This window comes from Roseibium sp. (assembly GCF_039982295.1).
In the GTDB taxonomy this organism is placed as follows: Bacteria; Pseudomonadota; Alphaproteobacteria; order Rhizobiales; family Stappiaceae; genus Roseibium.
On record NZ_JBDWYP010000093.1, the window covers coordinates 57,672 to 157,083 of the forward strand.

The following is a 99,412-nucleotide window of genomic DNA, read 5'->3' on the forward strand; positions in this document are numbered from 1 at the left end:
GGAGCCGGTTGTGGTTGACCGTGTCCTGTGGTCACGCACCGACGGACGGTTCACGCTTTATCTTAGTGTCGATGGCGCCCGGGGAAGGTCCAGTTTTCAGCTGACCGGTTTCGCCCGCGAGATGATGGAAGTGGTTGCTCTCGCCCGGCCACTGAACCGCGGTGGTATCCTGAAAGCAGCTGACCTCACCACAGTCCGCCTGCCGCGCCTGCAAGTACCTTCCAATGCGCTGATCTCGAGCGAAGACATCGCAGGACTTGCTGCCCGCGGCAATCTTCGCGCCAACAGCCCGTTGACGCGGAACGACTTCGAACGGCCGGTTATCATCGCCAGGGGCGAGAAGGTCACCGTGAACTTCGAAATCCCGGGCATGAAACTGACAACACGCGGCCAGGCAATCGACAGCGGCGCCAAGGGTGATGTGATCGACATCATGAACCTGGACTCCCGGCGGATTGTGCCGGCCATCGTCACCTCTCGCGGACACGTGCGCATCGCACGCTCCAATCCGATCGTCGCCAGCCTTGATGGGGGCAATCAATGAGCACTCTGAAGTCCGGAAAATTTCTTCTTCTCGGCATTGCCGTGGCAAGTCTTTCTGCCGGCTGCGGCGCACCTGACCGTCTGTCCCAGGTTGGACAGCAACCCGCCTTGAACGCCATTCAGGATCCGACAACAACTGCAGGCTACCGCCCCGTTCAGATGCCGATGCCTGAACCGCAGAAGGCGCATTACAACGCCAACTCCCTCTGGCGATCGGGCAACAGGGCCTTCTTTGAGGACCAGCGCGCCAAACAGATCGGCGATATTCTGACCGTTGTCGTAACCATCTCCGACAAGGCGGAGTTTGACAACACCACCGAACGATCCAGATCGGACAGCAGCTCCAACGGCGTCGGCGGCGCATTGGGCACAGCGATCGACACCATCTTCATGCCTGCCGGCGTTGCCGCCAGCGACATCGCATCGGTCGACAGCAGCTCAAACTTCTCCGGCGAAGGCAGTGTGGACAGGGAAGAAACCCTGGAGACAAGCGTTGCTGCCGTTGTTCTGCAGGTTCTTCCCAACGGCAATCTCGTGATCGAAGGACGCCAGGAAGTGCGCGTCAACTTCGAGGTTCGTGAACTGGTCGTTGCCGGTATCGTCCGTCCGGAAGACATAAGCTCGGACAACACCATTGCCAGCGAGAAAATTGCCGAGGCGCGTATTGGTTACGGCGGGCGTGGCCAGATCACCGATGTCCAGCAACCGCGCTACGGCAGTCAGGTCCTCGACATCATGCTCCCCTTCTGATGCGCGGTTGACAAGCGCTATCAGTCAAGCTCCCCCGGCGGTCGATCATGGTGTTCTAGAAGCCATACTCGATCGCTGACAACGGGCACGGTATCTCGCTCCCCGAGTGCCGTGCCCGTTTTCATTTTCAGAACATGATCCGACAGCTGTCGCAGGAACGGACATTTCTCCAGCCACAAAAAAGCCCTCCCGAAATTCGGAAGGGCTTTTTCAATTCAAAGCTGTTCCGCCTGGCTCAATCGTCGCGGTAGACTTTCTCGCGGCGCTCGTGCGCTTCCTGCGCTTCAATCGACAGCGTCGCAATCGGGCGCGCTTCAAGTCGTCGGAGAGCAATCGGCTCTCCAGTCTCTTCGCAGTAGCCATAGCTTCCGTCAGAGATCCGCTCCAGCGCGGCATCAATCTTGGAAATCAGCTTGCGTTGCCGGTCTCGGGCACGCAGCTCAATTGATCGGTCTGTCTCAGAAGAAGCGCGGTCAGCGAAGTCAGGATGGTTCTGACTTTCTTCCTGCAGGATCACAAGGGTCTCCTTGCTCTCCCTTAGAATGTCGTCTTTCCAGGCAAGCAGCTTGTTCTTGAAGTACTCACGCTGCCTGTCATTCATAAACGGCTCGTCTTCGGTGGGTCGATATTCAGACTCAAGTTCAACCGTCATAGATAGCTCCGGATTCCCGTTAGGCCGCGGGCAATATATCTCCGAGACCCTGAACCGACAACGGTCGTTTTGTTAAAAATGATGTTACAAAAAACATAGTTAATTCAATTACTTGCAATTTTTCGCAGTTTTTCAGGCCTCTTCCGCTGTTGCAAGGCCACCTGCTAGTCCGTGAATCGGCCAAGTTTTGCCAATTCGACTTTGACACGCAATTCGATCTCGCGAAGCACCGAATCCACCTCCTCATCGCCGCTCTCGACATGGTTGCCAACTTCATGAGCGAGCGCTTCCAGGCGGTCCTCCGAAATCAGCCCACCAAGCAGATCGGTTTTTATGGATTCAAGCCCGTCCAGAAGCGAATGGCCATGACGGGCGGCTTTGCGGCGACGTTCAGGATCCTCGCCGACCTCCTGAAGCGCCAGGAGAGCATCCATGCCCTGAACGCCCATCGCGCTGGTGGTCGCGGCGGTCGGGCTGCTATCGTCCCCCATCTCCGGTGTGAAAGCATCGCCAGCGGACCCGCTGCGTTTTTTCGCCCCCCGGCCCTGCACGCCAGAAACTGGTTTTTGTCCGGTAATTCGCATGGTGTGTCCGCTCCGTTGGCACCGGCCTCATTCCCGAGTGCGCACCGCCGAGTGTCAGAATCTTCCCTGAAGGGTAAATGAATCCGAGCACGGTCGGCAATATTTGCCGCCAACTTCGCACCATTCATTTTTCCCAACTCCAGCCGAAAACTGAAAAATGGCAGAAATACTGAAAATTTCCGTCACTTCGGCGTCTTGGCAGAGTTTGGCACATCTCTCGCATTATGAGAGCCAGAAAACATCGGCAGCATTTTGCCGGTTCCACAAACGCCCTGGATACAGGTAGATCGCATGACCAATGGCATTTTCTTCAGGTTCTTCGCTGTCGTGCTCTGCATGACGCTCCTGACGACTGCTGCCCTGTCCGCGTCCCGCATCAAGGACATTGCAGACTTCGAGGGAATTCGTGAAAACCAGTTGATCGGATACGGCCTTGTTGTTGGCCTGAACGGAACCGGTGACGGACTAAGAAATGCTCCCTTCACCAGACAGAGCCTGCAAGCAATGCTGGAACGTCTTGGTGTAAACACCCGCGACGTCGATCTGAACACAAACACGGTCGCAGCCGTGATGGTAACGGCAAACCTGCCGCCCTTTTCCACACAGGGAACACGCATCGACGTTTCTGTCAGCGCACTCGGCAACGCTGCCTCCCTTCAGGGCGGAACGTTGTTGGTCACGCCGCTCGTGGGCGCAGACGGCGAAGTCTATGCAATCGCTCAGGGCTCGGTCGCCATAGGCGGCTTTTCCGCTCAGGCAGATGCCGCGTCTGTGGTCCGAGGTGTTCCCACAGCCGGGCGCATCGCAAATGGCGGCCTGGTTGAGCGTGAAGTCGAATTCAAACTCGCCTCCTTGACGACGCTGCGCCTGGCGCTGCGCAATCCGGATCTCACCACGTCTCGCCGCATCGCACTTTCGATCAACGAGCTGATCGGCATGCCAACGGCCGAACCTCTCGATCCAGGCACCGTGCGTATTGACCTGCCACGCGAGTATGACGGCAACATCGTGGATCTGCTGACCGACATCGAGCAGCTCATTGTGGAACCAGATCTCGCTGCGCGTGTCGTGATCGACGAAAATTCCGGCATCATCGTCATGGGCCAGGACGTCAAGGTCTCCATGGTGGCTGTCGCACAGGGCAATCTGACCGTCACCATCGCCGAGACACCTGAGGTTTCTCAGCCCCTGCCCTTCGCCAACGGTCAGACTGCAATCGTTCCCCGATCGGAACTCTTCGTCAACGACGATCCCGACGCCAAACTGGCGATCGTTCCCGAAGCGGTAACACTTAAGCAACTTGTCGACGGTCTGAATGCCCTTGGTATCGGCCCGCGCGACATGATCTCTATCCTTCAGGCAATCAAGGCATCCGGTGCCCTGCAAGCTGACATCGAGGTGCTTTGATAATGTTCAACCCAGCTCAATCCGTTTCCGCACAGGCAAATCCGATTGATGCGCTTGCCGGCGTGGACAGGTCGAACAAGAGCGCTGTTCGTGATGCCTCCGAGAAATATGAATCCGTCTTCCTGAAGAACATGCTCGAAGCCATGTTCACCGGCCTTGAAGAAGGCGGAACCTGGGGAAGTGGCAACGGCGCCGAGGCCTGGCGCGGAATGATGATCGACGAATACGCAAAATCCGTCTCGGATGCCGGCGGCATTGGCCTTGCCGACACCATCGAACGGCAACTGTTGGAACTCCAGGAGAACTCGCAATGACCGTGCATACGGAAACCCAGAACATGCCGTTCTCGCTTGAGCGTCCGACCAGCCCTACTGAAGCGAACCTGTTTTGCTCGACCTTGAGCAGCACAATGGAAACGCTGCTGGCGCTGATAGAAAACGAGACGGACCTGGTCAGAGGTGGCAAACTGAAGGAAGCCGGTACGCTGCAGCCTGAAAAAGCCCGGCTGATCCACGAATACACTCGCGGCATGATGTGCGCCAAGGAACATGCCGTTGCACTTGGCAACATGGCTCCGGCGTCGGCGCAGAACCTGAAGCGGCAACACGCCGAATTCCAGCCGGTACTCAGGATAAACCTTGCTGTCCTGTCAACCGCGCGCGAGGTCGCGAGCAGCGTTGTCTCGAGCGTTGCAAAGGCCGTCGGCGCGCAGCAGAGAAGCACGACATATGGACCAGGTGGCGCGTCTGCTTCCGGCCCGAGAGCAGCAAGCGGAATAGCGATCAATCAATCGCTTTGAGGCTTGTGGCCTGAGCCCGCCTTGAGCAACGCTCTTCGCATGCAGAACCTCGAAAGCCGTAGCGTCATGCTACGGCTTCTTGCTGTCAGGTTTGCCGCAAGGTCAATTTTGAAGTATTATTTGCCTAACTTGCTTCTTGCACATGCCATTGATCTAAAAAACGAATCAGTCAGCAAGTGCAGTTATCTAAAATTATAACCGTTCCGTTAACGTCGGATTCATTCCCTTACGTTACCCTCAACTCTCATCGGGTATTGTTTTTCGTAACCCGGAGGGAAAGACGATGGAATCGGCACTCGTCCGGCCACCCTTGCCGTCTTATACGGCGATCACGCCGGAAGCCCGCGCCCCAGAGCGCATTGAACCTGCAGCTAAGACTGAACTGCCCGCAAGCAGCACGGTCAACCCATCCGCCGACGCGAATGATGCGCGACGCACAGCTGACAACAAGCGCAGTCAAGAGCTACAAACTCAAGCTCAACAACTTGATCGACGAAATGTTCGCGATCCGGAAAGCGACAGCCTGATCTACATCGCGACAGACAGCGATACAGGTGAAGTGGTCCAGCAGGTTCCCAGTGAAACCTTGCGCCGTCTTCGCGCATACGCAAAGACGATTTCAGATCAGGCCAACGAAGCCCGATCGCAGAACATCGCCAAGACCGCCTGAGCAGTCACCCGAAGGCAGACCACACGCCTTACCCCGTAAGCGGCGCTGAGAACCACCCAGGATCAAGCGCCGCATGACACATCCGCCACGCTTTGCGTGAGCGGATTTTTTGTGTTTCGACCCCACACACAACACCATGGTAAATGAAAGTAAAAAACCACACAGCCACAAACATATAACAAATATATTTAGCATTAACCAAATAAATTAACTCTACAAATTCACGCATATTTAAACTTAAAATCCAGTAACCTAGTTAATTAGGATTCGATACAATTTTTACCGGCAGAGTTCGCATGTCGTTCAGGAAGAATGACTAGGGAAAACAGAAGGAACTCTGTAATGGGTGGTATTACTCTTTCAAGCGCAGTGCGCACTAACTTGAACTCTCTTCAGGCTACTTCTGAGCTGATGAGCTCGGTTCAGGAAAAACTTTCAACGGGCAAGAAGGTCAACTCGGCTCTCGACAACCCGAACTCTTTCTTCACCGCAAAGGGCCTGGAAAACCGCGCGAGCGATCTGTCCACCCTGCTCGACGACATGGGCCAGTCGGTCCAGACGCTCAAAGCAGCGGACAAGGGGATCGAGGCGATTTCCGATCTGGTTGATTCCGCAAAAGCGAAAGCGAACCAGGCACAGCAAACCTCCAGCCAGTCAGAACGTGCTCAATATGCCTCAGAGTACAATGAGCTGATGACCCAGATAGAGGACATCGCGAAGGACAGTGGTTACGGTGGCAAAAACCTCCTTGGCGGCACCGGTAACGATCTCTCGGTGACCTTCAACGAAGACGGCTCTTCCAGCCTGGGCATTTCGTCGGTGGACTACACTGACACGTCATCGTCCACTGGCCTGAACCTGTCGGACCTGACAGAGGCAACCAGCGGGACAGCGACACTCACCGTCACTGGAACTGCCGGAACCACGCTGGACTCCACGGCAAACTTCGCGACTGGTGACGTGATCACTCTCACTGACGCCAACGGCACCGAAGTCGCGTCCCTGGAGATCGAGGCCGACACCACGATCGAAGATCTGGAAGCCCTTTATGACGATGTTGACGGCGCAAGCGCTGCTTTCGCCTCCAACACGCTGACGGTAACATCTGATTTCAAGCTGACAACAGCATCTTCGGATGCGACGCCCGCCAACTTCACGACCGACGGTACAGACTCGGGCTTTGCGACGGATTCAGATATCGATGCAGCGCTTTCCAAACTGAAAGGCGCTCAGGACACCCTGCGCTCGCAGGCATCCACATTCGGTACCAACCTGTCGATCGTGGAAGGTCGCCAGGACTTCACCAACGCCATCATCAACACGTTGGAAGAAGGCGCCGGCAAACTGACGCTGGCCGATACCAACGAGGAAGGCGCGAACCTGCTGGCTCTTCAAACCCAGCAGACCCTCGCCTCGACCTCACTCTCGCTGGCGGCTCAGGCAGACCAAAACGTTCTGCGCCTCTTCTAAGGCGAAGCCAACAAAAACAAGTAGATGGCGGGGAATAGCCCGCCATTTATTTATTCATGTTCACTTATACTTAAGGTTAGATTGTTGCTAACCATGTTTCTTAACGTCTGTTTACGATTGGAGATGCCATTTTTTCCGCGTCGAACCCAGGAAGGGTTCCGTATCGCGTAATCCTAGAAAGGATCAGAAAATGGCTGATAGCATCAATCTTTCGAGCGCGGTTCGCTCAAACCTCAATGCCCTCCAGGCAACTTCAAACATGATGACCTCGGTTCAGGAGAAACTCTCCACCGGCAAAAAGGTCAATTCGGCACTCGACAATCCAAATTCCTTCTTTACTGCGAAGGGACTGGAAAATCGTGCAAATGACCTGTCTTCCCTTTTGGATGACATGGGTCAGTCCGTTCAGACGTTGAAGGCCGCCGACAAAGGTATCGAGGCGATCAGCGACCTCGTCGATGCAGCCAAGGCGAAAGCAAACCAGGCGTCCCAGACCTCTAGCCAGACCGAACGTTCTCAGTATGCCGAAGAGTACAATGAACTTCTGACGCAGATTGAAGACATCGCAAAGGACAGCGGTTACAAGGGCAAGAACCTTCTCGGTGGTACCGGTAACGATCTCTCCGTGACCTTCAACGAAGACGGCTCTTCCAGCCTGGGAATTTCGTCGGTCGACTACACAGACAGCTCTAGCTCCACAGGGCTTAACCTGTCTGATCTTGCGACCTCCTCAAGCGGCACAGCAACACTCGCTGTTACCGGCACTGCCGGAACCACTCTGGACTCCACGGCCAACTTCGCGACTGGCGACGTGATCACCCTCACCGATGCCAATGGCACTGAAGTTGCGTCCCTGGAAATCGAAGATGACACCACCATCTCCGATCTGGAAGCTCTCTACGATGATGTAGACGGCGCGAGTGCCGAGTTTGCCTCAAACACCCTGACAGTTACGTCTGAATTCCAGCTGACCACGTCCTCATCGGATGCAACACCTGCTGACTTCACGACGAACGGAACAGATTCTGGCTTTGCGTCAGACACTGATATCGATGCAGCGCTTTCCAAACTGAAAAGCGCTCAGGACACCCTGCGCTCGCAGGCGTCCACATTCGGTACCAACCTGTCCATCGTTCAGAACCGTCAGGATTTCACCAATTCCATGATCAACACTTTGGAAGAAGGTGCTGGCAAACTGACATTGGCTGACACAAACGAAGAAGGCGCGAACCTGCTGGCTCTTCAGACCCAGCAATCCCTCGCCTCAACGTCCCTGTCTCTGGCTGCTCAGGCCGACCAGAACGTTCTGCGTCTCTTCTAAGAAACGCAAGACGTCGAGAACTAGAACGGCGGGCACTCACCCGCCGTTTTCTTTAATTGAAACAGATTGTTAAGGTTAACTGACGCTAACCACGTTTCTTCACACAACGTTTTCCTGAACAAACCATTTCTAGAACGCGAGACCCAGGAAGGGTCGTTGTTAAAGCTTAGTCCTAGAAAGGAATAAACATGGCCGATATCACTCTCTCCAGTGCCGTTCGCTCGAACCTCAATGCACTGCAGGCCACTTCCGACCTCATGAGCTCGGTTCAGGAAAAACTCTCAACGGGCAAGAAGGTCAACTCGGCTCTCGACAACCCGAACTCTTTCTTCACCGCAAAGGGCCTGGAAAACCGCGCAAGCGATCTCTCCTCCCTGCTTGACGACATGGGCCAGTCGGTCCAGACGCTGCAGGCGGCGGACAAGGGGATCACAGCGATCTCTGATCTGGTTGATGCAGCAAAAGCGAAGGCGAACCAGGCTGCTCAAACATCCAGCCAATCCGAGCGCGCTCAATATGCCTCAGAGTACAATGAGCTCCTGACGCAGATTGAAGACATTGCAAAAGACAGTGGCTACAAGGGCAAGAACCTCCTTGGCGGCACCGGCAACGATCTCTCGGTGACCTTCAACGAAGATGGCTCTTCCAGCCTGAGCATCTCTGCCGTTGACTATACTGATGCGTCATCTTCCACTGGCCTGAACCTGTCGGATCTGACAGAGGCGACCAGCGGGACAGCGACACTCGCCGTCACTGGAACTGCCGGAACCACGCTGGACTCCACGGCAAACTTCTCCACCGGTGACGTGATCACCCTCACCGATGCCAACGGTACCGAAGTCGCGTCCCTGGAGATCGAGGCCGACACCACGATCGGTGATCTGGAAGATCTTTATGACGATGTTGACGGCGCAAGCGCTGCTTTCGCCTCCAACACACTGACTGTGACATCAGACTTCAAGCTGACAACAGCATCTTCGGATACGACGCCTGCTGATTTCACGACTGACGGCACCGATTCCGGCTTTGCGACGGATTCAGATATCGACGCAGCGCTTTCCAAACTGAAAGGCGCTCAGGACACCCTGCGCTCGCAGGCATCCACATTCGGTACCAACCTGTCGATCGTGGAAAGCCGTCAGAGCTTCACCAACGACATCATCAACACGTTGGAAGAAGGTGCTGGCATGCTGACGCTGGCAGACACCAACGAGGAAGGCGCGAACCTGTTGGCTCTTCAGACCCAGCAATCCCTCGCTTCAACCTCCCTGTCTCTGGCATCCCAGGCAGACCAGAACGTTCTGCGTCTCTTCTAAGACACTCAGACATCAACGACGTGAACGGCGGGCCCAAGCGGCCCGCCGTTTTTTTTGCCTTGGCGAAGCCCCCTTTCCCCACGAAAAGCTATCCCGCCCAAGACGTTAACCAGTCATTAACCCTAAAAGTGCGACTGATTAACCATTGATTAGGGTTAACAGAAGATGATCCTAGTCAAGCCGCTCAGGACGAGCGGATCAAATTTTGGGACCCAGGAAAGGGAACACAAGTGGACGATATCACCCTCTCCGCCGGAGTACGGCAGAACCTCCTCACACTTCAGTCAACCGCGGACATGATGTCCGGTGTCCAGAACAAGCTGGCAACCGGCCTGAAGGTGAACTCGGCTCTCGACAATCCAAATTCCTTCTTCACCGCATCGGGTCTAAATTCCCGCGCGAGTGACCTCAGCAATCTTCTGGAAGACATGGGGCAGTCGCTGCAGACGATCAAGGCAGCTGACGAAGGTATTTCGACAATCACCGACCTGGTCGAATCCGCCAAGGCGAAAGCCAATCAGGCGCTTCAGACCCAGAGCCAGTACGAGCGCGCAAAATTCGCTGCCCAGTACAACAATCTGCTCGAGCAGATTGAAGACGTTGCCAAGGACTCTTCCTATAAAGGCAAGAACCTTCTTGCCGGCGACGGCAACGATCTCACAACGATCTTCAATGAGGACGCAACCTCGAAATTGAAAATCGGCGCCGTTGATTACACAGACGCAGCCTTGTCAACCGGCCTTAACTTGTCTGATCTCGTCGAAGGTCAAGGCGGCGCAACCTCTTTCCAGCTCGAAGGCGGCGAAGCTACATTTGTTCTCACCGACGGCACAACAACGCTGAATTCAAGCTCTCTTTTGAGCGACTCTACAGCCTTCAACGTCGGCAACAACATCAGCCTCCACGACGGGACAACGGCTTCTGCCCAAATTTCAGGATCTACGGTAACCGTAGCCTCGGATACGACGGTACAGGACCTCATCAACCAAATTGAGGATACGGCCGGCGTGAGCGCCGAATTTGATGAGGCAACCGGCACGCTGACAATTGTCTCAAACGACGACCTGAGCTTGCGCAATGACGGCGCTGGAACCGGCTCCGGCACCGCTACCCTGTCAACGCTCAATGCAACCAAGTTTACGGCATTGACCACCAATTTGTCGGATTCGGGCTCCTATAAGGTCGGAGACACGCTCACACTAACTGACGGTAACAATTTCGAACTGGGTTCACTCGAAATTGAAGAAGACACGAGCATCGATGATCTGACCAATTTCATCGACGATTTCGCTGGTGTAAGCGCCACCTTTAATACGACCACCGGCAAACTGGCACTGCTGAGTGAAACTGACTTGTATCTCACGAGCGACAACGCTGACTTCAACGCATCCGCATTTACTGCAGATACTGATGGTGTCACCATCGCAGCTCTAACTGACAGCGGGTTCGCAACTGACAACGACATCAACCGCGTCGTCGACAAGCTGAACAATGCGCTTGAAAACCTGCGTTCTCAAGCATCCGAATTTGGTACCAATCTCTCGACCGTGGAAATTCGGCAGGACTACACCAAGTCGATGGTCAACACGCTGGTTGAAGGTGCGGGGTTACTGACCCTGGCCGACACCAACGAAGAAGGCGCGAACCTTCTGGCTCTTCAGACACGCCAGCAGCTCGCCTCAACGTCCCTCTCCTTCGCTTCTCAGGCGGATCAGACGGTACTTTCCCTCTTCTAAGAAGAATCAGGCGAAAGCACGACTCACAAGCTGACAATCGGAAACGGCGGGGCCTTGCCTCGCCGTTTTCGGCGTTTTTCGCCTAAGAGCCCAAATTAGCTTCAAATTTTTCCCTTTATTTCCAGATAGTTAAAAGAAAGTTTTTGGTAACTCCTCCTACCAAACCATTAACAGGTGCACTGGCGGTTAACTTTCCATTTACACTTCGCTCCAATCACCTTCAGCCGAAGGTATTGGAAACGTAAGCCTTTCGACTAAGGCGCCTGTAAATGATGTGGTGACCCCAAATGAGCGATATTGTCCTTTCTAGTGCCGTTCGGGAAAACTTGCTCTCCTTGAAAAGCACGGCCAAGCTGCAATCGACGACGCAAAACCGGCTGGCAACCGGATTGAAAGTCAATTCCGCGCTAGACAACCCAAATTCGTTCTTTACAGCGTCCGGCTTGAATGACCGAGCGAGCGACCTTTCCAATCTCCTCGATAATATGGGCCAGGCAGTCCAAACGATCCGCGCCGCAGATGACGGCCTCACCGGCATCACAAGGCTTGTTGAGTCCGCCAAGGCAATCGCCAACCAGGCGCTTCAGACCCAAAGCGAATACCAGCGCAAGACCTACACCGAGCAATACAACGACATTCTCGAGCAAATCGAGGATCTCGCACGTGACTCCGATTACAAGGGCAAGAACCTTCTCGCTGGTCTTGGCAATGAACTCCAGGTGATCTTCAATGAAGACAGCACCTCAAACCTCACAGTTGATCCGGTAGATTTCACCGACACCACGCTTTCGACGGGCCTAGCGCTTTCAGATCTCGAGAACGGTGCTGGCGCGACCTCGTCCTTTACGGTTGCAAGCGGGTCAACAACTCTCGATTTGACGGGGCTCCAGGCGTCTTCGAAGCTTTCCGATCTGACAGACTGGGTTGATGGCAATATCATATCTGTCTCGGATGGTACCACCACCACTACATTCACCGTTGGATCAGGCGCAGGTGAAATCGAGACGGTTCAAGATTACGTCAATGCTCTCAACGGCGTTCAGGGCATTAAGGCGTCTTTCGATGAAACCACTGATCAAATTACGATAGACTCTGGCCTTAACCCAGCAAACACACTTTCAATTTCCAAGGACGCAACGTCTGGCGGCACCGCGACCAACGGCGGCGTAGGCGCCGGCACGACCACTCTTACAACCTCGGTCATGACAGCTGCCGCTACTTTGACGTCTTCCGGTGGTTTTGAAGTTGACGATGTTCTCTACATTACCGATGGAAATGGTTTCGAAGCGGCTTCCATCGAGATCGATGACGACACAACTGTCAGCGACCTCGTCAGCCTGATCAAGTCAGTCAAGGGTCTCGATGCGAATTTTGCATCCGGCAGCATTTCCATGGAAGGCGATGTTTCATGGTCGATCACGAGCAGCAACCAAGACTTCAACATCGATGAATTCGCGACGACGGACGGTACCGTCAACCTGACAGCCACCGACTCCGGCTTCAAGGACGACACCGACATCGAGCGTGTTCTGCAGGCGATTAACTCGGCCCTGGATGAACTGCGCTCTGCGGCCGGAGAGCTTGGAACGAGCCTGTCCACCGTCGAGATCAGGACGAGTTTCACCGAAGAGCTTATCAATACGCTTGAGGTCGGAGCCGGCGCGCTGACAATCGCTGACATGAACGAAGAAGGCGCCAACATGCTTGCCCTTCAGACACGTCAACAGCTGTCTTCGACCGCGCTCTCTCTCGCGAACCAGGCCGAACAGAGCGTGCTTAGTCTTTTCGGTTAAAAACAGCAGAAAATTCGTTAAGGTTTCTGGTCTGCGCGTTAACTGTTGCGCAATGTTGCTCCCGGATACTTTTGAGGTGGAGGTCAAGGAATGGCGCTCAAGGTCGAGCTTAAACCGGGTGAGCGGATTATCATCGGCGATTCAATCATCACCAATGACAATCAAAGAACCCGTCTGTTTATCGAAGGCCAGGCGCCAATCTTGCGTGAGAAGGACATTCTCACGCCAGCCACAGCGGATACACCTGCAAAACGCGTCTATCTGGCCGTCCAGCTGATGTATCTTTCAAGTGAAGTGGACAGAATTCAGGACAACTACTTCACTCTTGTAAATGATATCGTAAAGGCTGCACCGAGTACAATTCCATACGTCACGCGAATTAGTAACTCGATAATAACCGGTGCCTTTTATAAAGCCCTGAAAGAAGCACGTAAGCTCATCGAGTACGAGAGGACGCTGATCGGCCATGTACAAACAGGCAGCGCAGGCTTACCAGAAGACGAGTCAGGTGGCAGTGTCACCGAGGGAGCTGGAAGCAACCCTTCTGATGAAGGCGGCAGCGCGACTTCAGTTGATCAAGGATGAATGGGAAGAAAGCTCCTTCGCCGAAAAGGACGAGGCGCTCGCCTACAACAGGAAGCTATGGACAATCCTGGTAACCTCAGCCACGAGTGCCGAGAGCCAGCTACCCCAGGATATCAAGAACAATTTGGCATCTCTTGGCGTGTTTGTGTTCAAACACACAATGGCGATAATGATCGAACCCGTTCCGGAAAAGCTGGGCACTCTGATTTCCATAAACCGCAACATAGCGGAAGGTCTTCGGGCACAGGCCGAGTAGGAACAAACCGCTAGATGACAAAAAGACCGGCACCTTCTTGGAAGATGCCGGTCTTTTTCATTTGCGAATTCGACTACAGGCTTCCTGCCAAGGCCTTAGAGGTAGTCGACGATGCTCAGATTATAAACGATCGACGACGCCCTGTAGGACGCCTCTATGTTGGTCTGAAGCTGAAGGATTTCCGCTGCCAGAAGCTCGTTGTCGACACCTTCAATCTCACCGATCGTCGTCAGGTAGCTGGACCTCATCTGGTCATGCCGATCATCCGCGCTCTCGACCGCACGATGAGCGATGGAAATTTCCGTCGAAATATCAACGATTCCGGACTGATCCGCAGTATCCGGCTCCAAAACCGCGCGCAGCTCTGTTGCGAGTGCGGAGTGATACAGTTTGTCATTGTCCGTTCCTGCAGAGAAATCCGCGCTTACAAAGGTCGCAAGCGCCTTCATCAAGTCCGTCAGCCCCTGCTCATTCGCGCGCGCACCATAGTTGACCGTTAAATTTGTATCGATAACGGCGCTCTTGTCTTCGCGCGCATTCGTCGTTGCCGAATTTTCGCCGGTGTACCAAGCGACTGTCGTGGAACCGCCCGCCGTCAGGGCTGTGGCCGTATCATATGGCGGACCATCGATCCGCATGGGCTCTACGCCACCAAAGGTATCGAAGAAATTGTCGGCCGCCCAATCGTCCGACAAGGCCTTGAGGTTTGTTTGTGCTTCTTCTTCAAGCGCCTCGGAAATTGCTGTCCGAAGGTTCTCCGCCGTTTCCTCCAGATCTGCGCCGATGGCAAAGGCGCCCTCACCGCCAGTAGATGTCGCTTCGAGCTCGATCGTGAAGGTATCGGTGTGGTCTGGTGGCAAGGTGAATTCGACGGCAATCGTCTCGCCCAATGTCGGCTGTCCGGTAAATTGAACATCGAAGGTGTCAGGATCTCCACCGCCTGGGCCGGTGATCGCAACGTTGCTCAAGCTTGACGTGACTGTGGAGATGTCAAAGCCGAAGTCGTGTGCACCGTCTTCCGAAATCGTGAAGGTCGAATCCGTTGGCACACCAGCTGCGTAGTTTGTCGTCAATGCCGAGATATCTAGACGGCCGTTTTCATTGACCCCTAGATTGGCCTGCGAAAATTCATCCATCACCGTCTTGAGACCGTCGAGCCCATCAGCACCTTCCAGAATGTCCTGAATGGCCGCCACCGGGTTGGAGTAGGCATCGCTGCCGCCGTATAGGTAATGACCTGCAACTTCCGTGTTCAACAGGTTGGCGACTTCAAAAAGCAGCACCTCGGCAGTGGCCTGGGATTGCGTCTGCCCATCGGACTGCAGAACGAATTCATTGGGATCGAGAGCCGATTTCGCATCCCGGCGTATCTCTTCCAGACGTTCGAGCGTCAGGTTCAATGTCTCGATATGGAGGCTCGCGCTGACAATGGTCTCTTTATAGGAGTCGATCTGTCCGACCTTCTGCGTAAGTTCCAGATCGAGCAGGCGGTTGTTACCGATCCCCCCAAAGGTTGTCGAAACCTTGCCGGTTGCAAGCTGAGTGGTCTTTTCCGTCAGCGTTTTGCTCAGGCTCGTGACCTGTTTGGTCATATAGGACCGGGATGTGGAAATCGTATCAACGGCCATATTGCACCTACACTGTATTCAGAAGGACGTCGAAGAGCTCATTCACGGCCTGCATAACTCTTGCGTTGGCCGAATAAGCATTTTCCAACTCGATCAGAAACGCCATCTCCGAATCGACATTGACCGAGTAGCTTTCCTCGTAGCGAACCGCGAGATTTGTCGTCAGGGTTTCTTTGGCCTGAGCATAAGTCGCCGCATCGCTTGCCTGGTTGCCCTGATAGGCAACCACCTGGTTCACATAGGTCATCAGCGTTCCTTCATAAGGCGTCGCTGCATTGCCAATGCCTGCATCCGGATCAAACGTCGTTCCCGCTTGAGTCAGTTGCTCAAGCAGATATTCTGCCCGCGAGGAATCGTTGGGTGAATTCGTTTCCGGTGTTGTCTCGTAGTAGACCAACAGCGAACTATCCGTCGTGAGAGACGAGTTCACCGCGATGGATTGAGCGAAACCAACACGTTGCCCACCGTCTTCCAGGGCATCGGTAAAGAGTTCCTTGCCATCTCTTTGGTCAACAAAGATCGAAAGTCCCAGCCCCTGATCCGTATCTGCAGTCGGCGTCACGCTCGCAGTCAAGCTTGAGACCGAAGCCGGAGCCCCGACATCTCCCAGGACCTGCAGGTTTCCTGAGCCATCGTCAGATACCTGGAGATCTGTGGCAGCCAAAGCCGCAATCATCTGCGTCACATAGGTTGCCGGTGTCCCACTCGAGATGTCGATGCCATAAACCGTGTCATCGGCCCGCGCTGTCGCGCTGTCATCCAATGGCAGAAGCGTCGCATCGTCTACTGCGACAAACGTAACGTTCTGGGTATCCCCGGCAGAGTCCTTATAGGTCAGGGAAACCGTATTTCCCGCCTGAAGAGCAGAGACATCCAGCACGAACCCTTCATCGGCACCGACGGTGGTCTCAACGCCTTCAACAGGAACGTTCGACATGGCGAGAGACAGTTCAGCTGCAATGGTGTCCAGCTGACTTTGCGCCTGAACCAACACCTCGTCCCGAACCTCGGCAAGCGCAACCAGTGACCCTGATTCCGAACCAGAGATAAGATCGAACGTGGTGCCGCCGGGCGTGGTGACCAGAACGGTGTTGCCCGGCTCACCAGGCTGAAAGTAGTTGGTCGGCGAGAAAGACAGAACTGAAGCCTGGTTGTTCGCCAGAAGCTGCTGTCCGGTGTGGGACTTGATCTGCAGCATTCCATTGCTTTCTTCGGTCACCTCAATATCGAGATAACCGGAAAGCTGTTCGACGTAGCGGTCGCGTTGGTCCAAAAGGTCCGCCACCGAGTTGTTGGCAACCCTCGCCTCCTGGATCTTCTCGTCAATATCCTGAATGCTCTGAAGGAGCTCGTTGACATCCTCGGTCTGACCGATAAGCAGGGTGTCAGCGTTCTCCCTAAGCTCGTTGATCGACTCGTAGGAACTGTTGAGCTGACGCGCGAGATTGTCTGCTGCGGCGACAACCTCCTGCTGAGCAGCATAACTGCTCGGATCATTTACCAGAGATGACAATGCTGAAGAGAAGTCCGTCATCAAAGCATTGAGGCCGGAACCGTCGTCGATTGTGCCGAACAGATCATCCAGGCGCGTGGTGAACGTCGAGATCTGAGACGCATAGTTGGTCTCGGAAAGTGATGCAAAGTAAGAGGACTGGATGCTCTCATCCACCGAGCGCTTCACTTCGCTCGACAAAATCCCCGATACATTGCCCTGCCCATCGAAGAAAACATTGGCCTCGACGGACTTGGTTGAGTAGCCAGCGGTGTCGGCGTTGGCGATGTTCGACGCGGTAACATCTATCTGCTTTTGATTGTAGGTAAGGCCGAAAAGAGCCGTGTTCAGAGCGGATGTCAGTCCCATGGCTTTGCCTCCTACACTCTTAAACCATCAAGGAAGTTCGGCGGAGCGGCTGGCTCCGCCGATTTGAAATGGGTTACCGAACCATATTCAGAGCGCTGTCGAGCATTTCATCCGCAGAAGTTACGATCTTGGAGTTCGCGGAATAGGCCTGCTGGGTCACGATCAGCTTAGAGAACTCAGATGCGATATCGGCATTGGAAAGTTCAAGCGCGTTCGAGATAATCGAGCCGCCAGCGGTGAGATCAGGTTCACCTGATGTTGGTGTCGCGGCAAAGGCAGCACCATTAACACGCTCGAGCGCTTGTTCGGCATCGAATGTCGCGAGCGGGATCTCGTAAAGACTGCGCGTTTGGCTATTGGAATAGCTTGCGTTGATACGCCCGGACTCATCAATGGAAATGCCTACGATCTCTCCAGCAGCATACCCATCCTGATCAAGCGTTACGGAGCTCGCCACACCATTTGGATCAGAATATTGGGTGAGCGAACCGCTCGAGAATGCCACTTCAACGTTGGAGGTTGTCACGTCGCCAACCGTCAAACTTGCAATATCAAATCCGTCAGAGGTCGCGTTGACCGTACCGATTGAGCCTGCTGTGAGACCGGACATATCTCCTGAACCGTCAAAGGTAACTTGGCCGACCTGAAGCCAAGCTGGGTCATTTCCGCCACTACTAACGTAGTAGTTCCAAGTATCTTCTACAGGAACACCCGCGTCCGCATTAACCGTTTTACCCCAACGCACCTCCACATTAAGAGCTGTACCATTCTCATTGTAGATCGTGGTCGACCCACCGGAAATGGTTCCGTCAAGGAATGCATCTTCGTTAGCTGCAGTCACATCCCCAGTACCGACGGTCCCAGTATCGAGCAACGCGGTCGCAGGATCGGATCCATCGTAGTCGTTCGTCTCAGGAACAGTTGGGAGGTTCGCCTGATAATCGATCAAGGTAGTCGCCTCGGCCGGGATCGGCTGATCATCAATTTCAATGACGCCCGGGGTATCACCAACCGCATTGCCCGTATCTGCATCCAGCTCAAAGCCCATCAGGTAGTAGCCTGAGCTATTCACCATGAAGCCATCTTCGTCGATCTCGAAATCGCCAGCGCGCGTATAGTAATTAGTGTCGGCGAATGTGGTTTGACCATCAACGACATCGCCGGCAGAGGTGACAACAAAGTAGCCCTCACCATTGACCGCCATATAGGTGTCTACATCATTGGCAGAAATATCACCCTGCACGGTGTTCGTTGCGCGCGAGGTTGAGTAAGTGGTTCCAGAGACCTGATCCGCTTGCACAGCACCTCCGCCGGACACCAGATCGGAGAAGGTCGTATCCAACCGCTTGTAACCGGTCGTCTGCGAGTTTGCGACGTTACCGGAAATATTCTCAAGAGCGGTTGCCTGAGCCGCCAGGCCGGAAACCGCCGAGTTAATAGCCCCGTAAATACCCATGTTACTTCCTCTTCAGGTCCGGGCAGACGCCCACAAATTGATTGCTGGAGAGATCGCAAGGGACATGCCAACTGCCAGGCGAAGTTTTTTATCCATATCTTTCAATGACTTATATTTTATCTATAGAAATAGACGGAAGAGCAAGCGCGGCAGAAAGAGACCAGCAGGCAAAAGATTCCTGCCACATCAGGCAAATCCGATCCCCTCCAGGGTCAAATCAGCGCCCGAACCTTCGCCGCTACGACCTTCTTGCACCGCAGAACGCCCGCCCCTAAGGTCCACGCAAAGAAGAAGGAATGGATGCTCACATGCGCTTTGAAGGCACCGAGGACTATATTGCCACCGAAGATCTCAGGATTGCCGTCAATGCGGCCGTCGCTCTCGAGCGGCCTCTTTTGGTCAAGGGCGAACCGGGAACCGGCAAGACCATCCTCGCCGAGCAGATTGCCGCCGCGCTGAAAGCACCCCTGATCGAGTGGCATGTAAAATCCACGACCAAGGCACAGCAGGGCCTTTATGAATATGATGCGGTGTCTCGCCTGCGTGACAGCCAGCTTGGCGACGAGCGGGTCAAGGACATCAACAATTACATTCGCAAAGGCAAACTCTGGGAAGCCTTCACGGCACCGGAGCGCCCTGTCCTGCTGATCGACGAAATCGACAAGGCCGACATTGAATTCCCCAACGACCTGTTGCTGGAACTCGATCGGATGCAGTTCCACGTTTACGAGACAGGTGAGACCGTCAAGGCGATCAGGCGTCCGGTCGTGATCATCACCTCAAACAACGAAAAGGACCTGCCGGATGCATTCCTGCGCCGCTGTTTCTTTCACTTCATCAAATTTCCCGACAAGGAAACGATGGCCGAGATCGTGGAGGTTCACTTTCCCGGGCTCAAACAGCGCCTGCTATCAGAAGCCCTGAACCTCTTCTATGAAGTACGCGATGTTCCAGGTCTCAAGAAAAAGCCCTCGACGTCAGAACTGATCGACTGGATCAAGCTGCTCGTGAACGAGGATGTGGATGCCCAGACACTGCGCATGGACGACAAGAAGAATCTGATCCCACCTCTGCATGGCGCGTTGTTGAAAAACGAACAGGACGTCCATCTGTTTGAGAGACTTGCCTTCATGACACGCCGTGAACGACAATAACGTTCGATTCTGGGATCGGAGATCGGCAGATGAGCAAAGGCAGTTCCTTCGACAGCCTCCCTTGGCGCACTCTCATTTTGTACCTGTCCTGCCTGTTCGCGGTCGTTCCTGCGAAGGCCCAAACCCCGGACACCCAACAACAAGTGGGCTGGGTCAGCGATGTCCTGGGCATGCGCCATTTCAATGGCCTGCGCTGCCCGGACATGGTCGGCAGCCTTTTTCGCACCAAGGTTCTGGCCGCAGATGCAGATAGAATGGCAGGCTGCGTCTATTCGGGCAGAGACGGGTTCCGGGCAATTTTGCGCCAGCATCTGTCGGGCACCGGTGCCAGTTCTGCCGCCGATTTCCTAAGAGCCTATAAAGCGTCGGGTTTTACTCAGGTCTCTCTGTCGGGCGTCGCTGCTGGCGGCATTTCCTTCAAGACCCGGGACTGGACACCAACGACCCTATGCGAAACCCTTTGGCGGTTTTCCGGCAGAAATGCTGATTTCACCCTTTGGATGGCCTATGCCCTGCCAACACAGGAGGGCGACGTCGGCCCGGCAATCGATGCCTTCACGGAAATCCTCAATCGACAAAACTGAGGCTTTCGAGGGCTCTGCCCAAAAAACATGTGTCTTTGTTGATCTGACCCACTTCAATGATGTGGCGATTTTGTTCCAGGGCCCTTGAGAGACGATCGGAGTTCCCGTGCTGCAACTTTTCCTGCTCCGCCATGCGAAATCCGATTGGGGAAATCCTGAACTGAAGGATTTTGACCGTCCCCTCAGCAGCCGGGGCCGGGGAGCTGCCCGCACCATGGGCGCCTATATGGAGAAGAACCAGCTTCAGCCGGATCTCATCCTCTGCTCTTCATCCCAAAGAACCCGCGAAACCCTCGCCAAGCTTCTGCCCCATCTTCGTCGTCAGACTGAGATTCGCCTCCTGAACTCTCTCTATGACGAAAGCGAGGACAGCTATCTTCCGATCATCCGGGCCAGGGGCGGGAACGCTGGAAGCTTGATGGTCATTGGCCACAACCCGGCAACGGAACAGACCGCCCATGCGTTGTTTGCCAAAGGCGACAACGCCCTAAAGGCGGATATGGAGTTGAAGTATCCCTCCGGAGCCCTGACGGTCTACAATTGCCCCGTAACTGACTGGACGTCTCTGGAAATTGGAACCGCTCGGCTGGAGCAATTCATCAAGCCACGCAGCCTGCAAGCGGAAACCTCTTGATTGCTAATTTGGGGTGTACTCCCTACATGAGCGTCAGGAGATCAACGCTTGATTAGAATACTTGATATTGCTGACGAAGCCCGGCTGACGCTCGCCAACCTAGCCGACACGGCAAGCGATCTCGCCGTCCCGAACCTTCGTCTTGGCGTCACAGGCCTGGCGCGCGCAGGCAAAACCGTGTTCATCACGGCATTGGTTCACAATCTCATTCATGGCGGACGCCTGCCTGTGTTCAATGCCGCCGCCGGGGGCAGGCTTACACGCGCGTTTCTCCAGCCCCAACCTGACGATGCTGTTCCAAGGTTCGACTATGAGTCTCATGTTGCGGCGCTGCTTGAAGAACGCCTCTGGCCCCAGTCGACACGCCAGGTCTCGGAACTTCGACTGACTATTGAATACGAAAGCGCATCCTACCTGGCGCGCAGGCTCGGCCCCGGCAAACTTAACATAGATCTGATCGACTACCCCGGTGAATGGCTCCTGGACCTACCGCTGTTGAAGCGCTCCTATGCGGAGTTTTCCGTCGAGGCACTCAAGCGCGCACGCGCAGCTAACCGTGGCGAAATCGCCGCGCCATTCCTGGCCGAGCTATCCGGCATCGATCCGGATGGGCCGGAAACCGAAACAAGTGCCCAAGCACTTTCAGAAACCTTCAAGACCTACCTGGCGGCCTGCCGACAGGATAGTCATGCACTGTCCATGTTGCCGCCCGGCCGGTTCCTCATGCCCGGTGACCTGGACGGCTCTCCTGCGCTGACATTCGCGCCGCTCGACATTCCGTTCGATGCTGCCCCCGCCCGCACAGGCACCTTCAGAGCCATGATGGAGCGTCGATATGAGGCCTATAAGACCCATGTTATTCGCCCCTTCTTCAGAGATCATTTTGCACGGCTTGATCGCCAGATCGTTCTGGTCGATGTCCTCCATGCGCTGAATGCCGGCCCAGATGCATTGACTGATCTTCAGGTCGCGTTGGGCGAAGTCATGACCTCATTTCGGCCGGGAAGAAAGTCCTGGCTGGCGTCGATTGTAAGTCGCCGGATCGACAGGATCCTCTTCGCAGCAACAAAGGCCGATCACCTGCACAGGGAAGACCACGACCGGCTGGAGGCAATCCTGAGAAAGCTCGTTGCAAAGGGCATGGAGCACGCACAGTACAAGGGCGCAGAAGTGGATGTCCTTGCGCTGGCCGCCGTGCGCGCGACCCGCGAAGCCACAGTCAAACATGGCGGCCAGGAGCTGCCCGCTATCTTGGGAACGCCACTCCCAGGCGAAGGCGTAGACGGTACGCGATATGACGGAAAGTCGGAAATCGCCATGTTTCCCGGGGACTTGCCCGAAGATCCTGAATCAGTCTTTCAGACAGTTGAATCAATATCTCCAAACTCAGTTGAAGTTGATTCTTCACTTCAATTCCTCAGGTTTCGCCCACCACGTCTGGACCGCACAGCCGAAGGCATGAAGCTCTCGCTGCCCCACATCCGCCTCGACCGGGCCATCGAATTTCTGATCGGAGATCGTCTACGATGACCGACCATCCCAATGACCAGCGGGCCTCCAACTCCCCGTCCCGCCCGGCAAGAAAGCCAGCTGCCTTTTCTCTGGATGACGAGCGTGTTCGCTACGCTGACGAAGATCCCGATGAGGTTCTGAGCGCAGAAGCTCTGATCTCCATGGCAGCCGATGACGAGACCATTCCGCGCCTGCCCGCTGAGACGAGCAAACCCTCCAAGAGCTTCTCATTCGGCAAGTGGATCGCGATCGGATTGGGTGGCCTTGTCAGCCTTTCAGTTGGCCTCGCCATAGACAATCTGATCCGTGACCTGTTCGCCCGCACAGACTGGCTGGGCTGGACTGCGACCGGCCTCGCGGCCGTCGCCGTCCTCGGGCTCCTTGGTCTCGCCCTGAGAGAGTTTCTTGGCATCTTGCGGGTCGGCAAGATCGATCACTTGCGCGACGCTCTCACGGATGCGGCAGAGGCAGATGATGCCAAGGCTGCCCAAGCTGGTCTCAAGGACCTGATCGCCCTTTACGAAGGCCGACCTGAAACCGCCCGCGGCCGCAGGGCACTCGCCGGTCACATGCGCGAAGTGATCGATGGCCGGGATCTGGTGATCCTCGCCGAGCGCGATCTGCTCGCCCCCCTCGATCTGGAAGCACGCCGCATTGTCATGAACAGCGCCAAGCGAGTGTCCGTGGTCACCGCGGTCAGCCCCCGGGCACTTGTCGATCTTCTCGCGGTGCTTTTCGAGAACATCCGCACCATACGCCGCCTGTCGGCTCTCTATGGCGGTCGTCCGGGCACCCTCGGCTTCTTTCGCCTCACCCGCCAGGTTGTCACCCACCTTGCGCTGACCGGCGGGATGGCAGCTGGAGACAGCCTGACATCACAGGTGCTGGGCCACGGCTTGGCGGCGCGTCTGTCAGCCCGCCTTGGTGAAGGTGTCATCAACGGCCTTCTCACGGCGCGCATCGGCATCGCCGCCATCGCCGTCTGCCGTCCAGCTCCTTTTGTCGCAACCAAGGGACCGAGCGTGACTGACTTCATGGGCGAACTGGTTCAGCGGGCGGAAAAAGAGGACATGGCCAAGTAGGCAGGGCGAAAACTGTCCTCTCGACACTCCATCTTCGTCTCGCTACCTTCCCATTCATGTTCATCACATTCTTCACCGAGCTGAAATCTGCCGGCATTCCCGTCTCCCTGCGCGAGTATCTTGCGCTCATGGAAGCACTGGAACAGGACCTGGCTGAGCGACGGGTAGAGGACTTTTATTATCTCGCCCGCACAGTCCTGGTGAAAGACGAGAGCAATCTGGATCGGTTTGACCGGGTCTTCGGCCATGTCTTCAAAGGCCTCGATCTTCTCAGTGAGGCACCCGCTGGTGACATCCCGGAAGACTGGCTTCGCAAGCTCGCCGAAAAACACCTGAGCGATGAGGAAAAGGCGCAGATTGAAGCCATGGGCGGTTTCGAAAAGCTGATGGAAACGCTGCGCGAACGTCTGAAGGAACAGGAAAAGCGCCACCAGGGCGGCAACAAGTGGATCGGAACGGCGGGCACCTCGCCCTTCGGTGCCTATGGTTACAATCCCGAAGGCATACGCATCGGCCAGAAGGAGAGCCGGTACCGGCGGGCGGTAAAGGTATGGGACAAGCGCGAGTTCAAGGACCTCGACGACACCCTCGCGCTCGGCACGCGCAACATTCAGGTCGCGCTGAAGCGCCTGCGCAATTTCGCTCGCACCGGCGCTGCCGAAGAACTGGACCTGGATGACACCATCCGCGCAACAGCGCACAAGGGCATGCTCGATGTAAAGATGCGACCCGAGCGGCGCAATGCGGTCAAAGTCCTGCTGTTCTTCGACATCGGCGGCTCCATGGACGACCACATCCGGGTTTGCGAAGAGCTGTTCTCAGCGGCTCGCACCGAATTCAAGGTCATGGAGCACTTCTATTTCCACAACTGCCTTTACGAATATGTCTGGAAGGAAAACCGCCGCCGCCACGCCGAACGCATCGACACCATGGACGTGCTGCATAAATACCCCGCCGACTACAAGGTCATCTTCGTCGGCGACGCCTCGATGAGCCCCTATGAGATCGCCTATGCCGGCGGGTCCGTCGAGCATTGGAATGAGGAACCGGGCTCCGCCTGGATTGAACGCGTCACAAGCCTCTACAAGAGCGCCGTTTGGCTCAATCCAGTCCGACCGGAGCATTGGGGCTACAGCCACTCCATCAAGATGATGAACGAGCTCATGGAAAAGCGCATGTTCCCTCTGACTGTCGAGGGATTGAGCGAGGCCATGAAGGAGCTGGCCCGCTAGCCGCGGACGGCCATGAATGCAAATCCCGGCCTGAGCCTCAGGCCGGGAGTTCATGCATCAATTCTAGAACTGCTGCATCAGCGCAGAACCATGACGGCACAAGGTGCATGGCGCACAATGTGGGCTGCGTTCGAACCAATGAAATAGGTCGACAGCCCCGGCTTGTGGCTGGTCATCAGAATCAGGTCGCAGCCTGAACTCTCAGCCTCTTCCAGAACTTCATGGTAGACCGAGCCGACACGGACCTGACTGTCGATCACGTCGCCAGCGAGTTCCAACTTGGCTGCAATTGCATCCAGGTTGTTCCGCGTTTCCGTGAATTCGCGGTCCTGAAAACCTTCCGGCAGCTGGCTTGCGACAAAGGTCTGCACCTCGGGACAGACCGCAACGAGATGAATTTTTGCGCCATAATCCCTGGCAAATCGGACAGCCTTTTCGACGGCAGGTTCGGCAAAGGCAGGTTCGGCGGGATCGATCGGCACCAGTATTTTCTTGAACATGTGTCGCTCCTTGTTCGTTTCGCAGCCGATGCTGGCCTCAAGGGAAACGACCTGCCATGAGCCAAATCAATTGGCTGGTGCTCAGGTAAAATATCGTCCTGGCGTCACGCCGAAGGCCTTCTTGAAGGTTGCAACAAATGCACTTGGCCCCTCGTAGCCAAGCCGGTGCGACACCTCTGAGACACCCGCCCCTTCCGAAAGCATTTCCAGTGCCCGGAAAAGCTTCACCTGCCTGCACCATGTGCGATAGCTGAGACCGGTTTCCGATTTCATCCGCCGTTCAAAGGATCTGACAGATGTGGCGCAGGCCTCGGCTGCCACCGTCAACGGCGGGATATCAGCCGGACAGCGAACAATCCGATCACAAACTGCCCTGAGACGTGTTTCCGTTGGCATCGGCAACTGGAGCGGCGCCGCCGGCAAGACCTTAAGCTGATCCAGAATGACAGCGGCGATGCGGGCAGCCGGTCCCTCCTGCGTCTCATCACGTCCAAAAGACATGAACTCCAGGATCAGCTCACGCAGCAACTGAGTCACTTGAATGACTTGTGGCCTACCCGGCAAAGTGCTGGAAGCCTCCTGCGAAACATATAGAAACCGGATTTCCGTCTCCGACAGATAACGGGCATGGTGCGCCACCTTGGGAGGGATCCAGAGTGCCCGCTCCGGAGGAGCATGAAAGGTCCCGAGCTCCGTGTCCACCGCCGCAGCGCCATGGACAACGTGGAACAATTGCCCCTCTTCGTGGGAGTGCCAGTGATTTTCCGTGCCACGAACCTGCGTGCGCGCAAAACCGGTCATGACATGGCCAGACGTTCTGCCAGGCATCTCAAACAAATCCGGATGGATAACCATGACGGCGGCCCTAAAATTGGCGTGTGAAAGACAATTCCTGACAAAACAACGCTAACACGCAAGAATACGAGTGCGCTAGAAGGGGCCAACTTTTCTTGTGGCTTCGTGGTCTCTCGGCGTCTGAGACCACCGTCGCCTCCCCCTGGAGCATCAACCCGATGAGTTACTTCACTCACAGCGCCAATCCAGCGACCCAGACCGGCTGGCGTTCGCCCGCGGTGCTGCTGATGATCATGGCCGGTGCCATGCAGCTCTCATTTGCTGCGTGGTGGAACCTGATGAACAATTTCGCGGTTCAGGAACTTTCCTTCACCGGACGGGAAATCGGCATCCAGCAGTCAATCCGCGAAATTCCGGGTTTCCTGAGCTTTGCCGCGATCTATTTCCTTCTTGTCATGCGTGAGCAGACACTCGCCTATATCTCTCTGGCTCTGCTTGGGATTGGCGTTGCTGCGACAGGCTATTTCCCAACGGCAATGGGATTCTACATCACGACCTTCGTGATGTCGGTCGGCTTCCACTACTACGAGACCATGAACCAGTCCCTGTCCCTGCAGTGGCTGCCCAAAGCCACGGCCGCCGCCTCCATGGGCAAGATCATCTCGGTCGGCGCCTTTGCACAGCTTATCGCCTACGGTCTCATTTTCGCAGGTTGGAAAACCTTTGACCTTTCGTTCACAACCGTCTTCCTGATTGCCGGCAGTCTGACAATCGCCGTTCTGGCCTTCGTGATCTTCGCTTTCCCGAACTTCCGGGAGGGCGTCCCCCAGCACAAGAAACTCATCTTGAGAAAGCGCTACTGGCTCTACTACGCGCTGACCTTTATGGCTGGCGCTCGGCGTCAGATCTTCACGGTCTTTGCAGGTTTTTTGATGGTAGAGCGTTTCGACTATCACGTTCACGAAGTCGCCGGACTGTTCCTGCTCAATGGCGCCTTCAACATGATCCTGGCGCCAAAGATCGGCAGCCTCATTGTCCGTTTCGGCGAACGCAAGGCCCTGATCGTCGAATATGTCGGCCTGATCATCGTCTTTGTCAGCTATGCCTTTGTGACCAATGCGACGGTAGCAGCCAGTCTCTACGTGATTGACCATGCCTTTTTCGCCATTGCCATTGCGATCAAGACATACTTCCAAAAGATCGCAGACCCGGCAGATATCGCGCCAACCGCAGGTGTTGCCTTCACCATCAACCACATCGCCGCCGTGGCCATCCCGGTCATCTTCGGCCTCGTCTGGCTGGTCTCGCCCGCGGCCGTTTTCCTCGCCGGCGCCGGCATGGCGGTCATCAGCCTGATCCTATCAAGTCTGATTCCATCCAATCCGGACGCGGGACGTGAAGTGGACTTCTGGTATCGACGGCCTCTGCCGCAAGCGGCCGAGTGACAGCCCGGCACAAACAAAAAAGCCCGCGCGATGCTCGCTGCGGGCTTTTAAAACCGTGGTCCGAAACCAACTGACAATCACCAATACCTCTCCCGCATCGGCTGAACGTCAGATCGGCAATATCAGATCAGGCCTGCCGTTCCGGCACATGAACGACCAAACCGTCCAGGTCGTCGCTGATCTTTACCTGGCATGACAGGCGGGACGTTGGCTTCACATCATAGGCGAAGTCCAGCATGTCCTCTTCCATCGCCTCTGGCTGACCGACTTTCTCGGCCCAGGCTTCATCGACATAGACATGGCAGGTCGCGCAGGCACATGCTCCGCCGCATTCGGCCTCGATCCCGGGGATCATGTTCTTGATGGCATTTTCCATGACAGTGGAGCCGCTTGGCGCATCCACGTCGGCCCGAGTGCCGTCGGCTGAAACAAAGGTTATTTTTGGCATGATCCGCGTCTGATCAGATGAAAGGAAGTACGTCCTTTCGACATAACGGTTCCCCGCAAAAGGTCAAGAACAGACAATGAGCACAATAGCCGCAGGGCGCTCATTTCAGGTGCGCTCACAAGGGCTCATCACGCTGGTCAAAGGTCTTGAACGAGAGCTATTTAGCCGCCCAAAAGATCTTCGATGTAGCTGTTTGCGTCAGCGACTGCCTGGTCGAGGCTGATCAGGGTCGGATCATGGTCTGCTGCCAGCTCCGCCTCGATCGCCTCACAGACGAGAGCGACCTGCAGTGCACCAACGGCCCGCGCAGATCCTTTCAACGTATGAATGAGGTCACTGCGCAAGGCAGGCGTCATCTCACTGCTGATCCGCGACATCATGGAACGCGATTGCGCCTTGAACATGCGCAGAACTTCACGTTCCAGATCCCGGTTGCCAAGTGTGTTGCCCGCCAGAGCGACCAGATCGATCGGAGGTGTCGTGTCCGGGCGGCTTTCCGGCCGCGCCAAAGATGCAATTGCCATCTCTTCTATTCCCCGCATGAGCTGCGACAAGGAGCGGTCCGCCTCCCCCAGCGAACCGATACTGAAGATGGAAGTGTGCGCCTTAAGGACAAACGAGCCGTTAAGACGGAAAACTCCCTGACAACGCTGCGCCTTCGAATGCGCGATGTCCCCAATAAAATGAATTAATGGTTAATGCAGAAAGCTGCATTTTAGCAATTGGCCGCCACTCCACGGAAAAGATTGGCGCCGGACCGGCAAAAGTCCGCGCTCGCCATGCCGAAAGTTTGGTTAAGAACGCTTGGCGGTCTTGGGCGAGCCTGCAGCCTTTGCACCGGCGGCGGTCAGCCTGCAGACCAGCCAGTCAGGCTTGATTGGATTGGAAAACCAAGGCTCTGCCCATCCTGCGGCGACACAGCTGCGGATCGTCCGCACAGAAATTTGCCGCCCTTCATCGTCAAAAAGAGGCAATTTTCCACCTGCCTGATCGAGGCCTCTTTGCAACCATCGCTTTTGCGCAGCGGTTGGTACCGCTTTCTTTTCTGATCCGTCTGAACCCGTCATTTGACCACCCGGCACGGGGGGCTCGCCTTCGCATTTGCCATTATCAGGCTCCTGTACGTCCTTAAAAGGATTGCTGTTTGTTGTTCGTTAGGAGAGAGTGTGCCATTAGGTAATGAGATGCGGCAAGGTAGGGAAAAGGCTCTTTAGCGAAATCGCTTGGAGCTGGTCAGCGGCGGCCCCCTTCCGAGCCAGGCCACGAGAAGCATCGAACCCAATTTGCGTGCGGCGCTTCTCAAGGCCAGTGCATTCGAAAGGCGACCCTTTACGGTTGCTTGTCGGATAGTAATGAGTACGGAACTGAGGCGACCCAATCATGGCGAATCCCCCAAAGGTGAAAGATCCTGCGGAAGCGGCACTGTCCGCTGTCGAAGAAGCCCTCAAGCTTGACTTCGGTGGCCCCGAAGCGAGCAGCGAGACTGGTGACAGTGCGCCGAGAGCCTCGGCAAGTGACCGGGCGACGTCGACGCGCCCTGCTCCTTCGCAAGGCGCTGAGGCCAAGCCTAATCGCGAGGAAAGCACTCCGAACCGCCGGCGAGGCCGAGGTGGAAGGCCACCAGCAGCCAATGATGACCGGCGCAACATCGGCGGGTTGATCTTTTCCCTGCAGCGCCGTCCCTCATCTGCACCATTTTGGGGCGCGCTCGTTCTGTCCGTGGTTTGGGGTCTTGTTGGCACAAGCCTCACCCTTTCCTCTTTCGGTGATCAGCTTTCCGGCATCACGGATCTGAACACACTGTCCAATTCGCCTGCCCTGATCCTCGCTGCCGTCGCCATCCTCGTTCCCATCGCGTTCTTCTGGGTCATGGCAATGATGATCTGGCGTGCACAGGAAATGCGCATCGTCGCACGCGGCATGACCGAGGTCGCCCTGCGTCTTGCAGAGCCTGAGGACATGGCCAAGGAATCCATTCTCTCCGTCGGACAGGCCATTCGCCGCGAAGTCTCGGCAATGGGCGACGGCATCGAACGCGCCATTGCGCGCGCCAGCGAGCTGGAAGTTCTCGTCCACAACGAGGTCTCTTCTCTCGAACGATCCTACAACGACAATGAGCTGAAGATCCGCTCTCTCATTGAAGAGCTCGTAAGTCAGCGCGAGTCCATCGTGATGAATGCCGACCGCGTTCGCGAGACCATCTCTGGCGCACACGAGAGCTTCGCAGCGCAACTGACCAACACATCGAGCGAATTTGGCTCGTCTGTCGACTCCGCGACAGAACGCATGGTTGAAGCGGTCAATTCACGTGTCAGCGAACTGACCTCAACCGTCGACAACCGCATCGAGACGCTCAGCAGCAGTCTGTCATCTTCCGGCAATGAGCTTGTTGAAGCCCTGACCGTTCGCGCGGATGATTATGTTGTTCGTCTCACGACCACCGGCAACGAGCTTGTCGACAATCTGTCGAAGAGCGGCACGGACATGTGGGAGACCCTGTCTGCACGCGGCAACGAAGTGAACGAGCGCTTCGAAGCTACGGCCAACTCCTTCGTAGAAACACTTTCCGCACGCGGCACCGAGATCAACGAGACCCTTTCGAACTCCTCGAATACGGTTGTCGATACCCTCAACCAGAAGGCCGAAGAGTTCCGCACATCTCTGGAAACCACTGGCGCAACTGTCGGCGACACGATCAGCCAGCGCGGCGAAGAGATCAACGCGAACCTGTCGCTAACCAGCGGCCGCCTGATCGATACGGTGACCGCACGCACCGAGGAGCTGATCGGCACGGTAGACACCCGCGTCACCAGCCTCGATGAATCTCTTTCCGCAACCGGCAACCGCGTGGTCGAGAGCATCTCCGAGCGTGGTCAGGATGTCACCAACACGATCTCCGTGAAGGGCGCCGAGATCGTCGAGACCCTGTCCGAACGCAGCACGGAAGTTGCCGAAATCCTCCGTGGCACCGGCGAATCCATCGTTGTCGACCTGTCCCTGCGCGGCGGCGAAATCGCTTCCAAGCTGGACGAGACGGCCGGATCTCTCACCGAGACCATCACGGTCCGTGGCGGCGAACTGGCAGACAAGCTCGACACCATCTCCGAGCGCATCTACACGGCCATCTCCGTGAACGGCTCCGAGCTGGATGAACGTCTGGCTGCACGCGGCAACGAAATGGCCGCGATCATGGAACAGCAGACCCTCGGCTTCCGGGAGTCTCTCGAGAGCGTTTCCTCCGAGATTTCGGCAAGCCTCGGCTACCAGACCTCGGAATTGACCCAGAAGCTGGCAGACACCGGAACATCCCTGGCCGAATTGATCGGAACGCGCGGCGATCGGGTCACTCAGGACATCAGCGCTGCTGGCAGCCTGTTCTCTGAAACTCTCGAGGTTCGTGGCCAGGTTCTTCAGGAGGGACTGGCAGCACGCCTCAACGAACTGGACAGCATCGTCACCGACCGTGGTGGCCAGCTTGTTGAATCCTTCGACACCAAGACTTTGCTGCTGTCGGAGTCGCTGGATTCCCGCATTTCCACGCTGGATAGCACCTTTGCCGCCCGCATCGACAACATGGATGCTTCCCTTGGCAGCCGGATCAACACGCTTGATCTGACCCTCGATCAACGCACCGCGACATTCGAGGCAGCTCTCGAAACCCGCACGACGTTGCTCTCCGACGCCATCGAGCAGCGCACATCGGGCATCACCGAAGCGCTTGAGGAAAAAACCCGGAACATCTCCGAAATCCTTGCAGATCGGTCCGATGCCATCACGGTTCAGCTCGGCGAACGGGTTGAGGCTGCCGGCACCACCCTTGCTGATCGCGCCGAGGAAATCGGCAAGAACCTCAGCGAACGGGTTGACGTTGCCGCCAGCTCAATGGCCGACAAGGCAGATCACCTGGCAACAACCATGACGGCCGGCACCGACCGGATCGACGAAACCCTGGACAATCGCGCACGCCAAATCAGCGAAACCCTGATCAGCCGCACGCGCGAAATCGCCAATGCCTTCGTCGAGGGCCAGGACGAGATGACCTCCGCCCTGGACAACCGTCTGGCAGAGGCAGGAACAGTGCTCGCGCGTCAGAGCGAGCAACTGACAGACTCACTTTCCGAGCGTATCGCCGAGATCAATGTCTCGCTTGGCGCCAAGGTCTTTGAAGTCGCTGAAACCCTCGACACGCGCGCCAGCCAGCTGGAAACAGTTCTCAACGAGCGCTTGGAAAGCATCTCCGGCACCCTGAGCGGGGAAAGCGAAAAAGCGCGCGACATCCTCACGGGCGTGATCGCCGAGGCTGGCGGCACCCTGTCGTCGGAAAGCACCCGTATGCGGGACATGGTCAAGGAAGCGGTCGAACAGGCCGTTACCACCCTTGCCGAAGAGCGCACACGGACTGTCGACCTTGTATCCGGATCCGTCACTGACGCGACCACCAAGCTTTCGGGCGAAGGTGAACGCATGCGCCAGATCGTTCTTGGCTCTGTTGGTGAAGCACGCGGTGTACTGGTTGGCGAAAGCCAGAAGGCTGCTGACGCAATCACAGCCGCCATGGAACAGGCCTCTGGCTCCATATCCGGCGAAAGCTCGAAGATCCGCGAACTTGTTCTCTCTGCCGTTGCCGATGCAGCACGCTCGATGGCGGCCGAAAGCGAGAATGCCCGCGCACTTTACGTCGGCACACTTGCTGAATTCTCCGGTTCACTCACCGGCGAAAGCGAGAAGGTTCGTACAGATCTTTCGCGCACGATTGCTGAGATCTCGGGCAACCTCGCCGCCGAAAGCGAGCAGGCCCGCCTCACCCTTGGCAAGACGCTCGAAGAGATCCGTGGCCAGATGTCGGGCGAAGCCGACGTCGTACGCGCCCGGGTTCACAACGCAGTCAACGAAGCGGCCGAACTCCTTGCGACCCGCGGCAACGCAGTCGCAAGTGAGCTTCTCGAAAAGGCAACAACCTTGAACGAAGCCTTCGGCGCGCAGTCTGGTGAGCTGGCCAAATTGATCGGAACTGATGGCAATGAACTGATTGCTGCCATCGAACACCGCGCAACCGATCTGACAGGCCGCGTTTCCGAAGTTCACAAGGCAATCCTCGAGGCCATCACGGTCAAGGGTCGTGAAGTCAGCGACAACTTTGCCCATAACGGACTGGAAGCCACACGCTCCCTCGTTGAAGCGGGGGATCGTATCATCGCCACCCTCAACGAGCGCAGTGAACATGCCACCAGCATTCTCGTCGACACCAACCGTCGCCTGGAAGCTGATGTCACGACCATTCTCGAAAAGCTGAATGCCTCCAACACGACGCTGCAGGATGTCGTCACGACTGCAGGAGCCAACCTCAATGAGGTGGAAATTAACCTGGGCCGTCGTGCAGGCGAGTTCCGCTCAGCTGTCGACCGCGCAGTTGCTGAGACAACGGTTTCCACCAATGTCATCGGCGATCAGGTCGATGCCCTGCGTACGGTCACAGAGACCACGCTTGCGGATATCCAGTCCCTGACCGCTCGCTTTGGCGATCAGGCCGGCGAACTCTCCGCTGCAGCACGGCATCTTGAGGATACCAACCGTTCGGTCGAAGGACGTGTCGCAGACCGAAAGACCGCTATCGAGGAGGTTGCAGATACGCTGCTCGCCAAGACAGAAGCTGTCGACAGCCTCATGCGTGCCTTCACCAGCACCCTGTCGGAAACGCTGGAAACAGCTGACGACAAGGCGCGCGATGCGGCCCGCATGCTCAGCGCCGCCGCAGAGGCAGCCACCAGCCAGGTTACCGAGCAGTTCGAATCCATGCGCCTGACCGCCGGCATGGAAGGCCAGAAGGCACGCGACGCGATCCGCTCCGCCCAGGACGACATCATGTCGGAAATGTCCCGGACAGTGTCGGACGCTTCCGATCGGTTCAACGAGGCGGCAACCCGCATGCGCGACGTTGCCCGCGACGTCCATCGCGAGCTGGAAGCAACGCGCAACGAGCTGAAGCAGGGCGTTCTCAATCTGCCGGAAGAAGCGGAGGAATCGACCTCCGCACTGCGCAAGGTCGTCAATGAACAGATCCGTGCGCTGACCGAGCTGTCAGACATCGTTGCCAAGCAGTCGAACGCACTGGACATCTCACGGCCGCAGGAACGCGCTGCACCGGCACAGGCGTCCGCGGCATCTGCTCCGAGCTACAATGCTCCCGCAACGCCTGCGCCTCAGCGGGCCTCTGAGCCACGCCCGGCACCTGCACAGCGGGCTCCGGCTCAGACCCGCCGGCAGGCACCAACAGCGGAAACATCGGATGCCGGAAGCAAGGGCTGGGTCTCTGACCTTTTGCGCCGCGCCTCCCGCGATGAAGAACAGGGCGATGGAGATCCGTCACGCTCTCCCCTTCATACGGTGGAAAGCCTGAACTCTCTGTCAGTCGACATTGCTCGGGCGATCGATCACGAGACCTTTGTGGATCTGTGGGATCGCTACAAGCGCGGTGAAAGCCATGTGTTCACCCGCCGTCTCTACACCTTGCAGGGGCAGCAGACCTTTGACGAGATCCGTCAAAAGTATGCACGGGATCCCGAGTTCCGTTCGGCCGTTGAACGCTACGTCGCAGACTTCGAGCAACTCCTGTCGCAAGTCTCGCGTAACGATCGTGACAACATGCTTGGACAGACCTATCTGAGCTCGGACACCGGCAAGGTCTACACGATGCTGGCCCACGCAAGCGGGCGTCTCGACTAAGCGGGACAGACCAAAACCAAATTGAAAAGGCGGGCCATGTGCCCGCCTTTTTTGTGCCCTCATGCCTGCGTAGGACAATCTGGAAGCCGCTGACCGGGACCAATGCGATGAGTGCGTTTCAAGATTGTCTTGACCGCGAGCAACTGGAAGCGCCAATCACGGGCACACTTCTCGCAGTGGTCTTACACTTGTTCGTTGCCGCGCTTCTTCTGATTTTAGAACGCCATAGACAGACGTCACCGCCGCCCGTTGCCTCCCTGGAGGTTGAACTCATTGACCGCGGCTCTCTCCCGTCCGAAGCCCCTACCGTGACTGCACTCCCCCTAGAAGCTGCACCAGAAGATGTGTTGCCAGGGGTTGAGCCGGCTCCCCAGCCCCACGCCCCTATCGCACAGCGCCAGAATTATCCTTTGACAAACAACACTCCAGATGACTTGACCCATGCAAGACGGTTTTATGCCCAAGCACTTCTGGCCTCACCTCGAGGAGAACAGGCCAGATCGGTGCTGCGCCAAAGCACATCTGACGAACAGATGGTCCAGGTTTGCAACAGCGAAGCAATCGAACAGGTGGCGGTCCTGGACCCAGGCCAGTTGCCGGACAAGGTCATCGCCTATGCTCGTGAAGAAATCTCGCTGAACGGCCAGGACGTCGAGGCACCCGGCGCTGCCATCAGAAGAACCGGACGCTGGTACGAGCTGCACTACAATTGCCGGATCATGCTTGAAGGTTGGGAAATTCAATCCTTCGCCTACGCCGTTGGCGATGAAATTCCGCGCTGGCGTTGGGAAGCCCTCAATCTGCCCTACGATTGAAACCCCACTTGGCAAGCATCTCGTCAGGTAAAATGGCAGTTCACCAACCCCAATAAAGACATGGGTTCCTGGGTTGTTTCGAACGGTTTCCGTTCACAACCGGCGTCATTTCAAGATCTCCCTTGACCAGGGAAGGCATCCGGCAAATTCTGAAGAGCAATTCAATCGATTCAGCAAGCCTAACGAAGCACATGACCACGCAGACCTCTTCGCCAGCCGTCGGCCTGGGCATCGCCTTTCTCGGCTTTGCCTTCTACGCATCCCATGACGCCATCACCAAGCATTTGGGCGCCGAATACTCCGTCTTTCAGATCATCTTTTTCGCGATGCTTTTTGCATTTGTGCCCATGTCCATCATGATGCTCGCAGATCGCAAGACAGACAATTTCCGCCCGGCACACCCTTTTCTGGTTCTGTCACGCTCGGCGTTGAGCATCGTCGCGCTCTCTTGCGGATTTTACGCCTTCACCGTGCTGCCGCTCGCTGAGGTCTATTCCCTGCTCTTCGCAGCCCCTCTGCTGATTACGGTCTTCTCGATTCCGATCCTCGGCGAAGTGGTACGGCTGCAAAGATGGGCAGCCGTTGTCGTCGGCCTTGTCGGGGTTCTGATTGTCCTGAGGCCTGGCACAACGGACCTCACCCTTGGCCATGCAGCTGCCGTTACCTCCGCTTGTGCCAGTGCACTTGCCTCGGTGGTCGTGCGCAAGATCGGCAGCGCCGAGCGGTCAGCCGTCCTGATCCTCTATCCGATGCTGCTGTCCATGCTGGTCATGGGCGCCACTCTGCCCGGCGTCTACCGACCCATGGAACTGACTGATCTCATGCTGATGGCAGGTCTTGGATTTCTCTCTGTCCTTGCCCAACTCTGCATCATTGCCGGTTACCGGGCAGCACCTGCCGCAGTCATTGCACCCATGCAGTACAGCCAGATCTTGTGGGCAACTGTCTTCGGCTTTTTCTTCTTTCAGGAGCGCCCGGATTTTTACGTCGGTGTCGGCTCGTCGGTCATTATCGGATCTGGCATTTTCGTGGTCTGGCGTGAAAGCAGGTCGAACGTTTCGGTCAAAAGTCCGGTGCTGCGCGCCTTCGCAACACGCTTTGCCGTCGCCCCGAACCCGCCAAGGAAATAGGCCGACAAACGACCTTCAAACTGCGACACGGGCAGGAATGTGCCCGTCAGACCTTTTGCAGGATCCACTTGGCCATATCGGAAAACACTTCGTCCGCAGCCGAGTTGAGCGCCTTGACGGCCTGATCGACGCTTGAACCGCCTGACAGGGTTTCTGCACGAAACACCTGTGTCGCTACGGCACGGCCGTTGCGGTCATTGACCAGCTTGGCGGCAATCTCCACGACGCCGCGATTTGCGCCATCGATTTTCAGCTCAAAAGAGCGAATTTCGGTCTGCAGCTGATAATCAATCAGCAGGCCATCCCCAGGGAAACCGACACCACGCAAACGCCCGGTGCCCTGCAAGGTTTCAACAATCTTGGACTGCACCACGTTCGGAAGCGCATCTGCCCAGGCCGCTTGCGGATAGTAGCTGTAGACAGGGCCGGCGTTGACGACCGCAATATAGTTGCTGTCCAGCGCCTTCAGCGCACGCGGGCGCGGCACGAGGATCTGGGAGCCGCGCGCACGACCAGAGGCCTCGGGCAAGGTCGCTGCGCTCAAGCCGTAAAGGGCAGAAGGCGCATTGCCGGCACATCCTGCAAGCAGGACGCCGCCGCCCAGTAGCGCCAAAACCTGACGCCTGTCTGGCGCATCACTACGCTTTACCATCTTCGCCCCGCCCCTACTCTTGGCACTCTTCCTCGCCACCGGTTCAATACCGCCATCAATCAGCGCCGCCGCCCACCTTTGTAGGTCGGCACCTCGTCGCCGCCGAAGATGATCCGGTTTGGACTGCGGTCAAAATTCTCGACTGCGCGCTGAATGGAGACCAATGTTCGATTGATCTGCGACATCGCAGCCGCAAAATCCGAAGACCCCTGATTGGCAAACTTGGACAAGCCACCCGCAATCGAATCTGCCCGGCTTTCAAACGCGCTGGCCACCTTGCGAATGGAGGTCGCCGCTTTGGTCGCTTCCGCGATCAGGCCCTCTCCATCGCCTTCAACCATTGTACCAACCTGGTCGACGATGCTTTGCACGCGCACTGATGTCGCATTGAGCGTCGCAGTCATCTCCCTGGCATCAGAAATGATCTGATCGACATCAGGTGTTCGCTTCTGCAGATCGGCCGTCATTTTCTCAACGTTTTGTGCAGCAGTACGTGCCGAGACGATCATCTGGTCGATGCTGTCCTTCTGACCGGACAGTCCTCCGGTCACTGTCTCGACCGATCCGACGATGCTGGAGACCTTCTGAGGATCAACTGCCCTCAATATGCCATCAGCTCCCTTGAGCATCTGTGTGAACTGCTCGGCAGCAACACGAACGTCGTCGACAAGAGCGATAATCCTGTCGTCCTCTTCGCGCACGGTTGCTGAAACCTGTTCGAAGTTCTGAATGGTCAAATTCGTCGCCGCGATGATCTCGTTGATCTGGCTTTCCTGCGCCTTGATGTTGGCGACAATGCTTGATGCATTATCAACGACGCTGCCGACCTTTTCAGGATCAACCTTCGCGACGATCGCATCAACTTTGGCCAATGACGTGTTCAGATCTCGCGTGAGCGTATCCACCGAAGTAACCACGCTGGCCACCGTCGCAGGATCAACCGCCGCCGCGATCTCGACACCACGAGCCATGAGCGTATCGACCTTGCCCATCACATCGCGGCTGCTGGTCAGAACGCCGCCGATATCGGCATTATGCTCGCGAATGGTGTCCGACACCTGCGCCAGGTTCTCCATCGTCGTCGTCGAGGCAACAATGACCGCATCCAGCTGAGGCGTGCGCTTTTCAAGCATTGCACCAAGCGCCCCGGCCCCTTTTGCGACCTTGTCGACATCCGCCGGATCGATGGCCTGAACAAGTTTCTGGACATCAGAGAGACCCGAATTCAATCCGGCGGTGAATGTCTGCACCTCGTTCATGGCAGACTGTGCGTCGCTCATGATAGAATCGATGCCATCGCCGGCCTGGCCGAGGCTCGCACTGAATTTTTCAAGATCGGAGACAATCGCGGTGACCTTGTCGGAGGGGACTGCGGCGAGGATCCGCTCGCCCTCGACAACAAGCCCTTCCATGCGCGTGGACAGCTTTGAAACCGCGTCGCTCACACTCGCCATGCTGGCCATGAAATCGGAAATACCGTCGGAATTGGACGCCAGAGCCCCTGAAAACGTCTCGATGTTCTGAACCGTTTTCCCGATGGCAGGTCCGTTTTCTTTCAAAAGCTCATCAATCGTCGACATTGTCGATTCTGCTTTTGTCAGCACGTCCCGGGCACCGCCGACGATGTCGTCAAACAGCGACCGTTCCGCCTTGATGGTCGGAATCTCATCCGAATCGTGATGAAGCAACAGTGGTGCGTCGAGGCTGCCGCCGTTGAGGTCCACATAGGCGACGCCGGTCAAGCCGGTAAAATTCAACGTCGCAACCGTGTCGTCGCGAAGTGGTGTTGTCGGCTTCACGCGTACGGTCGCGACAACGACCTTTGGATTGTCCGGGTCGAAATCCAGAGAACTGACGTCCCCGACCTTGATTCCGTTGAAGAGCACCTGTCCACCGACCGGAAGACCGGTCACAGGAGCTGGAAAGACAATCTTAAGAAAGACGTTTTCGCGGGATTCTGCCGTTGCGGCCAGCCAATAGACGAAGCCGAACGCACTCACCAGCGTCGCCATCATAAAGGCGCCGATGATTATGTAGTTCGCGCGCGTTTCCATTCGTCAGCCTTTAAAAGCGGCGCAGGGCACGTTCACCCCGGAAATAGGACATCACCCAAGGGTGCTCATTCTTCATCATTTCATCAATGGTACCGATGACCAAAACCCTCTTCTCACCCAGCACTGCGATCCTGTCACAGATGGAATGAAGACTGTCGAGATCATGGGTCACCATGTAGACCGTCAGCCCGAGCGTTTCGCTCAAATTGGCAATCAACTTGTCAAAGGCCGCCGCCCCAATCGGATCGAGACCCGACGTCGGCTCATCCAGAAACACCAAATCAGGATCGAGTGCAAGGGCGCGCGCCAAGCTGGCACGTTTTACCATACCGCCCGACAATTCAGACGGAAATTTGTCAGCCGCATCTTGGGGCAACCCGACAAGTTCAAGCTTCAAACCGGCCAACTCGTCCATCAAACGCGGCGACAGACCCAGATGCTCCCGCATGGGAACCTGAATGTTCTGTTTGACCGTCAGAGACGAGAACAGCGCACCTTGCTGGAACAGCACGCCCCATCGTCGTTCCACGGTCTTCCGCTCCTGCTCGCTTGCCTTTGCAAGGTCATAGCCGAACACCTTGATCGTACCCTTGCGTTTGGGCGTCAAACCAAGAATTGCCCGCATCAAAACGGATTTGCCCGTTCCCGAACCGCCGACGAAACCAAGAATTTCGCCTTTTCGAACATCCAGATCCAGATCCTGGAGAATGATCTTGGGGCCAAACCCCACAGTTACGTCACGCGCGGACAGAAGAATGTCGCCATCGGGCTCCTTGGCGTGCTCCTTGGCGCGCACCTCACGAGCCCTTTGATCTTCGGCAAACTGTTCACTCATTTGATGCGTCAGATCCCGATGGAGGCAAAGAAAATGGCAAAAAGACCGTCGACCACGATAACCAGAAAAATCGCCTTCACAACCGACATGGTCGTATGACGTCCGAGAGAATCAGACGAACCCGCGACCTTGAGACCTTCCACACACGCAATCAGCCCGACGATCAGTGCCATAAACGGCGCTTTCACGAGACCCACCATCAGCGTTTCCATCGTGATTGCTTCGTGCAGCCGCGCAAGAAACGCCGCAGGCGGAATGTCCAGATAGGCCCAGGAGACAAGTCCGGAACCAAGCAGCGATGCGAGATCAGAGACGAAGGTCAAGACCGGCAGGGCCAGCATCAAGGCAAGGATGCGCGGCAGAACCAGCACCTCGGTGACACTGAGACCAATCACATGCAAAGCGTCGATTTCCTCGCGCATGCGCATGGCGCCGATTTCCGCGGTAAAGGCTGAACCGGACCGTCCAGCAACCATGATCGCAGTCAGGATCACTCCGATTTCGCGCAGCACAAGAATACCTGCAAGATCGACGACATAAAGGTCAGCTCCAAACTGCCTCAGATAAAAGCCGCCCTGCTGGGACACGATCGCGCCAATCAGGAAGCTCATCAAGGCAACGATCGGAACAGCACCGATACACGATTTGTCGAACTGGACCGCAACCGAAATTCCGCGAAGACGCTTGGGCTGGAAGACCACCGTTGCAATGACCATCCCGAGCGAACCCAGGATGTGCAGCATGGCAAGCGCATCCAGCCAGATGCCTTCCATCTGCCGGCCGGTGTTCTCTAGGAAACCGAAGATCGAGAACTTCTGCTTTTCCGGCGTCCAGCGCGGCGGGTGATGTTGATCCAACTCATCGAAAAGCGATTTGCGCTTCTCATCCAGGCCGGAAATCTCCACTCGCCGACCGTCAAACTCAAGAGACCCGCGTAGCCTGTGAACGAGCCAGGCACCGGAGGTATCGATGTTTTCGATCCGACCTGCATCAATGCAGGTGAGCTTTTCCTTTGAAAATTGCAGACTCGCCAGAATCACTTCGGCCGCCGAAAGGGTGTTGATAGCCCAATCGCCGGTAAGCTCAATCCGTTGAACCCCTTCATCCGTAACGACTTTACCGCCGGGAGGAGTATTTTTCTCCAAGAATGCCATTCCGGACGATCCAACCCCTTGCCGCTCGCTTCCACTCCCTCGTATACCTTGCGAAGGAGTTCATCGTCCAGCCGCCTCCCCGGCCGGATCTCACCTGGAGCCCAATTCATGAAAATCGAACATCCCTACCTCATGTTCCTCGGTGATGTGCCCGATGCACTCGCAGCAAAGACTGCGACCGGCGTCGTCGACTGGCGCAAGGACTGGTGCACTGGACAGCTGCGTTTACCGGGCTGCGCCGCCGATACGGGCTTGCCGGACATTTCCGTCGCAGAGGCAAAAGAGAAGGGTACCAGAACGATGGTCGTCGGGGCCGTAAACGCTGGCGGCCAGTTGCCCGAACATTGGGTCGCCTCGATCGTTGAAGCACTCAACGCCGGGCTGGACGTGGCCAGCGGTCTGCATGTGCGCCTCGGCAGCATCCCCGAGATCAAGGAAGCGGCCGATCGGAACCGCTGTCAGCTTTTCGATGTGCGCCAGAACACCGAGACTTTCGCGACCGGCAAAGGAACCAAGCGTTCCGGCAAGCGCATCCTCGCCGTGGGCACCGACTGCTCGGTGGGCAAGAAATACACTGCCCTTGCCATGGACAAGGCCATGAACGACCGTGGATACAAGAGCAGCTTCTGCGCAACCGGTCAGACAGGTGTCTTGATCTCGGGCCGCGGCGTTGCTCTCGATGCGGTAATCGCAGACTTCATTTCCGGCGCAGCTGAATGGATCTCACCGGAAACAGCGGAAGACCAGTGGCAGATCATTGAAGGCCAGGGCTCGCTCTTCCATCCCTCCTTCGCAGGTGTCACTCTCGGCTTGCTGCACGGTTCACAGCCAGACGGCTTCATTGTCTGTCACGAACCCACCCGTACAACGATGCGCGGCGTGCCCGCGCCCCTCCCAACTATCCAGCAGGTCATCGACCTGACGGTCCAGTGCGGGCAGCTGACCAACCCGGATATCCGCTGCATCGGCATCGCAGTCAACACATCTGCGCTCGGCGAAGAAGAAGCTAAAGCCTATCTCGCCAAGATCTCTGAGGACCACAACGGTCTGCCGGCAACCGACCCGGTCCGCTTCGGCATGGAAAACGTGGTCGACCACGTTGCATCCGAATTTGGTGCACCATGACCCGGTCACTCGACATTCGAACCGAACGCTTCGAAATGGCAGGAGGTGGCTTTGCCATCTCCCGTGGCCGCCGCACCCATGCCGAGGTGCTTGTGGTCACCCTGCGCGAGGGCGAGACAACCGCACATGGCGAGTGCGTTCCCTATGCGCGTTACGGCGAAAGCCTTGAAAGCGTCAGCGAGCAAATCCTCGCCGTAAAGGCTCAGCTGGAAGACGGCATCGACCGTATGGCGCTCCAATCCGCCATGCCCGCAGGCGCTGCGCGCAATGCCGTCGACTGCGCCCTGTGGGACCTTGAGGCCAAAAGTTCTGGAAGATCGGCAGCCGAGATTGCCGGGCTGCCGCCACTCAAGCCAGTCACCACCGCATACACCTTGAGCGTGGAGACGCCGGAGAAAATGGCCGAGGCAGCCGCAAAGGCGTCACATCGACCGCTTTTGAAGGTCAAGCTCAAGGGAGTTGGTGACGATGAGCGGATCGCTGCCGTGCGCTCAAACGCTCCTGACTCGACCCTCATCGTCGATGCCAACGAAGCCTGGGACGAAAGCTGTTTCGAGGTCAATATGGCAGCCTGTCAGGCCGCAGGTGTTGCACTGATCGAGCAGCCGCTGCCAGCCGGCAAGGATGACATGCTGGCCGAAATCGAGCGTCCGGTCACGATCTGCGCTGATGAAAGTCTTCACACCAGCAAGGATCTCGAAGGCCTCCGCAATCGCTATGACGCCGTCAACATCAAGTTGGACAAGGCCGGCGGCGTCACCGAAGCGCTCCTGATGGAGGAGAAGGCGAGAGCACTCGGCTTCAAGGTCATGATCGGCTGCATGGTCGGCACCTCGCTCGCCATGGCCCCCGCGACGCTGGTGGCCCAGACGGCAGACTTTGTCGATCTCGACGGCCCTCTTCTTCTGGCCAAGGACCGCGAGACGGGCCTCCGCTTCGAGGGCAGCACCATGTATCCGCCAGGTACTGAACTTTGGGGCTAATCCCAAGAGCAAATCAGTCCGCAGGCGAAGCCTCGCCTGCGGACAATTTTTTGGCCATGAACGGGTGCAGCAACGCAAGACCTAACGTTGCAACCATCGACATCCCAGCCATTGCCCAAAACGGATATGCCGGGTCTAATTCAAAGAGCGGACCACAGATCGCCAGGCCAAGCGCCGTTAGGATACCGTTTGATGCGGCCAGGAACCCCTGACCGGTCGCGCCCCATTTCGGCGGAACCAGACGCGATAGAAACGCAACGGAGCCAAGGTGCGCCGCGCCGAAACTCAGTCCATGCATCAACTGAAGCGCCGCCATCGTGACGAAATTGTCGGCCAGAGGAAACAACAGCCACCGAAAAATTCCGCCGACGGCACCGACAAGCAAGAAGGTCAAGGGCCCGAAACTCAAGCCGAGACGCCCGGCAACGAAAAAGAGCGCGATTTCGGCAAGCACGCCGATGGACCACAACAAACCGATGGCAAACTCCGAGATGCCAGCCTGAAGCCAGAACAAGGTCCCAAAGCCATAAAAGGCGGCGTGACTGCCCTGGAGCAATCCAATCACGCCCAGAACACCCAGGAACCAGGGCGACCAAAAAAGCTTCGGGCGCTGATTTTGCCGAGGTTCACCATTGTCCTCATCACGTCCCTGACGTGGCAGCGAGATCGCAACGAAGCCGGTGGAGATAACGCCGAGAACGGTGCCCATAACGATAAGCTGCGAGTTGCCCATGCCCGCAAGCCATCCGCCGAAGACATTGGCCACCACGAAACCAACCGATCCCCATAGCCGCATGCGGCCATAATCCGCCCCATGATTACGCACCACATCGAGGGCATAGGCGTCACTGAGCGGAACGATCGGCGACCAGAAGATCATGAGCCCCATCACCGCGATCAGGGCGGTGACCATACCACTGCTGAAAATGAAGAATCCGAGGAACGCCGCACCCGCCATAGAGTAGGCAAAGATCGATAAGCGCCGCCGTCCGCTATGATCTGACAGGCCTGTCATGACAGGATTGGCGGCGATACGCACAATTGTTCCTGCACTAAGGATGTAGCCAATTTCTGCAACTGTCAGTCCGCGATCTTCCAGAACAAGCGGGAAAAACGGCAGAAACAAGCCAAACCCAAGGAAGTGGCTGGCAAATAGGCCGCCGACGCGTGCCGAAAGGCTCGCTGCGGGTAAAGACATTTTTCTGATCCGGACTTAGCTGACCTAAAGGGATGTTAACGATTTGCCCCCTAGGCTTTTTTGGAAAGTCGTCTGAGTTACGGCAATTCGTGATCAAATGGCAAGCCGAGATAGTCAACATATGCAAACAGCAGAAGAACTTGACGAGCCAGCCCCGATCGGGGAAGCCGAATATGAGACGCTAGAACAGACCCTTCTGGAATCCGATCGCGGACGGAGGTTTCTTGCCGAGTTCCTGCGACGCAAGAAGACCCCCGAGACCAAGGAAATCCTGACGGCGATTCAGCGTCTAGAAGCGACGATGACGCGCCAGAAGAAGGTTCCGGACTTTGATCAGATCCGCCTTGATATCGGCGAAATGCATGACGCAATCGAGCGGACCAAGAACGAGATCGCGAACATCAAGACGGAAGGCGCGGACTCCAACCGCTTCGTCGATGCATCGCATGAACTCGACCTGATCGTCAGCCAGACCGAAGGTGCGACCCAGACCATCCTTGAGGCTGCCGAGCAGATTCAGGAAGAGGCGTGGAAACTGCGCGAAGCCGGCGCCAGCGACGAAACCTGCGACGAGATCGACGCGAAAGCCACTGAAATCTTCATGGCTTGCTCCTTCCAGGATCTGACAGGCCAGAGAACGACGAAGGTGGTTCAGGTTCTGCGCTATCTGGAAAGCCGCATCAACCTGATGATCAACATCTGGGGCATCGAAGAGATGGAAGGCGACCCCAATGCGGGCCCGGTCGATTCCCGTCCAGATTCCCATTTGCTCAACGGCCCTCAGGACGAGGGTAAAGGCGTCTCGCAGACCAACGTCGACGATATGTTTGCCGGCAACGACAGCGCTCCGGAGGGCGACGAGACACCGGTAACAGCGGACACGATGAGCTTCGACAAGATTGAAACTGAAGCGGAAGACGTGGCGGCCGAAAGCGCAGAAGCCAGTGAAGCCGATGTCGATGCGATCATGGCTGCTGCCGGTGAAGATGCAGGCCAGCCCATGGACTCTGATGCCATCGACGCAATGTTCGATCAGCCTGAGACCGAAGACAGCGCTGAGGCCGATGTCGCTGAAGCCGTCGCCGAAGCTGAAGACATTCCACCGGTCGAAGAAGATGCCAGCGCTGAACTCGACGAGGCAGCAGTCGACCAGCTGTTCGATGCCGAAATGACGGAAGCTGTGGCGGATGACGACTGGGAGAAGACCGAAGCCGAGACAGAGCTCGATGAGGCAAACGACCCCCTCACCCAGCTGAGTGAAGCCGAGCGCCAGGCTCTCTTCAACTAAGCTGCATCAAAGACACGTTCAAAAAAGGCGCCCACTCTGGCGCCTTTTCTGTTTTGAGAAGACAATGAGCCAGCACTAAAGCGCGAGTGCTCGCTGAAGCATTGCAGGATCGATGTTTCCGCCGGTCAGCACGACAGCGACGATACGACCTTTGACATCGAGTTTTCCGGACAAGATTGCTGCCAGCGCAACCGCGCCACCAGGCTCGACCACAATCTTGAGCTCGCGAAAAGCAAAGGCGACGGCCTGCAATGCCTCGTCGTCGCTGACGACAAGGCCATCACGCGCCAGCTCCTTGAGGATCGGAAAAGGAACTTCGCCGGGCGACGGCGTCAGGATCGCGTCGCAGACGGATCCACCGAGCTGGCTATTCGTCTCGATGTTCCCCGAAGCCAGTGAGCGGGCGTAGTCATCAAAACCGGCCGGCTCCACGGTATGAAAATCGCAGTCCGGCAAATCGTTTTGCAGCGCAAGGGCGATACCGCTAGCCAGACCGCCACCGCCCGTGCAAGCCAGAACAGCCTCAGGCAACTGGCCTGTCACCTTTGACTGCTGCGCGATTTCCAGACCAACGGTCGCCTGCCCCGCGATCACACCTGGGTCATTGTAGGGATGAACAAAGGTTGCGCCGGTCCGCTCGCAAATCTCCGCGGCAATTGCATCGCGATCGTCCTTGCCCCTGTTGAAGGTCACGACCTCGGCACCAAAATCGCGGGTGCGCTGCAATTTGATCTCAGGCGCATCAGCGGGCATGACGATTGTGGCGCTCGTGCCGAGAATCCGGGCTGCCTCAGCCACCCCTTGGGCGTGGTTTCCAGATGAACACGCCACCACACCCCTTGCCCGATCTTCAGGCGCGATCAGGCTGAGGCGATTGAACGCGCCGCGAAACTTGAAAGACCCTGTTAGCTGCAGGCATTCGGGTTTGATCAGGACAGTGCCACCAACGGCCTCATCAAGTGCAGGAGAGCGCAGCAATGGCGTCTCGACAGCAAACTGCTGCAGCCGGCCCCGAGCAGCGTCGATGTCCTCGCGTGTAACCATCATGGCCAATGCGACCTTTCATCAATGTCAGATTTCAGTCTGGAAGGGAAAACTCGACAGCATGCGCCGCCGAGACCAAGCGTGACCTTAGACCGAACATTGTGACAGGTTAAGTACCGAAAATCGAATTTTCTGCTGGGCGGCTTTCAGGCGACTTTAGCGGACATTCTCGCGGAATGGGCAGCTTCTGCGTTTTCAAGAAACTGCCGCGCGCTTGCAGCCCAGGTGTAGTTCAGCGCAACCTGGCGGCAATGATCAGCAGGAATATCGAGCGCTGCAAGCGCCGCCTCCCCGAGGTTTTCAGACAAGACACCCGCACCTGTTTCCCCGATGACATCGAGCGGCCCCATCACGGGAAATGCCGCGACCGGCACTCCGCAGGCCAAAGCTTCCAGCAGCACATTGCCGAATGTGTCGGTCAGGGACGGAAAAACAAACACATCAGCGGAGGCATAGTGCGCGGCAAGGTCTTCTCCAACCTTTGCCCCCGTGAAATGCACATCCGGGTACTTGCGTTTGAGGCTTTCCAGCTGCGGACCATCGCCAACGACAACCTTGCTGCCTGGCAGGTCCAGTTCGAGAAAGGCCTCGATGTTCTTCTCAACGGCAACCCGGCCAACATTCATGAAAATGGGACGCGGGAGATCTGCGGGCAAGACAGATCCTGCGACTGGATGGAAAAGCTTCTCATCAACACCGCGTGACCAGCGCTGGAGGTTTGTGAACCCCCTTGCGTGAAGATCTTCCTCGAGCGATCTCGTTGCCACCATGCAGCCTTGGCCAGAGTTGTGGAAGCGGCGCAGCCAGCCATAGGACCAGGACAGCGGGATAGGCAAGCGAGCGGAGACATACTCCGGGAAACGCGTGTGATAGCTGGTCGTAAACGGTTCATTCCGCTTGCGCGCGATGGACGCAGCCATCAGGCCAAGTGGACCCTCCGTTGCGATATGGAGATGGTCGCAACCATGGGCATCGATCCGGCGGCGCACCATGCCCTTGTAAGCAAGCGAAAGCCGAATTTCAGGATATGTCGGACACGGCAGCGTTCGGAAATCAGCAGGAGAGAGAAATTCAACACGTACGCCGATCTTCTGAAGCTCTTCTGCGGTGCGCTCGAGCGAACGCACGACGCCGTTGATTTGAGGATGCCATGCATCCGTGACGATCAAGATCGAGCTCATGCGGCGACCGAATGTTCCTTCACCGGCACCACCTCTGCTGCCGTTGTCGGCTTGACCCATCGGATCACCTCGAATGTACCATCGTGATGTTCAGCGACCGCAGTACAGCTCTCTACCCAGTCGCCAGTATTGATGTAGTGAATACCATTCATTTCCTGATCAGCCGCATGGTGGATGTGGCCGCAGATCACACCGTCAACACCCTGCCGCCGCGCTTCGTCGGACAAGGTCTCTTCGAAACGGCCGATGAAGCTGACGGCGTTTTTGACCTTGAGCTTGGCCCAGGCAGAAAGAGACCAATACGTCAGGCCGAGCCGGCGACGCAGGACGTTCACCCAGGTATTGAGACCAAGGGCGGTCGTGTAGGCCTTGTCGCCAAAGAAGGCGAGCCACTTGGCGTGGCGGATGACGACGTCAAACTGATCGCCGTGGATCACAAGATACCGGCGGCCGTCCGCGCTTTCGTGGACAATGCTGTCAGTGACTTCGACACCGCCAAAATGCGTCCCGAGAAAGCCTCTCAGGAATTCATCGTGATTGCCCGGGATATAGATGACGCGCGCACCCTTCCGGCCTTTACGGAGGATCTTCTGCACAACGTCATTATGTGCCTGGGGCCAGTACCAAGCCCGCCTCAGGCGCCATCCATCCACAATATCGCCGACGAGATAAACAGTCTCGGCATCGTTGGACTTCAAGAAGTCAAGCAACATATCCGCCTGGCACCCTCGTGTGCCAAGATGAATGTCTGAGATGAACAGGGCCCGGTAGTGCCGCGACTCCGATGGCTGCGCCATTGGCTTCACTCCAATCATTTAATTGGGGCGCTTTAGACGCGATTCAGGTTGCACAATTATGACAGCGCGCCAATTCACCAAAATTCCCCTAGGTAAGATGAATAATAAAACCCGGTTTGGAGCCCGCTCACCGGCCCGATAGCCATGCCGACGCACTTGCATGTCCTGCGGTGCCAGACGTATGACAAGGGCGAACGAAGCGTCCAAGAGACGCTTCCTTTCCATTTTCAGGGAGACTGATCCAATGGATCTTGGCATATCAGGCCGGAAGGCTATCGTCTGCGCATCGAGCCGGGGCCTCGGCAAGGGCTGCGCCATGGCACTCGCGGAAGCTGGTTGCGATGTCGTTCTCAATGGACGCAGCGAAGCCGCGCTGAATGCGACAGCTGAGGAGATTCGCACCAAATTCGACGTGAAGGTCACAGCCGTGGCGGCAGATGTTTCCACCGCCGAAGGGCAAAAAGCACTCCTGGCGGCGTGCCCGAAACCAGACATTCTGATCAACAACAACGGAGGTCCGCCCCGCAAGGACTACAGCACGCTCGACCGCGACGCGATGGTCTCAGGCGTCATTCAGAACATGGTCACGCCGATCGAACTGGTGCAGGCAGTTATCGACAACATGTGTGATCAGGGCTTCGGACGGATCGTCAACATCACGTCCATGTCCGTCCGCATGCCGATTGAAGGGCTCGACCTGTCTTCAGGCGCTCGTGCAGGACTGACGGCGTTTCTTGCGGGTGTCAGCCGACAGGTCGCTGGCAAGGGCGTCACCATCAACAACATCCTGCCCGGCAAAATGGATACGGACCGTCTACGCGGCGGCTTTGAACGCGCTGTCGAACAAAGCGGCAAAACCATGGATGAAATCCGTACGGTACAAGCAGCCGAGATCCCCGCCAAACGCTTTGGCAATCCCGAAGAGTTCGGCCAGACCTGCGCTTTCCTTTGCTCCGTTCACGCCGGCTACATCACCGGACAGAACGTCCTCCTCGATGGCGGTCTCTATCCCGGAGCTTTCTAGGAACACGCATACCAACAATAAAAAGCCCGGCACGCCATGAGCGCCGGGCTTTTTGGTTTTCACTGTCTCTCAGTTCTTAGAACGTATAACGCAACGAAGCAGAGAAAATATCTACAGAGGAATCGACAGAACCGACCAGGCTACCCTTGGTGGCCGAGTAGTCCTGGTGACCCGGAACGATTTCGATGTCCGTGTCGGTACCGAAGATATGCGTGTAACCGATATCCAGGGAAAGATGGTCGTTGTAGTTGTAGGATCCACCTGCGCTGACCCAGATACGGTCATTGTCCGGGAGCCGAGCCGACCGGATCTCCGTCGAAATCGGCGACCACTCGTAGGCCGCACCGGCGCGGAGCGTGATCTTGTCGTTGAAATCGTATTCACCGCCAACAGACAGGAAATAGCCATCGTCATAGTTGAACGGAAGTGTCGTCAGCTGTGCGCTGTTCAGGTCAAGAATAACCTTGGGCGCTTCCAGCCGGCTCCAGTTGGTCCATTCAAAGGTTCCGAGGAGGCGGAAATTGTCGGTGATCCGCTGCTTCGCCGAGAGGGTGACCATCTCGGGCGTAATGAGCTTGGTCTTGATGCCATATGTGCCAGCGGGAAGGCCGCCGCTTGCAACCGGCAGCGAAACCGTACCGCCGAGGTCATGAGCAACCGATGACCGGAAGCCCAAACCGATTTCCGTTCCAGCAAGCGGCTTCAACGTCACACCTGCCGTAAAGCCGACGCCCATGCTAGTGCCCTGCAGCGCACTTGTCCCCGAAGACAGGTTGGGAGCGGCAGCCGAATTGGTGAGCCGCACATCAATGTACTGGACCTGCGCCCCGACAGCGACCGAAACCATTTCATTCAACTTGAAGCCGACGATCGGATTCGCATTGATTGAGAAAACCTTTGAGGACCGATTGTAGCCAGCGCCGGACCAATCGCCATCTTTTGGCTTCGTCGACAGCCCATATGGAGCGTTGATACCCAGGCCAATAAACGTTGTGTCACTGAGCTTGTAGGCTGTGTAGGTCGCCCCGATCCATGCATCTGAAGCGATATCCCCGGTGGACACTCCGACAGGCGTGCCAGCAACGGTGTTCGTTCCATCGATATCTGCCTGCGGCACAATAAAGCTGTTATGCGCCTCGAAGGTGAGACCGTCCTTCGCGCCGGTTATTGTCGCCGGGTTCCAGAAGACGGACGAGATAGAAGGACCTGTCGTACCGTTACCGGCAAAGGACATGCCCTGATAGTAAGAGCTCTGCTCACGCAGAGCGAAGCCACCTGCAAATGCAGAACCGGCGACCAGCGACGCAGCGATAGCTGTCGACGCAAAGAGAGTTGTTTTGTTCGTTGCCCACGACATTTTTGTTGCTCCCTAACTCCCCCTCCCACGGAGGATTTCCAAACATGTCTCGAGTTTTGCGATGTTCAGAGTTCAGATCAACAGGCATGTTACGTTTACGTAACGACATGCCTTTTTATGTTGCGATGCAATATGAAGGATTGATGAAGAGGCCTACGGACACTTATGGCAATGCCTATTTCTACTTACGCTCGAAACCGTCGGCATTTACCATTAGGTTGACGCAACTCATAACATTTGCCCAATTAATAGGCAGTATTTCTCCGCGATTTATCCACCTCACTTTCCACGGAAAAGTTGCAGAAAGGCCACAATCCTGCTGGGTATTTCTCGGGCCGGAAACACTCGAGACTCAGAAATGAAAGGAGCTCTTTGTCCGAAAAGCAGCGTCTTCGCTTGGAGAGCCACCGTCAGGAGTGGTAAAATCAGCTGGAAATGCGCTGACAGCCGCCGGAGATTTTCCGGCGGCAACAAGTAGAGGATCAGGCGTCACCATCGCGCGCTGTGAGAAACCGGCGAACAGCAACTTCACTCCAGGGCGACAGTCGGGCTTTGGTCGCTACGAAGCTGGCATGAATCCGGCCACTCAACGGATCCTTCGCAGCAAACTCTTCCAGAACCTCGACCGAGGTCGACCGCAAAGCATCAAGAACCTCATCCGGGTAGAATTTGATCACGACGCCATCGTTTTCCTGCAGGGCCTGAAGGCTCGCGGCATTCTCCCACTCGCTTTCGGCAAGTGCCCTGCCGTTTTCAGCCCGGCAGGCTTCAAGCACGATGGCCCTGAGATCTTCCGGAAGGCCCTCAAGAGCTGTCTTGTTGAAGAGCGCTTCGCCAGTTCCGTTGGGTTCATGGAAACCCGGCGCATAATAGGACTTGGTCACTTTCTGGAAACCCATGGCCCGGTCGCTCCAGGGGCCGAGAAATTCGGTAGCGTCAAGAACCCCGGTCTGCAGGGCCTGATAAAGTTCACCCGGCGGCAGACTGACGGGCGTCGCGCCGAGCCTGCGCATGACTTCACCGCCGAGGCCGGGCATACGGATCTTCAAACCCTTCAGATCCGCAAGGCCGTTGATGTCGCGCTTGTACCAGCCGCCCATCTGGACCCCGGTGTTTCCCGCCATAACCGGCTTGATGTTGAAAGGCGCATAAAGCTCATCCCAAAGAGCCTGACCGCCTCCCTGTTCGATCCAGGTGATGTGTTCCTGAGGCAGGAGACCAAAGGGGATTGCCGTAAAGAAGACAGCAGCGGGCGCCTTTCCCTGCCAGAAGAAAGAGGCTGTGTGCCCCATATGCGCAGTCGCTGACGACACTGCATCAAAAACCCCAAGGGCTGGCACCAGCTCGCCCGCAGCATAGAGGCGCACACGCATGCGGCCACCAGACATCAAACCGATCCGGTCGCAAATCCGCTGAGCAGTCACGCCCGGGCCTGGAAGGTTCTTCGGCCAGGAGGTTACCATCTTCCATTCGATGGTCGCGCCACCCTCATCTGCCAGCGCAGGAGACGCCAATGCACCACCTGCGGCCCCGATGGCCAGCCCAAGCGCCGTTCTGCGCGAAAGGTTTGAGGTGTGAGACTTGCCGCTCATTTTACGATCTCCAGAATGCATGAAAGTGATGGACCGGCCCGTGGCCCGCGCCGATGTTCAGCTGGTCGGCGGACGAGATCGCTGCGCTGACATAGGCCTTCGCTTGAGAGACCGCCTCGACGAGCCCGAGACCTCGAGCCAAGCCGGCCGCAATGGCCGACGAAAGCGTGCAGCCAGTACCGTGGGTATTCGACGTCTCTATTCGCGGTGCGCGAAACCATTGCGTGACGTCTTCGCTCATCAGCAGATCCGCGCTTTCCGCCCCCGTGCCGTGACCACCTTTGACAAGGACGGCCTTGGCGCCAGCCGCCAGAAGGCGTTCAGCCTGATTGGCCATGTCAGCTTCACTTTCAGCAATGTCGGATCTAAGCATCCGCGCAGCCTCGTGCAGGTTCGGCGTGATGAGATCCGCGCTTGGCACCAGCCGCTCCATCAACACCTCAACCGCTTCATCCGCAAGCAGAGGATCACCTGAGGCCGCCACCATGACCGGGTCCAGGACAATTGGACCGGTCTGATGTGCGGCAAGGCCATCGACGACTGTGTTGATCACTTCCGGTCGCGACAACATGCCGATCTTTGTTGCGTTGACGGAAAGATCGGAAAAAACCGCATCCATCTGTGCGCGAATGAAGTTGGGTGGAATCTCCTGGATGTCAGTCACGCCCAGCGTATTTTGCGCTGTAAGGGCTGTCAGGACACTCGCGCCATAGACGCCATTTGCAGAAAAGCTCTTCAGATCGGCCTGGATCCCGGCACCACCGCCAGAATCCGAACCAGCGATCGTGACGGCAATCGCAGTCATGCGCGCGCCCCTTCTCTTTGTTCGATGATATTCAATCGTTTGGAAACGTCTTGCCCATCCAGCATGTAGAGCGCGTCCAGAAGCGCAGGCACCAGCGAGCCCGGACCACTTGCGCGTTCGGCTGCGATCTCGCCAGCAATATTGAAAACCGAAACACCGATTGCAGCGGCTATGACCGGATCGGGCTCGACCGCAAGAAACGCTGCCATGACGGCACCGCCAGCACATCCTGTCGCTGTCACCCGAGCCAAAAGCGGATTACCGTTGCCAAGTCGGATTGTACGGCCGCTTGCGCCAATCTGGTCTTCGGCACCGGTCATCGCAAGGATGGTCGCGGTGTCGCCAAGCGCTTTAAACGGTTCGCGGGAGGGAAACAACGCCGTCATTTCCTCCCGATTGGCCCGCAAGAGCGTCGGCCTCTCGGTCAGAAGATCCCGTGCGAAAGCACATCGAATTTCAGAGCGGTTGACAAACACCGGATCGAGAACGATCGGGCGCTTTGCGTCCTGTGCAGCACCAAGAGCGTTGGGGATTGCAACCCGCCTTGTCTCGTCGAGCGTTCCCAGATTGATCAACAGGGCATCCGCGCTCGACGCAAAACCGGCAACTTCCTCTGGAGCAATCGTCATCGACGGGACGGCGCCCAACGCCAGCAGGACATTTGCCGTGAAGGATTGCGCGACCGCATTTGTGATGCAGTGGATGCGCGGAGTTACACGCCTCAAAACTTCTAGGGTTTCGGCGATACGGTCACTCGTAAGGGAGGAGGTCTCAGCGTTCAACGAACCCCTCCCCGTAAAACGTTAGGAAGACAGGTCATTGGTCCAGACGAAATTGATAGGGTCGAAGCCTTGAACATACTCATCTCAAATCCCTCCGCCGGTATGAGCCGGATCAGGTTCAAGGAGTTGGCCGCTCGCCTCTCAGCCTGATCCGTAACGCCAGGCACCCCCATGAGATGGTGAGAGAGCTAACAAGTCATCAGATCGATTGCAAGCCCTCGCGCCGAGCATCAGGAATGCAGCCGGAATTGACTGCCACGGCCAAATCGGTCATGCCGAAGGCAACGGACACTTTCTGGAGCTCGTCATGACGCCCTTCTTCGTAATGATCAAATGCAAACTCGGTGAAACCTACAAGGTGGCCAATGCCATCGCGGATGCAGAGATCGCATCGGAGATCTACTCCACGAGCGGCGACTACGACCTTCTCGTCAAATTCTACGTCGAAGATGGTGCCGACATCGGCCACTTCGTCAACGAGAAGGTACACCCGGTAGCCGGGATCCAGGATACCAAGACGGTCATCACCTTCAAGGCATTCTAGGTTTTCCGCATGCGCTCTCGCACCATCACGCCCTTGACGGCGTGGAGGCGCGCCGGTTCTTCGTCCGGTCCAGTCCCAGCCTGTGTTCGCGATAGATGACGAACACACCGGCAGCGATCACGATTGCGGCTCCCGCCAGCACCTCCGGCACGGGAACTTCCGCAAAAAGGAAATAGCCCAACGCGACCGCCCAGATCATGTTTGCATAGTCGAAAGGGGCAATGGTTGACGCGTCTGCAAAGCGATAGCTCTGGGTCAGCAGGATCTGCCCGACACCTCCCGACAAGCCGACGACCAGCAGCAGTCCGAAGGTCTCAAGGTCCGGCATCACCCAAGCCTGAGACGGAATAAGCCATCCGAGCGGGATGGTTGCCAGCGACAATACGGTTGCCGATCCCGAGAACCAGGTCACAATTGTAGAAGTGCGCTCGCTTTCGCAAAGCTTGCGAACGAAAATCATTGCCGTAGCTGCGAAGAGCGCAGCCATGGCCCCACACATTGCGCCGATTGTCTGACTGTCGCCGAACTCCCCTTCGCCCAGGTGCGGAGACAGAATGATCAAGATGCCGAGCAAGCCGACCCCGACAGCTGACCAGCGATAGACACGGACCTGTTCGCCTAACACAGCCCACGCAAGAACAACCACGATGAGCGGCGTCGCAAAGCCGATCGCCGTGGCATCCGGCAGCGGCAACAGGGAAAACGACGTGAAGGCAAAGATCATGGCCGCAATGCCAACGGCAGAGCGCCCCATGTGACTGAGCGGTCGGCTTGTTCGAAAGGCAATGACAAGCTCGCCTCTGAACGCGACCATGATCAGAACAGGCCACATTCCGAAGAAATTGCGTGCAAATACAATCTCGCCGATCGGGATGGTCTCAGAGGCGACCTTGAGCGCCACCACCATGATCGAAAAGACCAGGGTGGATGCCAACTTCAGTGAGATTCCAAGGAGAGGGGCAACACGTGTAAGACCCGCCGATGCAGGAGCGTCCGAAGACTTCGAGGCTGCGCTGGAGAGCGCCATAAGTCACATCCAAAAGGGTCCGACGCGAGATCAATGAGGCAGAGCGGGGCGTCGGGCCCGTAGAGCCACTCTGTCTTTCAAATCTGATGGCCGAGCTGGCAATGAGCAGTCAGCGAGGATGGAACCTGAATTCTGGGCAGACTGCCGCAGCAAACCACCAGGGAAAATCCGGAGGGAAATCGGCAAGCAGTTGTCTGCACACCAGATCACAATCAGGATAGCCAAGGCCTGCGCGCGGTGCAATGTGCGCCGTGATCATCACCGAACTTTGAAATCTTCCCGGTTCTACACAGCTTTCCGCGAAAAAGTGAAGTTTTGCCGACTTGGGGCCATGGTCCTTGCGCCTATATTTACGCAGGCTTTGCAAGTGCAAATGACGAATCGAAAGGATGAGCCCGCATGTTTCGTTCCTTCTTCCAGAATCCAAAGTGGTTCTTGTGGGCATACATCGGCTCTGTGCTGATCCTCGGAGTGACCTGGTACAAGGTGCAGCTCGACGTTCAAATCAATGAATGGTTCGGCAGCTTCTACGATATTGTCCAGAAATCCCTCAGCGAACCGGGCAGCATCACATTTCCCGAATATATGGCGGAAATGATGACTTTCTTCCGCATCGCAGGGATCTACATCATCATTGCGGTGATCCTGGATTTCTTCATCAAGCACTTCATTTTCCGTTGGCGAACGGCGATGAACAACTACTACATGGGCCACTGGCAGGTGGTGCGGCACATAGAGGGCGCCTCCCAACGCGTTCAAGAAGACACCATGCGCTTTGCGCGCATCATGGAGGGGCTCGGCGTTTCCTTCATGCGTTCGATCATGACCCTGATCGCGTTTTTGCCATTGCTCTGGACCTTGTCGGAAAATGTCACCGAGTTGCCCTGGATCGGAGCTGTTTCGCACTCGCTGGTTTACGTTGCCATTCTGTCGGCGGCTTCGGGAACAGTGCTGCTGGCGGCAGTCGGTTTCAAACTGCCCGGCCTCGAATTCCAGAACCAGAAGGTCGAAGCGGCCTATCGCAAGGAACTCGTCTATGGCGAGGACAATGAGGAACGTGCGGATCCACCCTCGGTCGCCGAACTGTTCGGCAATGTGCGGAAGAACTACTTTCGCCTCTACTTCCACTATCTCTATTTCGATGTTGCGCGCTGGTCTTACCTGCAGGCGACTGTTCTCGTCCCCTATATCGCACTCGGTCCCACGATCATCAGCGGCGCCATCACGCTTGGCGTAATGCAGCAGATTGTTCGCGCCTTTGGCCGCGTGGAAAGCTCGTTCCAGTATCTCGTCAACGCCTGGACCACCATTGTTGAGCTGATATCGGTCTACAAACGTTTGCGTGCGTTCGAAAGCCACATCTGGGAATTCGAGAAGAACGGCGGCCAGCCAGTTGAAATGACCGCAGACTAGCACTGTCCAGGTCTATGCAGGCGTCACCGCCAGATCCGCGTCGGAAAGATCGGTTTTTTCCTCGCGGCTCGCGGCATTAATAAGCGCAATACACTCTTCGAGACGCAGCGGCTTTCCAAAAAGATAGCCCTGCACGGACTGACAGCCCTCCTGGAGCAGGAAGGACAATTGATCCTCCGTTTCAACACCTTCGGCCAGGACCGGGATTTGCAGGCTGGTTCCAAGCAGTATTGTCGATTTGACGATAGCGGCGGACTGTTTGTTCGCGGTCAAACTCATGATGAACTCGCGATCGATCTTGATCTTGTCAAACGGGAAATTCTGCAGGGTCGACAATGATGAATAACCTGTGCCGAAGTCATCCATTGCCACACTGACGCCGAGCTTCTTGAGGTCGAGAACGACCTCGAGCGCATGAGCCTGATCGGCGATCAGTCCACTCTCCGTCAGTTCTATCTCGAGTCGGGCCGGCGCCAGGTTGGTTCGCGCCAGGACAGCCGCAACCTGCTGCGAGAGTGTTGTCTGCGCGATCTGAAGTGCCGAAACGTTGACGGCGACAGAATATTGCTCAGGCCAGGCGGCCGCCGCAGAGCAGGCCTCTTCCAGAACCCAGGCCCCGATGTCGAGGATCAGGCCTGTTTCTTCGGCAATGGGAATAAATTCGTTCGGCGACAACAGTCCGCGCTCGGGATGGTTCCAGCGCACCAGAGCCTCGAAGCCATTCAGGCCACGGGTCCGGGTGTCGTTCTGCGGCTGGTAATAAAGCTCAAGCTCGCCGTTCTGGATAGCCGACTTGAGATCAAGCGCGATTGAGGCACGCGAGCGGCTTCGTTCTTCCATTCCCTTGCAATAGAAAGCCAGTCTGTCGCCGCCATCGGTCTTCGCGCTATAGGCAGCCAAATCGGCCCTCGTCAGCAACTCATCGGCAGACAGACCGTCACGGGGAGCACAGGAGATACCAACACTGCCGCCGATCTTTACCAACTGGTTTTGCCAATCGAACGGGTGAGCGATCTCGCTGCGCAACCTGTTTGCAAAGGGTAGGATTTCCGTTTCATCGGTTACACCTGACTTGTAGGCGACAAATTCATCGCCGCCGATCCGTGCCAAAAATTCCCCCTCCCCAAGCTGCAACTTCAGTCTCCTGCCCAGATAGGCCAGAAACGCGTCACCGGCACCATGCCCGTGAAGGTCATTCACATCCTTGAAGCGATCGAGATCGATTGCCAGGACCGCCAACATGCTACTGTCCTGAGCATTCAAGAGTTGCTCTTCCAACTGGTGCCGGAGATAGGTGCGGTTCGGCAATTGGGTCAGCGGATCATGCATCGCCAGGTGCTGATAGGTCGCCGTCGCCTCGGCCATATTCCGCGTGTCGATCACAAAAGCACTGGCCACCGTGGCGATGATCACCAACGTCACGCCAACGACCGCGGCCAGCATGACGTCATCCGACAATGCCTGCGCCGGGATCGATACCCCGGAAAGCGGCACAACCGTGATAGCCGTCATCCCGGTGAAATGCATCAGCACGATCGCCAGGATCATGACCGACGCAGCCTGGGCAATACCGGATATTCCCTTGCCGGTATGCGCGAGAACGAGGGCAGCGGCCCCCAACCCTGCCCCAAGCACCACAGACCAGACGACAAAGGATGTGTCCCACTTGATAATGCCTGTGACCCAATAGGCTTCCATCCCAAGGTAGTGCATCACGGCAATGCCCATTCCGAACACGCCCCCTCCGGCCAGCGGAAAAAAGATCGACTTGCCCTGGGAGGCCAACAGAAAGGCCAAGCCGCTGGTCAAGATTGCGCTGCCAAGTGAAATGAGGGTGAGCGTCGGTTCAAAGGTTCTGCCGAGCGGAACGATATAGCCCAGCATCGCGGAAAAATGCGTCGTCCAGATCGTTGCACCACCGACAAGCGCGACGAGAAACAGCCATAGGTAGCGCTTGCTTCCCTGGCTTGACCTGAGCCGCGAATAGAGATTGACGGTGAGAAATGCACCCAGAATGCAAACAAGCGCGGCAAGCAACGTAAAGCGAGCTTCATGCGCAACAGCGATGCAGGAAAGTACCAAGAACATTTGGAGAGCGTCCTGTCGAAATGAGAGAAATTACCGACGTCCCTCCCTTGATCGCCGGCACCTCACTACACGCAACGGTATACTCAGCTTCCTAAAACTTCGTATCCAGACTATGGATAATTACGTATATACGCACGCGCTAGAGCAATCTCGACCGAACATATCACTTGGTAAAAGCCTGGGACCTCTGCGCTTGGATCGCTTCCCATACCCGAGATGGGGTCGCCGGCATGTCGACGTGATCCACACCGGCGCCGTCGCGCAGCGCCTTCTGGACGGCGTTCATGATGGACGCGCAGCCGCCGATGGTGCCTGCCTCCCCCGCTCCCTTGATGCCCATCGCATTGGTGGTCGAGGGGATGTTGCGGGTCTGGAAGTTGAAGTCTGGCAGGTCTTCGGCCCGGATCAACTGATAGTCCAGAAGTGATGCAGTCAGCAGCTGACCTTCCTCGTCGTACACCGTGCGTTCGCACAAGGCCTGGCTGATCGCCTGCGCCGTTCCACCCTGAACCTGTCCTTCCAGGAGGATCGGATTCACGGTGACGCCGAAGTCATCGACAATCACATAGTTTTCGACCGAAACGTTGCCGGTTTCCGGATCAATTTCAACTTCGGCAATATGGGTACCGTTGGGATAGGTCGCTTCGACCTGTTTGACTTCTTTCTGGCCAAACAGTTTTTGGGGCGCATTGGCGGCAACCTCGGCCAAACTGACCTGTCGGTCCGTTCCGACAACCCGAACATCACCGCCAACAAGCTCCAGGTCCTCGAGCCCCACCTCGAGTTGCTCCGCCGCCCGGTCCTTGATCTTCTTCACCAGTGCTTTGGATGCTTCATTCACGGAAGGAAGGCCAAGCGGAATGGACCGGGAACCGCCGGTCCCACCACCCTTGCGCACGCGGTCCGTATCGCCCTGAATGACTTCGATCTTTTCAAGATCCAGTCCAAGTTGTTCTGCAATGACCTGACCATAGGATGTGGCGTGTCCCTGGCCGTTGGTCTGCGTTCCGATCAAAAGCGTTACGGTTCCGTTGCCGTTGAGCTCCACAGTGGCTTCCTCGCCGCCCGGGAAAGCACAGGCCTCGATATAGGAACACATGCCGATGCCGCGGAACTTGCCGTCCTCCGCACTCGCCTTTTGCCGCGCCTCGAACCCGGACCAGTCAGCCTCTTTCATGGCCTTGTCCATGTGACCGGCAAAGTCACCCGTGTCATAGAGCCGGCCCGTCTGGGTGGTGTAGGGCAGGTTCTCTGCTGCGACAAAATTCCGGCGCCGTATTTCCGCCGACCCGAGTCCAGTCTCAACGCCCGCTTTTTCGATCAGTCGCTCGATCAGATAGGCCGCTTCTGGCCGCCCAGCCCCGCGATAGGCGTCTGTCGGCACAGTGTTCTCATAGACACCGGTTGCCGTCACCCAAAGCGCTGGCACGTCGTAAAGGCCGGTCGACATGGATGTGCCGACAAAAGGAATGAAAGGCGCATACTGGTGAAGATAAGCGCCCATTGAGGCCAGAACATCGATCTTAAGACCAACAATTTTCGCATCTTTGTCGAGCGCCAACTCGGCGTTCGTCACGTTGTCACGGCCGTGGGCATCCGTGACGAAATGATCCATCCGCTCGCCCATCCACTTGACGGGTTTTCCAAGGCGCTGCGCAGCCGTCAGGCAGAGCGGATACTCCCGGTACGTGAACATCTTTGTGCCAAAGCCGCCACCAACTTCAGGAGTGACGATACGCAGCTTGTCCTCATCAATTCCGAGGATGTCATTGCAGATCACGCTGCGCATGCCGTGACCGCCCTGGGTGCCGGCCGTCAGGGTGTAACGTTCCTGCTCTGGATCAAATTCTGCAACACACCCGCGCGGCTCCATGTAATTGGCAACCAGGCGATTGTTGATCAGCTTGATGGACACCACGCGGTCAGCCGTTTCGAATGCCGCAGCACATTTGTCTTCATCGCCATGGCACAGAACAAACGCCTTGTTCGATCCGTATTCCGGCCAGACCAGCGGCGCATCGTCCTGAAGTGAAGCTTCAATTCCGACCGTGACTTCAAGTGGCTGGTAATCCACCTCGATCAGTTCGGCTGCCGATTTCGCGGTATTCACATCGTCAGCAACAATGAATGCGATCGCATCGCCGACATAGCGAACCGTGTCGCAACACAGCACAGGCTGTGGCGGGCAGGCATGGGACGTACCGTCGACCTGTTTCATCACCGCCTTGGTCGGCATTGGTTTCAGGTCGGATATGTCCTCTGCTGTCAGGACCATTGCGACGCCAGGAAACGCGCGCGCCTCTTCCACGCCACTCAACGAGATTTTCGCATGGGCCATGGCAGACCGCAGGACGTGCGCGTGAAGTGCCCCGGTCGGCGCATAGTCATCCGTATAGATACCCTGACCGGTAATCAGCTTGGCATCTTCCTTACGGCGCACAGGCGCGCCAATACCGAATTTGGCCGGAATCATCTGGTCCATGATGATGGCATCCTGCTACTCTGATTGGAGGGCAACGCTTTGCGCGAAGCAAGGCGGAACGGCGTCGTTTCGATGTCCATCAAGAATAGTGACGGAGACAGCTAACCGCCAGTGTCTCAGAAGATTTTTGACTTTCCTGGAAAGATTGCAGGATCGACTCATTGGACATCGCCCCAAGGCGAGGCATTAAAAAACGGTCCTACGGGAGCTGTGAACAGCCAGATGTCACAGGCTGAACGACGCCCCCCATGTTATGAGTTCTCGCTATTTTGCGGGTTCAATCTTCAGGTCAATCTCTGCATACCATTCAGCCAGGTTGCGAATGTCCTCGTTGCTCAGATCGGCTGCGACTGCCGACATGATTTCATGACTACGCTTTCCGGTTCTGAAGGCCTTCAGCTGCGTATCGATATACATCACCGTTTCACCCGCAAGATTTGGGGCATCTTCGAGCTCTGACAGGCCCAGCGCACCGTGACAGGCAACGCAAGCTTCCGGCGCTGCGTCTTCGGAGACGCCTTGTGGCAGTGACGCAAGCGCTATCTGACTGGCGTACCATGCTGCCAAATCCGCAATCTGTTGATCCGTCAGGGATTTGGCCACGACACTCATCATTTCATGAGTGCGGGTTCCATCGCGAAACGCCTTCAGCTGATGAATGAGGTAGGGCGCTCGTTCGCCGCCAATGTGAGGTGCTATCGGTATCCGGGCGTAGCCGTCCACACCATGGCAGGTTCGGCACATGCCGGCTGCCTTTCGTCCGGCAGCCGGGTCACCGATAATTTCCTCGTTAGCCAACGCGTGACTTGCGAACGCCTGGGCGAGGAAGACCCCGCCCAGAACACATGCACGTCGAAAAAGCATCAGTTGCCCTCATACCAGATGCGGTAGATCGCGCCGGCAAGGTCATCGGACACCAAAATGGATCCGTCACGCAACTGCGCGACATCCACCGGGCGGCCAAGATACTCATCATTTTCGTCGATCCATCCCTCGGCGAAGCTTTCTGTGGTGGCATTGCCCTCATCATCAACGAAGGTAACCATCACGCGTGCCCCGACCGGCGTGGTCCGGTTCCAGGATCCATGCTGGGCGGAGAAGATGGCGTTCTTGTATTTCGCCGGGAACATTTTGCCGCTGTAGAAGCTCATCCCAAGATCGGCAGCGTGAGCAACCTGGTCGGCAGCGGGCATGACGACCTCCACCGGCACTTCTTCATCCTTGTATTCGTTGGTGCGGGTGTCGCCGCCGCCATACCAGGGGAAACCAAAGTGTTGGCCCATCGCGGTCTGGCGGTTGATCTCGCCTGGAGGAATGTCATCTCCCATGCCATCCACCTGATTGTCGGTGAACCAGAGTTCTCCGGTCTCCGGATGGAAGTCATGCCCGACCGAGTTCCGGATACCGTAGGTATAGACTTCTCGGTTGGTTCCATCGGTGTTCAGCCGGATCATCCCTCCAATGCCGGTCTCGTTGTAGAGGTCCAGCTTTTCAGGCGGCGGGACGTTGAAGGGTTGGCCGAGCGAGATATAGATCTTGCCATCCGGTCCGATCTTGCAGACGCGGGCCGTGTGATTGTAGCTCTCCTCCGACTGCGGAATCAGATCCCCCTGCTTGATCACATTGAAGGCAGCCACGTCAGGACTTTCATAGAAAAACTCGGCGGCCGGATAGACCAGAAGCCGGTTCTGCTCAGCAATGTAGAGAAATCCGTCCTTGGAGAAACAGGGACCATTCGGGATCGCGAATTTGAGCGAAGGTGCGAAGTCCTTCACTTCATCGGCCACCCGGTCCTTGTTCCGGTCCGTTACCGCCCAGACCTTGTCCTTGCGGGTGCCGACGAAAGTGACAATGCCTTGCGGGCCAACGGCCATGTGCCGGGCGTCAGGAACGATCGCATAAAGCCCGATCTTGAACCCGTCCGGCAAGGATATCCGCTCAAGGGTCTTCTTGATGCCGTCGGCATACTCGCCCTTCTGCTCGATGTAGGTGAACTCGGTGACGCCCGTGGGCTGAAAGTTGGACAGTTTTTCCAGATTGTCAGGCACCGGTGCCTGAGCACTGGCCACGGATACCCCAGTCATGAGGCTCGCCGCTATGACTATGCTTCTCTTCATAATTTCCTCCCATTTACGTCTTCAGACGTGCGTTTGGGGCGGCCTCACGAGAGACCACCCCTATTGAAGCAAACGCAATGCAGCCGGCTGCTAGAGATTGCCTTTGCTCAATTCCGATGCGATCCGGTCCGCCTGCCGGATCGCCAATGCCACAATGGTCAAGGTCGGGTTCTCGGCCGCCCCGGTCGTGAACTGGCTGCCGTCGGAAACGAAAAGGTTCGCGACGTCATGGGTCTGCCCCCACCGATTGACCACGCCGTCACGAGCCTTTTCCGACATCCGGTTGGTACCCAGGTTATGCGTCGATGGATAAGGCGGCGTCGGGAATGTCCGCGTTGCTCCAACCGCGTCATAAAGGGCCATGCCGCGCTCATAGGCGTGTTTGCGCATGGCGATATCGTTGGGGTGATCATCGAAATGGACGTTGGGCGCCGCCAGCCCATACTGATCCTTGGCGTCATGGTTCAACGTAATGCGGTTTGTCTCTTGCGGCATGTCCTCGCCGACAATCCAGAGACCCGCCATGTTTTCGTAGGAATCAAGCGCCGTCGTGAACTCGCGTCCCCATCCTCCGGGATCCAGGAAGGCAGCCATGAACGGCAAGCCCAGCGCCAGGGTTTCCAACTCGTAACCTCCGACAAACCCGCGCGAAGGATCGTATTTGGCTTCATCCTGGACGATGCCGGCCATGGTTGTGCCACGCCACATGCGCACCGGCTTGTCAAAGACCGCATAGACCGAACCGGTCATGTGCCGCATGTAGTTGCGTCCCACCTGCCCGGACGAGTTTGCAAGTCCATCAGGGAACATGGCGGATGCAGAGTTCAGGAGCAGCCGTGGGCTTTCAATTGAATTGCCTGCCACGCAAACGACACGAGCCTTCTGCAGATGCTGATTGCCGTCTTTGTCGGCATACAAAACGCCAGTGACCTTACCCGCAGCATTATGCTCGATCTTCAGGACATGAGCATGGTCGCGCACCTCAAGGTGTCCTGTCTCCTCACCGCGAGGAATGTCCGTATAGGCGGCCGACCATTTCGCCCCCCATTTACACCCTTGAAAACAGAACCCGGTCTGCTGACAGGCCAAACGGTCGTCGTAATCGCCGCTGTTGATTGCCATACGACCGGTGTGAACCTGCTCGTACCCGAGAGCTTTGGCTCCAGCTTCGAAGACCTTGTAGTTGCTATTGCCAGGCAAGCCTGCCCGGTCGCCCGTGCGGGTGACGCCCAGCTTTGTTTCGGCCTTTTCGTACCAGGGCTCCATCTCTGTGAGGTCGATGGGCCAATCGAGCAGATTTGCGCCTTGAACATCGCCATAGGTCGTCTTTGTCTTGAATTCATGCGCCTGAAAACGAAGCGATGCCCCCGCCCAATGGGTTGTCGTGCCGCCAACGGCCTTGACGATCCAGGCTGGCAAACCGGAAAAATCTTTCGCAACACGCCAATCGCCGGACGTTGTCCGCTTGTCCAGCCAGGCTAGCTGACCGAAGCTTTCCCACTCATCGTTGATATAGTCTTCCGGCAGGTAACGCCCGCCAGCCTCCAGAGCCACCACGCTCACGCCCTTTTGGGCCAGTTCATTGGACAAGACGCCGCCACCGGCGCCGGTGCCGATGACAACCACTACCGTGTCATCATTCAGGTCAAATGGTGCTGCCATGATCCGTGCCCCTAGATCCAGTTGATGTCGTCAAAGCCGCGGTCGATGTAGCCACCCTTGGAGTAGCTCTCGCCCTCATAGCCGAAGAGTGGCCAAACGGCTTTCTGGTTGTAGAGACCAGTCACAAGCCCCCCCCGGATGGTCTGAAAGAACGGGCTTGCCTCCATCCCTCGAAGAATATTGACCCGGTCGCGTTCCCAGCCGGCATCAATGTAACTGCCAAATCCCCGTCCTTGTGCAGCACTGTTGAGCGCGGCAATTCCCTCCTCGATCATCGCCGCCTGATCTGCATTGTCGTAGGCCTTGACCGCTGCCGCATAGTAGTCGTCGGCAACATGGTCATGCGGATAGATGTCGCGGGCCATCTGGATCAAAGTGGCCATTGTTTGCGGCGACACGTGGCTGACCTCCATCGCCCAGGCCCCCGACACACCGGCGACCAGGCCAGGGCCAATCAGAAGCGCCGCGGTGACGGCCGAACTACGCGTCAGCAATTCCCGACGCGTCATGCCGCGTCGTTCCATTGTCTTTGTCATTTCCTCTCCTCCCATCGGCAATCGCGTCAGGTGTAGCGGCCGTACCTCTGCAAAACCTCGATCTGATAACCGTCGGGGTCCTGAACAAAGAAAAACCGGGCCAGCAGGACGCCATCCCTCTCAAACTCGACAATTTTCCTAGGTGAAAATCCGGCTGCCTCGAAACGGGCATGTTCGCGGTCCAGGTCATCGACACAAAAGGCCATGTGACCATAACCATCTCCCAGGTCATACGGCTCGGTACGATCCTTGTTGATGGTCAGTTCCACTTCAAAGTCAGCGGAATTATTTTTCATGTAAACGAGTGTAAAACTGTCGAAATCAAGTCGGTCTGCGACATCTAGACCGAATGCTTCCTTGTAAAAGGAAACAGACCGCGCCTCATCCAGCACGCGAAACATCGCATGAATAGCTTTTGCCAACGCATCCTCCTATTTGGCCGTCTTTGCGACCATGAGGAAAGAGTGCGAGGTTTCTTAAACTTGCTGGTAGTATTAAAGTACTACACTGAAATTTTCTTCAAAATCGTCATTCCGCCGCGATCGTTTCAACATGCCCGAGTGTACGACGCGTGCGGATAAGGCAGGCGCAACGCAGCAGCGATGTAAAATTGCGGGCCTCGCCGCGAAGCTGCAGCACTTCCGAGTGCAGTCTGGACACAAACGCCGGCGTGGTGACACCTTCGCTCGCTGCAATCTCATCGACGATCTGCCAGAATGAGCGCTCAAGGCGAATGCTCGTGCTCTGCCCGTTCAGCCGAAGGCGCCTTGTCTCCGGCTCATAGTCAGCGGGATCCTGTCCTGCGAAAATCTCACACATGCCTAACCTCCCGATTTTTATAATTGGGACAGCAATGATGTGCTCACCGGTATGAAACGCAAGTCCATGCAGGACAAGGGAGGCGCATGTTGCCGCCGCATCGGCAATGGGACCGCAAAAATCTGCGGACTTTCAATCATCCGACACGCTTTTATGGAACATCACCTTTGCCCTGATTGCAAGAATTTGAGACAAGAAAGCGCTCTTGCGAAGCTTACCCATAGGGATTTTTAGGCCCCCGGTCGTCTGAGAGGCTCCGTCGGCCTTTCAGAACCAGTGCCTCGATCGCGTCGGCCAGATGGATTTCCTGGATGTTGTAGTCCCCCCGCGCTACCCGGAGTTTGTGGGCCTCCAGCATGACCTCGCCGTGAGAAACCCCTTCCGGTGGTTCGAAACGATAGGAAGCAAGCTCGATCAGGAAGCCGAGCGGGTCGCGAAAGTAGATGGAATCCATGAAACCACGGTCCTTCGGACCACTATGGCCAACGCCTCTCTCGTCAAGACGCGCCGCTATCTGCCGAAAGCTCGCTTGTGAGACGTTGAGAGCCAGATGGTGCACGCAGCCAATAGACTGGGAAACGGACGAAGCATCAGCCTTGCGGCTTTCATCGGTAAAGATGGTGATCAACCGGCCGTCGCCCGGATCAAAATAGAGGTGGCTTTCATCGGAGTTGTCCAGATTGGGCTGTTCAAACACGAAGGGCATTCCCAACATGCCTTCCCAGAAGTCGATGGATGTCTGCCGGTCGGCACCAACGAGCGTGATATGATGCACCCCCTGCGTCTGGATCTTTCTCATGACTGCTCTCCCGATTTGGTGGAAATCTCTTCCTGTCTGGCTATACCGTGCAAGTAAGACACGGCAAGTCGTCAGCCTGTAAACAGTCTGTCTTCTCCCCGCAGCGGACAGTAGCTGCCCTTTCCAATTCCGGCAAAACGGGTATTGTCTGTACGATCTGCTGCCGCTCGCCGCTCGGAACGCCACAGCGCCCTCTGCTGGTCATGCGCATGAAACCGCCAAGGAAGCACCATGAACAAGCCCCCTAGCTCTGAAGCCGGGGACGCTGATCCGTCTTCATCAAATTCCAGATCAGATCCAACTGATGGCAATTCGGCTTTCCCAAAATCCGAAAAGGGCGCTGACGAAAGCGCTGATGTTTTCTCTGCGACGCGCATTGGCCAGCGGATCGCAGCCCTGCCCGCCAACACCATCGGCGCGCTCTGGATCCTGCAAGCAGCCTTTCTTTTCACCATCATGTCGACGCTGATCAAGCTGGCGGGCAGCGATCTGGGCGTGTTCCAGATTCTGGCAGTCCGTCAGGCCGTGATGGTGCTTATTGTCGCGCCACGGATCCTTCGCGGTCTGCCAACCTCGCTGGCCACCAAACGTCCGGATCTGCAGGTCGCCCGCATCATCTTCGCCACAACGGCCATGCTTTGCGGCTTCACCGCCATTATTGAACTGCCTCTCGCCGATGTCACAGCACTCAGCTTTTCAAAGACTTTCTTTCTCACGATCTTCGCTATCGCCTTCCTGGGCGAAACCGTCGGCATCCATCGCTGGGGCGCCACGATCGTCGGCTTTCTCGGTGTGTTGTTGATGTTGCGTCCTGAAGGGGACGGGTTCATCGACCCCTTTGCGCTGCTGGCAATCATAGGCGCAGCCTGCGCGGGACTGGTCATGGTCATCTTGCGCATCCTGACGAAGACCGACAGCCCGACGACCATCCTTACCTATCAGGCAGTCTTCGTAGGCCTGATCATGGCGGGTCCGGCGATCTACACCTGGAAGGCGCCAAGCCTGGAGGAATGGGGCCTTCTCATCATGATCGGCGTGGTCTCCTGGGCCGCTCAGATGTCCAACATCAAGGCTTTCCGAGCCGGAGAAGCAACCGCCATCGCGTCTCTGGATTATACCCGCCTGCTTTATGCCACCATCATTGGTGCCCTGGTCTTCAGCCAGTGGCCCAGTGTCGAAACACTCATCGGTGCAGGCATCATCATCGCCGCGTCCATGTACACGGTCAGGCGTGAAGCCGTGCGCGGACGCCAGCTCGCCCGCGCTGCCGAAGGACGCGGCTACAACAACTGACTAGAACCGGCCAGAGATCTAGCCTCTAGTAGCCATTGAAGCGAACGGTTCCTAGCTTGGTGACGTCATAGCCGCCAAGTTGATCAGCCTTGGCGGCGAGGCTGCTGGAGCGCGCAAAGGCCAGAAGTTTCTGGAACGGAGCTTCGAAGTAATCACGGCGGCCGACCAGAAGGTCGAACCTTTCCTCGCACACAGGCAGAAATTCGAGTCGGCTCTGGCGTGCTGCGGTTTCCAATCCGAACGCGGCATCCGCCTCGCCCGAAAAGACCGCAAGAGCCGCCTCGCGCTCGTCGCGAACCAATGGCCCGTCCTGGACAACAGTACTCGGATCGATGCCCATCTCTCCCAGTTTCCGCTGCAGCAGGACATGACTTCCGGCGGCTTCCTGGCGGCGGGTCAGCCGGCGGCCGACCATATCCGTCAGGCTTCGGATCTTCAGAGGGTTGCCGGCTGGCAGGATCAGCCCGCGGCGACGCTTGGCCCACTCAATCAGCACGACAGGTTTGAAGGAAAAATGGCGGTCGACCTGTTCATTATTCCAGTTGTCGCCTTCGCTGTCGGGAACATGCATCGCAGCAGCAATGCCTTGCTTTCCGGCAAATCGCTTGATGCCATCCAGACTGCCGTCAAAAAGACTGGCAAGTCCTGAGCCCGACTCCCGCAGAGCCCACTCCAGCAGGGGATCATGGCTGCCAAGCACGACCTGCGGGCGTTCGGCCTCATCTTCCGCCGCATCGCCGGCCCGGTCGATCCAGGCCAGAACGGCATCACGGGGGAACAGAAGTTTACCGGTGGCCCGGCTGTGCGGAACATCGCCGGTTGCCGCCAGATCATAGACCTTGCGCTCCTTGACCCGGATCAGATCAGCCAATTCACGGGTCGTCAGATAGCGCGGCAGATCTTCCAGCATGTATTCACTCGCCTTCGAAGGTCGGTTCGGGACACCTTGTCGGTACCCCGAACCGCATCAACAGGCAAGCAGCAGCTTTCCGCAAGGACGGTCAGGCGGTTGCGGCCAGCTCGGCCCGTTTGGCCATTTCCTCCTCGACGAGTTCCTTCTTCGACAATTTGCCGACCATTGTTTTGGGCAATTCGCTACGGAACTCGACCTCACGCGGCAGTTCGATGGTCGAAAGGTGATCCTTCAGGAACTCTTTCAAGTCCGTGGCACTCACATCGGCCCCGTCCTTCAACTTGACGAAAGCCTTGGGTGACTGACCGCGGTAGGGGTCAGGAATCGCGATCACGATGCACTCATCGACCGCCTCATGCTGGTAAACCGCCTCCTCGATCACCCGAGGATAAACGTTGTATCCCGAGCAAATGATGAGATCCTTGATTCGGTCGACTAGATAGATGAAGCCATCCTCATCCTGATACCCGACATCCCCGGTGTGAAGAAAACCGTTCTCAATGGTTTGCTCGGTCTCATCAGGGCGCTTCCAGTAGCCCAGCATGACCTGGGGCCCCTTGAGGCAAAGCTCGCCCTTTTCGCCCGGCGCGGCGTCCTTGCTGAGGTCTTCCAGGTCGCAAAACCGTGCCTGTGTGCCCGGAACAAGACGGCCAATGGATCCGGCAACGCTTGTGCGGTCGAGCGGGTTGACCGCAGCGACAGGAGAAGATTCCGTCAGTCCATACCCCTCAACCAGAATACAGCCGGTCAGTTTCTCAAAGTTGCTCTTGACCTCGACAGGCAGCGGCGCACCTCCGGAAAGACAGAGTTTGATCGACGTCAGATCGTACTTTTTCGTCAAAGGAGAATTGTTGATGGCGGTAAACAAGGTCGGCACGCCCGGGAACAGGGTCACGTTCTTGCGCTTTGCCGCATCAAGCAGGGATTTCAACTCGAATCGGGGCTGAAGCACCATTTCAGCGCCCAGAACGACTGCCAGATTCTGCGCCACTGTCATCGCAAAGACGTGAAAAAACGGCAGGACGCAGAGCATCTTTTCCTTGCCCTTCTCCGCTTTTTCGAAGACGCATCGCATCTGTTCGATGTTGGCCGCCAAATTGCGATGAGTCAGCATCGCTCCCTTGGGAACACCTGTCGTACCGCCCGTGTATTGCAGCACTGCAATATCCGTTTCCGGATTGATCTTCACTGGCGTTGCCTTGCCGGGAACGGCTTGAAGATCCTCAAAGCGAATATGGGTAGCGTCATCGGGAATCGAGGCCACTTCCTTGCGCTTGAACAGGCTGAAGAGCAGCTTCTTGGGTTGCGGCAAGATCGCGGTCATCGGGCAAACGATGATCTTGTCCAGAACGTTTTCCTGGCGAATAGCCTCGACCTTGTCGTAAATCTGGCAGAGATCCATGGTGACCATGATGCGCACGTCAGCATCACGCGCCTGAAACGCCAACTCACGCTCCACATACAGCGGATTGAAGTTCACGACGGTGCCGCCGATCTTCAGGATCGCGAAGTAGAACACGGTATAATAGGGCGTGTTCGGCAGACACAGGCCAACATGAACCCCGGGTTTCACACCCATTGACTGCAGGCCAGCTGCCGTTTTTTCGACCATCTCGCCGTACTCACGATAGGTCCAGACCTTGCCGAGAAAGTCGGCTGCAGGGCTGTCGCCCAGTGTCTTGATCGTGTCTTCGAGATATTCGTGCACCGGGCGCGGCGTGAACGCCTCGCACCATTCCTCCGCAGTCGTCATGGCGATCTCCAACTCGCTCGTTTTATTCACACCTGACGACCGGCGCTCCCCTTAAGCACAAAGTCCTTCCAATGGAACGACCGTGTTGCTTCCTCCTCGCGGAACTGCCCTATGTCAGGCGAGGCCATTTCGTGGCCTTCTGCCTCATGAATTGCACATACGCTTCCGTAAACGTCAACTCACGACGTAACGACACCCCCCCAAGTTTTTTTGGTTTTAAAGGCATCAATTAGGATTTTCGGAAATTTGGCCGTCTCAGATCCCTATCTGGTGATTGACTAGCGCTTTGGCCAGTTCCATCGAGGCAGATCGACGTTATCGATGACTGTTTCGCCCAATTCCTTGCGCAATTCATAGCGCAGGCACCCATCACAGCTCGCAAGCTGATCGGCAAGCTCATGAGCATGGGTCACCAGTATGACCTGCGTCTTCTCGGCCGCAGTCGCCACCAGACGGCCGAGAGGTTCGAGCAAACGCGGGTGCAGGCTGGTCTCAGGCTCGTTCAGCACCAGAAGCGGCGGCGGACGGGGTGTCAGCAACACCGCAATCAAAAGCAGATACCGCATAGTGCCATCGGACAACTCGGAGGTTCGCAAAGGTCGAAGCAGTCCATGCTGATACATCAGCACCTCGAACAGGCCATCCGTGACGCGTACCTCGATCCGAGACCCCGGAAAAGCGTCTTCAACAGCCTCATCAAGAAGTCTCGGATTGCCTATTTCCTGAATGGTACGCAAGGCTGCCGCCAGGTCGGCTCCATCCCCGGAAAGAGCGGTCGTGCGCGTTCCGATGCGCGGCACCCGGCCCGGAGCGTCGAGATCCGTGCGCAAGTGATCGTAAAACCGCCAGCTCCGCATCCGTTCGCGCATCACCAGGAGTTCAAGAGCATCGCGTGGGTCGGCGGCGTGGGTCATCATGCTGTCAAAGCTCGCCAGGTTCTGCATCACCGGCATGCGATGCCCCTGGCCGTTCAAGACCCGAACACTCGGCCCATTGCGGCCGGCAATCTCATTGTGCCGCGTCAGAGCTTCTCCCGCCCAGAGCGCTTCCGTCTTGATTTCAGGGTCAGAGTTGAAAAAGGACGTTTTGTCGCCAACAGGCAGGCCGAGATCAATGGCATAGCCATAGTCCTCGTCAGCAAAGCCAAGTTTGAGGCTGACCACAGACGTCCGCCGGGTTCCCTGAACCGGAACCTCACCGCTTTTCATAGTGCGCGAAATAATCTCCGGCCCCGCCCACAAGGTAGACGTCAGCCCGCCCTCGCGCGCAAGGGAAGATATCGCTCGTCCCTGGGCGACATCCGCAAGCAAGCGAATTGAGCGATAGAGACTTGATTTGCCACAGCCGTTCGCGCCCGTGACCACCGTGACCCGATCAAGCGGCAGCACCAGATCGCGAAGGGATCGATATCCCGAAACGGCAAAGCTCAGGATCATGAGGCCTTGTCAATCAACTTGAAGGCATTGACGTCAAACAATCCGAAATCCGTGATCTTGAGATGCGGAATGACCGGAAGCGGAAGGAAGGCGACCTGCAGGAAAGGCTCAGGGAGAACACACCCGAGATCCTTCGCGGCCACGCGGAGCGCTTCCAACTGGGCCTTAACCACCTCGAAAGGCTCTAAGCTCATGAGACCGGCCAACGGCAACGCCATTTCCGCATCGATGCCCTCGTCGCTGGCCACGACAAATCCGCCCTTCAATTCGATCACGCGATTGACCGCTTTGGCCATGGCGACTTCGCTCGCCCCGACAACGCAGATGTTGTGGCTGTCGTGGCCAACCGATGAGGCAATGGCACCTTGTTTCAAGCCAAAGCCTGAAACGAAAGCGCATCCGATGTTGCCGGTCTGCCTGTGGCGCTCGACAACAGCCACCTTCAACGCGTCTTGCTTCAGGTCGATCTGCGCGAGTCCATCGGCTTCGGGCAAATTCATTTTGAGATGTTCGGTGATAATCCGGCCCGGAACCACACCGATGACGTCGGCTTCTCCAGCCTTGGCCTGAACCCAGAACGCTTCTGCCGCGACGGGCGTCGCCTTGACGCTGTCGAGACCGACAGGGGCAACAATTTTCCGCTTGTCGAACCGGGAGGCCTCCACCGGGCGACCACCGCCAACAACCGAACTGACGCGGCAATCGTCGAAATCATCCAGAAGCACGAGATCTGCGCGCCAACCTGGCGCGATCATGCCTCTGTCCTTGAGGCCAAAAGCCGTTGCAGCGGACCAGCTCGCGGCGCGATACGCATCGAGCGGGCGGATGCCCTTGGCGATCAGTCGCCGGATCATGCTGTCCAGATGGCCTTCTTCGGCAATATCCAGCGGATTACGATCATCCGTACAAAGCGCAACAAAGGCAGACACATCCGGCTGAAGGATTGGCGCCAATGCATCCAGATCCTTTGAGACAGAGCCTTCCCGGATCAGGATCGTCATCCCTTTCGAGAGTTTCTCAAGCGCTTCCTCTGCTGTCGTCGCCTCATGATCCGTGCGAATGCCGGCTGCCAGATAGCCATTCAATGCCATTCCGCCGAGCAGTGGCGCATGACCATCAATGTGCCCACCCTGAAAGGCCTCGAGCTTGGCGAGCACTTTCGGGTCCCGCGCCAACACTCCGGGAAAATTCATGAACTCCGCCAGACCAATGACCTTTGGATGATCGCGCAAGGGCAGCAGATCTTCGATTTCGAGACAGGCTCCCGCCGTCTCGAAGGCTGTCGCGGGCACACAGGAGGACAGGTTCACACGAAGATCCATCACCGTCTCGAGCGAGCTCTCGAGGAAATAGCGGATCCCCTCAGTCCCCAGCACATTGGCAATCTCATGAGGATCACATATGGCCGTCGTCACACCGTGGGGCAGCACACATCGATCGAACTCGAAAGGTGTCACCAGCGACGACTCCACATGAAGGTGCGTGTCGATGAAACCCGGAACCACAACCCGGCCCTCGGCGTCAATCTCCCGGCTGCCTTCGTAGGCACCCTGTGTTCCGACGATGCGGTCTCCGACAATCCCGATATCCGTTTCAAGGGTTGATCCATCCAGAACGGAGAACACCCGAGCGTTCTTGATGACGAGATCACAAGGCACCTCCCCTGCCCCTGCGGCGATTGCCTTGGCGAGAAACTCCGCGCCGTGCTCTGCTTGCCCTTCGGACATGGTCAACTCCGATGATTGTGCGCGTTCGCAACGCTGATTTCACATGACCGGCATTCTAAAGCGGTGATTGACACCAACGCAAAGGCTGACCGGACAAGAGCCAGCTCCGTGCACAAGAGACGGCAAATCGTTTCTTTTCGAGCGTAAATGCTGTCTTTCAAGAAAGAAAAAGATCAGCCGACTTTGAAAGCGCCTAAAAGTCGACGAAAACCCAAGATAAATCATTTAGCGAAAAATACTAAATTACAACAACTTAATGCGGCGCATCGTTCAATATATGCGCCGCGTCATAACTTTCAAATTGACAAGTCGGGCTTTTTCAAAATAATTAAATCAACAATAATTAATAATCTTTGCCATGCACCCCATCGACAATGGCACCTTGTTTTCCGCGTCGTACGGCCCGCTCGTGCCTGAAGACGCGGAAAACGTTCATCTTGCGGGAGTTCTGTTTCGTTGGCCCTGACCCGACCTAAGGCCCGAGGCTCCAATTCGGCGCAGCTCCGCCGTTACAACGAGCGTATTGTCCTGCAAATTCTACGACGCGTTCAAAAAGCTTCAAAGGCAGATTTGGCGAGAGCAGCCAAGCTCACAAATGCAGCCGTCGGCGCAATCATTCAATCGCTGGCGCAAGACGGCCTGATTGAGGAAATAGGCAAGCATCATGGCGGAGGCCGGGGCCAACCTGCCACCCTCCTCCGGCTGGCCGCCAGAGGAGCCTTTGGCTTCGGCGTCCGCATCGACCGTACCAACCTGGAGACTGTTCTCGTTGACTTTGAGGGCAAGCTCATCGGCCGCAGTACGCACGATATTATTTTGCCCGCTCCCGAAGCCGCACTGGAGCTCATCAGCAAGGATCTAGAGAACCTGATGAGCCTGCTCAGCGAGGAGGAAAGAAGCAGGGTTACAGGGATTGGCCTGGCCCAGCCTTTCAATCTCGGCGCCTGGCTCCATGAACTCGGACTTCCCGAAGCAAACTTCAAGCTTTGGGACGACTTTGATATGGCTGCGGCAATGGAAAACGCCACCGGGCTCCCGGTCTTTCGCGAAAACGACGGCACTGCGGCAACAGTGGCCGAGGTCTTTTACGGGCACGGCCGCCAGCGCGACGATTTCCTCTACCTCTTTATCGGACCGGCAATTGGCGGCGGGCTGTGTATCGGCGGCGACGTCATACGCGGGAGCGCTGGAAATGCCGGCGATGTGGCGATGATACCGGTCCCCCCAAGCACGTTGTCGACCGCGCCCGAACCAAAGAAGGCCTGGGATCTTCTTTTGACGCGCGCCTCGCTCGTTGCACTTGATCGGCACCTGGCGCCAGACAGTTTCCCCAGCAATGGTCGCCTCGACTTGCAGGCAGCATTCGACCGGGATGATCCGCTGGCCGCAGAATGGCTGGATGATTGCGTCGCCGCCTTGACCCATGCGATCAGCATGGCTCTGGCGCTCCTGGATGTGCCACGCGTGATTATAGATGGAGACCTCAACGGCGTATTCAGCGAGCGATTGGCAAACGCGCTGCAAGTTGCGCTGGCAGAAGCGGCTCCGGAAGCCCGATCAACACCAGAGTTGTTGTTCGGCAGCTTTGGTCAGGATGCAGGTGCGATCGGCGCAGCCAGCCTGCCAATGTTCTTCAATTTCTCGCCGCGCGCATCAATCTTGACCGGTGGCGAGCCCAAAAGACCGGCCGGAGCGATTCCACGAGAAGACTCTGTTCAAGGGTCTGGCAAGAGCCATCAGACAGAACGATATGCGGTAACCGCCCCACGTCCCTAGCAAGATCGCTTGACGGAAAGTTTCGCATGCAGGAGTGTCCGCCAAACGCAATCATGTTATATTTTCTTTGGATCCCGAAAAAAATCAGGATCAGGATGCAAAAAACATGATCCGCTTGCTGACAGGACGATTAAACCGATTTAAAAACTCGAAAAGAATTCAAATCAAGGACCGCACGCATGGCAGTACGCGTCATAGAAGTCGATGAGTTCGACTTGGTTGTCTTCGGAGCATCTGGAGACCTTGCCCATCGCAAGCTGATCCCCGCGCTTTACCATCGTTGCAGCGATGGTCAGCTGCCTGAGAATGCCCGGATCATCGCCTCTTCCCGCCGCAAGTATTCCGATGATGACTACAGGGCGTGGGCGCGAGAGGCACTCAACGAGCACGTCGGCGATGTTGACGAGGCCGCACTCGAGGTTTTCCTTGCCCGCCTTCACTATGTCACCATCGATATTGCGTCCGGCGAAGGTTGGAATGATCTCAAGACCGTCCTGGATGAACGCCCGGATGTTATCCGCGCGTTCTACCTTGCCGTTGGACCGGATCTCTTCGGAACCATCTGCAAGAGCATCGGTGACGCTGGCCTGGTGACCGACAAGACGCGCGTCGTGATTGAAAAGCCGATCGGCAAGGACGGCGCATCTGCCAAGACGCTGAATGACAACGTCGGCGGTGTCTTCGATGAACACCAAATCTTCCGCATCGACCACTATCTGGGCAAGGAAACGGTGCAGAACCTTATGGCGTTGCGCTTTGCCAACGCCCTCTTTGAACCGCTTTGGAACGCTGCGCATATCGATCATGTGCAGATCACCGTTGCTGAATCTCTGGGAACCGGAGGCCGCGCGGGCTACTACGATACTGCCGGCGCCTTGAGGGATATGGTTCAAAACCACATACTGCAGCTGCTTTGCCTCGTGGCCATGGAGCCACCTGAATCCATGAACGCCGACAGCGTTCGCGATGAAAAGCTCAAGGTGCTGAAAGCCCTTGCACCGATCACGGAAGCCACCGCAGACAAATTGACGGTACGCGGACAGTACAAGGCCGGAGCTTCCGCCGGTGGCGCTGTGCCGGGCTACCTGGAAGAACTGGGCCGAGACGACAGCACCACGGAGACTTTTGTCGCGCTGAAAGCCGAGATCGCCAACTGGCGATGGGCCGGCGTCCCGTTCTATTTGCGAACGGGCAAGCGACTGGCCCAGCGCGTTTCGGAAATCGTGGTGCAGTTCCGTCCGATCCCGCACTCGATCTTCGACGAGGAAGCTGGCACCATTTCGGCCAACAGGCTGATCATCCGCCTGCAGCCCGACGAAGGCGTGCAGATGAAGGTGATGATCAAGGATCCCGGTCCTGGCGGCATGCGCCTGCGCGAAGTCCCGCTCGACATGAGCTTTGCCGACGCGTTCAAGGTCCGTAATCCGGACGCATACGAGCGCCTGATCATGGATGTCATCCGCGGCAACCAGACCCTCTTCATGCGCCGCGATGAAGTGGACGCGGCTTGGGCATGGGTCGATCCGATCCTCGCCGCATGGGCCAACTCCAAGGAAACGCCACGCGGCTACACCGCAGGCACCTGGGGACCATCGGCCTCCATCGCGCTTGTAGAGCGTGACGGCCGCACATGGGCTGAAGACGGACTTTGACAGCACGCCCGGCCGGCCATGCGTCAGGCCGGGCATTTCCCAAGACGGGACGTCCGTCGAGATTTGTATTGTTGTGACATTTCCAGGTCATACTGCGATGCGAATTTCAATCGATTGAAAAGAAATGCCAAAGGACCGAGCCCGCTCCTTTCTTTGGTTCAACGCCGCCGTCGACCAACTCGTCACCTGAGGATCATCGACACCCCAAAGCGGACAAGAAGGATGTAAAGACATGACGATCCAAGCACGTATCGGCGAAGTGACCGAACGTATCGCCAGGCGCAGTCATGACAGCCGCTCGATCTACCTTGAGCGCATCCGTGCAGCTGCAGACAAGGGGCCCCAGCGGTCGCGTCTGGCCTGTGGCAACCTGGCCCACGGCTTTGCGGCCTGCGCTCCAGGTGACAAGGCAGCGCTCTCGGGTGATGTCGTCCCGAACCTTGGCATCATCACCGCCTACAACGACATGCTTTCGGCTCATCAACCCTATGAGCGTTATCCGGATTTGATCCGCCAGGCGGCCCACGAAATCGGCGCTGTGGCTCAGGTCGCAGGTGGTGTGCCAGCCATGTGCGACGGCGTCACCCAGGGTCAGGAGGGCATGGAGCTGTCGCTCTTTTCGCGCGACATCATCGCCATGTCAGCCGCAGTTGGCCTTTCGCACCAGATGTTCGACGCAGCCGTTTTCATGGGCATTTGCGACAAGATCGTTCCCGGCCTTCTGATTGCCGCCCTGTCATTTGGACATCTGCCTGCAATCTTCATCCCGGCCGGGCCAATGACGACAGGCATCTCGAACGACGAGAAGGCCAAGACGCGCCAGCTCTATGCCGAAGGCAAGGTCGGCCGCGCTGAATTGCTCGAATCTGAATCAAAGTCATATCACGGTCCAGGCACCTGCACCTTTTACGGTACGGCCAACTCCAATCAGATGCTGATGGAAATCATGGGCCTGCATATGCCCGGAGCGTCTTTCGTAAACCCGGGCACGCCATTGCGCGAAGCACTGACCCGCGAAGCAGCCAAGCGAGCACTCTCAATCACGGCGCTAGGCAATGAATTCACACCGGTCGGCGAAGTCATCGACGAGAAAGCGGTCGTCAATGGCGTGATTGGCCTTCATGCCACCGGCGGGTCCACCAACCACACCATGCACCTGGTTGCCATGGCCTATGCCGCTGGCATCAAGTTGACCTGGGATGACATATCCGAACTCTCGGACGTTGTTCCGCTTCTGGCGCGAGTATACCCGAACGGCAAGGCTGATGTGAACCATTTCCAGGCAGCGGGTGGACTTGGCTTTCTGATCCGTGAGCTGCTCAGCGAAGGCTATCTGCATCAGGATGTGAAGACGGTGAACGGCACGGACCTCTCCGGCTACACCGTCGAGGCCAGCCTGGACAGCACCGGCAATGTCATTCGCACTCCTGTTCCAGAAACCTCGGGCGACGAGAATGTCGTTGCGCCTTTCGCGAAAGCGTTCTCCCCCAACGGTGGACTGAAGGTACTGACAGGCAATCTGGGCAAGGCTGTCATCAAGATCTCGGCAGTCGCCAAGGAACGCCATATCATCGAGGCACCAGCCCGTGTCTTCCATTCCCAGGAGGACTTCCTGGCTGCGTTCTCCAACAAGGAATTCACTGGCGATGTGGCGGCCGTCGTGCGCTTCATGGGCCCCAAGGCCTGCGGCATGCCCGAGCTGCACAAGCTGACACCGGCTCTTGGCATTCTGCAGGACCGCGGACACAAGGTGGCGCTGATCACTGATGGCCGCATGTCGGGCGCTTCGGGCAAGATCCCCGCTGCCATCCACTTGACCCCGGAAGCGGCGGACGGCGGCCCTGTGGCTCTCATTCGCGACGGAGACATGATCCGCGTTGATGCGATCACCGGTGAGCTTGCGGTGATGGTCGAGGACGCAGAGCTAGCAGCACGCACACCCGCAACACAGGATATGTCGGCTCATCATGCTGGCGTTGGACGCGATCTCTTTGCAGCGTTCCGCGCCAACGTGGGAAGCGCCGACACCGGGGCACATGTCTTTGACGCCTAGACACAGCGACCGTCCTGCCATCATCCGGCTTGATGAAACCGGACGTATTGGCGAATGGCCGCGATACAGATAGAAACCGGTAAACACCGGAACCGAGGAATGAAAATGCCGCAAAATATTGCCCTGATCGAACGTGTCATGACTGCAGCTCCGGTGGTACCGGTCCTGGTGATCGAGGACCCGGCGAAAGCCGTTCCAATGGCAGAAGCGCTGGTGCGTGGCGGCCTCCCGTCCATCGAAATCACCCTGCGCACGCCCCGCGCCCTGGAAGCCATCAAGCTGGTCGCGGACAATGTGGAAGGCGCCATCCCAGGCGCCGGCACGGTTCTCGATCAGGCACAATATGAAGCAGCTGTCGCTGCCGGCAGCCAGTTCATCGTCTCACCGGGCGCAACTACGAAACTTCTCGACATCGCCGAACAGAGCGATGTGCCACTGCTGCCCGGCGCGGCGACCTCCTCCGAAGTGATGGCGCTTTTGGAGCGTGGCTATGAGCGCCTCAAGTTCTTCCCTGCGGAACAGGCAGGCGGCGCGTCTTACCTGAAATCCCTGTCCTCCCCGCTGGCCGCGGCAAAGTTCTGCCCCACCGGCGGCGTAAGCCTCGAAAAGGCACCAGGTTATCTGTCCCTGCCAAATGTGCTTTGCGTTGGAGGGTCCTGGATCGCAGATGCCAAGGCGATTGCGGCAGAAGACTGGACAGGCATCGAAGAACGCGCCCGCGCTGCAGCGGCCCTAAGTGCCTGAGTGCCTGAGTGCCTGAAAAAGCACTCGGCGATCGCAAATGACGACAAGGGCCCGGTCAAATGATCGGGCTTTTTCTGTTTATCCAATTCAGCGCGACAAACTCTAACCGATGGATTCAGGAGCATCCCAAAGCAGCCGCAGGCCGGCAAAACTCGCATTTCGCCATGCAAATTCGCCAAGCACCGGCTTGTCGAAGTTCTTCAGGTTTAGGACCACGTCTTCAGGAAGAGCGGTCAGACCTTTTGCGCTGACCCGGCAACCATTTTGCCCGGCATCAACGATCATGCCGGAGATCTCGGTCACTCCGCCACGGTCCGAGATCGTAACCGGAATGGACACCTGATTGCGTCGTTCGCGGCGCTTGTCCTGAACCACGGCTTCCTGTTTTGGGAAAATGACCGAGGCGACATGGCCTTTGACTGCTGTGACAGTGCCGCGAATAAGCTTGGACTTTTCCTCGACCCGGATACCAATATTCTTTCTCAGGTCGTTTGCGTCCTCGGAGGTCAGGCTACAGCCCCATTGACTGACGTTGGACAGGACCGCTTTGACACAGGTGAGATTGTCAAAGTCAATCGCCAAGACGTCAACCTTGGCATCAGGTTGATCCTGCATATGCTCCAAGCCGTGGGTCATGTCTGACTGCTCTCCTTCACTTAGGCGAGCATGCCAGAGCACGGTTTCCAGTCGTTTAAGCCTGGCGTGTTTTTGCAGCTTTTATGACGTTTTATTTGGAGATTTCGGCTGATCCATCGCCTACGGCGGCCTACAGCTCTGCAAGTACTGCGAGAACGACGACCATCAGCATCGAAAGAGCCATCCCGACGTTGATCGCAAAGTGGGTGCGTTCGTCGAGATCGAGCCGGTGCAGATAGATCCCGGCGGCAAGCCACGCAAGGTGGACAGGAATCCAGATCGCATTGATCATGATAAATTTCAGTACCGTCTCCGTCATCAGGCTGTCCGGCCAGAAGCCGAAGCCTGTAAACAGCGCAGTATTGACCGCATAGGCCTTCGGATTAATCGCCTGTAGAGCCAATCCGCCAAGAATGCCTGGTGACCGCTCGGAATGAACGAAGGCAATGCGTGTTCCCGAAAACGCAATCTTTAGCGCCAGGTACAAAAGATAAGCCCCCGACGCCCACATCAGGGCGTCGCGCACGATCGGGATCGAAAAGACGACCGCGGCCAGTCCGGAAACCACCGCCAGGGCGACCATGTTGGTTCCCAGGAACAATCCGATCAGATACCGCAATCCCGCAGAACGGCCGAAACCTGACCCCACACCTGCTATTGAAAGCACGCCGGGTCCAGGCGTTATAAGGAGAAAGAAAACAGCGGCAAGAAAGGTAAGCATGAGCCGGTGATATCGACCTTTCTTTTCCGGATCAATCAGGCCCCGGGCAAAAGTGTTTGAGCCGCAGAACCTTCACTTTGGCGATCATATGCTCATTCAATTGCCTTGTGATCATCGCATCGAGCCAACTGGAAAGACCTTGAGATTTCAACGTCGTTTCGAGACCGCGTGGAAACTCCGGCGCTGCAATGCCAACCTGGCCACCACCAGGTTGAATGTTGAGGGTTGATGCATTTATCGGAACTGCAGTTACGGATGACCATTCAACCTGTGCTATGGCCTTGCCATCAAGGTCGATTTGCTCCACATCCTCATTTAAATCGTTTTAACGCAGGAGTGCTCCATGGCTCAGTCCTCTCTCTTTGAAAAGCTGGCAGCTCATGCCGCTACATTTGAAGATCGTTCTTTGCGGACCCTGTTCGCTCAGGATCCCGAGCGCTTCGCCAAATTGTCGGTCAAGCACGACGATCTCCTGATCGACTTCTCCAAGACATTGCTGGACGACACCGCGCTCGACCTGCTGATCGAGCTCGCTGAGGCCAGCAATGTGGCTGAGCGCCGCAACGCCATGTTCGCCGGCGCGAAAATCAACGAGACAGAAGATCGTGCAGTGCTTCACACGGCCCTGCGCAATCGTTCGGGCGAGCCTGTCCTGGTCGACGGCCATGACGTCATGCCTGACGTGTTCGAGGTTTTGAACGCCATGGCCGATTTCTGCGATGGCATTCGCTCAGGCGACATCGCGGCTTCAAATGGTCAGGCATTCACCGATGTGGTCAACATCGGCATCGGCGGCTCCGATCTCGGCCCCGTCATGACCACTCTTGCGCTCTCGCCCTATCATGATGGCCCAGCACTTCACTATGTCTCCAACGTGGATGGTGCACATATCGCTGATACGCTCGCCGAGCTCGACCCCGCAACAACACTGATCATTGTCGCGTCCAAAACCTTCACCACCATCGAGACAATGACCAACGCCCAGACCGCGCGCCGGTGGATCGCGGAAACCCTGGGCGAGGAAGCCGTCGGCGATCACTTTGCTGCGGTCTCGACGGCACTCGACAAGGTCTCGGACTTCGGAATCCAGGAAGATCGGGTCTTCGGCTTCTGGGACTGGGTCGGCGGACGCTACTCAGTATGGTCCGCCATCGGCCTTCCGCTGATGATTGCAATCGGGCCTGATGCATTCAACGAGTTCCTCGATGGCGCGCACTCGATGGACCAGCATTTCGCGGAAGCACCGCTGCGCGAAAACCTGCCGGTGCTCATGGGTCTGATCGGCGTCTGGAACCGGGATGTTCTCGGCCATTCAGCCCGAGCCGTCCTGCCCTATGACCAGCGTCTTGCGCGTTTGCCGGCCTATCTCCAGCAGCTCGACATGGAATCCAACGGAAAGCGCGTGAAGCTTTCCGGCGCGCCGGTGGATCAGGAAACAGGTCCCCTGGTCTGGGGCGAACCAGGCACCAACGGCCAGCACGCATTTTACCAGTTGCTGCATCAGGGCACGACCGTGATCCCTTGCGAGTTCATTGTCGCGGCCAAAGGCCACGAGGACGATCTTGCCCATCATCACGAGATGCTGGTCGCCAATTGTCTGGCTCAATCCGAAGCTTTGATGCTGGGACGAACGCTCGAGGAAGCCAAGGCACTCCTGAAGGCTTCAGGTCTGTCCGATGCGGAGGTGGATCGCCTCGCCCCGCACAAGGTCTTTCCGGGAAACCGTCCCTCGGTCACCATCGTCCATGACCAGCTGACACCATTTTCGCTTGGCCGTTTGATCGCGCTTTACGAGCACAGGGTCTTTGTCGAAGGTGTAATCTGGGGCATCAATTCCTTCGACCAGTGGGGCGTGGAGCTCGGCAAGGAACTTGCCACCGCGCTCCTGCCGATGGTCAAGGGAGACGCCAGCGCCGAGGCAAAAGACAGCTCAACGCGAGGCCTCTTGGCAGTATTGACTGATTAAATCGGCCGCGTCGACAGCGCCGGCTCCTTGGTGAATTTGATGAAATCGGGCGCAGGACATCTGTCTTGCGCCTTATTTCGTTCGTTATTAGCAACCATATGCTGTCATCTGTGTTGGAAACGCACATGGTTTATTGCTGTTCTTTGCCAAGGGCTTTACGCTTGGGAATGAATGCAAGATGACCCGGACCGGATGATTTATCTCATGGACGGGGATGCGGAACAGACGTTTGCATATGAGTGATGTTCACTTGGGAGACTTGAAAATGAAGAAATTGATTGTGGTCGCCGCCTCGGCCCTGCTTCTCGCAGCATGCCAGTCCGACAGCCAGCGCGACCGAGCCCTCGTGGGCGGTGGCCTTGGAGCTGCCACCGGTGCAGCTATTGGTGCAGCAACCGGCAATGGTGTCGGTGGTGCCCTGGTTGGCGCAGCCATCGGCGGCGCAGGCGGTGCAATTGTTGGTTCTGCCACAACCCCGAAAAACTGCGTGGCCTACGACCGTAACGGCAATCCCTACCGTGTAGCTTGCCCATAAACCTGGTTGTCGGCTGGAGCCAACCAGGCTCCAGCCTCGCCATATCAGGGAGATTGCGTTGAAAAAACTTTTCCTTATCGGAGCATCTGTCCTTGTCTTGGCTGGCTGTCAGTCCGAAAGCCAGCGTGACCGTGCCCTTGTTGGCGGCGGTCTTGGCGCAGCGACCGGTGCGATCGTCGGCGCAGCGGCTGGAAATGGCGTCGGGCCTGCACTGGCAGGCGCAGCGATCGGCGCAGCTGGCGGCGCCATCATCGGATCGGCAACGGCACCAAAAGACTGCGTGGCCTATGACCAATACGGTCGCCCATACCGCGTCGTCTGCCCGTAAAATCTACAACCCGACAAGCGCGCTAATCCGCTGTAGACTCTGGTGATTCGAACCCCATCTACGGGAGACCTTGGATGAAGATCACCTTGATTGCGGCTGTGCTGGCCATATCCCTGACCGGCTGTGTCACAAACACGGAAAGCCAGCGCGACCGCATGCTCATAGGCGGAGGCCTTGGCGCTGCCACCGGCGCGGTCATCGGCGGCGTCGCAGGCTCGACAGCCGGCGCGGCACTCGCTGGCGCTGCTCTTGGCGCGGTCGGCGGTGGCCTGGTCGGCATCGTCACCACCCCGAGGAACTGTATTGCCCGGGACCAGGATGGCACGCCCTACAAGGTCAGATGCCCCTGACGCAGCGCTTCAAAACGACACGCAAAAGGGCGAGACCGGACACCGGCCCCGCCCTTTTCATTTGAAACGCGATAGGAACCTAGGCTGCAGCTACGTCGGCTGCCTTTAGTGCGGTAGCAGGTTCGACATAGTCATAACCAAGCGCAACGGCGACGGCTTCGCATGTGATCTGCCCCTTGTGGACATTCAGCCCAGGCAGGAAGAGTGGATCTTCAAGAAGCGCTTTTTCCGCCCCATTGTCTGCAAGAGCGAGTGCAAAGGGCAAGGTTGCGTTGTTGAGTGCATAGGTCGAAGTCCGTGGCACGGCACCTGGCATGTTGGCGACGCAATAGTGAACAACATCGTCGACAATGTAGGTCGGATCCGAATGGGTCGTCGCCTTCGAGGTTTCGAAGCAGCCGCCCTGGTCGATCGCCACATCCACCAGCACCGAACCCGGTTTCATCCGCTTGACCATTTCGGCAGTCACAAGCTTTGGCGCAGCTGCACCGGCGACCAGAACGGCCCCAACAACCACATCCGCTTCCAGAACATGCTGCTCAAGCGCAGCCTTGGTGGAATAGACCGTGCGTAGCGACGAGCCGAACGTCTTTGACAGGTCGGCCAGAACATCCACGTTGCGATCCAGGACGGTCACATCCGCTCCAAGGCCCAAAGCCATCGTAATCGCATGGGCACCAACAACGCCGCCGCCGATCACGACCACTTTGCCCGGAGCAACGCCTAGAACGCCGCCGATCAGAACACCAGATCCACCGGCTTCCTTTTCCAGCGCCTTGGCGCCCGCAATCACGGAGAGACGGCCGGCAACCTGCGACATGGGTGCGAGCAGCGGCAGACCGCCCCGGGCACCGAGAACCGTTTCGTAAGCGATGCAGATCGCGCCGGACTTCACCAGATCCGCAGTCTGGTCTGCATCTGGCGCCAGATGCAGATAGGTGAAGAGAATGTGGTCAGGACGCAGCATGGCGCGTTCCACTGCCTGTGGTTCTTTCACCTTGACGATCATCTGGGCCACATCGAAGACCTCACGTGCAGTCGCCAAAATCGTTGCGCCGACCGCCTCATAGGCGGCGTCATCCGCACCGATCCCGTTCCCGGCCTGGGTCTCGACCCAGACGTCATGACCATGCGCGATCATCTCACGCACGCTGTCAGGGGTCAGACCAACCCGATATTCATGGTTCTTGATTTCTTTCGGCACGCCAATACGCATGATTTCCCCTCGCTGGTAAGCGTTTTTATGGAAAAATAATAGTGCAAAAACGACGGCATGGGATTGCATGTTAGGCTCACACAAACACTTTCCTGCAAGATGATTTCGTAAAATTGAGAAATATTCGAATTTTATGCGATGGAGTTGAAATTTGAAACTGGACCGCATCGATCAGAAAATCCTCACCGTCCTGCAGGAGGACGGCCGGATCGCGAATGCCGATCTCGCCGATCAAGTTGGCCTCTCCCCTTCGGCCTGCCTGCGCCGCATGCGCGCGCTTGAGAAGACCGGCATCATCGACAAATACGTCGCCCTTCTTGATCAGCGCAAACTCGGCCGCAAGATGGACATCTTCGTCGAGATCTCGCTCGTCGGCCAATCCAACGAGGTGCTGCAAAACTTCGAACGGGCCGTCGGCCGCTCCAGCGAAATCATGGAGTGTTTCCTCATGGCCGGAGATGCTGACTATATCCTGCGCGTTACGGCCGCCGATCCAACCGATTTCGAGAGAATCCACCGGGAACACCTGGCGTGCCTGCCGGGCGTCCTCAGGATGAAATCCTCCTTCGCTATCCGCCCGATCGTTCGAAAGACCGCCTTTCCCATGAAGGTCGAGACGACATAGCGCTGAAGCTCACAAGCGTGTCGACGCTAGGCATCTTGCAAGCTATAGTCGCCGCCTCCTGCAAATAGTCACCGGAGAAAAAGGTGTCCTTCCAGATTTCCCGTCTCATCGAGCCGACCTACAAGCTTGCCGAATGCCCGACCTGGGACGAGATTAACGGCCAACTCTTCTGGACCGACATTCAGGGCTGCAGCATCCAGTCCATGGACTGGGAAAGCCGTGAAATCACCACCTACCGGTTTGACAATGAAGTCGGCTCTTTCGGCCTGACAGATGACGGACGTCTCATCGTGAGCGTCTGGGACAAGGTGGTTCTCTTCGACCCCAAAACAGGCACCAGCGAGACCCTTGCGAAGATCGAGACCGACCTGCCGCAAACCCGGCTGAACGACGGCAAGATCGGCCCCGATGGCGCCTATTGGGTCGGCACAATGGACACTTCGAGCCCGCGTGAGCCGATTGCAGGCTTATACCGTGTCAGCGCAAGTGGCGAGGTCGACATGATCCGCAACGAGTTGCAGGTCTCCAACGGTCTGGCATGGTCCCCGGACGGGTTGTGGATGTATCACTCGGACTCAAGTCCCGGCTGGATCGAAGCCTATAATTTCGATCCCACAACGGGCACGCTCGGCGCGAAGATGCTTTTTGCGCAGCAAACCAATGAGACCGGCCGCCCGGACGGTGCCACGGTGGATGCTGACGGAAATTACTGGAGTGCAGGCGTTTCTGCGGGCCTGCTCAACTGCTTCGCACCAGACGGCAGTCTGACCCATGCGATCTCCCTACCCGTCCCGAAGCCGACCATGCCCTGTTTCTGCGGCCCGGACCTCGACCAGCTGGTCGTGACCAGTCTACAGCCAGGCGGCGAAGGCCCCGAGAGCCTGTCCGGTTCGCTCCTGCTTGTTGAGGGCCACACCTCCAAGGGCGTCTTGACCTCAAGATTCAAAACCGCCTTCTAGGGGCCCCAAAAAACGGGCCCACTTTAGCGCTTGCAGTAGGCTTTTCTTGAAACCGGCTGCCATACGACTTGCTGGTCGCGCACTTTGACTTGGCGGGAGACCATCTTGTAGACGGCAGGTTCGTGGACCTTCTGTCTGCTGGCAGGACGCACCAGGACCTTTTCCTTCACCGTGCCGTAAATGGCGGGTTGGGTTACAGCCACACGCCCGCCCTGCTTCACCAAGACGCGCTCACTGACAGTCTGATAGATGGCAGGGCGTTTGACCTTGCACAGGATCTTGCGCCCCTTGCGGATCTGAGACTCCCAGCCAACGCTGGCAGGCTGAACCTGGACTCTGCGGCTGCGGTGCTCATAAATCGGCGCGACGGTGCGATAGCTGACGCGCTCGGGCTGCACGACGACCCGGCGGCTCTGATAGGCATAGACGGCAGGGTGTTCAACAACTCGCGTGGTTGCCCGCCGCACCAGAACCCGTTCCTGAACAGTCTGATAGGCCGCAGGCACAACGGCCTGCTCGTAACATTGCAAAGCCTTGCCACCAGCACTGGCGCCGCTGGAACCAGCTGCGGCACTCGCCGCAACAAGCACTGCAAACCCAAATCTGGAAACGACAGTTCGAAACATCGCAACACCCCCTGTCAGATGGAGGACCCAGCCTCCACCCTGACCTTAGGGAAAATTAACGATTTGTTAAAGACCTACTTATCGTAGTCCGTGTCTTCGTTGATGATGTGGCGCGCTTCTTCAGGGATCCACTCCCCCCACTTGGGCTGCAGCTGATGATCGACCGATACCCGGTCGTCAAAGACGAAACACTCACCCTTCCACATACTCTGCTCTTCAGGCACTTTTTCCAGGTAGTTCAGAATGCCGCCTTCAAGGTGGAACACCTCATCAAAGCCCTCCCGTTTGAGCAGGGAAGTTGCCTTTTCACAGCGAATGCCGCCGGTGCAGAACATGGCGACCTTCGGCTTGCTTTCCAGCGCGACCGCTTCGCGCACCCAGTCAGGGAATTCCCTGAACGACTGGGTCTCTGGGTTGAGTGCGTTCTCAAACGTTCCGAACGCAAACTCATAGTCATTGCGCGTATCAATGACGACCACGTCCGGATCGGAGATCAGCTCGTTCCAGTTCTCCGGCTTCACATAGGTGCCGACGATTTCATTCGGATCGATGCCGTCTACAGCCAGACGAACGATTTCCTGCTTCAGCCGCACTTTCATGCGTTTGAACACATGACGATCCGACCAGGCCTCCTTGTGCTCCAGCTCCGCAAGACGCGGATCACTGCGCAGATGGGCGAGGACATCTCGAACACCTGCTTCCGGACCACAGATCGTGCCGTTGATCCCCTCGCTTGCAAGCAAGATGCTGCCGCGCACATCGCGGTCCTCGCAAAACTTCTTGAGTGGGTCACGCCGGGCCTCGTGGTCATCGAGCGGAGCAAACTTGTAAAGGGCGGCAATCAGGATCTTGGACATATTGGCTGTTCTGATGTGGAAAGCGGATCTTCGCGCCGCTTATAACGTCACTGCGCCGGGAAAGAGAAGTCCGCATTTTCTCGGACCCCCGCCCCGGCGCTTACGCCACACAAAATCTGCCGCCTCAGTGGTCCTTGTTCAAGGCCTTCAGCAGAGCAACGAGCTCTGCAACAGGATCGGCAGCAGCCACCACATCTTCCACGACATCAACAGCTGTGCTCGCAAGACCTTGCACAAGTCCCTCCACAAGGACGGCCTCAGCCGCAATGTTTTGCAGCTTCTGGTTCGCGACGGCGTTTTCGTAAAGGATGCCAAGTGATTGGGACATCGATTGGTAGACAGCAGCCACGGATACGGCTGGCGACAGGCCAAGCGCTAACACGTCGGCATTGACCACATTATTGGTCGGATTTGGAGCAGGCATGATTCATCCTTCAGGTTTGCCGGTGCTCTTCACCGGCGAGCTACGATCGGATCGCCTGCCTGCACAACAGTCCGCTTCCGCGATCTGCGCCGCGTCTCATGACTGCATCGGCGCACATACTCTACCTGAAGTTGTTAATACTCAGTCAAAACGCAAAAAGGGCTCCGTTCCAATACTTGGAACGGAGCCGAAAGGAAGGAGGAAAACCGCTTATCGCTGCGGGTTGCTGAAGGCCTGAAGAACGGCCAGCATGGAACTCAAATTGTCGGATACGCCGGTCTGAGCCACCTTTTCGCTTGCGCCTGCCGCCGCCGTCGTGTCGAGGCTGTAGATCTGCATCACGCCCTGGTTCACAGCGGCCTGCGCCAGGATGTTCTGCTGCTGCTGAGCAGACACCGCATTTTCAAACAACACGCCTGTCGAATGTGCCATCGACTGATAGAGCGTGCTCAGTGCCATTGCCGGAGACTCGCCCACAACCTTCACGTTGGATTGCGTGACCGCATCCGTGATCATCGGATTTACCAATTCAACCATTGTCCACACTCCTTATGCTGGGCCAGCACCGACGCCGGCTACGGACACCCACTAGGACGTAGGAGCAATTAAGGTGTGAAGGCTACAGCCGAGAATTATCGAAACGTTATCAAAAAGATAGCCGGCCATTTTTCAATGACCGGCTTCTGGGAAGAAAGCATGGGTAGGGTTTTGCGCCTGTCGCCTCAACCGCGACCATCGGGTTTTCCCGCAGGCTGGGCGCCTGAGGCCATCTGGTTGCGCAAGACCTCGGACTGCCGTTGAACCTCGCGCGAGATCATCGACTGAATGTTGCTCATGACCGAATTGAGCTGACCGGCAAGTTGGGCATCGGCCAGCCCCAGGACCCCGGCCCTGGGATCTGCCCCGCGGGCCGCTTTTCGCGATGACGCCGCCGTCGCCTCCTTCCCCGATTTCAGAATGTCACTCAGGAGGGACCTATCCGCCAAAATAGCCTTCAACGCATCATGTTGGTCTGACATGGCCTTGGACAGTTGATCGGCCTTTTCGCTGGCATCTGTCAGCACTTTCTCGACCACAAGGATCCCTTGATCGAAGGCCTGCTCGCCTTCTTCCTTTTTCTTCAAGATATCACCGGCCAAATCCAGAACACCGGGAAGAGACTGATAAAGGCCTTGGTAGTCCGTCTGAAGGCTGGCTGTCTTGAGGTAGCCCTCCAGCAACGCTTCAAGAACCTCAGCCGGTTTGGTTGAGCGCTTCCTAGGACCTGCGCCGGGCCCGCCCGGCTTCTTCGCTTCGACCATCGCTTGTCTCCTCGATTGTCGTTTCCCTGACGATGTGAGTCTCCGTGTGAATTTCCTTTTGGCCGCCCTCAGTGTGCCCAGCAGGCCCACCCCCGCAGGCAGAAGGTGCGCACGCGCCGCCGCAGCATGGACAGCAGCCCGGGGCAAGCGAATGCATCGCCGCCGACTTGATCTGCGACAGGTCCATGTTCCGGCGCTGATCGATCTGGGCAAACGACGCCTCGGCGCCCTGGAGAGTTCCCCGCGCCCAGGACACATGAGAAACGAGTTTGGGATACAGACAATAGAGGGCCTGCGGGTCGCCACTCGTCTCGCGCGCTTCATTCAGCGCCTCGCTCCAGGTAACGAGCGTTGTTTGCAGCACAGCATCAAGGTCCTTGCAGATCAGATCGAGTTCATTTTCCATTTCGGCGGTCTCCTTCACACCTTCATCCTGGCAACGGCTCGACCGTTCGCCGCGACATCCCCTGCCCCGGCCACACCTCGCGCACATGCGTCAGGTCCCTTCATTGTCGGAGCCCGGCTTGCCTCGGGCACGCGGCGCACCGGCATCTTTCCGGCCGTCCGGAGAGGCTTCACCTTCTGCTTTCCCTCGTCCAAGAGCTTGTGACAGAGCCGACAGGATCTCTTCCTGCTCGTCATCCCTCAGCGTGTTGAAGGCCTCCAGCAGGCTCTTGGGATCGTTGCCCCCGCCAGAGCCATCACCTGATCCATCTCCAGAGCCATCACTTGAACCACCGCCGCCAGCGTCGCTTCCTCCGGATCCAGCACCCCCGCCCTCCTGGTCGCCCTGACCTGAGGCCCACAAAGGCACTCCTGTCAGATCGTTGACTTCAACATTCCGCAGATCGCCCATGACATAACCTTTCCCACTTCCAGCTGCCGCGCGCTGCGGTCTAACCCGATTTCAAATCCCCGATGACGGTTTTCGCTGACGTACCAGCTTCAGTGCTGACGGAGCCATAGACCCCGACCGCCTGCGTCACCATGTTCTGAATCTCCGCAAGCAACGGGATTTCCTTCAAGGCCGCCACCGGCTCAGGTCCCTCGGCTGCTTTCTTGATCGCAACCGCCTGGGCCGCAACAGCAATCTGCATGATCGCATTCATGTAGTTTTTCGCGTCCTGCACGGCGAGGCCCGTGGTCGTGCTGACCATGATATCCGGAGGTGTGGCCACGAGCTCGCTCGCGTAATTGCTGTTTTCCGTGTTGGCAAACTGAACGGCCTGGACAACCTTGCTGTTCAGGGCCGAAACATCCGGCGTCGGTGACTTCTGGGGAGACGGCTTTGAGGGAGACCCTGGGCCGGCAGGTTTTGATTTCGGCTTGCTGCCCAACGTCATACCCTCCACTCCATTGCTTTTCACGGACGCCGACTTATCCGGCCGCAGTGTTCCATCCTTGTCACGGGTCAATGCCAGGTTGTCCTCATGCGGCGCATCTGCGTCGTCGGGACCATGTTTTCCGAACCAGCCATCTAGCCACATAACCAAACTCCCTAACGTCATCGATGCCAATCTTTACTTTGTCGAAGGCTCGCCAATATCCATGATCAGCTGACACGCCTTGGACACCACAGCTGTCGTGATCTGGTTCATCGCCTGCTGGCTGTGAACCGCGTTCTGAACCGACAGGCCCGCCGCATGGCTCGCCACCTGGTAGAGGCTCGCAATGGCTTGTGCAGGGGCCTCCGCGACCACCTTCACATTGGTTTGCGTTACCGCATCGGTTACTTGGGCATTCACACTGTCGACCATGTTTGTTTCCCATCAGGCTCGGGTTCGCAGCTTCCCCGGGTCGCAAGCCAATCAACCGTTCATCGGCCAATCAGACCGCACCTTGCAGTTCCCTGCTTGTTCAGACGCCTCAGCTGGAAACTTGTGAAACGTCTTTTTCGGAAATCCTGTCCACAGGATCGACTTCCTCTCCCATGACGGTGCGCAAATGCCCACGCAGGTGCTGAACCCTCTTGCGCGCAAGCGGTTCTGAAATAGACAGGTGACGGGCGATTTCACGGTAACTGCACTCTTCGCAAAACCGCATCCTGAAGATGTCCTGAAAGTCTGGCGTCAAGTCATCGACCGCTTCCAGCACCTTGCGAAGAGCGTCTTGATGGCGCAGCTGGTTTTCCTGATCCGGCTGTCGGTCCGCCAGTCCATGCGTGTGATCCTGATAGACATCCGCTTGAAAATCACGCACCTGCCGCTCGGAGTTCAGGCGGCGCAAACGGCTGATGTACTCATTCTTCATGGCGAACAGTAAAAACGCCCGCGGCTCGCGCACTTCCGTCTCGTGACGTTCCACGTGACTGACGGCCTTGACCAGGGTCGAAGACAGAAGGTCTTCCGCTTCCTCGCGATTGCCGCGCGTCAATCGCAGCGCACGCCTGCGCAAAACCAGACCATCCTCGATCCAGCTCATCCAGATCCCTGCGGAGGGCAAGGTCACCCTTTCATTCAAATCTTCGGAATCTGGCACGAATTCACCCTCCAACTCACCTTAAGGTTGTATTTCTCTCCAGCCAAAGACGCTAGGAAATTATGCGTGTGAATTAATTCTTGGATTTGGCCAGCCTGTGCATCCTGCGCGGCCCACGTCGTCTCTCATCAAAAACGGCAGGATAGCTGTATCAGACCGTTCATACGGCGCACCAGCACCACAACCTAAACACAATTAAAAAGAGAATTTTAAATCAATGCAACCACTTTTTGCCGCAGGTTGCACTATCGGCAAAACACCGGCGCAAATTCACACGCGGTTGCCAACGAGCGCATCAGCGCACTCGCAAAGGATAGATCAGAAAAGCGGGAAATGAAAGAAGTGGTGGGTGCACGGGGATTCGAACCCAGGACCGGCTGATTAAGAGTCAGCTGCTCTACCAACTGAGCTATACACCCACATCCGCCGTCGACGGATCGATCGTTCGCGCCGCAGCGCGTCGATGGGCGGTGTATATCGATGAGCGGATTACGACGCAAGCAGAAATGTGAATTATTTGTCTCAAGCCTGCGAAGACCCATTTGGGCCCTGGGCGCCTTTCCGCTGCCTGTGAGAAGCCAGAGAATGTAAATTGCGCCGAGCCCGATTTCACCATTTCCATCGCCTCACAGACCAACATAGAGGGTGAGAGAGAGTGAAGCCCGCCGATCTTGTGGCGAGCAAGATTCAGAAAGCAACGACGCACTCAACGAAACAAATGAAATTTTGCCCTTGACCCTGCTGCAGCGGCTGACTAGGGTGCACCGCATCACGAACGGGGCTTGTCCCGTTTGTGTTGTTGGAAGCTTCAAGCCGCCTCGAGATCGCGTAGAGAGTGGCTTAAAGGTTCTAAACTGTATCGAAACGGGTTGAGGGTCGGCACCGGTTGCAGATCTTCGGAAGATAGAGGACAGGCAGTCTGATGACGTCTCTCATTCTAGTGGTAGGAAGGCGCGCCGCCGGAACGGAGTAATCCGTTCGGAACAGGTTGGCGCGCATTTAAGGTCCCTCGGGGCCTTTTTTTGTGTCTTCCCGTCCCGAACCTCACTCCCGGTTGACCGGTGCCTTGGAAAGGCGCAAACCCGCTACCATCCCTGCTCGATGCGAGCCACGAAAGAACACAGACGAGCCAAGCCCCTGAAGTTCAGGGCCAATGCGAGGAAAGCAAGAATGACACGGGAGATGACCGGCGCCGAAATGGTAATCCAGGCGTTGAAGGACCAGGGCGTCGACACTGTATTCGGCTACCCGGGTGGCGCAGTGCTTCCCATCTATGACGAGATCATTCAGCAGGAAGGCCTCGAGCACATTCTTGTGCGCCATGAACAGGGCGCTGGCCACGCTGCCGAAGGCTATGCCCGCTCCACCGGAAAGCCGGGCGTTGCCCTGGTAACATCGGGCCCCGGCGCGACCAACATGGTCACCGCACTGACCGACGCCATGATGGACAGCATTCCGCTGGTCTGCATCACGGGACAGACTGCCACACATCTGATCGGCACGGACGCCTTTCAGGAGTGCGATACCGTCGGCATCACCCGCCCTTGCACCAAGCACAATTGGCTGGTCCGCGATGTCGACGATCTTGCACGCGTTCTGCACGAAGCTTTCTATGTCGCAACGTCCGGCCGTCCAGGTCCGGTCGTCGTTGATATTCCAAAGGACGTTCAGTTTGCCACCGGCACCTATCAGGGCCCGACGAGCAACCCGTCCGCAAGCCACAAGAGCTACCGTCCGCAGCTGAAGGGCGACGCGCAGGCTGTCCGCATCGCGGCAGACCTCATGTCCAAGGCCAAGAAACCAGTGCTTTACACTGGCGGCGGCGTGATCAACTCGGGCCCGCAAGCCTGCCAGTTGCTGCGCGAACTGGTCCAGCTCACCGGCTTCCCGATCACATCGACCCTGATGGGTCTGGGCGCTTATCCCGCATCCGGCGATAGCTGGCTCGGTATGCTGGGCATGCACGGCACCTACGAAGCCAACATGACGATGCATGATTGCGACGTCATGGTCTGCGTTGGCGCGCGTTTCGACGACCGCATCACTGGCCGCATCGACGCCTTTGCGCCGAACGCCACTAAAATCCACATCGACATCGACCCCTCCTCGATCAACAAGACCGTCAAGGTCGACCTGCCAATCATTGGTGACGTCGGCCATGTTCTGGAGGATCTGGTTCGCATCTGGCGCACGTCCTCGCTCAAGGCGGATCCGGCGGCCATGAAGGACTGGTGGAAGCAGATCAACATCTGGCGCGCCCGCAATTCGTTGGCCTACCGTCCCAACGAAGACATCATCATGCCGCAGTACGCGATCCAGCGTCTGTATGAGCTGACCAAGGACCGCAAGACCTACATCTCCACCGAAGTCGGCCAGCACCAGATGTGGGCGGCCCAGTTCTACGGCTTCGAAGAGCCGAACCGCTGGCTGACATCCGGCGGTCTCGGCACCATGGGTTATGGCCTTCCCGCGGCCATTGGCGCGCAGGTCGCACATCGCGACGCCCTGTGCATCGACATTGCCGGGGATGCCTCGATCCTGATGAACATTCAGGAAATGTCGACGGCCGTCCAGTTCGCTCTGCCGGTCAAGGTCTTCATCCTGAACAACCAGTACATGGGCATGGTCCGCCAGTGGCAGCAATTGCTCCACGGCAACCGTCTGTCCCATTCCTACACCGACAGTCTGCCTGATTTCGTCAAGCTGGCCGAGGCCTATGGCGGGGTTGGCATCCGGGTCGAAAAGCCCGGCGATCTGGACGGCGCGATCGAGGAAATGATCTCCATCGACAAGCCCGTTCTGTTCGACTGCCGCGTGGCTAATCTTGCCAACTGCTTCCCGATGATCCCATCGGGCAAGGCTCACAATGAAATGCTGCTGCCCGATGAAGCGTCCGACGAAGCGGTCGCAAATGCCATCGACGATGCCGGCAAGATGCTGGTTTAAGGGGGAAGACGAACATGAACGCAAAAACCAACCTAAGCGCCCCGTCGATCTATTTCATGGCGGAAACCAGCGACAAGATCGAAACTCATACCCTGTCAGTGTTGGTGGACAACGAGCCGGGCGTGCTCGCCCGCGTCATCGGCCTGTTCTCCGGCCGCGGCTACAACATCGACAGCCTGACCGTTTCGGAAACCGAGCACGAAAAGCATCTGTCACGCATCACAATCGTCACCACCGGCACGCCCATGGTGATCGAGCAGATCCGCCACCAGCTGGACCGTCTCGTTCCCGTTCACCGGGTGACAGACCTGACCGTGGAAGCACAGCTGGCCAGTCAGGACAAGCCGCTGGAACGCGAGCTTGCACTCGTCAAGGTGGCTGGCACCGGCGACCAGCGCCTGGAAGCCCTGCGCCTGGGTGACGCTTTCCGGGCCACCGTGATTGACGCGACCACCGAGCATTTCGTCTTCGAAATCACCGGTCGCTCCTCCAAGATCGAGCAATTCATCTCGATCATGAAACCGCTCGGCCTGGTCGAAGTCTCCCGCACCGGTGTCGCTGCGGTTCAAAGAGGACCGGAAGGGCTTTAATCGCCACCGCCCACTATAACATCGCCGTCCCGGGCTCGATCCGGGACCGCCCCCCTCAAAAGTAAGGCCCCGGATCAAGTCCGGGGCGGCAAAGGCACCCTCTCCCTTTGCGGTAGCCTGACGCGGAGGCCTGTCGCTGGACATTGCGGCGGGCTTTTGCACCCGCCTCACCTCCTCGTCATCCCGGACGCAGCAAAGCGAAGATCCGGGATCGGAGAGCCAAAGCGGTCACAAAGCGGGATCCTGACGTCAACCTCCCCAAAGCCGTGCGTCCATGGACATGCCGGGGACTCACCGGTCCCGGCTCGCGCTGCGCTTGGCCGGGAGGACGACGGTTGGGGTTGCCCCTTTTCGGCAGTCCGGACCAAGAGAAGTCGGTCCGCGGGGATTGTTTTGCCTTGATCTGCGCTGCCTTGCACCCATGAGAAACCGCGTTGCAATTTTGCGCGCTTAGCCAGGAAGCTCAACGCTTCTCCCTCAGATCTGCAAACCTGCCGTTCGCCGCAAGCTGATTGAATGCCCAGAAAGGGCGAGAAGCGGTCATTTGTTGCGTTCGCCAAACGGCATGCTTCTCGGCGCAAAAGCAGACATTCGTAGTTAATTGGCTGGAGGGGCCCGAACATTTTGGGGAGTTGTTCAAATTTGGACCTCAACGAAGTAAGCTTGTTGCATTGTTAAAGCGTAGTGAGTTCAAATGCACGGGATGTGTTGAAGCTACTGTTTGAGGTGATTGTGATCGCTCAAGGATTTTTCATTTCCTTAGCCGTTGTTTTAGCGGCCTCGGTTAACCAACTCTCTGCTGAACCTATGAAGTTTAGAGAAGCGACCGTTGGCGGCGTGTGCGCCGGCTGCACTTGGTTTGCGGCGGAGGGTGACATCACCAGTGATACGCCTGCGGCATTCCGAGAGGCCTTCGGCGAGCCGACCGGCGGCGAAGGCGGACCCACTATTGTCATCAATTCAGATGGGGGCGATAACCTTGCCGCGGCCTTGGAACTGGGGCGACTTTTTCGCGCCCACTCGGTCCGCGTGCGTATTGGAGATACCGTCTCGGAGCCGCAAAACGGCAGCTTCGTGTCTAAGATAGAGCCCGGAAAGTGCTTGTCGGCTTGTGCTTACGCCTTCTTAGAGCCCGATTCAAAAGTTTATGAGACCTGACAATAGGTTGCGAGCCTGCGTGTCATGACCCTGATGCTGGCGATGGTGACCCATGCGGTGGCACTTTCGACGGATTTTTCCCAGTCCTTTGCCAGCCTGCGGCATCGCCC

General features: G+C 57.2%; 91 protein-coding genes, 1 tRNA gene, 1 pseudogene and 1 riboswitch (1 of these 94 running past the window's edge). Of the genes and pseudogenes, 43 read left to right on the forward strand and 50 right to left on the reverse strand.

Annotated features, from left to right (window positions below; translation table 11 throughout):
* Together flgA and flgH are read left to right on the forward strand one after the other, a co-directional pair.
* Positions 1 to 544: the 3' portion of a flagellar basal body P-ring formation chaperone FlgA gene (flgA, locus tag ABJZ52_RS22680; protein ID WP_348186397.1), read on the forward strand. 437 nt of this gene lie to the left of the window's left edge; the window shows 544 of its 981 coding nt (coding positions 438-981); its start codon lies off the left edge, out of view; its stop codon occupies positions 542 to 544.
* Entirely contained in the window at positions 541 to 1,293 is a 753-nt protein-coding gene (gene flgH / locus ABJZ52_RS22685; RefSeq protein WP_348186399.1) for a flagellar basal body L-ring protein FlgH, read from the forward strand. The genes flgA and flgH overlap by 4 nt, the downstream gene beginning before the upstream one ends.
* A 235-nt stretch (positions 1,294 to 1,528) precedes the next feature.
* On the opposite strand, the gene dksA is transcribed toward flgH, so the two are convergent.
* A complete protein-coding gene (gene dksA / locus ABJZ52_RS22690; RefSeq protein ID WP_348186401.1) occupies positions 1,529 to 1,945 on the reverse strand; it encodes an RNA polymerase-binding protein DksA in 417 nt (138 codons plus the stop codon).
* A gap of 164 nt (positions 1,946 to 2,109) precedes the next feature.
* On the reverse strand, positions 2,110 to 2,529 hold the full coding sequence (locus tag ABJZ52_RS22695) for a flagellar assembly protein FliX (RefSeq protein ID WP_348186403.1): 420 nt from the start codon (positions 2,527 to 2,529) through the stop codon (positions 2,110 to 2,112).
* A 336-nt stretch (positions 2,530 to 2,865) separates the two neighbouring features.
* Between ABJZ52_RS22695 and ABJZ52_RS22700 the strand changes: the two genes are divergently transcribed.
* The 11 genes from ABJZ52_RS22700 to flaF all read left to right on the forward strand — a co-directional run bounded on the left by ABJZ52_RS22700 (position 2,866) and on the right by flaF (position 13,882).
* Positions 2,866 to 3,936, forward strand: a complete 1,071-nt coding sequence (locus ABJZ52_RS22700; protein ID WP_348186577.1) for a flagellar basal body P-ring protein FlgI — start codon at positions 2,866 to 2,868, stop codon at positions 3,934 to 3,936.
* Between the two features lie 2 nt (positions 3,937 to 3,938).
* The gene (locus ABJZ52_RS22705) at positions 3,939 to 4,250 is read left to right on the forward strand and encodes a rod-binding protein (protein ID WP_348186405.1); all 312 of its coding nucleotides are present in this window, start codon (positions 3,939 to 3,941) and stop codon (positions 4,248 to 4,250) included.
* Positions 4,247 to 4,735, forward strand: coding sequence for a flagellar protein FlgN (locus tag ABJZ52_RS22710; RefSeq protein ID WP_348186407.1), 489 nt, complete (start codon positions 4,247 to 4,249; stop codon positions 4,733 to 4,735). Before ABJZ52_RS22705 ends, ABJZ52_RS22710 begins: the two co-directional genes overlap by 4 nt.
* Positions 4,736 to 5,018: 283 nt before the next feature.
* Positions 5,019 to 5,405: a hypothetical protein gene (locus ABJZ52_RS22715; RefSeq protein ID WP_348186409.1), complete on the forward strand. Its 387-nt coding sequence runs from the start codon at positions 5,019 to 5,021 to the stop codon at positions 5,403 to 5,405.
* A gap of 342 nt (positions 5,406 to 5,747) precedes the next feature.
* Complete coding sequence (locus tag ABJZ52_RS22720) at positions 5,748 to 6,875, forward strand: flagellin (protein ID WP_348186411.1); 1,128 nt, start codon at positions 5,748 to 5,750, stop codon at positions 6,873 to 6,875.
* Between the two features lie 190 nt (positions 6,876 to 7,065).
* Positions 7,066 to 8,196 (forward strand): flagellin, encoded by a 1,131-nt coding sequence (locus tag ABJZ52_RS22725; RefSeq protein WP_348186413.1) that lies wholly within the window; start codon positions 7,066 to 7,068, stop codon positions 8,194 to 8,196.
* A gap of 188 nt (positions 8,197 to 8,384) precedes the next feature.
* Positions 8,385 to 9,512 (forward strand): flagellin, encoded by a 1,128-nt coding sequence (locus ABJZ52_RS22730; protein ID WP_348186415.1) that lies wholly within the window; start codon positions 8,385 to 8,387, stop codon positions 9,510 to 9,512.
* A gap of 230 nt (positions 9,513 to 9,742) precedes the next feature.
* Complete coding sequence (locus ABJZ52_RS22735; protein WP_348186417.1) at positions 9,743 to 11,248, forward strand: flagellin; 1,506 nt, start codon at positions 9,743 to 9,745, stop codon at positions 11,246 to 11,248.
* A gap of 287 nt (positions 11,249 to 11,535) precedes the next feature.
* Positions 11,536 to 13,041: a flagellin gene (locus ABJZ52_RS22740; protein ID WP_348186419.1), complete on the forward strand. Its 1,506-nt coding sequence runs from the start codon at positions 11,536 to 11,538 to the stop codon at positions 13,039 to 13,041.
* A 90-nt stretch (positions 13,042 to 13,131) separates the two neighbouring features.
* Positions 13,132 to 13,626, forward strand: coding sequence for a flagellar biosynthesis repressor FlbT (gene flbT, locus ABJZ52_RS22745; protein WP_348186421.1), 495 nt, complete (start codon positions 13,132 to 13,134; stop codon positions 13,624 to 13,626).
* Complete coding sequence (gene flaF, locus ABJZ52_RS22750; RefSeq protein ID WP_348186423.1) at positions 13,508 to 13,882, forward strand: flagellar biosynthesis regulator FlaF; 375 nt, start codon at positions 13,508 to 13,510, stop codon at positions 13,880 to 13,882. Before flbT ends, flaF begins: the two co-directional genes overlap by 119 nt.
* 95 nt (positions 13,883 to 13,977) lie before the next feature.
* Here the strand turns inward: flaF and ABJZ52_RS22755 are convergent, their stop codons facing one another.
* The 3 genes from ABJZ52_RS22755 to ABJZ52_RS22765 form a co-directional block, all read right to left on the reverse strand.
* Positions 13,978 to 15,510, reverse strand: a complete 1,533-nt coding sequence (locus ABJZ52_RS22755; protein ID WP_348186425.1) for a flagellar protein — start codon at positions 15,508 to 15,510, stop codon at positions 13,978 to 13,980.
* A gap of 7 nt (positions 15,511 to 15,517) precedes the next feature.
* Complete coding sequence (gene flgK / locus ABJZ52_RS22760; RefSeq protein ID WP_348186427.1) at positions 15,518 to 17,371, reverse strand: flagellar hook-associated protein FlgK; 1,854 nt, start codon at positions 17,369 to 17,371, stop codon at positions 15,518 to 15,520.
* A gap of 73 nt (positions 17,372 to 17,444) precedes the next feature.
* Positions 17,445 to 18,827: a flagellar hook-basal body complex protein gene (locus tag ABJZ52_RS22765; protein ID WP_348186429.1), complete on the reverse strand. Its 1,383-nt coding sequence runs from the start codon at positions 18,825 to 18,827 to the stop codon at positions 17,445 to 17,447.
* Between the two features lie 308 nt (positions 18,828 to 19,135).
* Between ABJZ52_RS22765 and ABJZ52_RS22770 the strand changes: the two genes are divergently transcribed.
* The 6 genes from ABJZ52_RS22770 to ABJZ52_RS22795 all read left to right on the forward strand — a co-directional run bounded on the left by ABJZ52_RS22770 (position 19,136) and on the right by ABJZ52_RS22795 (position 25,025).
* Positions 19,136 to 19,981: a MoxR family ATPase gene (locus tag ABJZ52_RS22770; RefSeq protein WP_348186579.1), complete on the forward strand. Its 846-nt coding sequence runs from the start codon at positions 19,136 to 19,138 to the stop codon at positions 19,979 to 19,981.
* Positions 19,982 to 20,010: 29 nt separating this feature from the next.
* Positions 20,011 to 20,565, forward strand: coding sequence for a hypothetical protein (locus ABJZ52_RS22775; protein WP_348186431.1), 555 nt, complete (start codon positions 20,011 to 20,013; stop codon positions 20,563 to 20,565).
* 106 nt (positions 20,566 to 20,671) lie between these two features.
* On the forward strand, positions 20,672 to 21,199 hold the full coding sequence (locus ABJZ52_RS22780) for a histidine phosphatase family protein (protein ID WP_348186433.1): 528 nt from the start codon (positions 20,672 to 20,674) through the stop codon (positions 21,197 to 21,199).
* A gap of 51 nt (positions 21,200 to 21,250) precedes the next feature.
* Positions 21,251 to 22,729: a YcjX family protein gene (locus ABJZ52_RS22785; RefSeq protein ID WP_348186581.1), complete on the forward strand. Its 1,479-nt coding sequence runs from the start codon at positions 21,251 to 21,253 to the stop codon at positions 22,727 to 22,729.
* Positions 22,726 to 23,793 carry a TIGR01620 family protein gene (locus ABJZ52_RS22790; RefSeq protein WP_348186435.1) on the forward strand — a complete coding sequence of 356 codons (1,068 nt, stop codon included), beginning with the start codon at positions 22,726 to 22,728 and terminating at the stop codon, positions 23,791 to 23,793. The genes ABJZ52_RS22785 and ABJZ52_RS22790 overlap by 4 nt, the downstream gene beginning before the upstream one ends.
* Before the next feature lie 56 nt (positions 23,794 to 23,849).
* Entirely contained in the window at positions 23,850 to 25,025 is a 1,176-nt protein-coding gene (locus tag ABJZ52_RS22795; protein ID WP_348186437.1) for a VWA domain-containing protein, read from the forward strand.
* A gap of 77 nt (positions 25,026 to 25,102) precedes the next feature.
* On the opposite strand, the gene ABJZ52_RS22800 is transcribed toward ABJZ52_RS22795, so the two are convergent.
* Complete coding sequence (locus ABJZ52_RS22800) at positions 25,103 to 25,525, reverse strand: universal stress protein (RefSeq protein WP_348186439.1); 423 nt, start codon at positions 25,523 to 25,525, stop codon at positions 25,103 to 25,105.
* Between the two features lie 81 nt (positions 25,526 to 25,606).
* Entirely contained in the window at positions 25,607 to 26,353 is a 747-nt protein-coding gene (locus ABJZ52_RS22805) for a helix-turn-helix transcriptional regulator (protein ID WP_348186441.1), read from the reverse strand.
* Between the two features lie 185 nt (positions 26,354 to 26,538).
* Here ABJZ52_RS22805 and ABJZ52_RS22810 point away from each other — a divergent pair, with 185 nt between their 5' ends.
* Positions 26,539 to 27,765 carry an MFS transporter gene (locus tag ABJZ52_RS22810; RefSeq protein WP_348186443.1) on the forward strand — a complete coding sequence of 409 codons (1,227 nt, stop codon included), beginning with the start codon at positions 26,539 to 26,541 and terminating at the stop codon, positions 27,763 to 27,765.
* 127 nt (positions 27,766 to 27,892) lie between these two features.
* On the opposite strand, the gene ABJZ52_RS22815 is transcribed toward ABJZ52_RS22810, so the two are convergent.
* Entirely contained in the window at positions 27,893 to 28,213 is a 321-nt protein-coding gene (locus tag ABJZ52_RS22815) for a 2Fe-2S iron-sulfur cluster-binding protein (protein WP_348186445.1), read from the reverse strand.
* A gap of 161 nt (positions 28,214 to 28,374) precedes the next feature.
* Positions 28,375 to 28,737, reverse strand: a complete 363-nt coding sequence (locus ABJZ52_RS22820; protein ID WP_348186447.1) for an Hpt domain-containing protein — start codon at positions 28,735 to 28,737, stop codon at positions 28,375 to 28,377.
* Positions 28,738 to 29,593: 856 nt separating this feature from the next.
* Here ABJZ52_RS22820 and ABJZ52_RS22825 point away from each other — a divergent pair.
* From ABJZ52_RS22825 to ABJZ52_RS22835, 3 genes are all read left to right on the forward strand, one after another.
* Positions 29,594 to 34,936 (forward strand): antitoxin, encoded by a 5,343-nt coding sequence (locus ABJZ52_RS22825; RefSeq protein WP_348186449.1) that lies wholly within the window; start codon positions 29,594 to 29,596, stop codon positions 34,934 to 34,936.
* A 107-nt stretch (positions 34,937 to 35,043) separates the two neighbouring features.
* Positions 35,044 to 35,751 carry a DUF930 domain-containing protein gene (locus tag ABJZ52_RS22830; protein ID WP_348186451.1) on the forward strand — a complete coding sequence of 236 codons (708 nt, stop codon included), beginning with the start codon at positions 35,044 to 35,046 and terminating at the stop codon, positions 35,749 to 35,751.
* Between the two features lie 191 nt (positions 35,752 to 35,942).
* On the forward strand, positions 35,943 to 36,881 hold the full coding sequence (locus ABJZ52_RS22835) for a DMT family transporter (protein WP_348186453.1): 939 nt from the start codon (positions 35,943 to 35,945) through the stop codon (positions 36,879 to 36,881).
* Positions 36,882 to 36,927: 46 nt separating this feature from the next.
* On the opposite strand, the gene ABJZ52_RS22840 is transcribed toward ABJZ52_RS22835, so the two are convergent.
* The 4 genes from ABJZ52_RS22840 to ABJZ52_RS22855 are packed head-to-tail and all read right to left on the reverse strand — an operon-like array spanning position 36,928 to position 41,576.
* Complete coding sequence (locus tag ABJZ52_RS22840; RefSeq protein WP_348186455.1) at positions 36,928 to 37,533, reverse strand: ABC-type transport auxiliary lipoprotein family protein; 606 nt, start codon at positions 37,531 to 37,533, stop codon at positions 36,928 to 36,930.
* Between the two features lie 59 nt (positions 37,534 to 37,592).
* Positions 37,593 to 39,587 (reverse strand): MlaD family protein, encoded by a 1,995-nt coding sequence (locus tag ABJZ52_RS22845; RefSeq protein WP_348186457.1) that lies wholly within the window; start codon positions 39,585 to 39,587, stop codon positions 37,593 to 37,595.
* Positions 39,588 to 39,597: 10 nt separating this feature from the next.
* Positions 39,598 to 40,422, reverse strand: coding sequence for an ABC transporter ATP-binding protein (locus ABJZ52_RS22850; protein WP_348186459.1), 825 nt, complete (start codon positions 40,420 to 40,422; stop codon positions 39,598 to 39,600).
* An 8-nt stretch (positions 40,423 to 40,430) separates the two neighbouring features.
* Entirely contained in the window at positions 40,431 to 41,576 is a 1,146-nt protein-coding gene (locus tag ABJZ52_RS22855) for an ABC transporter permease (protein ID WP_348186461.1), read from the reverse strand.
* Between the two features lie 108 nt (positions 41,577 to 41,684).
* On the opposite strand from ABJZ52_RS22855, the gene dgcN reads away from it, so the two are divergent.
* Both dgcN and dgcA read left to right on the forward strand, forming a co-directional pair.
* A complete protein-coding gene (dgcN, locus tag ABJZ52_RS22860; RefSeq protein ID WP_348186463.1) occupies positions 41,685 to 42,701 on the forward strand; it encodes an N-acetyltransferase DgcN in 1,017 nt (338 codons plus the stop codon).
* Positions 42,698 to 43,684, forward strand: coding sequence for an N-acetyl-D-Glu racemase DgcA (dgcA, locus tag ABJZ52_RS22865; protein ID WP_348200157.1), 987 nt, complete (start codon positions 42,698 to 42,700; stop codon positions 43,682 to 43,684). Before dgcN ends, dgcA begins: the two co-directional genes overlap by 4 nt.
* A 13-nt stretch (positions 43,685 to 43,697) precedes the next feature.
* Here the strand turns inward: dgcA and ABJZ52_RS22870 are convergent, their stop codons facing one another.
* Positions 43,698 to 44,882, reverse strand: a complete 1,185-nt coding sequence (locus ABJZ52_RS22870) for an MFS transporter (RefSeq protein WP_348186467.1) — start codon at positions 44,880 to 44,882, stop codon at positions 43,698 to 43,700.
* Between the two features lie 121 nt (positions 44,883 to 45,003).
* On the opposite strand from ABJZ52_RS22870, the gene ABJZ52_RS22875 reads away from it, so the two are divergent.
* Positions 45,004 to 46,170 (forward strand): protein phosphatase CheZ, encoded by a 1,167-nt coding sequence (locus ABJZ52_RS22875; RefSeq protein WP_348186469.1) that lies wholly within the window; start codon positions 45,004 to 45,006, stop codon positions 46,168 to 46,170.
* Positions 46,171 to 46,245: 75 nt separating this feature from the next.
* Here ABJZ52_RS22875 and ABJZ52_RS22880 read toward each other — a convergent pair whose 3' ends face one another.
* From ABJZ52_RS22880 to ABJZ52_RS22890, 3 genes are all read right to left on the reverse strand, one after another.
* Positions 46,246 to 47,217, reverse strand: coding sequence for a threonine/serine dehydratase (locus tag ABJZ52_RS22880; RefSeq protein WP_348186471.1), 972 nt, complete (start codon positions 47,215 to 47,217; stop codon positions 46,246 to 46,248).
* Between the two features lie 143 nt (positions 47,218 to 47,360).
* On the reverse strand, positions 47,361 to 48,395 hold the full coding sequence (locus tag ABJZ52_RS22885) for a glycosyltransferase family 1 protein (RefSeq protein ID WP_348186583.1): 1,035 nt from the start codon (positions 48,393 to 48,395) through the stop codon (positions 47,361 to 47,363).
* A complete protein-coding gene (locus tag ABJZ52_RS22890; protein WP_348186473.1) occupies positions 48,392 to 49,192 on the reverse strand; it encodes a UDP-2,3-diacylglucosamine diphosphatase in 801 nt (266 codons plus the stop codon). The genes ABJZ52_RS22885 and ABJZ52_RS22890 overlap by 4 nt, the downstream gene beginning before the upstream one ends.
* Before the next feature lie 244 nt (positions 49,193 to 49,436).
* On the opposite strand from ABJZ52_RS22890, the gene ABJZ52_RS22895 reads away from it, so the two are divergent.
* Positions 49,437 to 50,216 (forward strand): SDR family oxidoreductase, encoded by a 780-nt coding sequence (locus ABJZ52_RS22895; protein ID WP_348186475.1) that lies wholly within the window; start codon positions 49,437 to 49,439, stop codon positions 50,214 to 50,216.
* 76 nt (positions 50,217 to 50,292) lie between these two features.
* On the opposite strand, the gene ABJZ52_RS22900 is transcribed toward ABJZ52_RS22895, so the two are convergent.
* From ABJZ52_RS22900 to ABJZ52_RS22915, 4 genes are all read right to left on the reverse strand, one after another.
* Positions 50,293 to 51,573 (reverse strand): OmpP1/FadL family transporter, encoded by a 1,281-nt coding sequence (locus ABJZ52_RS22900; RefSeq protein ID WP_348186477.1) that lies wholly within the window; start codon positions 51,571 to 51,573, stop codon positions 50,293 to 50,295.
* A gap of 482 nt (positions 51,574 to 52,055) precedes the next feature.
* On the reverse strand, positions 52,056 to 53,165 hold the full coding sequence (locus ABJZ52_RS22905; RefSeq protein WP_348186479.1) for a TRAP transporter substrate-binding protein: 1,110 nt from the start codon (positions 53,163 to 53,165) through the stop codon (positions 52,056 to 52,058).
* A 1-nt stretch (position 53,166) separates the two neighbouring features.
* The gene (gene thiD, locus ABJZ52_RS22910; RefSeq protein ID WP_348186481.1) at positions 53,167 to 53,970 is read right to left on the reverse strand and encodes a bifunctional hydroxymethylpyrimidine kinase/phosphomethylpyrimidine kinase; all 804 of its coding nucleotides are present in this window, start codon (positions 53,968 to 53,970) and stop codon (positions 53,167 to 53,169) included.
* Positions 53,967 to 54,752 carry a hydroxyethylthiazole kinase gene (locus tag ABJZ52_RS22915; protein WP_348186483.1) on the reverse strand — a complete coding sequence of 262 codons (786 nt, stop codon included), beginning with the start codon at positions 54,750 to 54,752 and terminating at the stop codon, positions 53,967 to 53,969. Before ABJZ52_RS22915 ends, thiD begins: the two co-directional genes overlap by 4 nt.
* Before the next feature lie 71 nt (positions 54,753 to 54,823).
* Positions 54,824 to 54,933, reverse strand: a riboswitch (TPP riboswitch).
* A 126-nt stretch (positions 54,934 to 55,059) separates the two neighbouring features.
* Here ABJZ52_RS22915 and ABJZ52_RS22920 point away from each other — a divergent pair.
* Positions 55,060 to 55,296, forward strand: a complete 237-nt coding sequence (locus ABJZ52_RS22920; protein ID WP_153768368.1) for an Lrp/AsnC ligand binding domain-containing protein — start codon at positions 55,060 to 55,062, stop codon at positions 55,294 to 55,296.
* Between the two features lie 25 nt (positions 55,297 to 55,321).
* Here the strand turns inward: ABJZ52_RS22920 and ABJZ52_RS22925 are convergent, their stop codons facing one another.
* The gene (locus ABJZ52_RS22925; RefSeq protein WP_348186485.1) at positions 55,322 to 56,323 is read right to left on the reverse strand and encodes a DMT family transporter; all 1,002 of its coding nucleotides are present in this window, start codon (positions 56,321 to 56,323) and stop codon (positions 55,322 to 55,324) included.
* A gap of 399 nt (positions 56,324 to 56,722) precedes the next feature.
* Between ABJZ52_RS22925 and sbmA the strand changes: the two genes are divergently transcribed.
* Positions 56,723 to 57,736, forward strand: coding sequence for a peptide antibiotic transporter SbmA (sbmA, locus tag ABJZ52_RS22930; protein WP_348186487.1), 1,014 nt, complete (start codon positions 56,723 to 56,725; stop codon positions 57,734 to 57,736).
* Positions 57,737 to 57,748: 12 nt separating this feature from the next.
* On the opposite strand, the gene ABJZ52_RS22935 is transcribed toward sbmA, so the two are convergent.
* From ABJZ52_RS22935 to ABJZ52_RS22975, 9 genes are all read right to left on the reverse strand, one after another.
* Complete coding sequence (locus ABJZ52_RS22935) at positions 57,749 to 59,824, reverse strand: EAL domain-containing protein (RefSeq protein ID WP_348186489.1); 2,076 nt, start codon at positions 59,822 to 59,824, stop codon at positions 57,749 to 57,751.
* A 163-nt stretch (positions 59,825 to 59,987) separates the two neighbouring features.
* Complete coding sequence (locus ABJZ52_RS22940) at positions 59,988 to 62,306, reverse strand: xanthine dehydrogenase family protein molybdopterin-binding subunit (protein WP_348186491.1); 2,319 nt, start codon at positions 62,304 to 62,306, stop codon at positions 59,988 to 59,990.
* Between the two features lie 264 nt (positions 62,307 to 62,570).
* Positions 62,571 to 63,170 carry a c-type cytochrome gene (locus ABJZ52_RS22945; protein WP_348186493.1) on the reverse strand — a complete coding sequence of 200 codons (600 nt, stop codon included), beginning with the start codon at positions 63,168 to 63,170 and terminating at the stop codon, positions 62,571 to 62,573.
* Positions 63,170 to 64,423 (reverse strand): PQQ-dependent sugar dehydrogenase, encoded by a 1,254-nt coding sequence (locus tag ABJZ52_RS22950; protein ID WP_348186495.1) that lies wholly within the window; start codon positions 64,421 to 64,423, stop codon positions 63,170 to 63,172. The genes ABJZ52_RS22945 and ABJZ52_RS22950 overlap by 1 nt, the downstream gene beginning before the upstream one ends.
* A gap of 90 nt (positions 64,424 to 64,513) precedes the next feature.
* Positions 64,514 to 66,085: a GMC family oxidoreductase gene (locus ABJZ52_RS22955; RefSeq protein ID WP_348186497.1), complete on the reverse strand. Its 1,572-nt coding sequence runs from the start codon at positions 66,083 to 66,085 to the stop codon at positions 64,514 to 64,516.
* A gap of 11 nt (positions 66,086 to 66,096) precedes the next feature.
* On the reverse strand, positions 66,097 to 66,621 hold the full coding sequence (locus ABJZ52_RS22960) for a twin-arginine translocation signal domain-containing protein (RefSeq protein ID WP_348186499.1): 525 nt from the start codon (positions 66,619 to 66,621) through the stop codon (positions 66,097 to 66,099).
* A gap of 26 nt (positions 66,622 to 66,647) precedes the next feature.
* Positions 66,648 to 67,043, reverse strand: a complete 396-nt coding sequence (locus tag ABJZ52_RS22965) for a VOC family protein (RefSeq protein WP_348186501.1) — start codon at positions 67,041 to 67,043, stop codon at positions 66,648 to 66,650.
* A 106-nt stretch (positions 67,044 to 67,149) separates the two neighbouring features.
* A complete protein-coding gene (locus tag ABJZ52_RS22970) occupies positions 67,150 to 67,440 on the reverse strand; it encodes a ribbon-helix-helix domain-containing protein (RefSeq protein WP_153768359.1) in 291 nt (96 codons plus the stop codon).
* Positions 67,441 to 67,654: 214 nt separating this feature from the next.
* Positions 67,655 to 68,239, reverse strand: coding sequence for a VOC family protein (locus ABJZ52_RS22975; RefSeq protein ID WP_348186504.1), 585 nt, complete (start codon positions 68,237 to 68,239; stop codon positions 67,655 to 67,657).
* Positions 68,240 to 68,470: 231 nt separating this feature from the next.
* On the opposite strand from ABJZ52_RS22975, the gene ABJZ52_RS22980 reads away from it, so the two are divergent.
* The gene (locus ABJZ52_RS22980) at positions 68,471 to 69,532 is read left to right on the forward strand and encodes a DMT family transporter (RefSeq protein ID WP_348186506.1); all 1,062 of its coding nucleotides are present in this window, start codon (positions 68,471 to 68,473) and stop codon (positions 69,530 to 69,532) included.
* Positions 69,533 to 69,557: 25 nt separating this feature from the next.
* Here the strand turns inward: ABJZ52_RS22980 and ABJZ52_RS22985 are convergent, their stop codons facing one another.
* The 4 genes from ABJZ52_RS22985 to ade all read right to left on the reverse strand — a co-directional run bounded on the left by ABJZ52_RS22985 (position 69,558) and on the right by ade (position 75,361).
* Positions 69,558 to 70,442, reverse strand: a complete 885-nt coding sequence (locus ABJZ52_RS22985) for a helix-turn-helix transcriptional regulator (RefSeq protein ID WP_348186508.1) — start codon at positions 70,440 to 70,442, stop codon at positions 69,558 to 69,560.
* Positions 70,443 to 70,533: 91 nt separating this feature from the next.
* Complete coding sequence (locus ABJZ52_RS22990) at positions 70,534 to 72,198, reverse strand: long-chain fatty acid--CoA ligase (protein ID WP_348186510.1); 1,665 nt, start codon at positions 72,196 to 72,198, stop codon at positions 70,534 to 70,536.
* 278 nt (positions 72,199 to 72,476) lie between these two features.
* Positions 72,477 to 73,634 carry an AAA family ATPase gene (locus ABJZ52_RS22995; protein WP_348186512.1) on the reverse strand — a complete coding sequence of 386 codons (1,158 nt, stop codon included), beginning with the start codon at positions 73,632 to 73,634 and terminating at the stop codon, positions 72,477 to 72,479.
* Positions 73,631 to 75,361: an adenine deaminase gene (gene ade / locus ABJZ52_RS23000; RefSeq protein ID WP_348186514.1), complete on the reverse strand. Its 1,731-nt coding sequence runs from the start codon at positions 75,359 to 75,361 to the stop codon at positions 73,631 to 73,633. The genes ABJZ52_RS22995 and ade overlap by 4 nt, the downstream gene beginning before the upstream one ends.
* Before the next feature lie 456 nt (positions 75,362 to 75,817).
* Between ade and ABJZ52_RS23005 the strand changes: the two genes are divergently transcribed.
* The 4 genes from ABJZ52_RS23005 (at position 75,818) to eda (ending at position 81,586) form a co-directional block, all read left to right on the forward strand.
* Positions 75,818 to 77,137, forward strand: coding sequence for an ROK family protein (locus ABJZ52_RS23005; protein ID WP_348186516.1), 1,320 nt, complete (start codon positions 75,818 to 75,820; stop codon positions 77,135 to 77,137).
* A 179-nt stretch (positions 77,138 to 77,316) separates the two neighbouring features.
* Entirely contained in the window at positions 77,317 to 78,789 is a 1,473-nt protein-coding gene (zwf, locus tag ABJZ52_RS23010) for a glucose-6-phosphate dehydrogenase (protein ID WP_348186518.1), read from the forward strand.
* 232 nt (positions 78,790 to 79,021) lie between these two features.
* On the forward strand, positions 79,022 to 80,842 hold the full coding sequence (gene edd, locus ABJZ52_RS23015; protein WP_348186520.1) for a phosphogluconate dehydratase: 1,821 nt from the start codon (positions 79,022 to 79,024) through the stop codon (positions 80,840 to 80,842).
* Between the two features lie 105 nt (positions 80,843 to 80,947).
* Entirely contained in the window at positions 80,948 to 81,586 is a 639-nt protein-coding gene (gene eda / locus ABJZ52_RS23020; protein WP_348186522.1) for a bifunctional 4-hydroxy-2-oxoglutarate aldolase/2-dehydro-3-deoxy-phosphogluconate aldolase, read from the forward strand.
* A 102-nt stretch (positions 81,587 to 81,688) separates the two neighbouring features.
* Here the strand turns inward: eda and ABJZ52_RS23025 are convergent, their stop codons facing one another.
* Together ABJZ52_RS23025 and ABJZ52_RS23030 are read right to left on the reverse strand one after the other, a co-directional pair.
* Positions 81,689 to 82,222 (reverse strand): PilZ domain-containing protein, encoded by a 534-nt coding sequence (locus tag ABJZ52_RS23025; protein WP_348186524.1) that lies wholly within the window; start codon positions 82,220 to 82,222, stop codon positions 81,689 to 81,691.
* A gap of 130 nt (positions 82,223 to 82,352) precedes the next feature.
* A complete protein-coding gene (locus ABJZ52_RS23030) occupies positions 82,353 to 82,943 on the reverse strand; it encodes a LysE family transporter (RefSeq protein WP_348186526.1) in 591 nt (196 codons plus the stop codon).
* A 343-nt stretch (positions 82,944 to 83,286) separates the two neighbouring features.
* Here ABJZ52_RS23030 and pgi point away from each other — a divergent pair, with 343 nt between their 5' ends.
* From pgi to ABJZ52_RS23050, 4 genes are all read left to right on the forward strand, one after another.
* Complete coding sequence (pgi, locus tag ABJZ52_RS23035; protein WP_348186528.1) at positions 83,287 to 84,909, forward strand: glucose-6-phosphate isomerase; 1,623 nt, start codon at positions 83,287 to 83,289, stop codon at positions 84,907 to 84,909.
* Between the two features lie 265 nt (positions 84,910 to 85,174).
* Positions 85,175 to 85,444, forward strand: a complete 270-nt coding sequence (locus ABJZ52_RS23040; RefSeq protein ID WP_153768342.1) for a glycine zipper domain-containing protein — start codon at positions 85,175 to 85,177, stop codon at positions 85,442 to 85,444.
* Between the two features lie 58 nt (positions 85,445 to 85,502).
* Positions 85,503 to 85,772 carry a glycine zipper domain-containing protein gene (locus ABJZ52_RS23045; protein ID WP_348186531.1) on the forward strand — a complete coding sequence of 90 codons (270 nt, stop codon included), beginning with the start codon at positions 85,503 to 85,505 and terminating at the stop codon, positions 85,770 to 85,772.
* Between the two features lie 74 nt (positions 85,773 to 85,846).
* On the forward strand, positions 85,847 to 86,122 hold the full coding sequence (locus ABJZ52_RS23050; protein WP_348186533.1) for a hypothetical protein: 276 nt from the start codon (positions 85,847 to 85,849) through the stop codon (positions 86,120 to 86,122).
* A gap of 79 nt (positions 86,123 to 86,201) precedes the next feature.
* Here the strand turns inward: ABJZ52_RS23050 and ald are convergent, their stop codons facing one another.
* Positions 86,202 to 87,338 (reverse strand): alanine dehydrogenase, encoded by a 1,137-nt coding sequence (gene ald, locus ABJZ52_RS23055; protein ID WP_348186535.1) that lies wholly within the window; start codon positions 87,336 to 87,338, stop codon positions 86,202 to 86,204.
* Positions 87,339 to 87,489: 151 nt separating this feature from the next.
* Between ald and ABJZ52_RS23060 the strand changes: the two genes are divergently transcribed.
* Positions 87,490 to 87,963, forward strand: a complete 474-nt coding sequence (locus tag ABJZ52_RS23060) for an Lrp/AsnC family transcriptional regulator (protein WP_348186537.1) — start codon at positions 87,490 to 87,492, stop codon at positions 87,961 to 87,963.
* 83 nt (positions 87,964 to 88,046) lie between these two features.
* A complete protein-coding gene (locus tag ABJZ52_RS23065) occupies positions 88,047 to 88,922 on the forward strand; it encodes an SMP-30/gluconolactonase/LRE family protein (protein WP_348186539.1) in 876 nt (291 codons plus the stop codon).
* Positions 88,923 to 88,945: 23 nt separating this feature from the next.
* Here ABJZ52_RS23065 and ABJZ52_RS23070 read toward each other — a convergent pair whose 3' ends face one another.
* The 11 genes from ABJZ52_RS23070 to ABJZ52_RS23120 form a co-directional block, all read right to left on the reverse strand.
* Positions 88,946 to 89,548 carry a hypothetical protein gene (locus tag ABJZ52_RS23070; protein WP_348186541.1) on the reverse strand — a complete coding sequence of 201 codons (603 nt, stop codon included), beginning with the start codon at positions 89,546 to 89,548 and terminating at the stop codon, positions 88,946 to 88,948.
* Between the two features lie 74 nt (positions 89,549 to 89,622).
* Positions 89,623 to 90,405: a rhodanese-related sulfurtransferase gene (locus ABJZ52_RS23075; RefSeq protein WP_348186543.1), complete on the reverse strand. Its 783-nt coding sequence runs from the start codon at positions 90,403 to 90,405 to the stop codon at positions 89,623 to 89,625.
* Positions 90,406 to 90,529: 124 nt separating this feature from the next.
* On the reverse strand, positions 90,530 to 90,829 hold the full coding sequence (locus ABJZ52_RS23080) for a RebB family R body protein (protein WP_348186545.1): 300 nt from the start codon (positions 90,827 to 90,829) through the stop codon (positions 90,530 to 90,532).
* A 210-nt stretch (positions 90,830 to 91,039) separates the two neighbouring features.
* Positions 91,040 to 91,366, reverse strand: coding sequence for a RebB family R body protein (locus tag ABJZ52_RS23085; protein ID WP_209003592.1), 327 nt, complete (start codon positions 91,364 to 91,366; stop codon positions 91,040 to 91,042).
* Positions 91,367 to 91,551: 185 nt separating this feature from the next.
* On the reverse strand, positions 91,552 to 92,130 hold the full coding sequence (locus tag ABJZ52_RS23090; protein WP_348186547.1) for a hypothetical protein: 579 nt from the start codon (positions 92,128 to 92,130) through the stop codon (positions 91,552 to 91,554).
* Positions 92,087 to 92,536 (reverse strand): hypothetical protein, encoded by a 450-nt coding sequence (locus tag ABJZ52_RS23095; RefSeq protein ID WP_348186549.1) that lies wholly within the window; start codon positions 92,534 to 92,536, stop codon positions 92,087 to 92,089. The genes ABJZ52_RS23090 and ABJZ52_RS23095 overlap by 44 nt, the downstream gene beginning before the upstream one ends.
* Positions 92,537 to 92,626: 90 nt before the next feature.
* A complete protein-coding gene (locus tag ABJZ52_RS23100) occupies positions 92,627 to 92,986 on the reverse strand; it encodes a hypothetical protein (RefSeq protein WP_348186551.1) in 360 nt (119 codons plus the stop codon).
* 40 nt (positions 92,987 to 93,026) lie between these two features.
* A complete protein-coding gene (locus tag ABJZ52_RS23105; protein WP_348186553.1) occupies positions 93,027 to 93,617 on the reverse strand; it encodes a hypothetical protein in 591 nt (196 codons plus the stop codon).
* Between the two features lie 33 nt (positions 93,618 to 93,650).
* Positions 93,651 to 93,887 (reverse strand): RebB family R body protein, encoded by a 237-nt coding sequence (locus tag ABJZ52_RS23110; protein WP_348186555.1) that lies wholly within the window; start codon positions 93,885 to 93,887, stop codon positions 93,651 to 93,653.
* 109 nt (positions 93,888 to 93,996) lie between these two features.
* The gene (locus ABJZ52_RS23115) at positions 93,997 to 94,608 is read right to left on the reverse strand and encodes a sigma-70 family RNA polymerase sigma factor (RefSeq protein WP_348186557.1); all 612 of its coding nucleotides are present in this window, start codon (positions 94,606 to 94,608) and stop codon (positions 93,997 to 93,999) included.
* A 343-nt stretch (positions 94,609 to 94,951) separates the two neighbouring features.
* A tRNA-Lys gene (locus ABJZ52_RS23120) sits at positions 94,952 to 95,027 on the reverse strand.
* Between the two features lie 751 nt (positions 95,028 to 95,778).
* On the opposite strand from ABJZ52_RS23120, the gene ABJZ52_RS23125 reads away from it, so the two are divergent.
* The 3 genes from ABJZ52_RS23125 (at position 95,779) to ABJZ52_RS23135 (ending at position 99,302) form a co-directional block, all read left to right on the forward strand.
* Positions 95,779 to 97,554 (forward strand): acetolactate synthase 3 large subunit, encoded by a 1,776-nt coding sequence (locus ABJZ52_RS23125; protein WP_348186559.1) that lies wholly within the window; start codon positions 95,779 to 95,781, stop codon positions 97,552 to 97,554.
* A 14-nt stretch (positions 97,555 to 97,568) separates the two neighbouring features.
* Complete coding sequence (ilvN, locus tag ABJZ52_RS23130; protein WP_348186561.1) at positions 97,569 to 98,144, forward strand: acetolactate synthase small subunit; 576 nt, start codon at positions 97,569 to 97,571, stop codon at positions 98,142 to 98,144.
* Positions 98,145 to 98,852: 708 nt separating this feature from the next.
* Complete coding sequence (locus tag ABJZ52_RS23135; protein WP_348186563.1) at positions 98,853 to 99,302, forward strand: hypothetical protein; 450 nt, start codon at positions 98,853 to 98,855, stop codon at positions 99,300 to 99,302.
* On the opposite strand, the pseudogene ABJZ52_RS23140 reads toward ABJZ52_RS23135, so the two are convergent.
* Positions 99,290 to 99,412, reverse strand: a pseudogene (locus tag ABJZ52_RS23140) (IS5/IS1182 family transposase); the annotation flags it as partial. The gene ABJZ52_RS23135 and the pseudogene ABJZ52_RS23140 overlap by 13 nt on opposite strands.

Excerpts from the sequence above, each read along its gene's own strand:
- ABJZ52_RS22830 (WP_348186451.1), top strand. The coding sequence starts at position 35,044 with ATGAGTGCGTTTCAAGATTGTCTTGACCGCGAGCAACTGGAAGCGCCA.
- edd (WP_348186520.1), top strand. The coding sequence starts at position 79,022 with ATGACGATCCAAGCACGTATCGGCGAAGTGACCGAACGTATCGCCAGG.
- ABJZ52_RS22715 (WP_348186409.1), top strand. The coding sequence starts at position 5,019 with ATGGAATCGGCACTCGTCCGGCCACCCTTGCCGTCTTATACGGCGATC.
- ade (WP_348186514.1), bottom strand. The coding sequence starts at position 75,361 with ATGTCCGAAGGGCAAGCAGAGCACGGCGCGGAGTTTCTCGCCAAGGCA.
- ABJZ52_RS22755 (WP_348186425.1), bottom strand. The coding sequence starts at position 15,510 with ATGGCCGTTGATACGATTTCCACATCCCGGTCCTATATGACCAAACAG.
- ABJZ52_RS22995 (WP_348186512.1), bottom strand. The coding sequence starts at position 73,634 with ATGATCCTGAGCTTTGCCGTTTCGGGATATCGATCCCTTCGCGATCTG.
- ABJZ52_RS22835 (WP_348186453.1), top strand. The coding sequence starts at position 35,943 with ATGACCACGCAGACCTCTTCGCCAGCCGTCGGCCTGGGCATCGCCTTT.
- ABJZ52_RS22815 (WP_348186445.1), bottom strand. The coding sequence starts at position 28,213 with ATGCCAAAAATAACCTTTGTTTCAGCCGACGGCACTCGGGCCGACGTG.
- ABJZ52_RS23075 (WP_348186543.1), bottom strand. The coding sequence starts at position 90,405 with ATGTCCAAGATCCTGATTGCCGCCCTTTACAAGTTTGCTCCGCTCGAT.
- ABJZ52_RS22870 (WP_348186467.1), bottom strand. The coding sequence starts at position 44,882 with ATGTCTTTACCCGCAGCGAGCCTTTCGGCACGCGTCGGCGGCCTATTT.
- ABJZ52_RS23040 (WP_153768342.1), top strand. The coding sequence starts at position 85,175 with ATGAAGAAATTGATTGTGGTCGCCGCCTCGGCCCTGCTTCTCGCAGCA.
- ABJZ52_RS22920 (WP_153768368.1), top strand. The coding sequence starts at position 55,060 with ATGACGCCCTTCTTCGTAATGATCAAATGCAAACTCGGTGAAACCTAC.
- eda (WP_348186522.1), top strand. The coding sequence starts at position 80,948 with ATGCCGCAAAATATTGCCCTGATCGAACGTGTCATGACTGCAGCTCCG.
- thiD (WP_348186481.1), bottom strand. The coding sequence starts at position 53,970 with ATGACTGCGATTGCCGTCACGATCGCTGGTTCGGATTCTGGCGGTGGT.
- ABJZ52_RS22810 (WP_348186443.1), top strand. The coding sequence starts at position 26,539 with ATGAGTTACTTCACTCACAGCGCCAATCCAGCGACCCAGACCGGCTGG.
- sbmA (WP_348186487.1), top strand. The coding sequence starts at position 56,723 with ATGTTTCGTTCCTTCTTCCAGAATCCAAAGTGGTTCTTGTGGGCATAC.
- ABJZ52_RS22890 (WP_348186473.1), bottom strand. The coding sequence starts at position 49,192 with ATGGCGCAGCCATCGGAGTCGCGGCACTACCGGGCCCTGTTCATCTCA.
- ABJZ52_RS22800 (WP_348186439.1), bottom strand. The coding sequence starts at position 25,525 with ATGTTCAAGAAAATACTGGTGCCGATCGATCCCGCCGAACCTGCCTTT.
- ABJZ52_RS22975 (WP_348186504.1), bottom strand. The coding sequence starts at position 68,239 with ATGAGAAAGATCCAGACGCAGGGGGTGCATCATATCACGCTCGTTGGT.
- ABJZ52_RS23110 (WP_348186555.1), bottom strand. The coding sequence starts at position 93,887 with ATGGTCGACAGTGTGAATGCCCAAGTAACCGATGCGGTAACGCAAACC.
- ABJZ52_RS23100 (WP_348186551.1), bottom strand. The coding sequence starts at position 92,986 with ATGGGCGATCTGCGGAATGTTGAAGTCAACGATCTGACAGGAGTGCCT.
- ABJZ52_RS22970 (WP_153768359.1), bottom strand. The coding sequence starts at position 67,440 with ATGTGTGAGATTTTCGCAGGACAGGATCCCGCTGACTATGAGCCGGAG.
- ABJZ52_RS22730 (WP_348186415.1), top strand. The coding sequence starts at position 8,385 with ATGGCCGATATCACTCTCTCCAGTGCCGTTCGCTCGAACCTCAATGCA.
- ABJZ52_RS22825 (WP_348186449.1), top strand. The coding sequence starts at position 29,594 with ATGGCGAATCCCCCAAAGGTGAAAGATCCTGCGGAAGCGGCACTGTCC.
- ABJZ52_RS22955 (WP_348186497.1), bottom strand. The coding sequence starts at position 66,085 with ATGGCAGCACCATTTGACCTGAATGATGACACGGTAGTGGTTGTCATC.
- dgcN (WP_348186463.1), top strand. The coding sequence starts at position 41,685 with ATGAAAATCGAACATCCCTACCTCATGTTCCTCGGTGATGTGCCCGAT.
- ABJZ52_RS23030 (WP_348186526.1), bottom strand. The coding sequence starts at position 82,943 with ATGCTTACCTTTCTTGCCGCTGTTTTCTTTCTCCTTATAACGCCTGGA.
- pgi (WP_348186528.1), top strand. The coding sequence starts at position 83,287 with ATGGCTCAGTCCTCTCTCTTTGAAAAGCTGGCAGCTCATGCCGCTACA.
- ABJZ52_RS22720 (WP_348186411.1), top strand. The coding sequence starts at position 5,748 with ATGGGTGGTATTACTCTTTCAAGCGCAGTGCGCACTAACTTGAACTCT.
- ABJZ52_RS23080 (WP_348186545.1), bottom strand. The coding sequence starts at position 90,829 with ATGCCTGCTCCAAATCCGACCAATAATGTGGTCAATGCCGACGTGTTA.
- zwf (WP_348186518.1), top strand. The coding sequence starts at position 77,317 with ATGGCAGTACGCGTCATAGAAGTCGATGAGTTCGACTTGGTTGTCTTC.
- ABJZ52_RS23105 (WP_348186553.1), bottom strand. The coding sequence starts at position 93,617 with ATGTGGCTAGATGGCTGGTTCGGAAAACATGGTCCCGACGACGCAGAT.
- ABJZ52_RS22725 (WP_348186413.1), top strand. The coding sequence starts at position 7,066 with ATGGCTGATAGCATCAATCTTTCGAGCGCGGTTCGCTCAAACCTCAAT.
- ABJZ52_RS22885 (WP_348186583.1), bottom strand. The coding sequence starts at position 48,395 with ATGAGCTCGATCTTGATCGTCACGGATGCATGGCATCCTCAAATCAAC.
- ABJZ52_RS22765 (WP_348186429.1), bottom strand. The coding sequence starts at position 18,827 with ATGGGTATTTACGGGGCTATTAACTCGGCGGTTTCCGGCCTGGCGGCT.
- ABJZ52_RS22960 (WP_348186499.1), bottom strand. The coding sequence starts at position 66,621 with ATGACAAAGACAATGGAACGACGCGGCATGACGCGTCGGGAATTGCTG.
- ABJZ52_RS22985 (WP_348186508.1), bottom strand. The coding sequence starts at position 70,442 with ATGCTGGAAGATCTGCCGCGCTATCTGACGACCCGTGAATTGGCTGAT.
- ABJZ52_RS22770 (WP_348186579.1), top strand. The coding sequence starts at position 19,136 with ATGCGCTTTGAAGGCACCGAGGACTATATTGCCACCGAAGATCTCAGG.
- ABJZ52_RS23025 (WP_348186524.1), bottom strand. The coding sequence starts at position 82,222 with ATGACCCACGGCTTGGAGCATATGCAGGATCAACCTGATGCCAAGGTT.
- ilvN (WP_348186561.1), top strand. The coding sequence starts at position 97,569 with ATGAACGCAAAAACCAACCTAAGCGCCCCGTCGATCTATTTCATGGCG.
- ABJZ52_RS22940 (WP_348186491.1), bottom strand. The coding sequence starts at position 62,306 with ATGGACCAGATGATTCCGGCCAAATTCGGTATTGGCGCGCCTGTGCGC.
- ABJZ52_RS22945 (WP_348186493.1), bottom strand. The coding sequence starts at position 63,170 with ATGCTTTTTCGACGTGCATGTGTTCTGGGCGGGGTCTTCCTCGCCCAG.
- ABJZ52_RS22850 (WP_348186459.1), bottom strand. The coding sequence starts at position 40,422 with ATGAGTGAACAGTTTGCCGAAGATCAAAGGGCTCGTGAGGTGCGCGCC.
- ABJZ52_RS22935 (WP_348186489.1), bottom strand. The coding sequence starts at position 59,824 with ATGTTCTTGGTACTTTCCTGCATCGCTGTTGCGCATGAAGCTCGCTTT.
- ABJZ52_RS22705 (WP_348186405.1), top strand. The coding sequence starts at position 3,939 with ATGTTCAACCCAGCTCAATCCGTTTCCGCACAGGCAAATCCGATTGAT.
- ABJZ52_RS23125 (WP_348186559.1), top strand. The coding sequence starts at position 95,779 with ATGACACGGGAGATGACCGGCGCCGAAATGGTAATCCAGGCGTTGAAG.
- ABJZ52_RS22710 (WP_348186407.1), top strand. The coding sequence starts at position 4,247 with ATGACCGTGCATACGGAAACCCAGAACATGCCGTTCTCGCTTGAGCGT.
- ABJZ52_RS22775 (WP_348186431.1), top strand. The coding sequence starts at position 20,011 with ATGAGCAAAGGCAGTTCCTTCGACAGCCTCCCTTGGCGCACTCTCATT.
- ABJZ52_RS22875 (WP_348186469.1), top strand. The coding sequence starts at position 45,004 with ATGCAAACAGCAGAAGAACTTGACGAGCCAGCCCCGATCGGGGAAGCC.
- ABJZ52_RS22790 (WP_348186435.1), top strand. The coding sequence starts at position 22,726 with ATGACCGACCATCCCAATGACCAGCGGGCCTCCAACTCCCCGTCCCGC.
- ABJZ52_RS22840 (WP_348186455.1), bottom strand. The coding sequence starts at position 37,533 with ATGGTAAAGCGTAGTGATGCGCCAGACAGGCGTCAGGTTTTGGCGCTA.
- ABJZ52_RS22695 (WP_348186403.1), bottom strand. The coding sequence starts at position 2,529 with ATGCGAATTACCGGACAAAAACCAGTTTCTGGCGTGCAGGGCCGGGGG.
- flaF (WP_348186423.1), top strand. The coding sequence starts at position 13,508 with ATGTACAAACAGGCAGCGCAGGCTTACCAGAAGACGAGTCAGGTGGCA.
- flgK (WP_348186427.1), bottom strand. The coding sequence starts at position 17,371 with ATGGGACTGACATCCGCTCTGAACACGGCTCTTTTCGGCCTTACCTAC.
- dksA (WP_348186401.1), bottom strand. The coding sequence starts at position 1,945 with ATGACGGTTGAACTTGAGTCTGAATATCGACCCACCGAAGACGAGCCG.
- ABJZ52_RS22905 (WP_348186479.1), bottom strand. The coding sequence starts at position 53,165 with ATGAGCGGCAAGTCTCACACCTCAAACCTTTCGCGCAGAACGGCGCTT.
- ABJZ52_RS23050 (WP_348186533.1), top strand. The coding sequence starts at position 85,847 with ATGAAGATCACCTTGATTGCGGCTGTGCTGGCCATATCCCTGACCGGC.
- ABJZ52_RS22700 (WP_348186577.1), top strand. The coding sequence starts at position 2,866 with ATGACGCTCCTGACGACTGCTGCCCTGTCCGCGTCCCGCATCAAGGAC.
- ABJZ52_RS22895 (WP_348186475.1), top strand. The coding sequence starts at position 49,437 with ATGGATCTTGGCATATCAGGCCGGAAGGCTATCGTCTGCGCATCGAGC.
- ABJZ52_RS22740 (WP_348186419.1), top strand. The coding sequence starts at position 11,536 with ATGAGCGATATTGTCCTTTCTAGTGCCGTTCGGGAAAACTTGCTCTCC.
- ABJZ52_RS23090 (WP_348186547.1), bottom strand. The coding sequence starts at position 92,130 with ATGGTCGAAGCGAAGAAGCCGGGCGGGCCCGGCGCAGGTCCTAGGAAG.
- ABJZ52_RS22880 (WP_348186471.1), bottom strand. The coding sequence starts at position 47,217 with ATGATGGTTACACGCGAGGACATCGACGCTGCTCGGGGCCGGCTGCAG.
- ABJZ52_RS22855 (WP_348186461.1), bottom strand. The coding sequence starts at position 41,576 with ATGGCATTCTTGGAGAAAAATACTCCTCCCGGCGGTAAAGTCGTTACG.
- ABJZ52_RS22990 (WP_348186510.1), bottom strand. The coding sequence starts at position 72,198 with ATGACGACTGCGGAGGAATGGTGCGAGGCGTTCACGCCGCGCCCGGTG.
- ABJZ52_RS22820 (WP_348186447.1), bottom strand. The coding sequence starts at position 28,737 with ATGGCAATTGCATCTTTGGCGCGGCCGGAAAGCCGCCCGGACACGACA.
- ABJZ52_RS22950 (WP_348186495.1), bottom strand. The coding sequence starts at position 64,423 with ATGAAGAGAAGCATAGTCATAGCGGCGAGCCTCATGACTGGGGTATCC.
- ABJZ52_RS22845 (WP_348186457.1), bottom strand. The coding sequence starts at position 39,587 with ATGGAAACGCGCGCGAACTACATAATCATCGGCGCCTTTATGATGGCG.
- flgH (WP_348186399.1), top strand. The coding sequence starts at position 541 with ATGAGCACTCTGAAGTCCGGAAAATTTCTTCTTCTCGGCATTGCCGTG.
- ABJZ52_RS23095 (WP_348186549.1), bottom strand. The coding sequence starts at position 92,536 with ATGGAAAATGAACTCGATCTGATCTGCAAGGACCTTGATGCTGTGCTG.
- ald (WP_348186535.1), bottom strand. The coding sequence starts at position 87,338 with ATGCGTATTGGCGTGCCGAAAGAAATCAAGAACCATGAATATCGGGTT.
- ABJZ52_RS23085 (WP_209003592.1), bottom strand. The coding sequence starts at position 91,366 with ATGGTTGAATTGGTAAATCCGATGATCACGGATGCGGTCACGCAATCC.
- ABJZ52_RS22980 (WP_348186506.1), top strand. The coding sequence starts at position 68,471 with ATGAACAAGCCCCCTAGCTCTGAAGCCGGGGACGCTGATCCGTCTTCA.
- dgcA (WP_348200157.1), top strand. The coding sequence starts at position 42,698 with ATGACCCGGTCACTCGACATTCGAACCGAACGCTTCGAAATGGCAGGA.
- ABJZ52_RS22900 (WP_348186477.1), bottom strand. The coding sequence starts at position 51,573 with ATGTCGTGGGCAACGAACAAAACAACTCTCTTTGCGTCGACAGCTATC.
- ABJZ52_RS22925 (WP_348186485.1), bottom strand. The coding sequence starts at position 56,323 with ATGGCGCTCTCCAGCGCAGCCTCGAAGTCTTCGGACGCTCCTGCATCG.
- ABJZ52_RS22795 (WP_348186437.1), top strand. The coding sequence starts at position 23,850 with ATGTTCATCACATTCTTCACCGAGCTGAAATCTGCCGGCATTCCCGTC.
- ABJZ52_RS22805 (WP_348186441.1), bottom strand. The coding sequence starts at position 26,353 with ATGCCTGGCAGAACGTCTGGCCATGTCATGACCGGTTTTGCGCGCACG.
- ABJZ52_RS23070 (WP_348186541.1), bottom strand. The coding sequence starts at position 89,548 with ATGTTTCGAACTGTCGTTTCCAGATTTGGGTTTGCAGTGCTTGTTGCG.
- flbT (WP_348186421.1), top strand. The coding sequence starts at position 13,132 with ATGGCGCTCAAGGTCGAGCTTAAACCGGGTGAGCGGATTATCATCGGC.